General features: G+C 65.3%; 109 protein-coding genes and 2 pseudogenes (1 of these 111 running past the window's edge). 33 read left to right on the top strand and 78 right to left on the bottom strand.

The genetic code is table 11. From position 1 onward, the window contains the following. Window positions 1-178, top strand: partial view of an amino acid ABC transporter permease gene (locus NUW87_RS00545; RefSeq protein ID WP_239217097.1) — the 3' portion only. 779 nt of this gene lie to the left of the window's left edge; only the last 178 of its 957 coding nucleotides appear in the window; its start codon lies off the left edge, out of view; its stop codon occupies window positions 176-178. Here the strand turns inward: NUW87_RS00545 and NUW87_RS00540 are convergent. The 5 genes from NUW87_RS00540 to NUW87_RS00520 all read right to left on the bottom strand — a co-directional run bounded on the left by NUW87_RS00540 (window position 175) and on the right by NUW87_RS00520 (window position 4,245). Further along, window positions 175-1,326, bottom strand: coding sequence for an aminotransferase class I/II-fold pyridoxal phosphate-dependent enzyme (locus tag NUW87_RS00540; protein ID WP_269026820.1), 1,152 nt, complete (start codon window positions 1,324-1,326; stop codon window positions 175-177). The genes NUW87_RS00545 and NUW87_RS00540 overlap by 4 nt on opposite strands. Continuing rightward, window positions 1,323-2,039, bottom strand: coding sequence for a 6-carboxyhexanoate--CoA ligase (locus NUW87_RS00535; protein ID WP_269026818.1), 717 nt, complete (start codon window positions 2,037-2,039; stop codon window positions 1,323-1,325). Before NUW87_RS00535 ends, NUW87_RS00540 begins: the two co-directional genes overlap by 4 nt. Before the next feature lie 47 nt (window positions 2,040-2,086). Then, on the bottom strand, window positions 2,087-2,668 hold the full coding sequence (gene recX, locus NUW87_RS00530; protein WP_269026817.1) for a recombination regulator RecX: 582 nt from the start codon (window positions 2,666-2,668) through the stop codon (window positions 2,087-2,089). Continuing rightward, window positions 2,669-3,796 carry a recombinase RecA gene (gene recA / locus NUW87_RS00525; RefSeq protein WP_269026816.1) on the bottom strand — a complete coding sequence of 376 codons (1,128 nt, stop codon included), beginning with the start codon at window positions 3,794-3,796 and terminating at the stop codon, window positions 2,669-2,671. Window positions 3,797-4,029: 233 nt separating this feature from the next. Beyond that, window positions 4,030-4,245 carry a DUF3046 domain-containing protein gene (locus NUW87_RS00520; RefSeq protein ID WP_063936922.1) on the bottom strand — a complete coding sequence of 72 codons (216 nt, stop codon included), beginning with the start codon at window positions 4,243-4,245 and terminating at the stop codon, window positions 4,030-4,032. 43 nt (window positions 4,246-4,288) lie between these two features. Between NUW87_RS00520 and NUW87_RS00515 the strand changes: the two genes are divergently transcribed. The 3 genes from NUW87_RS00515 to NUW87_RS00505 are packed head-to-tail and all read left to right on the top strand — an operon-like array spanning window position 4,289 to window position 6,152. Continuing rightward, complete coding sequence (locus NUW87_RS00515) at window positions 4,289-4,855, top strand: biotin transporter BioY (RefSeq protein ID WP_269026815.1); 567 nt, start codon at window positions 4,289-4,291, stop codon at window positions 4,853-4,855. A gap of 5 nt (window positions 4,856-4,860) precedes the next feature. Next, the gene (locus NUW87_RS00510) at window positions 4,861-5,550 is read left to right on the top strand and encodes an energy-coupling factor ABC transporter ATP-binding protein (protein ID WP_269026814.1); all 690 of its coding nucleotides are present in this window, start codon (window positions 4,861-4,863) and stop codon (window positions 5,548-5,550) included. Further along, a complete protein-coding gene (locus NUW87_RS00505; RefSeq protein ID WP_269026813.1) occupies window positions 5,547-6,152 on the top strand; it encodes an energy-coupling factor transporter transmembrane component T family protein in 606 nt (201 codons plus the stop codon). The genes NUW87_RS00510 and NUW87_RS00505 overlap by 4 nt, the downstream gene beginning before the upstream one ends. A 214-nt stretch (window positions 6,153-6,366) precedes the next feature. On the opposite strand, the gene NUW87_RS00500 is transcribed toward NUW87_RS00505, so the two are convergent. From NUW87_RS00500 to pgsA, 4 genes are all read right to left on the bottom strand, one after another. Beyond that, complete coding sequence (locus NUW87_RS00500; protein WP_239217106.1) at window positions 6,367-7,233, bottom strand: PspA/IM30 family protein; 867 nt, start codon at window positions 7,231-7,233, stop codon at window positions 6,367-6,369. A 71-nt stretch (window positions 7,234-7,304) separates the two neighbouring features. Continuing rightward, complete coding sequence (locus tag NUW87_RS00495) at window positions 7,305-7,667, bottom strand: helix-turn-helix domain-containing protein (RefSeq protein WP_063936846.1); 363 nt, start codon at window positions 7,665-7,667, stop codon at window positions 7,305-7,307. 23 nt (window positions 7,668-7,690) lie between these two features. After that, the gene (locus tag NUW87_RS00490; protein ID WP_269026812.1) at window positions 7,691-8,230 is read right to left on the bottom strand and encodes a CinA family protein; all 540 of its coding nucleotides are present in this window, start codon (window positions 8,228-8,230) and stop codon (window positions 7,691-7,693) included. After that, on the bottom strand, window positions 8,227-8,766 hold the full coding sequence (gene pgsA, locus NUW87_RS00485; protein ID WP_239217260.1) for a CDP-diacylglycerol--glycerol-3-phosphate 3-phosphatidyltransferase: 540 nt from the start codon (window positions 8,764-8,766) through the stop codon (window positions 8,227-8,229). Before pgsA ends, NUW87_RS00490 begins: the two co-directional genes overlap by 4 nt. Before the next feature lie 49 nt (window positions 8,767-8,815). Between pgsA and NUW87_RS00480 the strand changes: the two genes are divergently transcribed. After that, window positions 8,816-9,100 (top strand): YciI family protein, encoded by a 285-nt coding sequence (locus tag NUW87_RS00480; protein ID WP_269026810.1) that lies wholly within the window; start codon window positions 8,816-8,818, stop codon window positions 9,098-9,100. Window positions 9,101-9,110: 10 nt separating this feature from the next. Here the strand turns inward: NUW87_RS00480 and NUW87_RS00475 are convergent, their stop codons facing one another. The 9 genes from NUW87_RS00475 to dapB form a co-directional block, all read right to left on the bottom strand. Further along, window positions 9,111-10,286 carry a TerC family protein gene (locus NUW87_RS00475; protein ID WP_269026808.1) on the bottom strand — a complete coding sequence of 392 codons (1,176 nt, stop codon included), beginning with the start codon at window positions 10,284-10,286 and terminating at the stop codon, window positions 9,111-9,113. Window positions 10,287-10,733: 447 nt separating this feature from the next. Next, complete coding sequence (locus NUW87_RS00470; RefSeq protein ID WP_269026807.1) at window positions 10,734-13,916, bottom strand: DNA translocase FtsK; 3,183 nt, start codon at window positions 13,914-13,916, stop codon at window positions 10,734-10,736. A 67-nt stretch (window positions 13,917-13,983) separates the two neighbouring features. Then, a complete protein-coding gene (locus tag NUW87_RS00465; protein WP_269026805.1) occupies window positions 13,984-14,610 on the bottom strand; it encodes a TIGR03085 family metal-binding protein in 627 nt (208 codons plus the stop codon). A gap of 10 nt (window positions 14,611-14,620) precedes the next feature. Continuing rightward, window positions 14,621-15,082: a hypothetical protein gene (locus NUW87_RS00460; protein WP_269026804.1), complete on the bottom strand. Its 462-nt coding sequence runs from the start codon at window positions 15,080-15,082 to the stop codon at window positions 14,621-14,623. Between the two features lie 77 nt (window positions 15,083-15,159). Then, window positions 15,160-15,612: a hypothetical protein gene (locus NUW87_RS00455; RefSeq protein WP_239217114.1), complete on the bottom strand. Its 453-nt coding sequence runs from the start codon at window positions 15,610-15,612 to the stop codon at window positions 15,160-15,162. Window positions 15,613-15,698: 86 nt separating this feature from the next. Further along, on the bottom strand, window positions 15,699-17,810 hold the full coding sequence (locus tag NUW87_RS00450) for a ribonuclease J (protein ID WP_272508525.1): 2,112 nt from the start codon (window positions 17,808-17,810) through the stop codon (window positions 15,699-15,701). A 2-nt stretch (window positions 17,811-17,812) separates the two neighbouring features. Next, on the bottom strand, window positions 17,813-18,721 hold the full coding sequence (dapA, locus tag NUW87_RS00445) for a 4-hydroxy-tetrahydrodipicolinate synthase (RefSeq protein WP_269026802.1): 909 nt from the start codon (window positions 18,719-18,721) through the stop codon (window positions 17,813-17,815). A 36-nt stretch (window positions 18,722-18,757) separates the two neighbouring features. Then, window positions 18,758-19,390 carry an FAD-dependent thymidylate synthase gene (locus NUW87_RS00440; RefSeq protein ID WP_269026801.1) on the bottom strand — a complete coding sequence of 211 codons (633 nt, stop codon included), beginning with the start codon at window positions 19,388-19,390 and terminating at the stop codon, window positions 18,758-18,760. Next, window positions 19,391-20,134 (bottom strand): 4-hydroxy-tetrahydrodipicolinate reductase, encoded by a 744-nt coding sequence (gene dapB, locus NUW87_RS00435; RefSeq protein ID WP_269026800.1) that lies wholly within the window; start codon window positions 20,132-20,134, stop codon window positions 19,391-19,393. A 55-nt stretch (window positions 20,135-20,189) separates the two neighbouring features. Here dapB and NUW87_RS00430 point away from each other — a divergent pair, with 55 nt between their 5' ends. Together NUW87_RS00430 and NUW87_RS00425 are read left to right on the top strand one after the other, a co-directional pair. Then, window positions 20,190-20,888: an AMIN-like domain-containing (lipo)protein gene (locus tag NUW87_RS00430; RefSeq protein ID WP_269026799.1), complete on the top strand. Its 699-nt coding sequence runs from the start codon at window positions 20,190-20,192 to the stop codon at window positions 20,886-20,888. 9 nt (window positions 20,889-20,897) lie between these two features. After that, the gene (locus NUW87_RS00425; protein WP_269026798.1) at window positions 20,898-21,158 is read left to right on the top strand and encodes a hypothetical protein; all 261 of its coding nucleotides are present in this window, start codon (window positions 20,898-20,900) and stop codon (window positions 21,156-21,158) included. Here NUW87_RS00425 and NUW87_RS00420 read toward each other — a convergent pair. Both NUW87_RS00420 and NUW87_RS00415 read right to left on the bottom strand, forming a co-directional pair. Continuing rightward, entirely contained in the window at window positions 21,155-22,132 is a 978-nt protein-coding gene (locus tag NUW87_RS00420; RefSeq protein ID WP_269026797.1) for a DUF6114 domain-containing protein, read from the bottom strand. The genes NUW87_RS00425 and NUW87_RS00420 overlap by 4 nt on opposite strands. Beyond that, entirely contained in the window at window positions 22,122-22,697 is a 576-nt protein-coding gene (locus tag NUW87_RS00415) for a DUF6230 family protein (protein ID WP_239217121.1), read from the bottom strand. Before NUW87_RS00415 ends, NUW87_RS00420 begins: the two co-directional genes overlap by 11 nt. Before the next feature lie 103 nt (window positions 22,698-22,800). Here NUW87_RS00415 and NUW87_RS00410 point away from each other — a divergent pair, with 103 nt between their 5' ends. Beyond that, window positions 22,801-24,384 carry a succinic semialdehyde dehydrogenase gene (locus NUW87_RS00410; protein WP_269026796.1) on the top strand — a complete coding sequence of 528 codons (1,584 nt, stop codon included), beginning with the start codon at window positions 22,801-22,803 and terminating at the stop codon, window positions 24,382-24,384. A gap of 75 nt (window positions 24,385-24,459) precedes the next feature. Here the strand turns inward: NUW87_RS00410 and NUW87_RS00405 are convergent, their stop codons facing one another. After that, window positions 24,460-26,748: a polyribonucleotide nucleotidyltransferase gene (locus NUW87_RS00405; RefSeq protein ID WP_269026795.1), complete on the bottom strand. Its 2,289-nt coding sequence runs from the start codon at window positions 26,746-26,748 to the stop codon at window positions 24,460-24,462. Window positions 26,749-26,914: 166 nt separating this feature from the next. Here NUW87_RS00405 and NUW87_RS00400 point away from each other — a divergent pair, with 166 nt between their 5' ends. Continuing rightward, the gene (locus NUW87_RS00400) at window positions 26,915-27,640 is read left to right on the top strand and encodes a hypothetical protein (protein ID WP_239217124.1); all 726 of its coding nucleotides are present in this window, start codon (window positions 26,915-26,917) and stop codon (window positions 27,638-27,640) included. A gap of 285 nt (window positions 27,641-27,925) precedes the next feature. Here the strand turns inward: NUW87_RS00400 and rpsO are convergent, their stop codons facing one another. The 3 genes from rpsO to NUW87_RS00385 all read right to left on the bottom strand — a co-directional run bounded on the left by rpsO (window position 27,926) and on the right by NUW87_RS00385 (window position 30,226). Continuing rightward, window positions 27,926-28,195 carry a 30S ribosomal protein S15 gene (gene rpsO / locus NUW87_RS00395; RefSeq protein WP_239217125.1) on the bottom strand — a complete coding sequence of 90 codons (270 nt, stop codon included), beginning with the start codon at window positions 28,193-28,195 and terminating at the stop codon, window positions 27,926-27,928. A gap of 103 nt (window positions 28,196-28,298) precedes the next feature. Continuing rightward, window positions 28,299-29,261, bottom strand: a complete 963-nt coding sequence (locus NUW87_RS00390) for a nucleoside hydrolase (RefSeq protein ID WP_269026794.1) — start codon at window positions 29,259-29,261, stop codon at window positions 28,299-28,301. Further along, entirely contained in the window at window positions 29,258-30,226 is a 969-nt protein-coding gene (locus NUW87_RS00385) for a bifunctional riboflavin kinase/FAD synthetase (RefSeq protein WP_269026793.1), read from the bottom strand. The genes NUW87_RS00390 and NUW87_RS00385 overlap by 4 nt, the downstream gene beginning before the upstream one ends. Window positions 30,227-30,257: 31 nt before the next feature. On the opposite strand from NUW87_RS00385, the gene truB reads away from it, so the two are divergent. Then, window positions 30,258-31,151 carry a tRNA pseudouridine(55) synthase TruB gene (gene truB / locus NUW87_RS00380; protein WP_269026792.1) on the top strand — a complete coding sequence of 298 codons (894 nt, stop codon included), beginning with the start codon at window positions 30,258-30,260 and terminating at the stop codon, window positions 31,149-31,151. A 160-nt stretch (window positions 31,152-31,311) separates the two neighbouring features. Here truB and NUW87_RS00375 read toward each other — a convergent pair whose 3' ends face one another. From NUW87_RS00375 to infB, 6 genes are all read right to left on the bottom strand, one after another. Then, complete coding sequence (locus NUW87_RS00375; RefSeq protein WP_269027012.1) at window positions 31,312-31,974, bottom strand: 4'-phosphopantetheinyl transferase family protein; 663 nt, start codon at window positions 31,972-31,974, stop codon at window positions 31,312-31,314. Next, complete coding sequence (locus NUW87_RS00370; protein ID WP_269026791.1) at window positions 31,974-32,774, bottom strand: metallophosphoesterase family protein; 801 nt, start codon at window positions 32,772-32,774, stop codon at window positions 31,974-31,976. Before NUW87_RS00370 ends, NUW87_RS00375 begins: the two co-directional genes overlap by 1 nt. Next, window positions 32,771-34,108 (bottom strand): MATE family efflux transporter, encoded by a 1,338-nt coding sequence (locus tag NUW87_RS00365; RefSeq protein WP_269026790.1) that lies wholly within the window; start codon window positions 34,106-34,108, stop codon window positions 32,771-32,773. The genes NUW87_RS00370 and NUW87_RS00365 overlap by 4 nt, the downstream gene beginning before the upstream one ends. Then, the gene (locus tag NUW87_RS00360) at window positions 34,101-35,102 is read right to left on the bottom strand and encodes a DHH family phosphoesterase (protein ID WP_269026789.1); all 1,002 of its coding nucleotides are present in this window, start codon (window positions 35,100-35,102) and stop codon (window positions 34,101-34,103) included. Before NUW87_RS00360 ends, NUW87_RS00365 begins: the two co-directional genes overlap by 8 nt. Then, window positions 35,095-35,535: a 30S ribosome-binding factor RbfA gene (gene rbfA, locus NUW87_RS00355; RefSeq protein WP_269026788.1), complete on the bottom strand. Its 441-nt coding sequence runs from the start codon at window positions 35,533-35,535 to the stop codon at window positions 35,095-35,097. Before rbfA ends, NUW87_RS00360 begins: the two co-directional genes overlap by 8 nt. 117 nt (window positions 35,536-35,652) lie before the next feature. Beyond that, the gene (gene infB / locus NUW87_RS00350; RefSeq protein WP_369127937.1) at window positions 35,653-37,704 is read right to left on the bottom strand and encodes a translation initiation factor IF-2; all 2,052 of its coding nucleotides are present in this window, start codon (window positions 37,702-37,704) and stop codon (window positions 35,653-35,655) included. Between infB and NUW87_RS11820 the strand changes: the two are divergent. Continuing rightward, window positions 37,705-38,013: pseudogene (locus tag NUW87_RS11820) on the top strand (hypothetical protein); the annotation flags it as partial. A 384-nt stretch (window positions 38,014-38,397) separates the two neighbouring features. Here the strand turns inward: NUW87_RS11820 and NUW87_RS11815 are convergent. The 4 genes and pseudogenes from NUW87_RS11815 to rimP form a co-directional block, all read right to left on the bottom strand. Next, a pseudogene (locus NUW87_RS11815) lies at window positions 38,398-38,490 on the bottom strand (translation initiation factor IF-2 N-terminal domain-containing protein); the annotation flags it as partial. A gap of 105 nt (window positions 38,491-38,595) precedes the next feature. Next, a complete protein-coding gene (locus NUW87_RS00345; RefSeq protein WP_239217134.1) occupies window positions 38,596-38,928 on the bottom strand; it encodes a YlxR family protein in 333 nt (110 codons plus the stop codon). A 142-nt stretch (window positions 38,929-39,070) separates the two neighbouring features. Next, window positions 39,071-40,090 (bottom strand): transcription termination factor NusA, encoded by a 1,020-nt coding sequence (nusA, locus tag NUW87_RS00340; protein WP_269026786.1) that lies wholly within the window; start codon window positions 40,088-40,090, stop codon window positions 39,071-39,073. Next, the gene (rimP, locus tag NUW87_RS00335) at window positions 40,087-40,638 is read right to left on the bottom strand and encodes a ribosome maturation factor RimP (protein ID WP_239217136.1); all 552 of its coding nucleotides are present in this window, start codon (window positions 40,636-40,638) and stop codon (window positions 40,087-40,089) included. Before rimP ends, nusA begins: the two co-directional genes overlap by 4 nt. Window positions 40,639-40,669: 31 nt before the next feature. Here rimP and NUW87_RS00330 point away from each other — a divergent pair, with 31 nt between their 5' ends. Next, entirely contained in the window at window positions 40,670-41,485 is an 816-nt protein-coding gene (locus tag NUW87_RS00330; RefSeq protein WP_269026785.1) for a hypothetical protein, read from the top strand. Window positions 41,486-41,507: 22 nt separating this feature from the next. Here the strand turns inward: NUW87_RS00330 and NUW87_RS00325 are convergent, their stop codons facing one another. Beyond that, window positions 41,508-43,295 carry a proline--tRNA ligase gene (locus NUW87_RS00325; RefSeq protein ID WP_269026784.1) on the bottom strand — a complete coding sequence of 596 codons (1,788 nt, stop codon included), beginning with the start codon at window positions 43,293-43,295 and terminating at the stop codon, window positions 41,508-41,510. A gap of 31 nt (window positions 43,296-43,326) precedes the next feature. On the opposite strand from NUW87_RS00325, the gene NUW87_RS00320 reads away from it, so the two are divergent. From NUW87_RS00320 to NUW87_RS00300, 5 genes are all read left to right on the top strand, one after another. Continuing rightward, window positions 43,327-44,013, top strand: coding sequence for a YaaA family protein (locus NUW87_RS00320; RefSeq protein ID WP_269026783.1), 687 nt, complete (start codon window positions 43,327-43,329; stop codon window positions 44,011-44,013). A 10-nt stretch (window positions 44,014-44,023) separates the two neighbouring features. Further along, a complete protein-coding gene (locus NUW87_RS00315) occupies window positions 44,024-44,749 on the top strand; it encodes a DUF1648 domain-containing protein (RefSeq protein WP_269026782.1) in 726 nt (241 codons plus the stop codon). 96 nt (window positions 44,750-44,845) lie between these two features. Continuing rightward, on the top strand, window positions 44,846-45,967 hold the full coding sequence (locus NUW87_RS00310; protein ID WP_269026781.1) for an ATP-binding protein: 1,122 nt from the start codon (window positions 44,846-44,848) through the stop codon (window positions 45,965-45,967). A 27-nt stretch (window positions 45,968-45,994) separates the two neighbouring features. Further along, window positions 45,995-47,026, top strand: coding sequence for a thermonuclease family protein (locus NUW87_RS00305; protein WP_269026780.1), 1,032 nt, complete (start codon window positions 45,995-45,997; stop codon window positions 47,024-47,026). Between the two features lie 40 nt (window positions 47,027-47,066). Then, window positions 47,067-47,804, top strand: coding sequence for an NAD-dependent deacylase (locus NUW87_RS00300; protein ID WP_269026779.1), 738 nt, complete (start codon window positions 47,067-47,069; stop codon window positions 47,802-47,804). Here NUW87_RS00300 and NUW87_RS00295 read toward each other — a convergent pair. From NUW87_RS00295 to cobA, 4 genes are read right to left on the bottom strand one after another with little or no spacing between them, the layout of a single operon-like run. After that, window positions 47,801-48,055: a Txe/YoeB family addiction module toxin gene (locus tag NUW87_RS00295; protein WP_239217143.1), complete on the bottom strand. Its 255-nt coding sequence runs from the start codon at window positions 48,053-48,055 to the stop codon at window positions 47,801-47,803. The two genes, NUW87_RS00300 and NUW87_RS00295, sit on opposite strands and share 4 nt — an antisense overlap. Further along, entirely contained in the window at window positions 48,055-48,306 is a 252-nt protein-coding gene (locus NUW87_RS00290) for a type II toxin-antitoxin system Phd/YefM family antitoxin (RefSeq protein ID WP_239217144.1), read from the bottom strand. The genes NUW87_RS00295 and NUW87_RS00290 overlap by 1 nt, the downstream gene beginning before the upstream one ends. A gap of 40 nt (window positions 48,307-48,346) precedes the next feature. Next, complete coding sequence (locus NUW87_RS00285) at window positions 48,347-49,306, bottom strand: class I SAM-dependent methyltransferase (protein WP_239217145.1); 960 nt, start codon at window positions 49,304-49,306, stop codon at window positions 48,347-48,349. Then, window positions 49,290-50,030, bottom strand: a complete 741-nt coding sequence (gene cobA, locus NUW87_RS00280; protein WP_239217146.1) for a uroporphyrinogen-III C-methyltransferase — start codon at window positions 50,028-50,030, stop codon at window positions 49,290-49,292. The genes NUW87_RS00285 and cobA overlap by 17 nt, the downstream gene beginning before the upstream one ends. 24 nt (window positions 50,031-50,054) lie before the next feature. On the opposite strand from cobA, the gene NUW87_RS00275 reads away from it, so the two are divergent. Next, on the top strand, window positions 50,055-51,260 hold the full coding sequence (locus NUW87_RS00275; protein ID WP_269026778.1) for a protein adenylyltransferase SelO family protein: 1,206 nt from the start codon (window positions 50,055-50,057) through the stop codon (window positions 51,258-51,260). Window positions 51,261-51,266: 6 nt separating this feature from the next. On the opposite strand, the gene mqo is transcribed toward NUW87_RS00275, so the two are convergent. Next, window positions 51,267-52,778, bottom strand: a complete 1,512-nt coding sequence (gene mqo / locus NUW87_RS00270) for a malate dehydrogenase (quinone) (RefSeq protein WP_269026777.1) — start codon at window positions 52,776-52,778, stop codon at window positions 51,267-51,269. 131 nt (window positions 52,779-52,909) lie between these two features. Between mqo and NUW87_RS00265 the strand changes: the two genes are divergently transcribed. The 4 genes from NUW87_RS00265 (at window position 52,910) to NUW87_RS00250 (ending at window position 56,585) form a co-directional block, all read left to right on the top strand. After that, window positions 52,910-53,917 carry an alpha/beta hydrolase gene (locus NUW87_RS00265; protein ID WP_269026776.1) on the top strand — a complete coding sequence of 336 codons (1,008 nt, stop codon included), beginning with the start codon at window positions 52,910-52,912 and terminating at the stop codon, window positions 53,915-53,917. Window positions 53,918-53,958: 41 nt separating this feature from the next. Then, window positions 53,959-55,386, top strand: a complete 1,428-nt coding sequence (gene mtr, locus NUW87_RS00260; RefSeq protein ID WP_269026775.1) for a mycothione reductase — start codon at window positions 53,959-53,961, stop codon at window positions 55,384-55,386. A gap of 321 nt (window positions 55,387-55,707) precedes the next feature. Further along, the gene (locus tag NUW87_RS00255; RefSeq protein WP_269026774.1) at window positions 55,708-56,115 is read left to right on the top strand and encodes a hypothetical protein; all 408 of its coding nucleotides are present in this window, start codon (window positions 55,708-55,710) and stop codon (window positions 56,113-56,115) included. A 53-nt stretch (window positions 56,116-56,168) separates the two neighbouring features. Further along, window positions 56,169-56,585, top strand: coding sequence for a hypothetical protein (locus NUW87_RS00250; protein ID WP_269026773.1), 417 nt, complete (start codon window positions 56,169-56,171; stop codon window positions 56,583-56,585). 142 nt (window positions 56,586-56,727) lie between these two features. Here NUW87_RS00250 and map read toward each other — a convergent pair whose 3' ends face one another. From map to dxr, 5 genes are read right to left on the bottom strand one after another with little or no spacing between them, the layout of a single operon-like run. Further along, entirely contained in the window at window positions 56,728-57,627 is a 900-nt protein-coding gene (gene map / locus NUW87_RS00245) for a type I methionyl aminopeptidase (protein WP_269026772.1), read from the bottom strand. A 53-nt stretch (window positions 57,628-57,680) separates the two neighbouring features. Beyond that, window positions 57,681-59,495: a penicillin-binding transpeptidase domain-containing protein gene (locus NUW87_RS00240; RefSeq protein WP_269026771.1), complete on the bottom strand. Its 1,815-nt coding sequence runs from the start codon at window positions 59,493-59,495 to the stop codon at window positions 57,681-57,683. 1 nt (window position 59,496) lies between these two features. Next, on the bottom strand, window positions 59,497-60,660 hold the full coding sequence (ispG, locus tag NUW87_RS00235) for a flavodoxin-dependent (E)-4-hydroxy-3-methylbut-2-enyl-diphosphate synthase (protein ID WP_269026770.1): 1,164 nt from the start codon (window positions 60,658-60,660) through the stop codon (window positions 59,497-59,499). A gap of 20 nt (window positions 60,661-60,680) precedes the next feature. Further along, window positions 60,681-61,889: a M50 family metallopeptidase gene (locus NUW87_RS00230; RefSeq protein WP_269026769.1), complete on the bottom strand. Its 1,209-nt coding sequence runs from the start codon at window positions 61,887-61,889 to the stop codon at window positions 60,681-60,683. 15 nt (window positions 61,890-61,904) lie between these two features. Further along, entirely contained in the window at window positions 61,905-63,071 is a 1,167-nt protein-coding gene (dxr, locus tag NUW87_RS00225) for a 1-deoxy-D-xylulose-5-phosphate reductoisomerase (protein ID WP_269026768.1), read from the bottom strand. A gap of 186 nt (window positions 63,072-63,257) precedes the next feature. Here dxr and NUW87_RS00220 point away from each other — a divergent pair, with 186 nt between their 5' ends. Beyond that, complete coding sequence (locus NUW87_RS00220; RefSeq protein WP_239217158.1) at window positions 63,258-63,791, top strand: DUF2631 domain-containing protein; 534 nt, start codon at window positions 63,258-63,260, stop codon at window positions 63,789-63,791. Window positions 63,792-64,000: 209 nt separating this feature from the next. On the opposite strand, the gene rlmN is transcribed toward NUW87_RS00220, so the two are convergent. The 3 genes from rlmN to frr all read right to left on the bottom strand — a co-directional run bounded on the left by rlmN (window position 64,001) and on the right by frr (window position 66,684). Continuing rightward, entirely contained in the window at window positions 64,001-65,104 is a 1,104-nt protein-coding gene (rlmN, locus tag NUW87_RS00215; protein WP_239217159.1) for a dual-specificity RNA methyltransferase RlmN, read from the bottom strand. Window positions 65,105-65,169: 65 nt separating this feature from the next. Beyond that, window positions 65,170-66,090 carry a phosphatidate cytidylyltransferase gene (locus NUW87_RS00210; protein WP_272508559.1) on the bottom strand — a complete coding sequence of 307 codons (921 nt, stop codon included), beginning with the start codon at window positions 66,088-66,090 and terminating at the stop codon, window positions 65,170-65,172. Between the two features lie 36 nt (window positions 66,091-66,126). After that, window positions 66,127-66,684: a ribosome recycling factor gene (gene frr, locus NUW87_RS00205; RefSeq protein WP_181888652.1), complete on the bottom strand. Its 558-nt coding sequence runs from the start codon at window positions 66,682-66,684 to the stop codon at window positions 66,127-66,129. Window positions 66,685-66,761: 77 nt separating this feature from the next. Between frr and NUW87_RS00200 the strand changes: the two genes are divergently transcribed. Further along, window positions 66,762-67,844, top strand: a complete 1,083-nt coding sequence (locus NUW87_RS00200; protein WP_269026767.1) for an amidase family protein — start codon at window positions 66,762-66,764, stop codon at window positions 67,842-67,844. Here the strand turns inward: NUW87_RS00200 and pyrH are convergent. The 3 genes from pyrH to rpsB all read right to left on the bottom strand — a co-directional run bounded on the left by pyrH (window position 67,841) and on the right by rpsB (window position 70,718). Continuing rightward, window positions 67,841-68,524 (bottom strand): UMP kinase, encoded by a 684-nt coding sequence (gene pyrH, locus NUW87_RS00195; protein WP_269027011.1) that lies wholly within the window; start codon window positions 68,522-68,524, stop codon window positions 67,841-67,843. The two genes, NUW87_RS00200 and pyrH, sit on opposite strands and share 4 nt — an antisense overlap. A 231-nt stretch (window positions 68,525-68,755) precedes the next feature. Beyond that, a complete protein-coding gene (gene tsf, locus NUW87_RS00190) occupies window positions 68,756-69,574 on the bottom strand; it encodes a translation elongation factor Ts (protein ID WP_269026766.1) in 819 nt (272 codons plus the stop codon). A gap of 196 nt (window positions 69,575-69,770) precedes the next feature. Beyond that, window positions 69,771-70,718, bottom strand: coding sequence for a 30S ribosomal protein S2 (gene rpsB / locus NUW87_RS00185; RefSeq protein WP_239217162.1), 948 nt, complete (start codon window positions 70,716-70,718; stop codon window positions 69,771-69,773). 300 nt (window positions 70,719-71,018) lie between these two features. On the opposite strand from rpsB, the gene NUW87_RS00180 reads away from it, so the two are divergent. Next, window positions 71,019-71,558 carry a M23 family metallopeptidase gene (locus NUW87_RS00180; protein ID WP_269026765.1) on the top strand — a complete coding sequence of 180 codons (540 nt, stop codon included), beginning with the start codon at window positions 71,019-71,021 and terminating at the stop codon, window positions 71,556-71,558. On the opposite strand, the gene NUW87_RS00175 is transcribed toward NUW87_RS00180, so the two are convergent. The 13 genes from NUW87_RS00175 to rpsP form a co-directional block, all read right to left on the bottom strand. After that, window positions 71,521-72,414: a tyrosine recombinase XerC gene (locus NUW87_RS00175; protein ID WP_269026764.1), complete on the bottom strand. Its 894-nt coding sequence runs from the start codon at window positions 72,412-72,414 to the stop codon at window positions 71,521-71,523. The two genes, NUW87_RS00180 and NUW87_RS00175, sit on opposite strands and share 38 nt — an antisense overlap. Before the next feature lie 24 nt (window positions 72,415-72,438). Next, window positions 72,439-73,614 (bottom strand): DNA-processing protein DprA, encoded by a 1,176-nt coding sequence (locus tag NUW87_RS00170; protein ID WP_269026763.1) that lies wholly within the window; start codon window positions 73,612-73,614, stop codon window positions 72,439-72,441. Continuing rightward, window positions 73,615-75,141, bottom strand: a complete 1,527-nt coding sequence (locus NUW87_RS00165) for a YifB family Mg chelatase-like AAA ATPase (protein ID WP_269026762.1) — start codon at window positions 75,139-75,141, stop codon at window positions 73,615-73,617. It abuts the gene before it with no gap. Next, entirely contained in the window at window positions 75,128-75,508 is a 381-nt protein-coding gene (locus NUW87_RS00160; RefSeq protein ID WP_269026761.1) for a YraN family protein, read from the bottom strand. The genes NUW87_RS00165 and NUW87_RS00160 overlap by 14 nt, the downstream gene beginning before the upstream one ends. Before the next feature lie 426 nt (window positions 75,509-75,934). Beyond that, the gene (locus NUW87_RS00155) at window positions 75,935-76,240 is read right to left on the bottom strand and encodes a DUF2469 domain-containing protein (RefSeq protein ID WP_034998651.1); all 306 of its coding nucleotides are present in this window, start codon (window positions 76,238-76,240) and stop codon (window positions 75,935-75,937) included. After that, window positions 76,237-76,893 carry a ribonuclease HII gene (locus NUW87_RS00150; protein WP_269026760.1) on the bottom strand — a complete coding sequence of 219 codons (657 nt, stop codon included), beginning with the start codon at window positions 76,891-76,893 and terminating at the stop codon, window positions 76,237-76,239. The genes NUW87_RS00155 and NUW87_RS00150 overlap by 4 nt, the downstream gene beginning before the upstream one ends. Window positions 76,894-76,897: 4 nt before the next feature. Beyond that, entirely contained in the window at window positions 76,898-77,575 is a 678-nt protein-coding gene (gene lepB / locus NUW87_RS00145) for a signal peptidase I (RefSeq protein ID WP_269027010.1), read from the bottom strand. A 243-nt stretch (window positions 77,576-77,818) separates the two neighbouring features. Next, window positions 77,819-78,166, bottom strand: a complete 348-nt coding sequence (gene rplS, locus NUW87_RS00140) for a 50S ribosomal protein L19 (RefSeq protein ID WP_034998646.1) — start codon at window positions 78,164-78,166, stop codon at window positions 77,819-77,821. 114 nt (window positions 78,167-78,280) lie between these two features. Next, entirely contained in the window at window positions 78,281-80,569 is a 2,289-nt protein-coding gene (locus NUW87_RS00135) for a Tex family protein (RefSeq protein WP_269026759.1), read from the bottom strand. A gap of 36 nt (window positions 80,570-80,605) precedes the next feature. Further along, complete coding sequence (locus NUW87_RS00130; RefSeq protein WP_269026758.1) at window positions 80,606-81,991, bottom strand: anaerobic C4-dicarboxylate transporter; 1,386 nt, start codon at window positions 81,989-81,991, stop codon at window positions 80,606-80,608. Window positions 81,992-82,086: 95 nt separating this feature from the next. Continuing rightward, the gene (trmD, locus tag NUW87_RS00125; RefSeq protein ID WP_377734333.1) at window positions 82,087-83,157 is read right to left on the bottom strand and encodes a tRNA (guanosine(37)-N1)-methyltransferase TrmD; all 1,071 of its coding nucleotides are present in this window, start codon (window positions 83,155-83,157) and stop codon (window positions 82,087-82,089) included. Continuing rightward, on the bottom strand, window positions 83,150-83,650 hold the full coding sequence (gene rimM, locus NUW87_RS00120) for a ribosome maturation factor RimM (protein WP_269026757.1): 501 nt from the start codon (window positions 83,648-83,650) through the stop codon (window positions 83,150-83,152). The genes trmD and rimM overlap by 8 nt, the downstream gene beginning before the upstream one ends. A 294-nt stretch (window positions 83,651-83,944) precedes the next feature. After that, entirely contained in the window at window positions 83,945-84,463 is a 519-nt protein-coding gene (rpsP, locus tag NUW87_RS00115; protein WP_239217174.1) for a 30S ribosomal protein S16, read from the bottom strand. 372 nt (window positions 84,464-84,835) lie between these two features. On the opposite strand from rpsP, the gene NUW87_RS00110 reads away from it, so the two are divergent. Beyond that, entirely contained in the window at window positions 84,836-86,989 is a 2,154-nt protein-coding gene (locus tag NUW87_RS00110) for an acyltransferase family protein (RefSeq protein ID WP_269026756.1), read from the top strand. Between the two features lie 137 nt (window positions 86,990-87,126). Here NUW87_RS00110 and ffh read toward each other — a convergent pair whose 3' ends face one another. The 13 genes from ffh to gdhA form a co-directional block, all read right to left on the bottom strand. Then, window positions 87,127-88,755, bottom strand: a complete 1,629-nt coding sequence (gene ffh / locus NUW87_RS00105) for a signal recognition particle protein (protein WP_269027009.1) — start codon at window positions 88,753-88,755, stop codon at window positions 87,127-87,129. Window positions 88,756-88,877: 122 nt separating this feature from the next. Continuing rightward, window positions 88,878-90,506 (bottom strand): signal recognition particle-docking protein FtsY, encoded by a 1,629-nt coding sequence (gene ftsY, locus NUW87_RS00100; RefSeq protein WP_269026755.1) that lies wholly within the window; start codon window positions 90,504-90,506, stop codon window positions 88,878-88,880. 56 nt (window positions 90,507-90,562) lie between these two features. Beyond that, window positions 90,563-90,904, bottom strand: a complete 342-nt coding sequence (locus tag NUW87_RS00095) for a hypothetical protein (protein WP_269026754.1) — start codon at window positions 90,902-90,904, stop codon at window positions 90,563-90,565. A 30-nt stretch (window positions 90,905-90,934) separates the two neighbouring features. Further along, window positions 90,935-94,393, bottom strand: a complete 3,459-nt coding sequence (gene smc, locus NUW87_RS00090; protein ID WP_269026753.1) for a chromosome segregation protein SMC — start codon at window positions 94,391-94,393, stop codon at window positions 90,935-90,937. A 24-nt stretch (window positions 94,394-94,417) separates the two neighbouring features. Beyond that, a complete protein-coding gene (locus NUW87_RS00085) occupies window positions 94,418-94,903 on the bottom strand; it encodes a CAP domain-containing protein (protein ID WP_269026752.1) in 486 nt (161 codons plus the stop codon). Beyond that, on the bottom strand, window positions 94,900-95,184 hold the full coding sequence (locus tag NUW87_RS00080; protein ID WP_269026751.1) for an acylphosphatase: 285 nt from the start codon (window positions 95,182-95,184) through the stop codon (window positions 94,900-94,902). The genes NUW87_RS00085 and NUW87_RS00080 overlap by 4 nt, the downstream gene beginning before the upstream one ends. A 22-nt stretch (window positions 95,185-95,206) precedes the next feature. Beyond that, window positions 95,207-96,715: an alanine/glycine:cation symporter family protein gene (locus NUW87_RS00075; RefSeq protein WP_239217181.1), complete on the bottom strand. Its 1,509-nt coding sequence runs from the start codon at window positions 96,713-96,715 to the stop codon at window positions 95,207-95,209. Between the two features lie 172 nt (window positions 96,716-96,887). Further along, the gene (locus tag NUW87_RS00070; protein WP_239217182.1) at window positions 96,888-97,394 is read right to left on the bottom strand and encodes a flavin reductase family protein; all 507 of its coding nucleotides are present in this window, start codon (window positions 97,392-97,394) and stop codon (window positions 96,888-96,890) included. 21 nt (window positions 97,395-97,415) lie between these two features. Further along, window positions 97,416-98,237, bottom strand: a complete 822-nt coding sequence (gene mutM / locus NUW87_RS00065) for a bifunctional DNA-formamidopyrimidine glycosylase/DNA-(apurinic or apyrimidinic site) lyase (protein WP_269026750.1) — start codon at window positions 98,235-98,237, stop codon at window positions 97,416-97,418. Continuing rightward, the gene (gene rnc, locus NUW87_RS00060) at window positions 98,230-98,997 is read right to left on the bottom strand and encodes a ribonuclease III (RefSeq protein WP_269026749.1); all 768 of its coding nucleotides are present in this window, start codon (window positions 98,995-98,997) and stop codon (window positions 98,230-98,232) included. The genes mutM and rnc overlap by 8 nt, the downstream gene beginning before the upstream one ends. Then, the gene (locus NUW87_RS00055; RefSeq protein ID WP_269026748.1) at window positions 98,994-99,530 is read right to left on the bottom strand and encodes a YceD family protein; all 537 of its coding nucleotides are present in this window, start codon (window positions 99,528-99,530) and stop codon (window positions 98,994-98,996) included. Before NUW87_RS00055 ends, rnc begins: the two co-directional genes overlap by 4 nt. Window positions 99,531-99,549: 19 nt before the next feature. After that, window positions 99,550-100,272 carry a DivIVA domain-containing protein gene (locus NUW87_RS00050; protein ID WP_239217186.1) on the bottom strand — a complete coding sequence of 241 codons (723 nt, stop codon included), beginning with the start codon at window positions 100,270-100,272 and terminating at the stop codon, window positions 99,550-99,552. 26 nt (window positions 100,273-100,298) lie between these two features. Next, window positions 100,299-101,645 carry an NADP-specific glutamate dehydrogenase gene (gene gdhA, locus NUW87_RS00045; protein WP_269026747.1) on the bottom strand — a complete coding sequence of 449 codons (1,347 nt, stop codon included), beginning with the start codon at window positions 101,643-101,645 and terminating at the stop codon, window positions 100,299-100,301. A gap of 100 nt (window positions 101,646-101,745) precedes the next feature. On the opposite strand from gdhA, the gene NUW87_RS00040 reads away from it, so the two are divergent. After that, window positions 101,746-102,873: a glycerate kinase family protein gene (locus NUW87_RS00040; RefSeq protein ID WP_269026746.1), complete on the top strand. Its 1,128-nt coding sequence runs from the start codon at window positions 101,746-101,748 to the stop codon at window positions 102,871-102,873. Here the strand turns inward: NUW87_RS00040 and NUW87_RS00035 are convergent. Beyond that, complete coding sequence (locus NUW87_RS00035; RefSeq protein ID WP_269026745.1) at window positions 102,843-103,232, bottom strand: hypothetical protein; 390 nt, start codon at window positions 103,230-103,232, stop codon at window positions 102,843-102,845. The two genes, NUW87_RS00040 and NUW87_RS00035, sit on opposite strands and share 31 nt — an antisense overlap. Window positions 103,233-103,263: 31 nt before the next feature. Here NUW87_RS00035 and NUW87_RS00030 point away from each other — a divergent pair, with 31 nt between their 5' ends. The 6 genes from NUW87_RS00030 to NUW87_RS00005 all read left to right on the top strand — a co-directional run bounded on the left by NUW87_RS00030 (window position 103,264) and on the right by NUW87_RS00005 (window position 111,780). Next, entirely contained in the window at window positions 103,264-104,604 is a 1,341-nt protein-coding gene (locus NUW87_RS00030) for a DUF4921 family protein (RefSeq protein ID WP_269026744.1), read from the top strand. Between the two features lie 3 nt (window positions 104,605-104,607). Continuing rightward, window positions 104,608-105,861 (top strand): amidohydrolase, encoded by a 1,254-nt coding sequence (locus tag NUW87_RS00025; protein ID WP_269026743.1) that lies wholly within the window; start codon window positions 104,608-104,610, stop codon window positions 105,859-105,861. A gap of 52 nt (window positions 105,862-105,913) precedes the next feature. Continuing rightward, window positions 105,914-108,298 (top strand): glycogen/starch/alpha-glucan phosphorylase, encoded by a 2,385-nt coding sequence (locus NUW87_RS00020; RefSeq protein ID WP_269026742.1) that lies wholly within the window; start codon window positions 105,914-105,916, stop codon window positions 108,296-108,298. Between the two features lie 59 nt (window positions 108,299-108,357). Further along, a complete protein-coding gene (locus NUW87_RS00015) occupies window positions 108,358-110,199 on the top strand; it encodes a chorismate-binding protein (RefSeq protein WP_269026741.1) in 1,842 nt (613 codons plus the stop codon). Then, the gene (locus tag NUW87_RS00010) at window positions 110,192-110,932 is read left to right on the top strand and encodes an aminotransferase class IV (RefSeq protein ID WP_269026740.1); all 741 of its coding nucleotides are present in this window, start codon (window positions 110,192-110,194) and stop codon (window positions 110,930-110,932) included. The genes NUW87_RS00015 and NUW87_RS00010 overlap by 8 nt, the downstream gene beginning before the upstream one ends. A gap of 209 nt (window positions 110,933-111,141) precedes the next feature. Beyond that, complete coding sequence (locus tag NUW87_RS00005) at window positions 111,142-111,780, top strand: suppressor of fused domain protein (protein ID WP_269026739.1); 639 nt, start codon at window positions 111,142-111,144, stop codon at window positions 111,778-111,780. The last annotated feature ends 143 nt before the right edge of the window (window positions 111,781-111,923 follow it).

The following is a 111,923-nucleotide window of genomic DNA, read 5'->3' as shown; positions in this document are numbered from 1 at the left end:
CATGCTGGCAACGCGTGTGGAGCGCCAGTTGCGCGCTGGCCGTGCCCGCCGCAACCCGTTTGCGAAGGTCCCCACCGCCGGCAAGGACGTCGGTCTGGACACTAAGGACACGGTGAACGTGGATTGGCAGGCGCCGGATTACACCCAGATTGATAACCCGGTGGAAAAGCGCTTCTAGCGAAGCTGTGCAAGCGTCTGCGCCAGCCCGTCGATCTGTGCATCGGTGTGGGTGGCCATTACCGTCACCCGCAACATCGCTGCACCCCGCGGGACGGTTGGCCAGCAGATCGCAGGCACGAAGTACCCGGCTTCGCGAAGTGCGGCGGACGCGTTGACTGCCTTGGCCTCGTTGCCAATGGGCACCGGGACAATCGGGCTGGCCCAGTCGCCCATCCCGAGGTGGCCGGCCAGACGGCGGATGTTCCGGTGCAGCGCTGGCACCGGACTTTGCTTGCCCTCCAGCACGCCGATAGCCGCGGAGACCGCCGCGCACGTGGCCGGCGTGGACGAAGTGGAGTAGACGAAGGTGCGGGCTTTCTGCCGCAGCAACGCCGCGACCGGGGCGGAGGTAGCCACTGCCCCGCCTTCGACCCCGAGCGCCTTGGATGAGGTGGCGACGAGGATGTCCGGATGGTCGTCGATAAGCGAAAAGTGCTCCGTGATGCCGCGGCCTCGAGCTCCTAGTGTGCCGGTGCCGTGCGCGTCGTCAACCATGAGCGCGGCGCCGCGGACGCGGCAGATGGTGAGCAGTTCCGGCACTGGCGCGAGGGTGCCGTCCATGGAAAACAGCCCGTCGGTGACCACGATTGCTTCTCCGGAGTGTTGGCGAAGCAGCTCGTCGACGTGCGCGGGGTCGCGGTGGCGGTATATGCGCACCGTGGCACCTTGCGCCTTGGCCAGGCGGCAGCCGTCGATGATGCTGGCGTGGTTGCGCTCGTCCGACAAGATCAACGTGTCCGGTCCGGCGAGCGCCTGCAGCACACCGGCATTGGCCATGAACCCGGCGGAGAAAAACACGGCGTCGTCGTAGCCGAGGAAGCGTGCGAAGTCACGCTCAAGCTGGGTGTGCAGGTCCGTAGTGCCTGTGGTCAGGCGCGATCCGCCGGAGCCCGCGCCGAACTGGTTGAGTGCGTCGGAGGCCGCTTCAGTCACGGCCGGGTGTTCGGCAAGCCCCAGGTAGTTCGAAGAGCTGAACAGGACGTACTCGCGCCCATCGATGGTGGCTACCGGGGTCTGGCCGGTGCCAAAGAGTGCGGGGGTGCGCTCAAGGCCTTGGCTGCGCCAGTCCTCGCTGTGTTGCCTAGCGGCATTGTCGAGCCAGCTCATTCGGCCTCCCCAACCAACACGGGGGTGTGCTCGAGGTAAGAGATCAGGTCTGCGGGCTCGTCAGTGTCCACGACGAATAGGCGGCCGCCGACCGGCGAACCGGCGGGCTTTATGTTGGGCACCCGCAGGTAGCCCAACTTTTTGGAGGCGACGTAGCCGGTGGTGTAGTCAGGATCGTCAGAAATGCACACCTCGGCCAGCACCACCGGGTGGTGCGCCACTTTAGAGGCCAACACAAGTGCATCGGTGACGCGGGTCTTGCCGGAGTGCACCTCAGGGCGCTCCCCTGTAGCGATGGCGGCGTCCATGGAGGTGACCCGCACTCCGCGGGCATGATCCGGTTCGAGACGCGCACCGGTTGCCGCGTGGAACAAGATGGCGCCGCGCATGTCGCGAACGGTGGTGAGCAGGTTCCACGCTTCTGCGGCGTGCGGGGTCAGCGGGGCCAGGGCTTCAACGACAGCCGCGCGGGCCTCGGCAGTGTCAGCGCAGCGCGCATCCGTGATTGGCAACGCCGGGATGCGCTCGACCTCGCGGTCGATCGCGGTGACAGTCACGGTGATTGCATCCGGCTGCCCTTTGCCGTGGGCCAGCGCGCGTTTGCTCATGGCGGCGCACACGCCCGGGACCTCATGCTTCTCCACGATGCGCTCGGCGCCGGAGATGTGGGTGCCGTCCACGCTGGATCGCATCTTCACGCTGAACAATGCCATGCGCACTAGTCTAGGAGACCGCCTTGAACACTGTTCAGTGTTTCGGACTACTCCTCACACTCGGCAATGCGCGCGTCCAGTTCTTCGCGCGCTATGCGCAGCGCCATGCCCTGGTTAAAGCCGCGCCGGGCCAACGCGCCAACGACGCGGCGCAGGTGTTTGTCGTACTCGGCGCGGTCTGCCGGAGCTGCTTTGACCTTCCGCGCGGATTTTTCCGCCACAGCGCGGGCGGTGTGTTCTTCGTCCTCTTCAGAGATCTGCTCCAGTGCCGCGGCGCGGTCCGCACCTGAAACGCCCTTGTCACGCAGCTCCATGTCCAGCGCTCGGGTGGACTTGCCCCGGCGGGCAGCTCTTTGGCGCACCCACTCGTGGGCGAACTGCGCGTCGTTGAGGAGGCCGGAGCCCGCAAGGTCATCGAGCACTTCGTCGACAAGCTGCGGCTCGAACTCCGCCCTGATCAGCCGGTCCCGCAGTTCCGTGCGCGAGCGCGCACGCTGATCCAGCAGACCGAGGGCACGCTTACGAACCGGCGCTAACGCCTCCTCGTGTTCTCGGTCGAAAAGACCGGTGCCCGGTTCGTAGGCGTCGAGCGCCGCCTGAAGCCGGGCAATCTGGTCCGCGTCCGCCAACTACTTCTCCGCAGTTGCCGGTGCGGCAGCATCTTCCTCGTCGTCGAAGTCGATGTTCGGCACCACATCCACCGGCTCGTCCGTCAGCTCATCGGAAGCGTTGGCGTACTTACCCACGCCGAGCGCGCGGAAGATCTTGTCCTCGATCTCGTCGGCCAGCTCCGGGTTCTCCTTGAGGAACATGCGGGCCTTTTCCTTGCCCTGTCCCAGCTGGTCTCCCTCGTAGGTGAACCAGGAACCGGACTTCTTCACAATCCCGTTTTCCACGCCCATGTCGATAATGGAGCTCTCTCGCGAGATGCCCTCGCCGTACATGATGTCGAACTCGGCGATCTTGAACGGCGGGGAGACCTTGTTCTTGACAACCTTCATCTTGGTGCGGTTGCCGATGGAGTCCTGGCCGTCCTTCAGCGTCTGAATGCGGCGGACATCGCAGCGCACGGACGCGTAGAACTTCAGCGCCTTACCGCCGGTGGTGGTCTCCGGGGAGCCGAACATCACACCGATCTTCTCACGCAGCTGGTTAATGAAGATGGCGGTCGTGCCGGAGTTGTACAGCGCACCGGTCATCTTGCGCAGCGCCTGGGACATGAGGCGAGCCTGTAGGCCGACGTGACTGTCGCCCATCTCGCCCTCAATCTCAGCCTTCGGTGTCAGTGCGGCCACCGAGTCAATCACGATCATGTCAATCGCGCCCGAGCGCACCAGCATGTCCGCGATCTCCAGCGCCTGCTCACCAGTGTCGGGCTGGGACACCAGCAGGTTGTCCGTGTCCACGCCGAGCTTGCGCGCGTAGTCCGGGTCGAGCGCGTGCTCCGCGTCGATAAACGCGGCGATGCCGCCGCCGCGCTGTGCCTCCGCGATCGCGTGCAGCGCCACGGTGGTCTTACCGGAAGACTCCGGCCCGTAGATCTCCACGATTCGTCCGCGCGGCCAACCACCGATGCCGAGCGCGACATCGATGGCGGTGTTGCCGGAAGAGATGGACTGGATCGGCGGGCGGTTCTCATCGCCCAAGCGCATGACAGCGCCCTTGCCGTAGTCCTTCTCAATCATTGCCAGCGCTGCATCGAGCGCATTCTTGCGGTCGTTGCCGGCCGAAGCCGCGGACTTCTTCTTCGTTGCCATGTGGTGTTTCTACCTCCAAGTATTCGGCGGCGCTGGGCGCGTCGCGTGCACAGTTTCTTAGTTAGACGTATCGCTATACCGCTTCGGTTCCATTGAACGCGAAGAAATCTTTCCCAAGCGGAAAACACGGGACACTGTAGAACGCGACGGCGACACGCCAGAGAATACACGCAAACGTGTTCGAAATTCAAAGACACGCCGGGCGGCGGAGCCGTCGATAAGCAACTGCCCTTCTACGTCCCCGGACGATCGACCCCGAGGCGCCGCTCCTCCGGAACATCGAACGCATCGCAGAGTCCCCGCCACGCGTCGCGCGGGTCCACGCCAGCGTCGATGAGCTGCGCAGACGTCTGCTCAAACCCGGGCAACACCTGGGTCTGGATGATCCACTGCGCACGCTCTGAGCCGAACTCGTCCTGCACAAGCTGGTGAAACTCCGTCAAACGCATGCGCCCGACAGTACACGCCACCCACCCCGGTACACTCCCGCGCATGAAGAAAAACTCTACGGCGCAGGATATCGCGCTCATTGCGGTCTTCGCCGCCATCGTCATTGTGCTGGGCTTCGTGTCCATTCCCATCGGCGCCGCCGGCGTGCCTATTGTGCTGCAGAACGCCGCCGTGATCCTCGCCGGACTGGTGCTCGGATGGCGCCGCGGCCTCTCCTCCGCCGCAATCTTCCTGCTGGTGGGCCTGGCGCTTCCGGTGCTCGCGGGCGGCCGTACCGTCATCTCCGCACTCGGCGGTCCGACCGTGGGCTACCTGGCCGGCTACCTTGTCTCCGCCGCCGTCGCCGGCGCGATCGCATACACCGCCCCGCTTCGATCGAACAAGGCAGCGAGCATCGGCATCCTCGTTCTCGCTGGCTACTTAGGCCTGTTTTTCCAATACCTCTGCGGAGTGTTCGGCCTGATGTGGCGCTCGCAGATGTCCTTCGGCGCAGCGTGGGCGGCGCAGGTGCCGTTCCTGCTGCCTGATGCCGGCAAGGTCGCCCTCATGATCGCTATCGCGTTCGCGGTGCACCAGGCGTTCCCGGACCTGCGCGCGGCGCGCAAGTAAGCGCCATGCCCCTTATCGAATTCCGCGGCGCGGCCGTCGCCTACGACGGCGAGCAGATCCTCGCACCGCTGACCGTGAGCCTGTCGGAGCAGCGCATCGGCATCATCGGCGCCAATGGTTCCGGCAAATCCACCACCGTTCGCCTGATCAACGGCCTCATCGAACCAACTTCGGGGCAAGTGCTTTACGACGGGCTCACGCCCGACAAACATGGCAAAGACATCCGCAAACGCGTCGGATTTGTCTTCTCTGACGCCGAATCTCAAATTGTCATGCCGCGCGTTTCCGACGACGTTGCATTTTCCCTGCGCCGCTTCAAGCTGCCGCGCGAGGAGGTGAAGCGCCGCGTAGCAGAAGCGCTCGAACGCTTCGATCTTGCCGATCGCGCCGAGAACTCCCCGCACACTCTCTCTGGCGGCGAGAAGCAGATGCTCGCGCTCGCGTCTGTGCTGGTGATCGAGCCGGACACGATCATCGCCGACGAGCCCACCACCCTGCTGGACCTGCGCAACCGCCGCCGCATCATGCGCGAATTGATGTCGCTGAACCAGCAGCTCATCGTGGTCACGCACGATCTGGAATTGCTGCGCGGCTTCGACCGCGTGCTCCTCATCGACGATGGCACCCTCGCCTACGACGGCACACCCGATGATGCGATTGCGTTCTATACCGACCTCATGGATGCGAAACCGTGATCCGCGAACTCCCCTTAGGCGTCTACATCCCCGGCGACACGTGGCTGCACCGCATGGGCGCGGCGCTGAAGTTCGTGCTGCTCGTCGTTTTCATCATCGCCGTCACTGCCCTGCCCACCCAGCCGTGGCATTCCGCGGCCGCGCTCGTGGCCGTGATTGCGCTCTACGCGTGGGCGCGCATCCCCGCGCGCGTGGCGTGGCGCCAGCTCGTGCCGCTGCTGCCCGTGCTGCTGTTTCTGGGCGTATTCATGGTGTGGCAAAACGGCGTGCAATCTGCGCTGACGCTGCTGATCGGACTGCTCGCCACCATCGCCGCGGCGAACTTGCTCACCCTGACCACACCGGTGGAAGAGCTTTTGGCAGCGCTGGACCGAGCGTTGGCCCCGCTCGGCCGCACCGGGGAGCTGATCTCCCTCACCATCGCGCTGACAATCCGGTTAATCCCGCTCACCCTCGCCACCGCGAACGAGGTCTTCGAGGCGCGAAAAGCCCGCGGCGCCGGCTTCTCGCTGACCGCCTTTGGCATCCCGCTGGTCATCCGCTCCGTGCGCCGCGCCAAGATGATGGGCGAAGCCCTCATGGCCCGCGGAGCCGTGGACTAGCTGCACTGCCCCTCCCCATATCCCAAATCCAGCTACTAAGACCCAGCTATTCGGCTCTGGGGAGCGAATAGCTGGATCCTGATAGCTGGAAACGCCCGGAAGAAGCCGTGGAAGGTTGCGCTCGTACTCTGTTATAGAAAAACGATCCGCCCGGCCCCTCCTTCGAGGAACCGGGCGGTATGCGTCTATTGGGCGTGTGCGGTGCTACTTCCGCTTACTCCCCGCGCAGTTCCCGCATGCGCTGTGCGACAGCGTCGTCGGAGACATTTCCGCCGACCGGGTTCGAAGAACCAGCGGCACCCTGAGCGGCACCGCCCTGGGCAGCACCACCCTGCTCGATGGCCTGCTTCTTCCCGGAGGTCAGCTCCCCTGCCATCTCGGCGCGCAGCTGCTCCAGGCGGCCGTGGCCCGCCATCTGGATGCCGGCCTGCTCAACCTCAGCCATGCGGCCCTCGATGGAGTTCTGCGCGAGCTCGGCAGCACCCAGGGCGTTGGCGTAACGGCGCTCGATCTTGTCGCGCACCTGGTCCAGGTTCGGGCCGGAGGCGGTAATGGAGTTCATGGACTGCATGGTCTCCGAAACCTTCTCCTGCATCTTCGCCTGCTCCAGCTGGGACAGCAGCTTGGAGCGCTCGGCCACCTGCTGCTGCAGGTGCGCGGCGTTGCGCTCGACGGCCTGCTTCGCCTGGGCAGCCTGCTGCAGCGCCTGGTCGTGCAGCTGCTTGGTGTCCTCAACGCCGGCCTCGGCGGTCACCAGCTGGGCCGCGAAGGCCTCGGCAGCGTTCTCGTACTCCTGCGCCTTCTGGGCGTTGCCGTCGCCACGCGCCTTGTCGGCGAGCTGGAGCGCCTGGCGTGCGTTCGCCTGCAGCTTCTCGACGTCCTCTAGACGGCGGTTAAGCTGCATCTCCAGCTGGCGCTGGTTGCCGATCACAGCAGCTGCCTGCTGGGACAGTGCCTGGTGCTGACGCTGCGCGTCGTTGATGGCCTGCTCGATCTGGACCTTGGGATCAGCGTTTTCTTCGATCTTGTTGTCGAAGAGCGCCATCAGGTAGTTCCAGAACTTAGTAAAAGGATTCGCCATGGCTAAAGCACCGTGACCTTTCTGTCAGTAGATTGCGTTAAACGCCAACCACTGTAGTCGCGGATTGCCAGCTACGCTTCCGCAGCAGCCGGCGTGGTGCGCTCCAGCTCTTCGGTGAAAGAGTGCAGCGACATGTTCGCCACAGCTTCCAGCAGAACCTCGGAGACCGTGGTGCCCAACGCCTCGCACAGCGAGGCCAACAGCTCGGAGGAAACCTCCTTGCGGCCGCGCTCCAACTCGGAGATGTAGCCGGAAGACACTCGCGCTTCCTTCGCCAGCGCACGCAGCGTCACGCCCTTGTCGGCGCGGAACGCGCGCAGCGACATGCCGAGCGCCTCACGGAACAGCGGCTCGCGGGACGAAGCAGGGGCAACCTCCGCCGGGGCAAGCGGCAGGTTTACCGGGGTGTCGTAGAGCAAAGTAGTAGTGGTCATCAATTACTCCAACGACTCGCCGTTTAGTTTTGTTCCCGCACGCACTTCAACGCTCCAACCAGCGCGGCTTCCACCGCCAGGCGGCGGACCTCGTTGCGCTGCCCGGACAGCACACGCACGGGCACCGCAGCCCCTGGCATGAGCGCATACTGGCCGACGGACGGTTCGAGCAGCTCAGCCGCCTGCGACGAGGCAGTCCACTTCGGCCCCGCCAGCCCGATCCACACGGTGCCGGCGGGCACACCGTCCTGGTTGTCGGGACCCGCCACACCCGTCAGCGCCACTGCCCAGTCGGACCCGCACACGCGCCGCGCCCCACGTGCCATCTCTCGCGCAACGGCGGCAGAGACCACGCCTTCGCGCTCGATCAGCTCCGCCGGCACATCCGCAAGCTCCGTTTTCAGCTCCGGCGAGTACGTCACCAGCCCTCCGACCAACACATCCGAGGCGCCCGGCACATCAGCCAACGTCGCCGAGACCAGACCGGCAGTCAGCGACTCGCAGAAGGCGATGGTTTGGCGGCGGGCGCGGAGCTCGTCGATAAGCAATTGCGCAGTAGTCACTTGTTCACCTTCCCTGCATCAACCAAATACTGCACGCCTGTGACCACAGTGACCGCGACCGCCAACAGCATCACCACGAACGTCGGGGTGTCCATCCACGCGGGCAGCGGGCAGAGGTACAGCCCCACAGCGAGGGTTTGCAGCGCGGTCTTGAGCTTGCCGCCCTTCGACGCCGGCACCACCTTGCCGCGTCGCAGCATCACCATGCGCCACACCGTGATGCCAAGCTCGCGGGCCACAATGACCACCGTCACCCACACCGGCAGCGGCCCGGCGATGTTCAGGGTCACCAGCGCCGTGATCATCAGCGCTTTATCCGCGATCGGGTCGGCGATTTTGCCGAAGTCCGTGACCAGCCCGCGGGCGCGCGCAATGTCGCCGTCGAGCTTGTCGGTGATCATGAGCGCAACGAACAACCCGAACGCCCACCACCAGCGCTCAGACAGCACCAGCCAGGCAAAAACGGGAATGAACAGGATCCTCAGCGAGGTCAAGATGTTCGGGAGGTTCCAATTCGACTGCTTGTCGGGTTGCATCACAGCCTCCACCATACCCATGCTCGGCCGCACTCTTAGACTGCCCTATATGAAGTATTTCGCAGCCACGTACACCTACGGTGAGCAATCGCTTGTCGACGAAACACGCCCCGCCCACCGCGAATTCATCTCCTCGCAGCTGTCGCTGGGCCGCATCGTCGGATCCGGGCCGCTTGCGGGCGCCGAGCAGGCCTTGATCATCCTGCAGCTGCCGGACACCGCGACCGAGGCCGACGCAGCGGCCGTGCTTGACGGCGACCCGTACACCGTCGCCGGGGCTTTGGTCTCCCGCGAGATCCGGGAGTGGAACCCGGTGATGAATATCTTTAGCTAGCGCTCGCGCGCTAGTCCTTGCGGCCGCCGCGGGCGACGTCGAGATGCGCCGTGTCGCGCGAACCGGTGGCGGTGTGGTCGCCCTTGCCGGAAGTAGCCGGGTCGTCGATCCACTCCACGTGGTGGCCTTCGCTGTCCACCTTTCGACGGTTGCCGTGGTCGTCGTAGTCGATGTGGTACTTGTTCTCCTCCGGATCCCGGCGGCCGGCCTTCACCTCCGCGCGGTCTTTCATCAGGGACGCAACCGCCGTGACCGCGAGGGTTCCCACGATGACCATTAGGGAGGCAACAGTGCCGACCTCCGGCACGTTCAGGCCTTCGCCGCCGTTGATAAACGGGAGGTTGTTCTCGTGCAGCGCGTGCAGCAGCAGCTTCACGCCGATGAAGCCGAGGATGATCGCCAGGCCATACGGCAGGTACACCAGCTTGTCCAGCAGGCCGTTGAGCAGGAAGTACAGCTGACGCAAGCCGAGCAGCGCAAACGCGTTGGCGGTGAACACCAGGAAGGATTCCTGCGTGATGCCGAAAATTGCCGGAATGGAGTCGAAGGCGAACATCACGTCGATGAAGCCGATTGACAACAGCGCCACAAACAACGGGGTGACGGCCTTTTTGCCGGTTTCCGTGACGGACACTAGACGGTCCGAGTGGTACGACTTGGTCACCGGAATGACCTTGCGCAGCGTCTTGACCACGAACATGTCGTTCGGGTCCGGGTCTTCCTGGTCGGTGACTTCGTCGTAGACCAGCTTGATAGCGGTGTAAATCAGGAACGCGGCGAAGATGTAGAACACCCACGCCCAAGCGGAGATGATGACGGCGCCGAGCAAGATGAAGATGAGGCGGAACACCAGCGCCATGACAATGCCGATGAGCAGCACCTTCTGCTGGTACGCGCGAGGAATCTTGAACGCTGCCATGATCAGCGCGAACACGAAGAGGTTGTCCACACTCAACGACAGCTCCGTGATGTAACCGGTGAAGAACTGCAGCGCATGCTCACTATCCCACAGCACCCAGACGAGCCCGCCGAAGATCGCGGCCATGGTCATGTAGAACAGCGCCCAGCCGCCCGACTCTTTCATCGTCGGCTCGTGCGGGGTGCGCACGTGCGAGACGAAGTCGAAGACGAAAAATCCCAGGATCACCGCCGAGGTGATCAGCCAAATGTACAAGGGCACATGCATAAGTAAGCCTCCGGTCAGCGTGACAAAATAGACCGGAGGTCTCCCCCACCGCCGTGGGCGGTCCGGACCGGGGCCTTCACTTTACGACGGCACCGTGCTGACGATCCTGGACACTTCCGGGGTACTCCCCTCCAAGCGCGTTTCACACTACACGACGCGGCCTACACCACGCGGCACGGTGTGCCGACCCTCCGGTCTGCGCCGCTCCCGCGTCTGTCCGTGCCGCCCGCGCCTTTCGCGCAAATGCTTACCCCAGGATGCTTACCGCCCGAGGATGCTTACTTCTAAACGCTTACTTGTCGGGATGTCCAGTGCTTCGGCAGGTGCACCACTCGATGGGTAAGCATCCTCGGGTAAGCATCTAAACCCGGTAAGCATCCTCGGGTAAGCATCTAGACCCGGTAAGCATCCTGGGGTAAGCGTCTAGGGCGGTTATATGTCCGCAGCCTAGAACGCACCCCCGGTCGGGTTGTACGTTGCGGTGACAGTGCGGGTGTCGGCGTCGCCGCCAGCAGCACCGGAGCCGTCGCCAGCTTGCGAAGCGTCAGAATCGTCGTCGCCAGCGCCGTCGTCGAGCGTGACGTCCTTCGGTGCCTCGGCCGGGTCCGCGCCCTTGATCATCCAGATGATGGTCTCCAACTCCTCGGGCTTGACTAGCACGTCGCGGGCCTTGGAGCCTTCGGACGGGCCGACCACGCCGCGGGATTCCATCAGGTCCATCAGACGGCCGGCCTTGGCGAAGCCGATGCGCAGTTTGCGCTGCAGCATTGAGGTGGAGCCGAGCTGGGAGGTGACCACGAGCTCGACGGCTTCGAGCAGGTCGTCCATGTCCTTGCCGATGTCGTCGTCGATGACCTTGGCCTCGGCCTGCTTGTCCTCGGTAACACCCTCGACGTAGTCGGGCTCGTCCTGCTGCGCCTTCGCGGCGTCGACGACCGCCTGAATCTCCTCGTCGGAGACGAATGCGCCCTGGAGGCGCTGCGGTTTGCCGGCACCTTGCGGGATGAACAGGCCGTCGCCCATGCCGATGAGCTTCTCGGCGCCGCCCTGGTCCAGGATGACGCGGGAGTCGGTCAGCGAGGACGTCGCAAAGGCGAGACGCGACGGCACGTTCGTCTTGATCAGGCCGGTGACAACATCCACGGACGGTCGCTGGGTCGCCAGCACCAGGTGGATGCCCGCCGCACGCGCCTTCTGGGTGATGCGCACGATGGATTCCTCGATCTCCTTGGGCGCAGTCATCATGAGGTCTGCCAGCTCGTCCACAACACACACGATGAACGGGTACGGCCGCATCTCGCGCTCGGATCCCGGAGGTGCGGTCAGTTCGCCGGATCGGACCTTGCGGTTGAAGTCCTTGATGTGGCGCACGCGCGCGGACTTCATGTCCATGTAGCGCTGCTCCATCTCCTCCACCAACCACTGCAGGGCCGCGGAGGCCTTCTTCGGCTGGGTGATGATCGGGGTGATCAGGTGCGGGATGCCCTCGTAGGGGGTCAGCTCCACCATCTTCGGATCCACCAGGATCAGGCGGACTTCCTCCGGCGTGGCTCGCGTCAGAAGCGAGATCAGCATCGAGTTCACAAACGCGGACTTACCGGAACCGGTGGAACCGGCCACCAGAAGGTGCGGCATCTTCTGGATCGAGGAAGCGATGAAGTCGCCCTCGATGTCCTTGCCCAGTCCGATGAGCATCGGGTCGTCCTGCGTGGAAACCTTCGGCGAGTCCAGCACGTCGCGCAGCCGCACCATTTCGCGGTCCGCATTGGGCACCTCGATGCCCACGGCGGATTTGCCGGGGATCGGGGTGAGCAGGCGCACGTTGTCGGTGGCGACGGCGTAGGCCAGGTTGGATTGCAGGTTGGTGATCTTGGAGACCTTCACACCGGGCCCCAGCTCCACCTCGTAGCGGGTCACTGTCGGTCCGCGGGAGAAGCCGGTGACCTGGGCGTTGACCTTGAATTCCTCGAAGACGTCGGTGATCGCCTCGATCATGCGGTCGTTGGCCTCGGTGCGCGTCTTCGGTGCGTTGCCCGCGAGCAGCAGTTCCGTGGACGGCAGGTTGTAGTCGCCCTGCGAGATCTTGCGCACCTGTTTCGGCGCGGCCTTTTCGGCCTCGGATTTCGGGGTGGTCGCGGGGATCTTGGAGGCGTCGATGCCGCTGCGTGCCGCGATCGCCTTCGCCATCTGTTCGCGCGAGCTGGCTACGGCGTCGGGGGCAGTTGCTTCTCGACGTTCACCCTCCGGAGCTTCCCGCTCCAGCACCTTCGTCTCGTTGACTGTTTCGTTGACAGCCTTGGTGTCGCGCTGTGCTGGCTTCGCCTTAGCAGGTCGTGGTGCGGCCGACTTGGCTGAATCGGGCTTGGGTGTCGGCGTCGGAGCGGCCGCTGGGCGTTGGACCACAGCGGTCTCCGCAGAGTCGGCAGGCTCGGCCGCAGGCTGATCGAAGCTGTCGTGGTCTTCGACCTCGTCGGCGAAGTCGAAGAGATCCAGCTCGTCCTCGCCGTCGGCCGGGTAGCTCTCCATCGGGGTCGGGCGGCGCAGCGACGGGCGCCGTGCCGGGCGGTCCGGGCGTGCAGCGTCGGCTGTGCGGCCACGCCCACGTCGAGAAGCTGCACGCGTCGCTGCCCCACCAGAGCCGCGATCGCGGGTGGATCGGCGCTCGCGGCCTTCCGCGATGTCGTCCAAGTCGTCGGCGACGTGGCTGTACGGATCCAGGTCGTCGTCGGGCGTGTCCGTGTTGGACAGCATCCGAGTGACCAGGTCCTTGATGTAGTCGTACGCCTCGCGCACGGTGATTCCGGTGGTCTTCAGCGCACCGTAGACAATCACCAGTCCAAGCAGCGGGATTGCAACGAAAGAGGAGAATCCGGCTGCCAGCACCCCGCCGGTAAAGGCGCCAAGTGCGCCGCCGGCGAGCTTGCGCTCCTCCCACGCCGCCGGGTTGCCGGAGAAGACGTGGATCAGGCCAAGCATGCCAATAGCGATGATGGAAAGGCCCAGGGTGACACGTGCGCGCACAGCGTCGGAGGCACGCACGTTGAGCATCAGTGCGATAGCAATGCCGACGAGGATCACCGGCAGGATCAGCGCACCCGCGCCGATGAGCCAGTGCGTGCCGGTGGAGATGACCTCTCCCACTGGGCCGGCCACGTCGAACCAGACCGAACCGCCGATGACCGCAGCAAGGCCAATGAGAAGCAAACCCCACGCGTCGGCGTGGGTCTCAAACGTGCTGTGGCCGCCGAAGCGGCTTTCCCGCCGCGGTTCGCGGTCCCGGCGATCGCCGCTCGCGGAGCTTTCGGTGCGCTCCTCTGGCATGTCCAGATCGTCCTCCCATTCTTCGTCCCAATCGTCACGGCTGCGCCTGGGCCTGCGGGTGGCGGCGCCCTCGTAGTCGGACTCGTGCTTGTCGCGGCGGAAGAACGAGCCGACGCCGCGGGCAGCTGCGCCCAGCGAATGGCCGACGACTTTATACGCGGATCCCACACGTTCGTCGGCGGTTTCTGCGGCAACGTTCGACGATGTCGGCGGGTGCGTCATGGACACCGGACCGCCATAGCGGGTGCCGCCTTCTGGGCGGCGCGTTGAAGACCGCGACGAGCGCGGCGCGGTGTTTTTGACAGACATGGGTGTAACTCTAACGCCTTAAGTCACATTTACACCTCACGCCACACCTGCGACGCACAGTCAAGGATCACATCTTGATATCGAAACCCTCGAACGCCTCCACGGCACCAGTCAGCTCCACCTTGGCGGCGTCGCGCCCGGACGCCCACAGCAAGAGCTCGCCGGGATCGCCCGACACCCGCAGCACGTTGTCTCCGCGCTCGGCGACCCCGGCCTTGTCGCCGATGGTCGCAGGCGGCATCGTCGGCGGAGTCAAGATCACAGGCACTGGCGCGTTACGAAGCGTCAGCTTGCCGAAGCGCTTTGCCAGCGCAAACAGCTCCTCGTTGATGACTTGGGAGAACTCGCGCGGCTCAACCACTCCCCCACCCCGGCGCACGTCTTCGTGGTGAATGAAGTGCTCGGAAGTGTTCATTGCGGAGTTCAGCGGCTTGAGCCACACGGGCGGGCCGGCAGCCCACTCGCGCACGACGTCTTCGTACGGGCGGGCTTTCTGCTTCTCCGTCTCCTTCTCGGTGATGCCGGACAGCGCATCCACGAAGATTCCCGGGGCTGCCGCTGGCTTGGACTCGCGGATGAGCAGGTGCACTGCGAGGTCCCGGGTGTTCCAGCCTTCATTCAGCGTCGTCGCATCGGGGCCGACCTGAAGCAGCAATTTGGCGAGGCGTTCACGTTCCTTCTGCGCAAAAGACATGCGCCCAAGCCTAGCTGGAAAGGTTCACTCCGGTGTCGCTGGAGAGCTGCAGTTCCAGGTTGTTGTAGTCCCTGATCAGCGGCGCGAACTGTTCGACCTTCGGGTCGAAGGTGATCACCTCTCCGCCACGGCCCCATCCGAGTTTGGTCGCCTTCTTGCCATCCTTGTAGCACTCATTCCGCCCGCCCTTGGCATTCATGTGGCACATGACAGAGTCTCCCTCGAAGGCGCCCATCACGCGCACTCCCTGCACCTTGATGTTGCGGAAGTTCGGATCACCGAAACGGATCACGTCGTAGAGCTTCCACGCGGATGCGTAGCCAGGCTCGTACGGCACCTCTGTGCCAGGCGGCAGCGGTCGGCCGCCGGTCCAGTCAATTTCGTCTTGTGCATGAACGGTTGGTGCGAGTGTCACCGCGGCGGCAAGCAGTGCCGCGGCGGTTTTCATTGCGGTTTTCAAAGCGGTTTTCATGGGCCACATTGTGCACACCTGTCACACAGATTGCTAGGACGTGTTGCACGGTCGTTATGAAACCGTACGGTTTCCGCCTACATCTGGGAGGACCCTGACAGCAGGTTCGACAACCCCAGCTTCGCCTGAAGGCCCAGGAAAACGCGGATCACTGGAGCGAAGAAATTAACCAACGGATCCACAGTCACGACCTTGCCGTACGGCATGTAGCTCAACTCGGTTGCCTCTTTGCCGTCGACGTAGCAGCCCCACATACCGGCCTTCGCGTTTTCCAGGCACAGGATCGAATCCTGGTTGTACTGCCCGATCACGCGCACGCCACGCACGTCCTGGTTACGGAAGTTGGGGTCACCCCACTTCACCACATCGTAGCTGCGCCACTCGGTGGCGTAACCGGGGTCGAACGGGACCTCGGTTCCCGGCGGCAGTGGGTGCCCGCCTGTCCAGCTGGTCTCATCGGCGACGGCCACTGGTGCAAGGAGGGATGCGGAAAGAACGACGGCTGCTGTGGTGCGGTTGAGGTATCTCATACTTGTCGTATCGAGATACCCCGAAGATGCGTTAGCCCCCTCGGCTGCCATGGGGCGCGCCGAAGGGGCGTCGTCAAGCAAAATGCTTAGCGGGACTCGCGGGTGGACGCGATCTCGTCCTCGCTTGCGATGTGGTTGTCCGACGACATCGGCACCACAGTCGGCAGAATCACCGGCTGGCGCTTGTAGTTCTGCTCGATCGCGCGGGAGACCTTGCGGCGGATCTGCTGCACCATGCGGAACGGGTCGTTCTCGCCCTCAGCGGCCAGATCGCCCATGACGGCTTCAACGCCCTCGACGACCTTCTTGTTGAAGTCGCGGTCGTCGTCGCTGTAGCCCGTGGTGGACACCTGCGGCGCCTCCAGCAGGCGCCCGGTGCTGTCGTCGATCACGCAGGTAATGGACACGACGCCTCCGGATGCCAGCGAGGTACGGTCCGCCAACACGTCCGGGTCCACGTCGCCCATGGTGGTGCCGTCAACGTAAAGCTGGCCCACCTGGTACTGGCCGGCAACCTTGATGTTGCCCTTGTGCATGTCCACTACCACGCCGTTTTGGGCGAGCGCCGTGTTGTTCGGCTTCACACCAGTGGAGATCGCCAGCTCCTTGTTGGCGCGCATGTGGCGCCACTCGCCGTGCACCGGCATCGCGTTGCGCGGACGCGCCGCGTTGTAGAGCGCGAGCAGCTCGCCGGCATAGCCGTGGCCCGACGCGTGGACGTGCGCCTCGGCGTTGGTGATCACGTTCGCGCCGATCTGCGCGAGGTTGTTGATCACCGCGAACACCGCTTCCTCATTGCCCGGAATGAGCGAGGAGGACAGGATGATCGTGTCGCCGTCGTGGATGGTGATCTGGCGGTGCTCACGGCGGGACATGCGCGACAGCGCAGCCATCGGCTCACCCTGCGTGCCGGTAGTGATCAGCACCGTCTTGTGCGGCGCCATCTTCGCGGCCTCCTCGATCGGGATGATCGTGCCCTTCGGAGCCTTGAGCAGGTTCATCTTCTCCGCGATCTCCATGTTGCGCAGCATGGAGCGGCCGTTGAAGGCGACCTTGCGGTTGTTCGCCACAGCGGCGTTGATAGCCATCTGCACGCGCGCGACGTTGGAAGCGAACGACGCGATGACCACACGCTGGCGGGCGTTGGACACCAGGCGTGTCAGCGTCTCCTCAATACCGGCCTCCGAGGCGGAGATACCCGGGATGGTGGCGTTGGTGGAATCACACATGAACAGGTCGATGCCTTCGTCGCCGAGGCGGGCAAGCGCCGGGATGTCCGTCGGCTTGCCGTCGTACGGCGTCTGGTCCACCTTCACGTCGCCGGTCATGACAACGTGGCCGGCGCCGGTCTTGATGGAGACACCCAGGCACTCCGGGATGGAGTGGTTGACGTGCCAGAAGCGCAGACGGAACGGGCCGACGGTGACCTCGGAATCCTTGTTCACGTCGTTGAGCTTCGGACGCTGGCGGTGCTCCTGTGTCTTCGCCTTAATCAGCGCGTTCGTGAACTTGGACGAGTAGATCGGAATATCGCTGCGCAGCTTGAGCAGCCACGGAATAGCGCCAATGTGGTCCTCGTGGCCGTGCGTGACCACGAGTGCGTCGATTTTGTCCAGCTTGTTTTCAATCGGGCCGAAGTCCGGCAGCACGAGATCCACGCCCGGCTCGTCCGAATTCGGGAACAGCACGCCGCAGTCCACGATGAGCAGGCGGCCGTTGTACTCGAAGACCGTCATGTTGCGGCCAATTTCGGAAATGCCGCCGAGCGCGTAGATACGCAGCGTGTCCTTCGCCGGCTTCGGCGGTGCGGGCAGGCGCTTGGTCAGATCGGCACCCTGCATCGACTTCATCGGGTTGCGGCGGCCGCCACCTTGGCCACCGCCGTTGCCGCCACGGCCACGGCGACGACGGTTGCGGTTGCTGCCGCCACGGTTGTTGCCACCGTTGCCGCCGTCACGGCCGTTGTTTCCACCGTCACGGCCACCACGGTTGTTGCCGCCGTTGCCACCATCGCGGCCGCCACGGCCGTTGCCGCCGTTATTGCCGTTGTTTCCACCGTCGCGCTCAGCTGGCGCGTCGTTGCCGCCGCCGTTCGCCGGGGCGTCGCTCGGTGCCTGGAATACCGGCTGCTGTTCGGTTGCCTCCGGTGGCCCGGCCTTGCGCGTCACCTTGCGTGCGCGGTTGCGGGGTTCATTCATGTTTATAGGACTCCAGCCTGTGTCATTTCTTCGCGGAGCCGCTCAACCTGCTCATCCGTCGCCGAAGCGACCGGCAGGCGCGGGTCTCCTACTTCGATGCCCTGCAGTCGCAGAGCTGCCTTTGCAAATGTCACGCCGCCCAGCGCGCCCTGTTGGCGCGCGAGCACGTTGAGTGTGTTGGCGTTGATTTCCCGTGCGCGGGCGAGATCGCCATTCTCGTATGCAGTCACTAGTTCACGCAGTGCCTTCGGTGCGGCATGCCCCACCACAGAGATCATTCCGGTCGCGCCGACCGCGAGCCACGGCAGGTTCAGGGGATCATCGCCCGAGTACCACGCAAGCCCGGTCTCCTGGATCAGCGTGGACGCTTCAAGGAAGTCGCCCTTTGCGTCCTTCACCGCTTGGATCGTGTCCACTTCCGCAAGCTTGCGGATGGTGCCGGAATCGATCGGAATGCCGGAACGACCGGGGATGTCGTACAGGCAGACAGGAAGATCGGTCGCTTCCGCAACTGCACGGAAGTGCGCCTCCACCCCTGCCTGGGACGGCTTGGAGTAGTACGGCGTGACAACCAGCAGGCCGTCAGCGCCGGCCTCCGCGGCCGATTTCGCCATCGCCACCGCATGGCGGGTGTCGTTGGACCCCGCGCCTGCGATGATGCGGGCTTTGTCCCCTACCTCTTCGCGCACTGCCTTCAGCAGCGCGACCTTCTCTTCGTCGGTGGTTGTCGGGGATTCGCCCGTTGTGCCTGCGAGCACTAGTGCGTCGATTCCTTGTTCTACCAAGTGGGCAGCGAGATCGCGGCCTGCCACAACGTCTAGTTCGCCGTCGGAATCAAACGGCGTGACCATTGCTACGCAGACGGAGCCGAAGATGTCGGCTCCCAGATCAGCTTTAAGAGATGTGCCCATGGCCCAGTAGGATACCTGCCTCCCGGAAGCAATTGCTTATCGACGTTCCCCTTCGGCCAAATCGCCGAAAAGCAGCGGCGCCTCGCGGTGCATGACCTCGAGCACCGCAAGTGCGAGCTGCCGGATCTCTTCGTGCTGGAACCTTCCGTTGTGCGCGGCGATGAATTCGCGCCATGCCCGGTAGGTGCCGGTGGCGACCAACTCAGTCGCAGCGGCGGCAGGCACTAACGCGTCGGCTGCCTCGCGCGAGCGCTTGCTCCTTAAGAGCGCGTTCGGCTCGTCAGCCATCGCCTCCTCCAACGCCTGCAACAGTTCGCCGCGAACAAAATCCGCTTCCTCCACGGCAGCCTCAAACAACCGTGTGAGCTCCTCGTCGGCGGTGATCGCGGCCGGTATCACCGCGCCTTTTGCCGCGCGTTCGCTGACCGCCAGGCCGTGCCCGCGTACCGCTGCGGCCGCGTCGCGCGAGATACCCCGGATATGCAAGGTGGCGCTGGCGTGTTCCAGCATGTGCGCACGCGAATCGGCGAGGTCGTCGGCGTGGCGGCGAAGGAGGGCGGCCGGAGGTTCGTCGCTAAGCAAGGCGTAGGCAACGGCACCCTCCCCTTGGGTGACGCCCTTTGCAACCGGGCCCTGCAGTGCAGTGGCTGCGATGAGTTCAACCTGCATTTACAGCCCGAGGTAGGCGTCGAGGCCGACAGTCAGGCCCGGACGGTTCGCCACCTCGCGTACGCCGGTGAGTACGCCGGGGACGAAGGATTCGCGGCCGTAGGAGTCCTGGCGGATGGTCAGGGACTGCTCGGTGGTGCCGAAGATGACTTCTTCGTGCGCGACCATGCCCTGCATACGCACCGCGTGCACCGGAACACCATCGACGTCGGCGCCGCGCGAGCCGTCCAGCGCCTGCTCGGTGGCGTCCGGCATCTCCGACAGGCCAGCGTCCTTACGCGCATCCGCAATCCCTTGCGCGGTCTTGACCGCCGTGCCGGAAGGCGCGTCCAACTTGTTCGGGTGGTGGAACTCCACGACCTCAGCGGACTCGAAGAACGGCGCCGCCTGGCGGGCGAACGCCATGGTGAGCACGGCGGAAATGGCGAAGTTCGGAGCGATGAGTACTCCGACGCCCTCGTTTGCCGCGCACCAGTCGCGCACCTTCTGGTAGCGCTCGTCGTCGAAGCCGGTGGTGCCCACCACGCAGTGGATGCCGTTATTGATGCAGAACTCCAGGTTGTCCATTACGGCGTTCGGGGTGGTGAAGTCGACGATGACGTCCACGCCTTCGTCCACCAGCACCTGCAGCGAATCGCCAGCACTCACCTTGGCGGCGAGCTGCAGGTCATCAGCCTTTTCCACACCGGCAACAACGGCGGAGCCGACCTTGCCGGTCGCTCCGAGCACTCCAACTTTGATCATGGGTGTCCTTTCTGTTTGTCTCCGGTGGCCATGGTAGCCCCGCTAGGGTGGGGCTATGACACTCCACAGCCGCAAGTTCAGCCCCACCCGCAGCCGAGCTCTTTGTGCAGCGCTCGCAGTGACCGCCCTGGCCGTTGCGGGCTGCGGAGCCGAAACGGGAGACACGGAGCCGTCTGTAGAGCCCGAGACGGGATCAGTGACGACCTCCGCCGCGAGCTCCACTGCACTGGCGTCCACTTCAGCGGCTACAGACAACGCGACAGAGGCGGACACCAAGGACGTTTCCGCAGCGGCGGCCCCGGCAGGCGCACAGTCCGCCACCGCGTTCACCCTGGAGGACACCCACCTGCAGAACCCGGGCCACCCCGAGCTGCAGATCGAAGACGTCCGCGCCGGCTCCCACGAAGGCGTCGACCGCGTCGTGGTGGAGCTTTCCGGCGCCGGCACGCCGAACGTGTTGGCCGGCTACACCGCAGACCCGCGCCAGCAGGCCTCCGGACTTCCGCTTGTGCCCGCCGGCAACGCGTACTTCGAGCTGATTATCCAGGGCGTGCCGTGGTCGATGGGCCTGAGCGAAGCTGACCTAGCTAAGGCCGACCCCGCTGACGTGGCGGCCGGCGGCATCCAGGAGATCGCCGACGGCGGAATCTTCGAAGCGGACGCCCAGTACATCGTGGGCCTTAACGCCCAGCGTCCGTACAACCTGTACCTGTTGGAGAACCCGACCCGCGTGGTCGTGGACTTTCAGAAGTAGGAGGCAACAGTGAGTCTGATTTCCTGGCTTGGACTCGGTTTCGTGGCGCTTCTTGCCATCGGCGGCATCGTGGCCCTGGGCAACACGTCCAAGGAAATCCACGAAAGCGACATGGACGAGGACTCCAAGCGCCGGTGGGGTTTCCTCATGGGGTTTTCTCCCCTGGCCGGGCTGTACGCCTACAAGAGGCGGAATGAACTGTTCGGCCACGGCGAGCGGCCAGCGGATGAGCACAGCGACAATCCGGAGCGCAACCGCGGCTCCCGCTAGTTTCTTATTGCGGTCAGTGTGAACGACGGTGCGCGGAACTGCTGACTATGCAGACTCACAAGCTCTAGGGTTGCGTTGTTGAGCGCTACATGGTCCATGACCATATCCGGCATAGCCACACTTGGCACCGGGCGCGCATCCGGGATGCCGAGCTGCTGGAGGACAGCGCCGAGATCGCCATTTAAATCCACCGTGACGGGCACCGTCGGCACCCCGGCTACCACGGGCGTTGCGGTGATGCCCATTACCTCGATACGCACAGGGCCTCGGGAGAGTCGTGTTTCAACTGGACCTGTTGTCAGGTTCCCAAGCCCCGGAAGCCCCGGCAGGTCCAAAGAGAGGTTCCGCGCAACGAGCTCATCTCCGGTGAGGATGAGCGTGCGCTTCTGCGACCCCCCGATATTTGCCAGACCAACAGTGGCGTGCACGCTGCCCTTCAGCTCCACATGCTCCCCGCGAATCACCGCGGGATTGCCGGGAGGGATAGTTGGACTTTCCTGGGCTATGACCTTTGGTTCGTCGTAAAGCATCGGTGCGCCGACACCTACACCCACTACGACGGCGAGGACGGAGGCTGCGTGCCGGTGTCTTTTCGGCCCGCGCTCCCAACCGATCGCGAGCGCGCCGCCGATAATGCCGAGCAGCGACCCGATAAAAAAGCCGCCGAGGTTCGACGTCGGCACCGCGATGATGGCGACGATGATGCCCAGCACACCCAAATACGTCGCAGCGAACGGCTGCATCCAGGTGCCAATGCCGAACATCATGAGCAGCGCACCGATGAGCAGAGTGGACACGCCGGAGATGGTGGAGATCATCACCAGAAGGTCCGAAATCTGCACCGTGAAGTACGCCGGCGCGACCATGATGATGCCGGAGATGAGCATGAGCAGGCCGCCAGCGAAGGGACGGGTGCTGCGCCACTCACGAAATTTTTCGCGCCAACCACGGTCATCGGCGTGCTTAGCAGGCATTTGATGGATCCCTCTTCACGGAAACGCTCACGCCGGACGCCTTCAGTGTTTGTGCTCCCACCGACGTCGCCCGGATGTGGTCTGCGCTCAACGCCACGGTCCCGGCAGACAGCCCCCAGGCTCCCGGTGCCGCAGCATCGTTGTACCGGCTGGCGTCCACGCCAACAGCCGCATTGCCCAGATCGAGGGAGCCGGAGACATCCGTGGCGCCCACGACCAAATTGCGTGCCTCAACGCTGTCGTTCCCGTTCGACGAAAGACGGAACGTGCTTTCCCCGATCAACGGCACATCTGGCAACGTGGCAGACAAGCAGAGGTTGGACGCGTAAGCGTGCTGGAACTTAAAACGTGCGACGGGCACCTCCTCGTTGGCCATCTGTTCGCCGTCCACGAACACTGAAAGTCCCTCTCCCCTGAGGTGACTCATACTCACGGAGAAAAACGTGCCCGACAGTGCAAGGTTGGCGGCAATGCCTCCCTGCGCGACTGCGACACCGGTCGCTGCAAATGCGGAAAGACCAGCCACAAGGGCCACGGCAGTCTTTTTCACATTAATGCGCCCCATGGATTCACCTTTCCTGCACGGGAACTCGCGGGGCCGTCAAAGCGGAACTCCACTGATAATCCGCCAAACCCTACCACGGCGAATGCAGCCTAAGCTCGTCTCCATGCTCCCCAAACGGCTCAATGAAGCAGCACTGCCAACACCCTTCGTAGAAGAACTGCTCGCACTCACCAGCAACCACACCACCGGTTCGCTCGCCTCCGGAGACTGCACCGTGGTCCGCTCCCCCTTCGTTGAGGACGCCCTCGGCGCTGTCGGCAACGGCACAGAGGCGGATGTGGACGAAGCGTTCCGGATCGCCCGTACTGCGCAAAAGGACTGGGCCGCGAAACCCGTGGCGGACCGCGTGAAGGTCATGGAGCAATTCCACAAGAGTGTTGTTAAACGCCAGGACCTACTGGCGGATTTGGTGCAGCTGGAGACAGGAAAAGACCGCACCGCGGCGTTTGATGAGGTGCTGGACGTGCTCAACAACGCCCGCTACTACGCCAACAACGCAGCCGGTTTTCTGTCCACCAAGCGACGCGCCGGCGCATTTCCGGTAATCACCTCTACCAGGGAGCAGCGCTTCCCCAAGGGCGTGGTGGGCCAGATCAGCCCGTGGAACTACCCGCTCGCGCTTGGAGTCTCCGACGCTATCCCCGCACTGTTGGCTGGTAACGCCGTGGTGGCGAAGCCGGATTCCTCCACCCCGTTTTCTGCCATCATCGCCAAGAAGTTACTCACAAACGCGGGCTTGCCGAATGATCTGTTCCAAATTGTCACTGGTTCCGGCAAGGTTGTCGGCCAGGCAATCGCCCAGCAGTGTGACTACCTCATGTTCACCGGTTCCACCGCCACCGGCAAGTTGCTTGGCAAGGTTGTCGGCGAACGCCTCGTGGGGTATTCCGCCGAGCTTGGCGGCAAAAACCCGATGATCATCGCGCCCGATGCCGACATCGAAGCCCACATCGACACGATTGCCACAGCCTGTTTCTCCAATTCCGGCCAGCTGTGTGTCTCCATCGAGCGCATCTACGTGCCTGACGAGGTCTTCGACCGCTTCATCGGCGCGTTCAGCGAGGCCACCAAACGCATCAAGCTGGGTTCAGGCCTGAACTGGAACTACCAGATGGGTTCGCTGATCAATCAGAACCAATTGGACACCGTGCAACGGTTCGTCGACGATGCAGTGTCGAAAGGCGCGAACGTCATCACCGGTGGCAAGGCCCGCCCTGACCTTGGGCCGTTCTTCTTCGAGCCGACGGTGCTCACAGACGTCAGCGAGGACGCCGACCTGCTCACCCAGGAAGTCTTCGGACCCGTCGTCTACGTCCAGCGCGTGGCGGACACCGACGAGGCGATCAGCTTGGCCAACAACACCAGCTATGGCCTCAACGCCTCCGTGTTCGGTGCTCCGGATACGGCATGGGAGATCGCCGAGCAACTCCAAGCAGGCGGCGTGACCATTAACGACGGCTACGCAGCCACCTGGGCATCCGTGTCCACCCCGCTCGGCGGCGTGAAGGAGTCGGGTGTGGCCCGCCGCCACGGACCGGAGGGTCTGACCAAGTACACCGAAGTCAAAAACATCTCCCAGCAGCGGATCATGCCTATGCGCGGCCCCAAACAGATGCCGCGCAAGTACTACGGCGAGCTCATGACCACTGCGCTGGACCTGGGCAAGAAGTTGCGGTTCTTGCCGTGACGTGAAACGTCGATAAGCAAGAAAGCGGGCGCCCTCACCTCGAGAGCGCCCGCTTTTCGACGATTACCTGCCGGTTTACTCGCCGTCCTCGACCGGGACCAACGAGATCTTGCCGCGGTTGTCGATGTCGCGGATCTCCACCTCGACCTTGTCGCCGACGTTGATGACGTCCTCGACGTTTTCCACGCGGGTGTTGCCGCCCAGGTTAGAGATGTGGATCAGGCCGTCGGTGCCCGGCATGATGGACACGAACGCGCCAAACGCCACGGTCTTGACCACGGTGCCGAGGTAACGCTCGCCCACCTTCGGCATCTGCGGGTTGGCAATCGCGTTGATCTTCTCGATCGCGGCGTCCGCTGCCTCGCCGGATGCGGCGGAGACGAACACGGTGCCGTCGTCCTCGATGGAGATCTCGGCGCCGGTGTCCTCGGTGATCTGGTTGATGGTCTTGCCCTTCGGGCCGATGACCTCGCCGATCTTGGCCACGGGGACCTTCACGGTGGTGATCTTCGGCGCGAGCGAGTTCATCTCGTCCGGGCCCTCAATGACCTCCGCCATGGTGTCCAGGATGGCGTCGCGCGCGTCGCGTGCCTGGTTCAGGGCGTCTGCCAGCACCTTCGACGGGATGCCGTCGAGCTTGGTGTCCAGCTGCAACGCGGTGATGAACTCGCGGGTGCCGGCAACCTTGAAGTCCATGTCGCCGAACGCGTCCTCCGCACCGAGGATGTCGGTCAGCGCGACGTACTCGGTTTCACCGTTAATCTCACCGGAGACCAGGCCCATGGCGATGCCGGCCACCGGGGCGGCCAGCGGCACACCCGCGTTGTACAGCGACAGCGTGGAGGCGCACACCGAGCCCATGGAGGTCGAGCCGTTGGAGCCCAGCGCTTCGGAGACCTGGCGGATGGTGTACGGGAAGTCCTCGCGCGACGGGATCACCGGCAGCAGCGCGCGCTCCGCAAGTGCACCGTGGCCGATCTCGCGGCGCTTCGGGGAGCCGACGCGGCCGGTCTCGCCGGTGGAGTACGGCGGGAAGTTGTAGTGGTGGATGTAGCGCTTGGAGTCCTCCGGGTGCAAGGAATCCAGGTGCTGCTCCATCTTCAGCATGTCCAGGGTAGTCACGCCCAGGATCTGGGTCTCGCCGCGCTCGAACAGGGCGGAGCCGTGGGCGCGCGGGATGAGCTCGACCTCGACCTCGAGGTCGCGGATGTCGGTCACGCCGCGGCCGTCGATGCGGAAGCCCTCGCCGAGGATCTTCTCGCGCACGATCTGCTTCATCAGCGCGTTGTAGGCCGCGCGGATCTCCTTCGACACCGCCGCGTACTCCTCGCGGTCATCGTCGTCGATGTCGAAGTCGTCGAGGAGGCTGTCCTCGATGTCTTCCATGTACTCGTTGGTGGCTTCGTCGCGCTCGGCCTTGCCCTTGATAGTCAGCAGCTTCGCCAGCTTCTTGGACGCCTTCTTCTCCACGGCGTTGAAGACCTTCTCGGAGTACGCCGGGAAGAGCGGGAACTCCTTGGTCTCCTTGGCCATCTCGTCGGCCAGGCCGCGCTGCGCGCGGCACAGCGTCTCAATGAACGGCTTGGCGGCCTCGATGCCCTCGGCGACGGTGGACTCGGTCGGTGCCGGGTAGCCAGCCTCGATCTGCTTGACCACGTTCACGCCGGCGCCAGCCTCCACCATCATGATGGCGACGTCTTCTTCGGTCTTGCGGCCGCGCTTGCGCTCGACCATGCGGCCGGCGACAACCATCTCGAACAGGCAGCGCTCGTGCTGCTCGTGGTTCGGGAAGGCCACCCACTGGCCCTCCGGGTGCTTGTCGTCTGCCAGCAGCGCCATGCGCACGCCGCCGACCGGGCCGGAAACCGGCAGGCCGGACAGCTGGGTCGCGGCGGATGCGCCGTTGATGGCAACAACGTCGTAGTACTCCTCCGGGTGCTGCGACATCACGGTGATGACAACCTGCACCTCGTTGCGCAGACCCTTGACAAAGGTCGGGCGCAGCGGGCGGTCAATCAGACGGCAAGCCAAGATCGCCTGGGTGGAGGGACGGCCCTCGCGGCGGAAGAAGGAACCCGGGATCTTGCCGGCGGCGTACATGCGCTCTTCCACGTCCACAGTCAGCGGGAAGAAGTCGAAGCCCTCGCGCGGCTGGTTGGATGCGGTGGTGGTGGCCAGCATCATCGTCTCGTCGTCGAGGTAGGTGGTCACGGAGCCGTCCGCCTGGCGTGCCAGCTGCCCCGTCTCAAAACGAATGGTGCGCGAGCCGAAGTCGCCGTTGTCCAGGGTGGCTACGGCCTCGGTGATGCCGAACTCCTCGTCCACGTGGACGTCGTACGAGTTCTTTGGCCTGAATTTACTCAAAAGGATCCCTCTCCTTGAAGGTTCGTGGCGATCATCGGTGCCGCCTTGTCGTGTTTCTCATGCAACGGCCAATGATGATAACAAAAAATCGGCGCTGATCACGCCGAACCCAAAAAGAACCGCCACTCCCGGACATGTGTCATATGTCACGACTACTGTGGCGCTCATGAGAACCCCACAACAACTCGCCACGATCGCCGTCACGCTCACTGCGCTGTCCGTCGCCGCCTGCTCTGCCGATTCCAGCTCCGAGCCCGCCTCCGACGCTTCCGCTGAGGAAGTTACCGTCGCTGAAGAGACCACGAGCGAAGCCGACACCAGCTCATCCGAGCAGGCCACTTCCTCTTCGTCTGCCTCTTCGTCTGCAAGCACCAGCAGCGCAAGCGACGCCGAGGACTACAACGACTACGACGGGATCAAGACCAAAGACTTTTTCGGTGCCCTGGAAATGGTCGAAGGCATGGAGGCCGCCGAGGTCGAAGCGGATCCGAAGAACCTTCGTGCCAGCGCCGAGCTCTACAACGAAGACCAGTCCCTCCGGGCGGATGTCTACATCTTCATGCCGCAGCCGGATGGCCGCCCCACGCCCGTGACGTCCCACTCGGACCAGTTCATGAAAGACATGCATGCAAACGACCTCGAAGCCTTCAAGGAGGAAAGCGGGTCCGTCACTGAGCGGGAAATTTCTACGAAGAACTTGGAATGGAAGTGCATCGACGGGGAGGGTACACAGGACGACGGCAAAATCGACCACGCCGTCTGCCTCGCCCCGTTTGCCGGCCGCGTTGTCGACGCCCAGCGCCTCGTCCTGCACGAGGAACGCGACCAGGACGACAAACAGCTGGAAGTGGTGCTGGAGAAGATCGACGCGGCGCTTTCGACCCTAAAGTAGCCGGCGATCACGGCGGGGGCTTGTTCAAGATACAGCTCGGGGAGGGCTCGGCCGACCGCCCCGGCGGCCCCGTGCGGATTTGTTCACCGCAACGCCGCGAATCAGTGAATTTGTTGCCGCGTATCTGCCGAATTGTTCACTCTGCCCAGGTCGGGTCTTCGAATGGTGCGGGATCATTCATCGCAAAGTGAATAAATCTGCACCGGGCCTCCAACGAGGCCCCAGCGCAACGTCGCACAAAAAACGCCCCACCACGTTGGGTGAGGCGTGTTTCCAGGCGCGTGATTAACGACGCAGACCCAGGCGACCGATCAGGTCACGGTAGCGTTCGACGTTGTTCTCGCGCAGGTACTTCAGCAGACCGCGACGACGGCCGACGAGCAGCAGCAGGCCACGACGGGAGTGGTGGTCGTGCTGGTGGTGCTTGAGGTGCTCGGTCAGGTTGTTGATGCGCTCGGTGAGCAGCGCAACCTGCGCCTCCGGAGAGCCGGTGTCGGTCTCGTGCAGGCCGTAGTTCTTGAGGATCTCGCTCTTCTTCTCAGTGGACAACGCCATGAGGTACTCCTTGGTTGTTTCAGTTCGCGTTCTACGGAAAAAGTCTTTACTGCGCCGCGACTGCCGCGAACCACAGTCGGGTGGCGCAAGACCTCGCAAGAGGTTACACGACCGGGGTTGCCTGAGCCAAAACGCTCAACCGGTGCATGAACTCCTGCAAAAATCCCGCAGTGTCCACTCGCACGGCCACTGCGGCGTGCTTGTCTGGGTCGTTGAGTCGGGCCTCGTCGCCGATGGTGCGTCCGCGCGTTTCGCCTTCCGTGTCCACCTTCATGTTGATGCCCAGGGTGTCCACCAGGCCTGGGTTGATCGCCACCGCTACCGCCAGCGGGTCGTGCAGACCGCAACCACCCAGGTGCGGTGAGGTGGTCTTGTATGCGTCGATGTAGTAGTTCGTGATGTCCGCCAAGAACGCGCCACCGGCTGTGCCCAGCTCGGCCCACTTCGCGGTCTCCGCAGTAGTCAGCAGCGTCTGGAGGGTCACATCCAGGCCGATCATGGTGACGTTGCGCAGGCTGCGGAACATCAAGTCGGTCGCCTCCGGGTCCTGGTGGATGTTCGCCTCCGACCACGCCGTGACGTTGCCCGGCACGGTCAGCGCACCGCCCATCATGACAATCTGCGCGCCGTCGCGGAACACGTTGGACGCCTCGATCGCGGCGGCGATTGTGGTGGACGGGCCGGTGGGCACGATCACCAGTTCGTCGCCGTACTTCTGCACCGAATCAACCAGAAAATCCACCGCGGAAGTCTCCTCCACCTGGCGGGCGGCATCCGGGATCTCAACCTCGCCGATGCCGTTTTGGCCGTGGATAAACGCGGAGATCTCCTGGACTTCAAACGAGTCCTTGGCACGTGCGTGACCTGGGCCTTCGAACACTGGCACGTCAGTGCGGCCGAACAGCTCCAGAATTGCCAGGGTGTTGCGCACGGATTGCTCCACCACGACGTTGCCGTAGGTGCAGGTCACCCCGATAAGTTCCACTTCCGGCGAAGCGAGCGCGTACGCGAGAGCCAGGGCATCGTCGATGCCGGTGTCCAAATCCAGGATCAGTTTGGTGGTCATGCCCCGAGAATATCGCGGGTGCGGGAAACGTCGCGGGACATGTGCTCCAAAAGCTCGTCCACGGAGTTGAACTTGAGCATGTCGCGGACCTTTTCCACGAATTCCACGCGCGCCATGCGCCCGTACAAGTCGGCGTCGCGGTCCAGCACAAAGGACTCCACGCTGCGTCGCGCGTCGCCGAACGTGGGGTTGGTGCCCACGGAAATCGCCGCCGGGTAGCGCACGCCGGGTTCCATGTCACCGTCGATGTCGCCGTCGTCGATGATGGTCAGCCAGCCGGCGTACACGCCGTCCGCGGGCACTGCGGAGGTGTCGGAGGCGTACTGGTTCGCCGTGGGGTAGCCCAGCTCCCTGCCGCCGCGGCCCGCGCCGCGCTCAATCGGCGCGATGACGGAAAACGGCCGGCCCATGAAGTCTGTGGCCAGGGCGACGTCGCCGCCGGAAAGATGGTCGCGGATGGCAGTGGAACAAATCCGCACTTCGCCCTCGCCCAGCAGTTTGACGATGGTCACGTCCACACCCGCCCGCTCCCCGAGCTGCGCCATGTCGGTGGCGGTGCCAGCGGCGTCGCGGCCGAAGGTGAAGTTCTCCCCCACCAGCACGTGCTTCGCGCCCAGGGTGGAAACCAACACGTCGTCCATGTACTCCGCAGGCGTCAGTCCGGCGAGTTCTTCACGGAAATCGATGACCACGAGCTCGTCTACGCCCAGGTCGGCGATGTGGCGGGCGCGCTCGTCGAGAGGCATCAGCGCTCGCGGCGCGCGCTCCGGAGCGAAAATGGTCACGGGGTGCGGGTCGAAGGTCATCACAACGCACGGCACGCCGAGTTCGCGAGCGGTGTCCACCGCTTTGGAAATGAGCAGCTGGTGGCCCCGGTGCACTCCGTCGAACACACCGATAGTGACTACCGTGCCGGTTTCCGCGAAGGAATCCGGCACACTCGAAAGCCCGCGCAGAATATCCACGGGGACTTAGGGTACGGCATAATCGCGAGACATGAACGATCCCCTCGCCACTTCCGGAATCGTCGTCGTGGACAAGCCCGCCGGCATGACCAGCCACGACGTTGTCGCACGCCTGCGCCGCTACTTCGGCACCCGCAAAGTCGGCCACGCGGGCACGCTCGACCCCATGGCAACCGGTGTGCTGGTGGCGGGCATCGAGCGCGGCACGAAGCTTCTGGCCCATCTCGTGGCCGAGGACAAGGTGTACGAAACCACCATCCGCCTGGGCGCGTCGACGACAACGGATGATGCCGAAGGCGAAACCGTCGATACGCATGGCGCTTCCGGAGTCACAGATGAGGCGATCCGCGCTGAGGTGGCCAAGCTGACCGGCACGATCATGCAGGTGCCGTCGAAGGTGTCCGCGATCAAGATCGACGGGCGGCGCGCGCATGAGCTCGTGCGCGCCGGCGAGAAGGTGGACATCCCCGCGCGCGAGGTGACCATCCACTCCTTCGACCTCGGCGAGATCCGCCGCGACGGCGAGTTCGTGGACGTCGATGCGCGCGTGCACTGCTCTTCCGGCACCTACATCCGCTCGCTGGGGCGTGACCTGGGTGCGGCCTTAGGTGTCGGGGGGCATTTGATTGCCTTACGACGCTCCCGTGTCGGCGCATTCTCCCTCACCGATGCACGCACCCTGGAGCAGCTCGAGAACTCCGCCGAGCTGTCCCTGAGCCTGGACGACGCCTTGATTCGCGTGTGGCCGGTCCTCAACGTGACGGCAGACGAGTACGACGCCCTGGCCATGGGCAAGTGGCTGGAGCCGCGCGGGCTCAAGGGCGTCCACGCGGCGGTGGGGCCGGATGGGCGCGCGGTGGCGCTTGTGAAGGAGAAGGGCAAGCGACTGGCCACGGTGTTCGTCGCACGCCCCTCGACGCTGTAGGGGCCCGCGTTCGCTGCCCTGTCCTGCCCCGCCCTGCCCTGCCCTCGGTGCACAAACCCTGGGATCGAGAGCCTGGGTTCGCGCAAAATTCGGCAGATCCCTGGGTCTAGATCCCAGGGTTTGCGGAGGAGGTGTCAGCCCTCGATCCTGTACACGGGCGCTACCGCACGTAGGTGGCGGTGACCACGTAGTTGCAGCGCTCGATCCAGCGGCCCTCGAACAGCGGCACTGGGGCGGGCCGCGCCAGCAGCTGGGAGGTGAAGGACCCGTCGGTGCGCAGCTCGATTTCGGCTTCGTCGAAGTCCAACCAGCGCCTGGTCATCGGATACCAGCACTTGTAGGTGGCTTCCTTGGCACAAAACAGCAGCCGATCCGCCCAGGTGTAGCCGTCCGCCTGCAGTCTTTGCACCATCGCTATCTCGGTTTCGCTGGCGATGGAGCGCAGCACCCCGTCCGGAAGCGGCTCTGCCGGCTCCGCGTCCAGGCCCATGGAGTGCACGTGGCGGGTGGAGGCGGCCACGGCCGCGCGGAGCCCGTCGGTATGCGTGAGGGAGCCGGTGAACCCCTCGGGCCACAGCGGCATGCCCCTTTCCCCTCGCAGGATGGCCCCGGCTGATTCCATGCCGAGTTCACGCAGCGCCTGGTGCGCGCACCAGCGGGCGTCGCCGAACTCGCCTTTGCGCACGTCCACGGCGGCGCTGACCTCGTTACGCTCGTCGGGGTGTAGGTCCTCGTAGCGGGTCAGGTCGACGGTGTCGGTCGCGTCGTCGGTGAGGTAAAACACGCAGCGTGCTTCGGGAGGGAACAGCGCAACGTCTTGCATCACTGCTCAACCTCCATGACCGGGTACGGGAACGGCTGCGCAGACGGGTGTTGCTCCCATTCGCGCGGATAGCCGAGAGACGCTTCGATGTGCTCTATTCCGTCGACAGTTGTCACCCCCGGCATGTGCAGGTGACCGTACACGACGGCCTTCGCGTTGTAGCGCTGGGCCCAGGTTCGCGTGTGCCGGGTGCCGCACCACAGGGCGATGTCGGACCACTGCATGCGCTGCACCGGCTCCTGCACCAGCGGCCAGTGGTTGATCAGGATTGTGGGGCCGTTGATGCGGGAGAGCCGCTTGGTGGTGTACGCCAGCCGGTCCCAGCACCAGGCGCGGATGTCCACGAAGGGGGCAATGGCGACCTCGTCGGTCATCACCACGTTGTTCTCGTGCGCGGCAGCGAGCGCCTCTTCCACGGTGAGGTTGCGGGCGCGGAACGAATAATCGTAGAGGGTAAACAGCGGGCAGATGGTCACCCCGCCGAAAACCGGGTAGCGGTCCTCGGGAGTGATCACGCCGATCGCTCGCATGGCCTGCACCAGCATCGTGTATTTCTCACGGCCCCGGTGCCTGTCCGCCGAGCGGCAGAACAGCTCGTGGTTGCCCGGCACCCACACCACGGTGTCGAAGCGTTTGGCCAAACTTTCCATCACTTGGATGATCAGCTCAGGGCGCTCGGCGACGTCGCCCGCCACGATGAGCCAGTCCGACGGGTCGGCCGGCTGGATTGCGTCGATCTTCGGGCCGTTGCGCTTCACCGCCGCGTGCAGGTCGCTGACGGCCCAGAGCGTGGTGGTCATTCCTCTTTCTTACCATCTACGCCAGACACGGCCCACCGCATTGAGCGGAACCTCCACACCACGCCAACTAATCGCGTGGTTACCTGAGCGAGTTGCCCGACCCAGATGCCGGTGAGGCCCCAGCCAAACACCCCGGCGGCCAGGATGATCGGCAGCGCCACCGCCAGCAGCGAAAACAGTGTGAGGTTGCGCAGGAACGCGGCGTCAGCGGCACCAAGCAGCACGCCGTCGAGGGCGAAGACAGCCCCGCCGACCAGGATCATGCCGATAAGCAGTAACCAGGGCACCCGCAGCGTATGCACGACCTCCGGGTCCGCCGTAAAGATACTCTGGATCGGCACCGCGAATATTGCGAACACGGCGGACAGCGCCACCGCGAAGATCATGGAGTACTTCAGAGCCTGCAGCCCCACGGCGCGGGCCTGCTGCGCGCCCCCGCGCCCCAGCGCGGAGCCGGTGAGCGTTTGCGCCGCGATCGCCAACGAGTCCAGCACGAGGGTGAGGAAGTTCCACAGCTGCAGCATCAACTGGTGCGCCGCCAGCGCCACCACTCCGATCCGGCCCGCGACCGCCGCGGCAGCCAGGAGCGAGACCTGGAATGACAGCGAGCGCAAGATCAGGTCCCGGCCCAGCACGAGTTGGCGTTTGATCACGCTCCAGCGCGGCGCCCAGCTCCCGTCGTACCTGGCGTTTTCGCGCGCCAGCACCACCACGAACAGCACGGCGGTGATCCCCATGCCGATCACGTTGGCAATCGCGGAACCGACCAGGCCGTAACGCCCCACCAAAATCGGCAGCAGGATCGCTCCCGGGATCAGCCCGCATAGCGTCAGGTAAAACGGCAGCTTCGTGTTTTGCACGCCGCGCATCCAGCCGTTGCCGGCCATGATCGCAAGCGTTAACGGCACGGCGAAAACCGACACGCGCATCCACTGGGCGGCCCGCACGCTGGTCTCATAGTCGTTGGCGAGCGCCTCGGCGAGGGGTTGCGCGAACAGCCCGACAATAATCGCCAGCAGCGTGCCGACGCCTAGCGCCACCCACGTGGCCTGCACCCCCTCCGCCACTGCTTTGTCTCGTTGGCCGGCGCCGAAAAAGCGCGAGCTGCGCGCAGTGGTGCCGTAGGACAAAAACGTCAGCTGGGTGGTCACCGTGGACTGGATCGCCGCGCCGGCCGCAAGTGCGGCCAGCTGCGCGGTGCCGAGCCTGCCCACCACTGCAGTGTCGAGCAGCAGGTAGAGCGGGTTGGCGGCTAAGACGCCGAGCGCTGGCAGGGCGAGCATCAGGATCTCGCGGCCCATGGAACGTTGCTTTGCTGGTTGCCAGTTAGTCATCAGTTGCTTGCGGCTCCGGGAACGCGTCGAGAAGCTTGCGGATCACCTCGTTGCGGCTGCCGGTGGCGGAATATCCGGCGGCTGCCCAGTGGCCGCCGCCGCCCAGCTGTTTCGCCACGGCGGAGACATCCACCACAACCGAGCGCAGCGACATAGCCCATTGTTTCTTCGCCTGCTCCTTGAGCACCACGCCGACATCCGTGCCTTCCAGCGAACGGGAGTAATCGATAATCGACTCAACCGCCGTCTGGCTCATGCGCGAGTGGATGCCGACCGGGATCGTCAGCACGGCCACGGACAGGCCCTTCGTGGGCACAATATGGGTGTTCGCCAGCACCTCGCCCATCAGCTGCAAATCCACGGGCCCCATCGTGTCCATCAGGTCGAGCGCGATCTGACGGGTGTCCAACCCGTACTCCATGAGCTCAGCGGCGAAGGCGTGCATACGCGGTGTGCCCCAGCGGAAGCTCCCCGTATCCGTGACCAAACCGGCGTAGAGGCCGTAAGCAATGTCCGGGTCCAGCTCGACGTCGAGGCGGCCCAGCAGCTCGCGGACCATCACCGTGGTGGATTCGCTCTCCACAATCAGGTTCATCCCGCCGAAGCCGGGGTTGGTGTTGTGGTGGTCGATCACGATGACCCGCGAGGGGTCCTCCATAATCGCCGGCATGAGCGAGCCGGTGCGGTCCGCGGACGCGCAGTCCACGGTGACCACGAGGCCGTCGTCAGGCAGCGGCGCTCCGTACTGGATACGGTCCACGCCCGGGATGGTGCGCATGTTCGCCGAGTGCGGGAGAGGCTGGCCGATGTAGACCTCCACGTCCTTCCCCAGTTTCTCCAGGCCGAACGCCAGCGCGCAGGCGGAGCCGATCGCGTCCGCGTCCGGCTTGATGTGCGCAACCACCAAAATCTTCTCTGCCGCGCGCACACGGGAGGCGGCGGCCTCGAACTGCGCCGCCGCCTCCGGGAGGTATACCGGTGCCTGCCTAGACATCGTCACCTGTGCGCTTGTAGGGGTCACTCTCGCCCGCCGGCTTCGCGTTCGCGCGCAGCTTTGCCAGTTCCTCGTCTCGGGCGCGGGCCCGGCTGAGCAACTCCTCCATGTGCGCGGAGGACTCCGGCACAGTGTCGCGCTCGAAGGAAATGGTCGGAGTGAAGCGCACGCTGAGCTGATCGCCCACGATCTTGCGGATCTGGCCGCGGGCGCGGTGCAGCGCCTCGGCGGCCTGGTCGTAATCCGGCTCGTCGTCGATGTTGCGGCCGCGCACCGTGTAGTAGATGGTTGCGTCGTGCAGGTCGCCGGTGACGCGGGTGTCGGTGACGGTGACCAGCTCCAAGCGTGGATCCTTCACTTCCCGCTCGATGGCGGATGCGACGATCGTTTGAATCTGCTTTGCCAGGCGCTGTGCGCGAGGGTTGTCAGCCATGCTCAACTCCTTTGTCCGAAACTTTCAATAGTGTAACCCCCGCCCTGCGCAGGTTCGCGCGGAGCGGGGGTTGGCGTCGATAAGCAATTGCTTTACGACGGTGACGGCGCTGCAGTGCTAGTCGCGCGGCACCTCGACCATCTCGTAGGTCTGGATGATGTCGCCCGTCTGAATATCCGGGTAGGACAGCACCATGCCGCACTCGTAGCCCTTGGCAACCTCGTTGGCGTCGTCCTTCTCACGGCGCAGCGACTCGATGGTCGCGTCCGGGGTGATGACGTTGCCGTCGCGGATCAGGCGCAGCTTCGCGCCGCGCTTGACCTTGCCTTCGGTGACCATGCAGCCGGCAATGAGGCCGACGGCGGAGGCCTTGAAGATCTGGCGGATCTCCGCCTCGCCCAGATCGCGCTCCTCGTAGATCGGCTTGAGCATGCCCTTGAGCGCGCTCTCGACGTCCTCGATGGCCTGGTAGATCACCGAGTAGTAACGGATCTCCACGCCCTCGGCGTTGGCCTCCTCGGTGGCCTTGCCGTCGGCGCGGACGTTGAAGCCGATGATGATCGCGTCCGACGCCGCCGCGAGGGTGACGTTGGTCTGGGTCACAGCACCGACACCGCGGTCGATGATGTTGACCTGCACCTCGTCGTCGACCTCGATCTTGAGCAGCGCCTCCTCGAGGGCTTCCACCGAACCGGCATTGTCGCCCTTGAGGATGAGGTTGAGCTGGCTGCGCTCCTTGAGCGCCTGATCCAGGTTCTCCAGGGACACGCGCTTCTTACGACGCGCCTGCATCGCAGCGCGCTGACGAGCATCACGCTGCGCAGCAATCTGGCGGGCCACGCGATCGTCGTCGACCACGAGCAGGTTGTCGCCCGGGCCGGGGACACCGTTGAGGCCCTGGACCTGGACCGGACGGGACGGGCCCGCCTCCTCCACGTCGTTGCCCCACTCGTCGACCATGCGGCGCACGCGGCCGAAGTTGCCGCCGACGACGATGGAGTCGCCGACACGCAGGGTGCCGCGCTGCACGATCACGGTGGAAACCGGGCCGCGGCCGCGGTCCAGGTGGGACTCGATGGCCACGCCCTGGGCGTCCATGTCCGGGTTCGCCGTCAGCTCGAGCGCCGCGTCCGCGGTGAGCAGCACAGCCTCGAGCAAGTCGTCGATGCCGGTGCCCTGCTTCGCCGAGATGTCGATGAACATCGTGTCGCCGCCGTACTCTTCCGGCACCAGGCCGTACTCGGTGAGCTGGCCGCGGATCTTGTCCGGCTGAGCCTCCGGCTTATCCACCTTGTTCACCGCAACCACGATCGGCAGCTCCGCCGCCTTGGCGTGGTTGATCGCCTCGACGGTCTGCGGCATCACGCCGTCGTCCGCCGCCACAACCAGGATGGCCAAGTCGGTGGACTTGGCGCCGCGGGCACGCATGGCGGTAAACGCCTCGTGGCCCGGGGTATCCAGGAACGTGATCTTGCGCGGCCGGTCCTCGAGGGTGACCTCGGTCTGGTACGCGCCGATGCCCTGCGTAATGCCGCCGGCCTCGCCGCGACCCACGTTTGCCTTGCGGATCGAATCCAGAAGGCGGGTCTTACCGTGGTCGACGTGGCCCATGACGGAAACCACTGGCGGGCGGTGCTCAAGTGCCTCTTCGCCGCCTTCGTCCTCGCCGAACTGCAGGTCGAAGGACTCGAGCAGCTCGCGGTCCTCGTCCTCAGGCGAGACGATCTGCACCTCGTAGTTGATCTCGGCGCCGAGCAGCTGCAGCGTGTCCTCGGACACGGACTGCGTTGCCGTCACCATTTCACCGAGGTTGAACAGCGCCTGAACCAGCGACGACGCCTCGGTGTTGATCTTCTCCGCCAGGTCAGACAGGGTCGCGCCTTGGCGCAGGCGGACGGTCTTGCCGCCGCCGTCGGGGAGACGAACGCCACCGATGACGTTCGGCTTGTGCATCTCCTCGTATTCAGCCCTCTTCTGACCTTTGGACTTACGGCGCTTGCCGGGCGCACCACCCGGACGTCCGAATGCACCGGCGGTACCGCCACGACGGCCACCGCGACCGCGGAATCCGCCGCCCGGACCACCGAAACGGGGACCACCCGGCCCACCGCCACGACCACGGCCGCCGCCACGACCGCGACCGCCCGGGGCGGCCGCCTTCGACGGCATCTGTGTCGGGGACGGACCTGCAGGCATATCCGCCGGGGACGGACGCTTGCCGCCGCCCTGGCGAGCGCCACCGGGGCGCGGGCCACCCTGGCCCGAGCCGGAACGGCCGCCGCCCGGACGTCCTCCACCCGGACGCGGCGGACGCTGTCCGCCACCGGTGTTGGACGAGAACGGGTTGTTGGCCACACGCGGGCGGCCCGGCTTCGGCACCGGACGCGGCATAGCGCCCGGGGTCGGAGCGCCACCCTTTGCGCCCGGCTTCGGCGCGCCCGGCTTCGGTGCGCCCGGCTTTGCGGCTGCAGGCTTCGGGGCACCCGGCTTGGGCGCACCCGGTTTTGCGGCTGCGGGCTTCGGGGCACCCGGCTTGGGCGCGCCCGGCTTCGCTGCTGCGGGCTTCGGTGCACCCGGCTTCGGCGCGGACTGGCCACCCGCAGGCTTCGGTGCGCCTGGCTTGGGGTCACCCGGGGCCGGCTTGTCGCCCGCCGGCTTCGGCTGCGCGCCAGGCTTCGGGGTGGCGGGCTTCAGCGCCGCTGCCTTCGCACGGTTCTGGCCCGGCTTCTTCAGCGGCGGCTTCTTCGGCCCAGCCTCGCTCTTCTTCTCTTCGGCAGCGTCGTTGCCACCGGCCTGCTTGGCGTAGTGCGCCTTCATTTTCTTCACGACGGGCGGCTCGATGGTCGACGACGCCGTCTTCACAAACTCACCCTGCTCCTTGAGCGTGGCAAGCAGTTCCTTACTTGTTACGCCGAGCTGTTTGGCCAACTCATGAACGCGTAGCTTTCCGGACACGTATCTCCTCTTCGTTGTTGCTAGGAGCAGTGCCCTTCCGGCTACCTGCCCCTAGACGTGGTCAGTGACATTCATCGCTGATGCTGCTTCATCGTTGCGTACTCATCAGTGTTCAGTCTTTCCTTTTTCGTCTGGGTCGTTTACCTCATCGCATTTGCTTTGCGACGACGCAAGGTACGTACGTACATGACCTAGGTCCACCGCAGTGGACAGACGGAGCGCCCGCCCGAAGGCACGGCGTTGTTCCGCCAGCTCGACTGCATCCAACGAGGGCGTGATCCACGCTCCCCGGCCAGGAAGTTTCCTGGCCGGGTCCGCGAGCACACGCCCCGGCACGTCAGGGTCGGCGACAACCCGCAGCAGCTGGGTATCCGGCTGCGCGGTGCGGGTGGCGATGCAGGTTCGGGTGCGGATCGGCTGCTTGCGCGCAACACCCATCCGCGTCCCTTCCTTTCACGCCATGATCGTCGCCGCACCTGATCGTGCGGACACAAAAGCCGTATAACACTGTACGCCAAAACCCGCTGGATCTATATTTCCAGCGGGTTTCCTGGTTACAGCGGTGTAATTTCTCTGTGAACTACTCGGCCGCGTCTGCGTCGGAGCGGATGTCGATCTTCCAACCCGTCAGACGCGCCGCGAGGCGGGCGTTCTGCCCTTCCTTGCCGATGGCCAGCGACAGCTGGTAATCCGGCACGGTCACCCGGGCCGCCTGCGCCTCAAGGTCCAGCACCTCGACGGAAACCACCTTCGACGGGGCCAGGGAGTTGCCGACGTACTTGGCGGGGTCCTCGTCCCAGTCGATGATGTCGATCTTCTCACCGCCGAGCTCGGACATGATGTTGGTGACGCGGGCGCCGCGCGGGCCAATGCAGGCACCCTTGGCGTTGACTCCCTTGACGGTGGCGCGCACCGCCACCTTGGAGCGGTGGCCCGCCTCGCGGGCGATGCCGACGATCTCCACGGAGCCGTCCGCAACCTCCGGCACCTCGAGCGCGAACAGGCCGCGCACCAACTCCGGGTGCGTGCGCGACAGGTTCACCTGCACACGCTTGTCGCCCTTGTTCACGCCCACGACGTAGGCCTTGATGCGGTCGCCGTGCTTAAGATTCTCGCCCGGGATCTTCTCCGCCGGCAGCAGGATGCCGTCCTGCGGATCTGCCTCGGTGCCTAGCTGGACAATGTTCAGACCGCGGGCCTCCGCCTGCGCGTCGCGCTGGACGATGCCGGAAACCACTTGCCCCTCAAACTCGGAGTACTCGTCGTAGACGCGGCCTGCCTCCGCCTGACGCAGACGCCCCTTGATGGCGTCGCGCACGGCCACGGAGCCGATGCGGGAGAAGTTCACCGGAGTGTCGTCGTACTCGGAAACGACCTCCCCCTCGGCGTCCAGCTCACTGACGATGACGGACACATCACCGGTCTCGGTGTCGATGTCGACGCGCGCTTTGGAGCTGTCATCCCCCTTGACGCCTGCATCCCCCTCCTTGAACTCGCGGTAGGAAAACAGCAGCGCATTCGCGATAGTCGCCAGCAAATCTTCCATGGCGATGCCCTGCTGTTCCTCGATCGCCTTCAGCGCGTTCAAGTCGATATTCACTTGTGTTCCTTTCCTTCCGCCGCAGCGGCCTCAAGCTCTTCAAACGCCCGATCCGCCAGCTCTGACTCGGTCGCCGGCGGGGCATTGAACTCAATTTCTACCACTGCTCCCGACAATTCAGAAACCGGCGAAATACGAACCTCCTCCCCCTTTTTCGTCGCGCGCACCAGTGCCACCAGAGTCTCGTTCGTGTCGAGCGGCCCCACGCGCCACTGCTCCCCGCCCACCTTGACCTTGCGGCCGCGGTTGCGGCGGAAGTGCCGCGCCTCGGTCAGCGGCAGGTCCACGCCCGGGGTGGTCAACTCCAGGGTGTAGCCGGCGCCGAAGCTGACTTCGCCGCGTTCCTCGGCGTCGTCGAAAAGCGTAGATAGCTCCTTCGACACCTCCTCGAGATCGTCGAGCGTCGGATGCTCGTCCGAGTCCAGGGCGATGACCACCTGCGACTTCTTGCCCGCCTTGACCGTGCGGATCTTTTCAATGTCCATGCCGTAGGTGCGCGCAACCGGTTCAACCATGCGCTCGATTGCCTCGTTCGTGGGAAAAGCCATGCCGACCAACCTAGCGTGTAACGTGCAGCGCGTGAAGAAACTCCTCCTGCTACCTGCCGCCGCGCTTTTGCTCACCAGCTGCACCGTGATGGACGTTGTGGGTCCACGCGCGAACGGCGAGATCATGGCGCTGGCGAAGCAGGCCTCCGCCGACTGGTCCGGTGGGGACCCCGCGCGGGAGCAGTGGCGCGAGATGCGCAAGAAGCAGAGCGAGGAGCTGAAAGGGGAAGCGCGCAGACTGTGCGGCGTGGACGCTTCCGGCAACACCCCCGCCTCCTGCGACGTGAGCTACGGCGACACCGACCTGCCCGCCACGGGTAACGCGGACGCGCTGCTCGAGCACACCGTCGCCGCCGCCGAAAAGGTGCCGGCGGAGTCCGTGGACCTCATCGTCGCCCAGGCTATCGACGCGCTCACGCTTTCCCCCGTCGACCTCGATCCTGTCAACGAAACTGTCTCGGATGCCGCGGACACGGAAGCGGCCCGCGACCTGCTCGCCCGCGAAAACGCCATGTACTACGGCCTCGGTGTCGCACTCGCCTACGCCGATTCCGATCTGCGCGAGCGCGTCGGCGAGCTGCGCGAGGCCTCCCACGAGCGCACCGCGGCGCTCGCCCGCGTGCTGGGCCCTGTCGAAGGCGCGGCCGACGAGGCGCTCGTCCCGGCCGCCGGCTACGACTTCGCTGAGGGCTACGCCGAACCGGCGAACGCGGAAGAGGCCGCCCAGTTGGTGAAGACCATGCAGGGCGACCTGGTCAAGCAATGGCGCTACGCCACCGCGCACGCGGAGTCAGCTACTTGGCGCGAGGATGCCATCAGGCTGGCCGCGCACGCCCAGCGCACGTAGGGCGCGAATAAACCGCCGCGGACTATCCCAGACGTTCCGCCACGAGTTCCTGGACCTTGGCCACGATCTGGTCGGCCGGGACCTCGAGCGTCTCGCCGCCGCGGATGCGTAGCTCCACGATGCCGTCGGCGAACGCGCGGCCGAGGATGACAATGAACGGCATGCCCAAAAGCTCGGCGTCCTTGAACTTCACGCCCGGGGAGACCTTCGGGCGGTCGTCGAAAAGCACCTCGAGGCCCGCCTCGGACAGCTCGGCGGCGATACGGTCGCCCGCCTCAAGTGCTGCGGCATCCTTGTTCGCCACTGCCACGTGTACCTGGTACGGGGCGATCTCCACGGGCCAGACCAAGCCCTTGTCGTCGTGGCGCTGCTCGGCGATCACCGCGAGCATGCGGGAGATGCCGATGCCGTAGGAGCCCATGGTGGGCACGGCGCGCTTGCCGTTTTCGTCCAGGATCTGCACGTCCATGGCCTCGGTGTACTTGCGGCCGAGCTGGAAGATGTGGCCCAGCTCGATGCCGCGGGCGAGCTCCACGGTGCCGTTGCCGGAAGGCGACGGATCGCCCTCCTTGATCTCGGCGGCCTCGATGTAACCGTCGATGGTGAAGTCGCGGCCCGCAACCAGGCCCACCACGTGCTTGCCCGGTGCGTCCGCGCCGGTGATCCAGCTGGTGCCGTCGACCACGCGCGGGTCCGCCAGCACGCGCACGCCGTTGGACTGCAGCGCGCGCGGGCCGACATAGCCCTTCACCAAGAAGTCGTGCTTGGCAAAGTCCTCGTCGCTGGCCAGCTCAAACGTGGCCGGCTCAAGCGAGGCCTCCAAGCGCTTCTCGTCCAGCTCGCGGTCGCCCGGGATGAGCACGCCGACGAGCTGTTCGCCGACCGGCTCGCCGTCCTCATCCAGCGCGCGCGGGTCGTTGACCTTCACCATCATGCATTTGAGAGTGTCGGCAGCTTCGGCGGCGTGGCCGTCGATTAGCACCCCCTGCCCCTTCGCCCACTCCACAAGCGCCGCAATGGTTTCGGAGGACGGGGTGTCGTGCTCGACCGCCTCCGGCAGGCCGTCGTACGCGCGGGGCTCCGGAGCCACAGTGGTCACGGCCTCCACGTTGGCCGCGTAATCGCCCGCGGTGGAGACGACGAAGGTGTCCTCGCCGTTGTCGGAGTACGCCAAAAACTCCTCGGACGCGGAGCCACCCATTGCGCCGGAGGTGGCCTTGCAGATCTCGTAGCGCAGCCCCACGCGGTCGAAGATGCGCTGGTAGGCGGCGCGGTGGTTGGCGTAGGACTGGTCCAGGCCCTCATCGGACATGTCGAAGGAGTAGCTGTCCTTCATCACAAACTCGCGCCCGCGCAGGATGCCGGCACGGGGACGCGCCTCGTCGCGGTACTTCGTCTGAATCTGGTACAGCGTGACCGGGAAATCCTTGTAGGAGGAGTACAGGTCCTTCACCGCGGTGGTGAACATCTCCTCGTGAGTGGGCCCGAGCAGCATGTCCGCGCCCTTGCGGTCCTTCAGGCGGAACAGGTCGTCGCCGTATTCGGCCCAGCGGTTGGTGGCCTCGTACGGCTCGCGCGGCAGCAGCGCCGGGAAGAGCAGCTCCTGGCCGCCCATAGCGTCCATCTCCTCGCGGACCACGCCCTCGATCTTGCGCAGCGCACGCAGGCCCAGCGGCAGCCAGGAGTACACGCCGGGGGCGGCGCGGCGCACATAGCCTGCGCGCACCAGCAGCTTGTGGCTGGGCACTTCGGCATCGGCGGGATCTTCGCGCAGCGTGCGCAGGAACAGCGTGGACAGGCGTGTAATCATGGTTTGGAAGTTTACCGCTAGGGTTTTGCGCATGCTGATCGTCCTCCCGCCTTCTGAAACCAAAGCGCCCGGCGGCACCGACTCTGAGATGCAGCTGTCGTTTCCGCCGCTCGATCCGGTGCGCACTTTGCTTCTCGACGCCCTCTCGGCCACCGACGTCAACACCCTGATGCACGAGCTGAAAATCCCCGCCGGCAAACGCGCGGAAGCCGAGGAGAACCTCACGTTGCGCTCCGCGCCGGTGATGCCGGCGATCCAGCGCTACACCGGGGTGCTCTACGACGCACTTGACGCTGCTTCGCTCTCTTCGGACGCACTGTCGCGTCTGGCCGTGGGCTCGGCGCTGTTTGGGTTGGTGCGCGCGGGCGACCTGATCCCGCGCTACCGCGTCTCCGGCGGCTCAAAGCTCGGCGGGAAGACGATGAAGGCGTGGTGGGGCACGTCGATAAGCGATGTGCTTGGCGAACAGGGGTTCGTGGTGGACATGCGCTCCGGCGCCTACCAGCAGCTCGGGCCGGTGCCGGGAGCGCTGACAGTGCGGGTGGAGCAGGCCGACACGGGCAAAGTGGTGAGCCACTTCAACAAGCAGTACAAGGGCGAGCTGGCCCGCGCGCTGGCGCCTCACGACGCCACGTGCGCCGACGACATCGTCGACATCGCTTCCGCCGCCGGGTTCGACGTTGCGGTCGACGGCACGCTGCTCACAATGCGTGTGTAGGTTGAGCTCCATGCCATCCCACCACCGTCGCTACGCTGCTGCCGCGCTGATCTACGCCGCCGGGTTCGCCTACATCCTGCTGCGCTGGGACGCGATCCCCGACCCGGTCACGGTGCACATCGGCCCCACCGGCGAGGCGGACGGCTTCGCACCGAAGACGCTGCTCAGCACAACCCTGCTGATGATCGTCGGTGTCGTGCTATCAGCGGTGATGCCGCTGTTTCTGCCGCCGAGATCGCTTGCCCGGCACACCGTCGAGGTCCCGGCCGACGGCGCGCTGCCGTTTTCGGAGACGGCGGCCCGGCGCGTCGAGAAGCTTTGCGACGCCTCCGCAGACGTCGTCTCCAAAATAGTCCTCGCGATGGCCGCACTGTTCGCGGTGATGAACATCTCCATGGTGGTGCCGGACGTGAAACTGCCGTTCTGGCTGGAGATCGCGCTGTGGGTCGGCTTCATCATCTATGTGGTGGTGATCGGCATGCGCGTGACCTCCGGAAAGGGCGGGATCGAACCGGACGCGGAGGAGCAGGCCCGCAATGAGCAGCTGCGCTACCAGGGCGGCATGGGCACCTATTCGGCGCCAAACGATCCGATGGTCGCCGCGGTGCTGCCGTCGAACCCGGGCAAGATCGCAGTGAACACAGCGCACGCGCCGGGCAAGCGCTACTTGCGGCGGGTGGTGCTCGGCATAGCTTTGACCCTCGTGGTGTGCGTGGCGCTGCCTTTTATGGTCTAGCTCGGTCGTACCGTCGCGGAGGCGGAATTTATCGGTTTATCGGTTTATCGGCCCAGTGGAATTTATCGGTTTATCGGTTGCGCTATGCTGACCAGCATGAACAATCCTTTTCGCCCGACGTTCGGCGCAAGTCCACTAGTCTGGGCGGGCCGCGCGACCGTGCTGACCGATTTCGAGAGAGCCATTTCGGGTTCCGCCGGTAACCCAGACCGGTCGATACTCATCTCGGGGTCAAGGGGTATCGGCAAGACAGTGCTTCTTACCGAGCTCGAAGATATCGCAGCACGCCACGGCTGGATCGTGCTCCGCGCATCCGCGCGGGAACAGATCGCGGAATCGCTCATTAACTCTGCTATCCCCGAAGCGATCAACCGGCTGTCCCCACCACAACGGCGCCAGATCACCGGCGTTTCCGTTGCCGGCATCGGGTCGGTGCGCACAGAGGTGGAGTCGCGTGATCCCGTGCCGAGGCTGACCACTCAGCTCCGGGAGCTCATTTCCCTTCTCCGCGGTACTGGAGTGCTCATCACCATCGATGAGGTGCAGGACGCCTCACCGGAAGACCTCACACAGGTCGCCGTGGCGTACCAAGATCTGGTTCGTGACGATCTCCCCGTCGCCGTCGCGATGGCCGGTCTGACCCACGGGATAAATACTCTGCTCGATCTGCCCGGCGCGACGTTTCTCCGCCGCGCCCGCCACTACGAACTCGGCCCGCTCACGCTGGAGGACGCAAGCGTTGCGCTCGCAGAGACAGCCCGCGACGGCGGCAGGGCTTTCAACGACGCACAGAGGGCAGCGGAGTTCAGCAAGGGCTACCCCTACCTCGTGCAGCTGCTCGGCTTTTTGTCATGGGAGGCCGCGGACGAGCTCGGGCTAGACAGCATCGATGCCCACGCGGTGTCCGCCGCGATCCCGCGCACGCTTGAACGCCTCGGCGTGCAAGTCCTCCAGCCAGCGCTCAGAGATCTCCCACCCCGGCAGATGGAGTACCTGCGTGCGATGGCCAAGATCGAGGACGAGACCGGCTCAACCGAGATCGCCACTTCGGCGCTAGCGGAGGCCCTCGGCCGACCAGCCACCTCACTCTCCGACATTCGTGCGCGCCTGATCGAACGCGACCTGATCACCCCCGCCGGCTGGGGCCTCATCGAGTTCGCTCAGCCGTACTTGGGCCAGTACCTGCTCGACCGCGGACGGCCTCAGCGAATTAGCTAGGAGATCAGCGAGTCGTATATTGAGTGAGTGAAGAAGCTAACAATCATCCTCGGTGTAGCTGCTCTCGCCTGGGGCGGCGTCCACCTCATCCCTGACGGGGAAAACCACGCAACAGTGGAGCGCATCATCGACGGCGACACCTTGGACGCATCGATCAAGCGAAAAACAGTTCGGATCCGCCTGCTCAATATCGACACCCCGGAAATCGGCCAAGAGGGGAACCCGAGCGAATGTTTTGCAGAAGACGCTAAACAGCGCTTGGGGGAACTCGTCCCACCCGGGACAAAAGTTCATCTCGAGTACGACCAAGAACGAACGGACAAATACGGCCGAACTCTCGCCGGAGTCTTCTTGGAAGAACAGTTCGTCAATGAACAACTGGCTAGCGAGGGGTTGGCTAGGGCGATCTTGGTCGAACCAAACTCCCGCTTCTACCAACAGATTCGCGATGCTGAAACCAGCTCTCGCGCTACCGGGGTGGGAATTTTTGGTGCAACTCCAGGTTGTTTCACCGCAGACCAAGAGCTCCAGGACGCCATTGACAGCATCATCCAAGAGGATCGGGCCCTCGCAGAAACCGACCTGAATGACCCAGCATCGATATCTGTCACGCGGAAGCGACTCAAAACCATCAAGCGTCAGCTGGACCGCCTAATGAACACGGTCGGTCAGAACGAGCTCTACTACGAGGAAGATCTAGCTCGATTCCTTGATGAGATCGGGCAGCACGCTGAAAATGCCTCAAAGCAGCTTGAGGACACGGCGGCCCGTGCTCGCGCCCTTGAGGCTGAGCGCAAGGCACGAGAACTCGAGGAGCGTCGGCGCCTCGCAGAAGAGAAGCGGAAGAATGAGGAGTTGAAAACCCAACAAAACCAAATTCCATCGCCGCCTGCCCCAGATGCAACCAATCCCAATCAGCATTCTGCGCCGTCTGCCCCTGTGGTGGACAACTACACCGGTTGTCGCGCTTACGGTGGCAACTACGTCCTCGGCAATGTGGACAAAAACGGTCGCCGCTACGCCAAGATCGACTGCTCCACCAAAATCCAGATCGGCTAACACCGCCCCTGACACCCGCCCCACCGGTACCGTCGCACTCATGACAGCCTCTACCACCATCGACACCGCCCGCGCCCTCCTCGCCGACGCCTCCCACATCGAGGTCTTCACCGGCGCCGGTATGAGCGCCGACAGCGGCATCGCCACTTACCGCGACGCGCAGACCGGCCTGTGGGAAAACGTGGATCCGCAGGACATGGCGTCCATCGACGCGTGGCACGACGACCCGGACACCATGTTCGCCTGGTACCTCTGGCGCGCCCACCTCGCGCAGCAGGCGGAGCCGAACGCGGGCCACGTCGCCGTCGCCAAGTCGCCGAAAACGACGGTGACCACCCAAAACATCGACAATCTCCACGAGCGCGCGGGTAGCAAGGAGGTCATCCACCTGCACGGTTCGCTGTTCGACTTTCGCTGTACGCTTTGCGACGAGAACTTCGCCCAGCCCATCGACCTCCCCAAAGAACCCGTGGCAGCAATTACTCCCCCATCCTGCCCCGAATGCGGAGGCCCGGTGCGCCCCGGCGTGGTCTGGTTCGGCGAGGCGCTGCCGGAAGCCGAGTGGAAGGAAGCGGAGCGCCGCATGCGCACCGCCGACGCGCTGGTGATCGTGGGCACCTCCGGGGTGGTCTACCCCGCCGCCGGTCTACCGCTGATGGCCCACGCCCGGGAGATCCCCATCATCGAGGTCACCCCGATGCGCACGGACTTATCGCACCTGGCCGACGTGATCATCGAGGACACCGCCGCTAACGCACTGCCCGCCCTTCTGGGCTAGTAGTGATAGCGAACCTGCAGGATCACCAGATCACCATCTGCAAGCATGTAAACCAACCTATGTTCTTGGGTAATACGCCTTGACCAGGCACCATCCGCTCCATATTTCAACGGTTCAGGCTTACCAATCCCTTCGAAAGGATCTCGCAGCGTATCGCGGAGAAGCTGATTCACGCGCTTCAGCAACTTCCTATCGTTGGTTTGCCAATAGAGGTAGTCGCTCCACGCATCAGCAGTCCAAACGAGGCGCATTACTCATCCAGATCGAGATCATGCTCAACGAACTTGCCGTTGAGGGCATCCTCATAGGACCGAGTCAACCTGCGCCTGTTCTCCCGCGATTTAAACAGGTAAGCAGTCTCTACCCATGCCTCATAGTCTTCTGCGGCCATAAGCACGGCATTGCCATTGCGCGATACAATTTCAACCGCGTCGCGGTCGTTGTTCACACGCTCGATGAGCGGATATAAGGTCCGGCGAGCTTCCGATGCACTGATTGACATTTGCCCCTCCTTGATGTGGTACCACAAAACGGTACCACAATTACAGGCTGGCCCGGAGCACCGTGAAGGTCCTATCGCGCGCGACCTGCTCCACGGACGCGAAGCGGCGCTCCACCTCGCCGCGGTAGCGCAGGTGCGAGTTGTGCACCAGGTACAGCGCCCCGCCGGGGGCGAGCAAACGCACGGAAGCGTCGAGGAGGTGCTGCACTAACGTGGCGTCGACGGTGGTGCCGTCGTGGAACGGCGGGTTCAGAGCGATTGTGTCGAAGGACGCGTCCGGCAAACGGGAGCCAGCATCGTCCCACGTCGCCTCCAGCCCGATGGCGCGAGCGGACAGCACCGCATCGGCGTCCGCGTCCGTGGCCACGCCGCCCAAGCCACGGGTGACGGAGCCATTGCCGCAGCCCAGATCGAGCAGGCGGCCGGGCTCGGAAGGCAGGCAGGAGCGAAGCAGCTCCCCGCCCCGATCCGGCTTTGCGCCGGAGAAGACTCCGCCGACGGCGACGAGGCCGTCGTAAAGCTTTGGCGCATACGACACCTCGCGGGGGCCGGAGGCGACCAGGCAGCGGAACTTGCCGCGGCCGCGCGAGGCAGAAATGTCCTCGAAGGACTCCCCCAACGTCGCGTTCATGCTGCGTGCCAGGTGTTTGTTGTTCGCACCGAGTACGAAGCGCACGTCGTCGTAGCCAGCGCCCGCGATGGAGCGCGCCAGGTAATCCAACCGTGCCAGGGACTTCGGCATCTCCCCGACCGCGACGGCAGACCCGGACGCGCCAGCGAGGTACTCGTCCAGGCGCACGTCCCCGGCTACCTCGGCCCCGAGCGCCAGTGCCTGCTGGCTGCGCGTGTAGTCCGAGTCGCAGAACAGCACGGGCGCGCCCGTCGCGACCGCCGCGCGGGTCAGGTCCAGCGTCGGGTCGTGGCAGATGAGCACGGTCCTCTGACCCCTATCAGCCGCGCCGAACGCCACGTCCCAGATCAAGCTATCCAGCGTGCGCAAGGCCAGCGACCTCCCCCACCACGTACACGGCCGGCGCGGCGACGCCTTCGGCCTCCATCACGTCGGCAAGGGTCGCCGCGGTGGCGAAGTACACGCGCTGCGCGTCCGTCTCGCCCTCCTGGATCACGGCGGCGGGAGTGTCCCCGGACAACCCGGCCTCCACCAGCGCCGCCGTGATCGCGCGCACGTTGCGCACGCCCATGACCACCACGATCGTCCCACCGACACGGGCCAGCGCACCCCAGTCCACCAGCGACTTCTCGTGCCCGGGCGGCAGGTGCCCGGAGACCACCGTGAACGCGTGCGTGACCCCGCGCTGGGTCACCGGCACCGAAGCTGCGGCCGGCACGGACACCGCCGAGGTCACCCCCGGCACCACCGAGCACTCCAGCCCGGCGGCCGCGCACGCCTGCAGTTCCTCGAAGCCGCGGCCGAACACGTACGGGTCGCCGCCTTTGAGCCGCACGACGTGCTTTCCGGCGCGCCCGAACTCCACGAGCATCTCGTTGATCCGCTCCTGCGCGACCTGCCTCGCGTACGGCAGCTTCGCAACGTCCACGATCTCCTTGCCGGTCAGGTCCAAAAAACTCTCCAACTCGGCGGAGGGGCCGAGGTGGTCGGCGAGGATGACGTCGGCAGCCTCGAGTGCGCGCAGTCCGCGGATAGTCAGCAGATCCCACGCGCCTGGGCCGCCGCCTACGAGTGTGATGTGGCCGGTAGTCATAGCCAATCAGTTTAGGGTGGAGCCATGAATCACCCCCAGCTCGCCCACACGCTCGCAAAGGCTCTGCCGGAGCTCGCTCACGAAGAGCCCGGCACGGAGTTTGAGAACCCGCAGCTTGTCGCGCTCAATGAGCCGCTTGCGGAAGAGCTCGGGCTCGATGTCGCGTGGCTCAAGTCTGACGACGGCCTAAAGTTCCTCTCCGGCTCCCACGGCGGCCACGCCATGGCGTACGCTGCACACCAGTTCGGCCAGTTCGTGCCATTGCTTGGCGACGGCCGCGCCCTGCTCCTCGGCGACATCGCCGGGCATGAGATCCAGCTCAAGGGATCCGGCTTGACCGCGTTTTCGCGCCCCGGCACGGACGGGGTGGGCGCGATCGGGCCGATGCTGCGCGAGCACCTCGTCTCCACGTTCATGCATGCGGTCGGCGTGCCCACCACCCGCTCGCTTGCGGTGCTGTCCACCGGCGGCACCGTGATCCGCCAAAACGGCGCGGTCCCCGGCGGCATTGTCGTGCGCGTGGCCAAGAGCCACCTGCGCGTGGGAACAGTGCAGTACGCGGCGACGCAATCGGAGGAACTGACGCAGAAGGTCGTCGCCGCCGCCGGTTTCGCGGACGCCGTGGAGATGTTGCGCACCGTCACCCGGCGCCAGTTCGACCTGGTGGCGCACTGGATGCGCCTGGGCTTCGTCCACGGGGTGATAAACACCGACAACGTGGCGCTGTCGGGCGAGACCATCGACTACGGGCCGTGCGCGTTCACCGAGCGTTTCGACGGCACCGCGAGCTTCTCCTCCATCGACCGCCAGGGACGCTACGCGTTTGGCAACCAGCCCAACATCATCGCGTGGAACATGGCGCGGCTGGCGGAGGCGCTCTATCCCCTCCTCGGCGCGGAGAAGGTCGACGAGTACGTCAAAACCGTCCAACCAGCCTGGGACGAGGCGTGGGCGAAGTGGATCGGAAGCGACCACGACGGACTCAACGCCGCCGCCGACATCACCATCTACAACCGCGAGCACGGCATCAACGGTGAGCCCGGCCCTATCTTCATCCCCCGCAACCAGATGCTGCAGGAGGCTATCGACGCCGCCGAGCTCCGCGGCGACTACGCCCCGTACAACGAGCTGCTCGCCGCGGTGAGCGATCCGTACAACGAAAAAGCCGGGCCTGAATGGATGGCCCGGCCTGAAGGGCAGCTGCCCTTTGTCACCTTCTGCGGAACGTAGGGAGCGCTACAGGGTGTTTTCGTCCGTGTCCAGCCCCAGCGTCTTCTGGGTCCACGCCCACTGCTCGTCGTAAGCGGCCTCGTCGCGCTTGAGGGACTTGCCGTAGGTGGGGAACATTTCGTGGAGCTTGTCGCCCCAGTCGATCATGTGCTCGCCGAAGCAGCGCTCCAGAAGCTCGATCATGGCGGCCGGGGTGATGGACGCACCTGGGGAGGCGCCGAGCACGCCGGCGATGGTGCCGTTCTGGTCGTTCACCAGGGCGGTGCCGAATTCGAGGGTGCCGAAGCGCGGGAACGCGGCCGGCTTGATCACCTGCACGCGCTGGCCAGCAACCACGACCTCCCAGTCCTTGCCGTCAGCTGCCGGGTAGTACTCGTGCAGCATGTCCACCTTGCCGTCGAAGTCGCGGAAGACCTCCTGCACCAGGTACTTCACCAGTGCAAGGTTGGTTGCGCCGACGCCGAGGTAGGACGGGATGTTGTCCAGACGGATTGACTTGAACAGGTCCAGGTAGGAGCCTTCCTTGAGGAACTTCGGGCTCCAGCCGCCGTAGGGGCCGAACAGGAGGGATTCCTTGCCGTCGACCACGCGCAGGTCCAGGTGCGGCACGGACATCGGCGGGGCGCCGACCTTAGCCTTGCCGTAGACCTTGGCCTTGTGCTGCTGCACCAGTTCCTGGTTGTCGGTCTTGAGCCACATGCCGGAGATCGGGAAGCCGGCGTAGCCGTGCACCTCGGGCACGCCTGCCTTGCGCAGCAGGTCCAGGGCGTAGCCGCCGGCGCCGACGAAGACGAAGCGGGCGCGCACGACCTGCTTGTCGCCGGTGTGGACGTTTTTGACCGTGACCTTCCAGAAGTTGCCCTCACGCTTGATGTTGGTCACTTCGCGGCCGTAGCGGATCTCGGTGCCGTTGCTCTTCGCTGCGTCGAGGAACTGTCCGGTCAGGGAGCCGTAGTTGATGTCGGTGCCCGCGTTGGTCCAGGAGATGGCCACCGGCTCGGCGTCGAAGTCGCGGCCCTGGGACATCAGCGGCAGCTTCTCCGCGAAGGTTTCACGGTCGTCCGCGAACTGCATGTTGGGGAACATGTGGTTTGCGGAGAGCTTGTCGTAGCGCTTGCGCAGGTAGTTGATCTGGTCTTCGCCCTGTGCGAAGGACACGTGCGGCACGGGGTTGATGAAGGCGCGCGGATCCGTCAGCACACCGTTTTCCACCTGGTAGGACCAGAACTGGCGCGACAACTGGAACTTCTCGTTGATGTTCATCGCCTTGGAGACATCAATGCGGCCGTTCTTCTCCGGCGTGTAGTTCAGCTCGCACAGTGCAGAGTGGCCGGTACCGGCGTTGTTGAACGGGTAGGAGGATTCCTCGGCAGGACCGTCGAGCCGCTCGAAGATCATCTGGGACCAGTCGGGCTCCAGCTCGTGCAGCATCGAGCACAGTGTCGCGCTCATGATGCCGGCGCCGACGTGCAGGATGTCCACCTCGTCCGCGTACTTCTTACCACCGTTGTCAGACATGCGTAGTCATCCTTTGATGTTTATCGACTTTTGGGAGTGGTGACCATATTACGTCCCCTTCCCCGCCAAGGTGCAAAGGCTTGTCGACGACCAAAGGTCCGAACCGTTCGCAGAAAAGTATCATCGGCCGCATGAGTGACACCGCGCATCAGCTTGATTGGCAACCTGACCCGCTCGGCGACGGATTCGAGCAGGCCGTCCTTCCCCAAGGAAAGGACCCGGATAGCAGGACTCGCGTGGATGCGGTGCTGGTGCGGGACGTGCGCGCGTCGCAAAGCAAAAGCCCCGAAAAGCCCGCGGTGCTGTGGGTGCACGGCATGTCCGACTACTTTTTCCAATCCCACGTCGCCGACGAGTTCGCGCGGCACGGGTACCCGTTTTACGCGCTGGACTTGCGGCGCTGCGGGCGCGCGTTGAGGAAGGATCAGCGCGCCCACTTCACCCTCGCCATGAGCCGGTACTTCTCCGAGCTCACGCAGGCGCTGGAGATCCTCGCCGCGGAGCACGGTTCGGTGGTGGTGCTGGCGCACTCCACAGGCGGATTGATCGTGCCGCTGTGGGCGGATCACCTGCGCTGCGAAAAGCCTGCGGAGCATGGGAAACTCGCCGGTGTGATCCTCAACAGCCCCTGGCTGGACATGCAGTTCCCGAAGTGGCAGGTGGCCGCGCTCAAGCCACTGCTCAACTTCTTCGGCGCGATCTTCCCGTCACTGCCGCTGCTGCAGCGCGGCGAGGGTACGTACGGCAAGTCCATCCACAGGGACTTCCACGGCGAATGGGAATTCAACACGCAGTGGAAGCCGATTGACGGGCACCGCAAGTACCTGGGCTGGATCCGCGCGGTGATCAAGGGGCAGGAACAGATCCACGCCGGGGACGTTGACACTGGTGTGCCGACGCTGACGCTATGCTCTTCGCATTCTTATCTTGGCGAGGAGTACTCCCCCGCTGCCGACACTGCAGACACGGTGCTGGACGTTGACCAGATTCAGCGCTGGGCGCCAACCCTTTCCGACACCGCTGACGTGCAGGTCATCGACGGCGCAAGGCACGACGTGTTCCTATCCGAGCGCCACGCCCGCGAGACCGCATTCAAGGCCGTATTTGGGTGGCTCGACGGCCAGGAATTCACCCAGTAACGTCCATACGCAAAACACACATATATATAGAGGAGAAGACCATGCCCGCTCACGGAAGCGATTTGCAGGATGCCACACACTACGACCTGATCATTGTGGGAACGGGATCGGGCAACTCCATCCTCACTCCGGACTTCGACGACAAGAACGTCGCGATCGTGGAGAAAGGCGCGTTCGGGGGCACGTGCCTCAACGTCGGCTGCATCCCCACCAAGATGTACGTGCTCGCCGCGGAGCAGGCGTACGCAGCGCGCGAGGCCGGAAAGCTCGGCATTGACCTGGAATACAAGGGCGCGGACTGGCCCGGCATTGTCGAGCGTGTCTTTGAAAACCGCATCGACCTGATCGCCAAGGGCGGAGAGGACTACCGCCGCAACGGCTGCCCCAACGTCACGGTCTACGACGTGGAAGCGCGCTTCGTCGGCCCCAAGAAGCTTTCGACCGGACGCGGAGGGACCGAAGAGCTCATCACCGCCGACACGGTCATCCTCGCCGCCGGCGCCCGCCCGTTCATTCCGGAATGGGCACACGATGTCACATTCCACACCAACGAGGACATCATGCGCCTGGAGCGCCAGCCGAAGTCTCTGACCATCGTCGGCGGGGGATTCATCGCCATGGAGTTCGCGCACGTCTTTGACGCCCTCGGCACCGAGGTGACCATCATCAGCCGCTCGCAGCTGCTGCGACAGCTGGACGAGGACCTCGCGGAGCCGTTCAACAAACTCGCCGCCGAGCGCTACACCGTCCACATGGGCCGCACGGTCACCTCCGCTTCCGAGGACAGCGACGGCGTCACGCTCACGCTCGACGACGGCACCACGGTCAGCTCCGAGTCCCTCCTGATCGCCACGGGCCGTATCCCCAACAGCGACCCCCTCGACGTCGCCGCTGCCGGGATCGAAACGCACGAAGACGGACGCGTCGCCGTCGACGAGTTCGGCCGCACCTCAGTGGACGGCGTGTGGGCGCTCGGCGACCTGTCGTCGCCGTATCAGCTCAAGCACGTGGCCAACGCGGAACAGCGCGCCGTGACGCACAACGTGCTCCAAGCCTGGGCGGGCGACGGCGATTCCACGATGGTGCCGATGCCGCACGATCACGTCCCGTCAGCGATCTTCACCCACCCGCAGATCGCGACGGTGGGGATGACCGAACAGCAGGCCGAGGAAGCCGGCTTCGACGTCACGGTGAAGGTGCAGAACTACGGCGACGTGGCCTACGGCTGGGGCTTGGAGGACTCCACCGGCTTGGTGAAGCTGGTGGCCGACCGCCAAAGCGGCCAGCTTTTGGGGGCTCACTACATGGGCCCACAGGCATCCACCTTGATCCAGCAAATGGTTACCGTTCTCGCGTACGGGCTGGATCTGCGGGACTTCCCGCGGTCTCAGTACTGGATCCACCCGTCCCTGGCAGAGGTGACCGAAAACGCGATCCTCGGCCTCGACCTGACGTTCAAAGAAGTCTAAACCTCTACTTCACCCCCTCTTTCGGGGGACTGCGTTAAAAGGCATGACCTTTTCGGCACACCCGCCGAAAAGAGCACGTGAGAGATATTTGGAATAGCCCAAACTTTTCAGCCAACGCCAAGCTTTCCAACCTTTGGTTGAACTTTTGAAAATTTTTAAGCGTCAACTTGCATACGGCTGGAAGTGTTCGGCTATTGTCAGTGCAGACACCGGGACCGAGCCCACCGGGCTTGCTATCGGTCCTAGGAGCTCAATGCCCCTGGGATTCTTTGAATTCCACCCGGACGTCGTGCAAGAACTATCAGAGAAGGATTTCGTTTCATGCGTAATTTCCGTAAGGCAGCCCTCGCCGGCGCTACCGCCGTCGCTGTGGCATTCGGCTCCACCGCAGTCGCAACCGCCGAGACCACTGAGGACACCACCGCGGCAGAGAACACCTACGTCGCACCGTCCCGTCCGGTTGAGGACAAGGACGGCAAGGACGGCGTCAAGCCGGGTTCCTCCCACAAGATCACCAACTCCGAGTGGCTCCAGTTCCGCGACGAGGACGGCAACCTGCGCGGCACCGACGGCGAGGCAATCTTCGGCGAGAAGGACAACTTCGACGCACAGCCGCGTTACGCCAAGCTCGGCTACGGCGCAACCATCTTCACCGCTGTCTCCGCACTCGTCGGCCTCATCGTTGGCCCGCTGTACAACTTCTTCGTTCACGGCGAATTCAACTTCTAAGACCGCGGACTTCCGCAAACCAATTCCACTCACATTTCGAAAGAAGGAAAACGATGCGTAACTTCCGCACCGCTGCAGTTGCTTCCGCAACCGCTTTGACCGTCCTCGCTGGCGGCACCGCAATCGCGTCCGCTGAGGATGCTCAGAACGAGACCACCTCCAACGACAAGGCTGTTGTCTTCGTTGGCAAGCAGGAGGGCGACAAGGACTTCGGTAAGGTCGTCAGCGACGGCACCGAGGGCCTCTTCGGTGGCAAGGGCTCTTCCCAGTACTTCGATGACAAGGACGAGCCGTTCTACCCGACCGACGCTTTCGGCAACAAGACCAACAAGGAAGACGTTCCGCAGTGGGCTCGCTACTGGATCGACGGCTCCATCGTCGCTGCCATCGGCGCCCTGGTCGGCCTGATCATCGCTGGCCTGAACTTCTCCTTCTACAACGGCTGGCTGCAGCACCCGCTCTCCCGCTAAACAGTAGCGCTTGAGCTAGAAGGCTGAAGCCCCGTCGCTTATCGCGACGGGGTTTCGTTCTGCCTAAGGTCGGCTCTTCGTACAAAACAGGCGGGTCTGTACGGAATTACTCCGTACAGACTCGCTCTGACTACTGCAGGAGCTACTCCCCCAGCATGTGCTGCCCGGCGGCCACGTCCGCGTCCGGGATGGTGAGGATCTCGTTGCCGTCGTCGGTGATCACGATGGTGTGCTCAAACTGGGCGGTGTACTCGCCGTCGACGTTCTGCACTGTCCAGCCGTCGTCCCACACGCGGTACGGCAACTCGCCGAGGTTGATCATCGGCTCGATAGTCAGCGTCATGCCCGGCTCGAGGACGTCCGTGTAGGCGTCGGAGTCGTAGTGCAGCACCACAAGCCCGTTGTGGAAGGTGGTGCCCACGCCGTGGCCGGTGAAGTCAGTGACCACGTTGTAGCCGAAGCGCTTGGCGTAGGACTCGATCACGCGCCCGATCACGTTGATCTGGCGGCCCGGCTTCGCAGCCTTAATGCCACGCATCATCGCCTGGTAGGTGCGGTCCACCAAGTCCTTGTGCTCCTGGGCCACCTCGCCGGCGAAGAAAGTGGCGTTGGTGTCGCCGTGCACGCCGTTTTTGTAGGCGGTGACGTCGATGTTGACGATGTCGCCCTCCTGGATCACCGTGGTGTCCGGGATGCCGTGGCAGACAATTTCATTCAGGGAGATGCAGGAGGACTTCGGGTATCCGCGGTAGCCCAGCGTCGACGGGTATGCGCCGTGCTCCACCAGGTAGTCGTGGACCATACCGTCGATCTCGTCGGTGGTCTTGCCTGGGGCTACAGCAGCACCGGCAAGCGCGAGCGCGTTCGCCGCGATCTTGGAGGCCTCGCGCATCGCCTCGATGGTCTCCGGGGTCTGGACGATCGGCTCGCCGACGTTCTCCTGGACCTCGTCCTTCCACGCGTACTCGGGGCGCTCAATGCTCTTTGGCACCTTGCGCTCTGGGGTGGGTTTTCCTGGGGTGAGTAGGCCTCGATTATTCATGTCCCCAATGGTAGACCCGCGGTCAAACGGACCAACACAGCCCGCTGCAAGGCTTACTGGGCGGGCGCGTCGAGGTTCAGCAGCATCCGGTCTGATAGCGCCACAGCGGCCTCAGAACCGCCTCCGAGGACCACCAGCGTGGCGAAGGCAATGTCGTCGTCTGCCCGGTAGCCAGTGAACCACGAGTGGGAGCCTTCGTTGATCTCGGCCTCACCAGTCTTGCCGCGGATGTCGCCGCCCGCGGTGAACGCGCTCGCCGTACCACCCGGGCCGGTCACCGCGGCCATCATCTGGCGCAGCTCCTCTACCGCCTGCGGGTCCATGGGCGGAGCGTCCTCGCTCAGCTTCGTCTCTTCACCCTCCACCAGATACGGCACGGGCAACGAGCCGCGGGCGGCCGCGGCGGAGACGAGCGCCATGCCAAACGGGCTGGCCAGATCTAGGCCCTGGCCATAGCCGGCCTCGGTGCGGTCCAGCGGCTCATCGCCGTCGGGGATGGAGCCTGTGATGGTCTCCACTCCGGGGATCTCCATGTCTATACCGAGGCCGAACTGCTTGCCGATGGTCTTCAACTCCCCTGGCGCCAGCTTCGTGGAAATGTCTGCGAAGGTGGTGTTGCAGGAGCGAGCGAACGCGGTCTCTAGCGGCACGGTGCCCAGGCCGAAGCCTGCGTAGTTGGTCACGGTGCGCCCAAAGAGGTTCATCGTTCCGGGGCACGGCACAGGCGAGCCCGGGATGAGCCCTTGCTTGGTCAGCCCGGCGAACGCGGTGAGGATCTTAAACGTTGAGCCCGGCGGGTACTGGCCCATCGTGGCCAGGTTGCCGCCCTTGTCGGCGGCCGGCGTTTGCGCAACGGCCAGGATCCCGCCTGTGGACGGCCGGATGGCCACGATCATGGCCTGCTGGCCCGCGACCGGTTCTAAGGCCATCTCCGCAGCGCGCTGGATGCGGTGGTCCAGGCTGATGTGCACCGCCGGAGCCGGGGCGGCATCCTGGCGCTTGATCTCCTCGTAGGAGGCGCCGTTTTCGTTGACCACGTCGACGCTCCACCCGGAATCGCCCTGCAGATCGTCGCGCACCAGCTCGCCCACGCGCGCCATGATGTCGGGGGCGAAGTCCGGCTGCGCGTTGACCATCGAGGCCTCTTCGTTCAGCCGCACGCCGGGCTCGCCAGCCAGCGCCGCTTCGAACGCGTCGCGCGCAGGTGCGGGCACCACGGCGACGGAGTAGGTGCCGGAGGCGTCCTGCAGCTCTTTGGCAATACCTTCCGCGTCGCGCAGCGGCACGCCGCGATCCACCTCGTGCGCCTTCGCCAGTGCCGCACTGATACCCGCGGCCGTCGAGCTTGCGCTGCGCATCTCGTCGGTGTCCACCAGCACGCGGTACGCGGTGCCGGGCTTGAGCAGCTCCACCCCGTCGGAAGAGACCACGCTTGCCTGCGAGGGCGCCACCGAGCGCAGCTCCAGGTGCTGGTTCGCGCCCAGCCGCGGATGCAGAACGGACGGCTGCCAGCGCACGTTCCACGTATTGCCGCTCTGCGTCAGCGTCATCTGCGCCTGGTACGTCAGGTCCCGCTCGCGCGGCAGGTCCCAGCGCAGCTCATACGTGGCGGTGGCCAGGTTGTCGTCCTGGTTGACGTCGATAAGCGATGCGCTCAGGCCCTCCGCCTGCAGCCCACCCCACGTCTCGTTCAGCGAGGTTTCGGCGGCGGACGCGTCGTCGATAAGCGCAGAGTTCACCTCGCGCTTTTCCAGCGCGCTAAGGAAATCGGAGGCGGCAGGTTCGGCGTCGTTGGGGCGCGGGGTGCAACTGCATATCGACGCCGCCAGCGCCACCACCGCAACCCCCGCGACACGGCGACGCAGCATATTAGCGGGTGACCTTGACCTCGGCCTTGGCGCCCTCGACCTCCTCGAGGCCCTCCTCCTCGGCGATGCGCTGCGCGTAATCAATGAGCGTTTCCACGATCTTGGACTCCGGCACGGTCTCCACGACCTCACCCTTGACAAAGATCTGGCCCTTACCGTTGCCGGACGCCACACCGAGGTCGGCGTCGCGCGCCTCGCCCGGGCCGTTGACAACGCAGCCCATCACGGCAACGCGCAGCGGGAACTCCATGCCGTCCAGGCCAGCGGTGACCTCCTCGGCGAGCTTGTACACATCCACCTGAGCGCGGCCGCAGGACGGGCAAGAGACGATCTCCAGCTTGCGCGGGCGCAGGTTCATCGCCTGCAGGATCTGGTCGCCGACCTTGATCTCCTCCACCGGGTCGGCGGACAGGGACACGCGGATGGTATCGCCGATACCCTGCGAGAGCAGCGCGCCGAAGGCCACGGAGGACTTGATCGTGCCCATGAATTTCGGGCCTGCCTCGGTCACGCCGAGGTGCAGCGGGTAATCGGTCTTCTCCGCCAGCTGGCGGTAGGCCTCCACCATCAGCACCGGGTCGGAGTGCTTCACGGAAATGGCAATGTCGCCGTAGCCGTACTCCTCGAACAGGCCGGCCTCGTAGATTGCGGACTCCACCAGAGCTTCCGGGGTGGCCTTGCCGTACTTCTCCAGCAGGCGCTTGTCCAGGGAGCCGCCGTTGACGCCGATGCGGATCGGGATACCGGCGTCACCCGCAGCCTTAGCCACCTCCTTGACGCGGCCGTCGAACTCCTTGATATTGCCCGGGTTCACACGCACGGCCGCACAGCCGGCGTCGATGGCCGCGAAGATGTACTTCGGCTGGAAGTGGATGTCCGCGATCACCGGGATCGGCGACTTCGCAGCAATGGCCGGCAGGGCTTCCGCGTCCACGGTCTTCGGGCAAGCCACTCGCACGATGTCGCAGCCCGCGGTGGTCAGCTGCGCGATCTGCTGAAGCGTGGCGTTGATGTCGTGCGTCTTCGTCGTGGTCATGGACTGCACGGAAATCGGGTGATCCGAACCGACGCCGACATCGCCCACCATCAGCTGACGGGTCTTGCGGCGCGGAGCCAAAGTCGGTGCCGGGCCTTCGGGCATGCCTAATCCGATGGGGGTGTTCATGGTGGCTAACTCTAGCACCGTCAGCCAAAAATTCGGACGGGGTTGACCACGTCCGCGGCCATGACCAACACACCGACGCCGAGCAGCAGCGCAGCCATGGCGTACGTCAAGGGCATGAGCTTTTCATAGTTCGCGGGAGCGCCCGGGCCGAGGCCACGGAGGCGTCGTAAAGCATCGCGAATCTTTTCGTACAGCACCACCGCAATGTGCCCGCCGTCCAGCGGCGGCAGCGGCACAAGATTGAACAGCGCGAGGAAGAAGTTCAGGTTGGCCAGCATCATCCAGAATGCAGACCACATATCCTGCTCCACTAGCTCACCGCCGGTGCGCGAGGCACCGATGACACTGACCGGGCCCTCGATGTCGCGTTCCGCGCCGAAGATGGAGGCCACAACACCCGGGATCTTCGCCGGGAACGACGCAATGCCGTCCACCGTCGCGCGCAGCATTTGGCCGGTGAACCGGAAGGTCGCAGGCACCGCTTCTGCCGGGCCGTACTGCTTCACCGCGTCCGTGGGGGGCGCTGAGACGATGCCCACCGCACCCTGGGTGACGCGCTCGCCGGTGGCCGGGTCGATGCGCTCAACCTCGGCGACAGGCACGTCGAGGGTGACGGTTTCTCCGCCGCGCAGCACCTCGAGGCGCACGGTTTCGCCAGGCTGCTTAGCGACGGCATCCCGCAACTGCCCGAATTGCTCAATCTCCTGCCCGTCAAGCGCCACCAGCGTGTCGCCGACCTGGACACCGGCCTCGCCCGCCGGGCCCGCACCGGAGCACTCCCCCAGTGTGTCGGCGTCCACCTGGTCGGCGACGCACACCGTCTTGCCCACGCGCGGGGTGAAGTCCGCGTCCGGATTCGGGATGCCGGAAAACACCGCCACAAAGTAGGTGATGACAACGCCGATGAGCAGGTTCATCACAATGCCGCCGGCAAGCACCGCGATGCGCTGCCACGCCGGCTTGTTCACCATCGCGTGCGGCTCCTCCTCCGGCGTGAGGGGATCCATCGCAGTCATGCCCGCGATGTCGCAAAACCCGCCGAACGGCAGCGCGGCAAGGCCGTACTCCGTGTGGCCCTTCGTGGTCGACCACACCGTGGGGCCAAATCCAATGAAATAGCGTCGCACGCGCATGCCAAAGGCGCGGGCAGTGAACATGTGCCCCGCCTCGTGCAGCGCAATGGACGCGGCGATCGCAAGCGCGAACGCCAGAATGCCTAGCGCACCCACAGAACCCCTAGTGCGCTACTTGTGCGCGAGGCGCTCGACAACGGCCTCCGCACGCTCGCGAGCGCGGGATTCGGTGCGCAGGACCGCGTTGACGTCGGCCGGTGCCTCCGCGAAATCATCCGCGTTCTCGAGAACCTCGGCGATGATGTCCACGATGTACGGGAACTTGATGCGGCCTGCCACGAACGCGTCAACGGCAACCTCGTTGGCCGCGTTGTAGATCGCCGGGTACGGCTCGCCCTTCTCAGCCGCCTGGCGTGCCAGCTTCACCGCCGGGAACGCTTCCTCATCCAACGGCTCGAAGGTCCATTCGAAGGCCTGCGAGAAGTCCAGGGCAGGCTGCGCGTCCGGGATACGGTTCGGCCAGTTCAGCGCGTGGGAGATCGGCAGCATCATCGACGGCGGGGACGCCTGGGCGATCGTGGCGCCGTCGGTGAACGTCACCATGGAGTGGACGATGGACTGCGGGTGGACCGTGACGTCGATGTTGTCCGGCTCGACGTCGAACAGTAGCGATGCCTCAATCAGCTCCAGGCCCTTGTTCACCATCGTCGCGGAGTTCAGCGAGTTCATAGAGCCCATAGACCACGTCGGGTGGGCGACGGCCTGCTCGTAGGTGACGTTCATCAGTTCCTCGCGGGAATTGCCGCGGAATGGGCCACCGGAGGCGGTGAGCACGAAGCGGGCCACCTCCCCGCGGTCGCCGGAGCGCAGCGATTGGGCCATCGCGGAATGCTCCGAATCCACCGGGACAATCTGTCCGGGTTTCGCCGCTTCCAGCACGAAACGGCCGCCGGCAACGAGCGACTCCTTGTTTGCCAGCGCGAGCGTCGCGCCGGACTTCAGCGCGGCGAGGGTCGCCGGCAGACCCGCGGCGGAGCCGACGAGCGCGTTGAGCACCAGGTCCGCCTCCTGCGACTCCACCAGAGCCGCAGCGCAGGTGTCACCGGTAATAACGAAGCCGCCGAGCGCCTTCGAAACCTTCTTGGCTCCTTCCAGATCGCGCACGGCAACCTGGTCGGCGCTAAGGCCGAATTCGCGGGCTTGCTCAATAGCCCGCTCCGGGTTGGTTCCACCGGTGGCGATGCCGACCACGTCGAATTGGTCCCTATGCTTGCGGATGACATCAATCGCCTGAGATCCGATAGAACCTGTCGAGCCCAAGATGATTACATTCTTCACGTGCCCATTGTGACATGAAACAGCACGTTCTGGCACTGTGCGGGCATAATCCCGTGGACTGTGGTGCGAAAGTTTGAACACATTGGGGGTAAGAAGTCCCCTTTGGCCAACCCAGTGTGCGATGATAGGCGCTGAAAGTTTTACCAATCTTGGCAACCGCTAACCAGGCTTTGAAGGAGCATTCCAGTGGCCCACGCGAAGGACAACGCACCCCAGGTGTACAACGGTGTTTCTGAGGCGGACGTTCCGTCTGCCCGTTTCGGCTGGAGCGCGTTCACGGACCGCACCATCCAGATCGCCGGTTGGATCTCCGTCCTGTTCCTCATCGCCTACAACTTTGGCAACCACCAGGGCCACGTGGAGACCATCTGGCTCATCGCCCTGGCTGTGCTGATCGCACTCGGCCTGATCCTGCACGCGACCAAGCCGAAGCTGAGCCAGGTGCGCACCGTCACCTCCCACAACAAGCCGGTGGGCCACCAGGAGCCGGACTGGATGTACGACCAGGCCACCCTCTCCGGCGACGTGTACGAGAACCTTTCCGACTCCCAGCTGCGCGCCCTGAACATCGAGCCGAGCCGCGTCGCCCACCTGCGCCCGGCACACGGCCAGGAGCGTGTGGTTGAGCGCACCGCTGCCCGCCCGGTCGACGCGCCGCACCAGCGCGAAGACGTTGAGGTCATCACCGTCGAGTCCCGCGGCAAGCACGAGCGCATCTAAGCTTCTCGACGCCACCGTTACCGCCAGCCCCCGCTGCTGGCGGTTTTTTCGTGCCCCTTGGTCGCGACGGGTTCCCCTCCATACGGCAAACCCTGGGAGGCACATCCTGGCAATGCGCGATTTTTGCGCGATCCCAGGGTAAGCCTCCCAGGGTCTGTGTCACCGACTACCGCCCTCCAGCTTAAATCCGCGGGCAGCCGGGCGCGGTTTTAGCTGGCGTCCTCGTCGGCGGCGAGCTGGCCGCAGGCGGCGGCGATTTCCTGGCCCTTGGTGTCGCGCACAGTGCACGGCACGCCCTGGGCGGCCACGCGGCGGACGAACTCGTCCTGGCGGGCCTTCGGCGAGGCGTCCCACTTCGAGCCCGGGGTCGGGTTGAGCGGGATGACGTTGACGTGCACGCGCGATCCGAGCGCGGAGTGCAGCTTCTTGCCCAGCAGGTCCGCGCGCCAGTCGTGATCGTTCATATCGCGGATAAGCGCGTACTCGATGGACACGCGGCGGCCGGTCTCGTCCGCGTAGTAGCGGGCGGCGTCCAGCACTTCGGACACTGCGAAGCGGTTGTTGACGGGGACGAGTTCGTCGCGGAGCTCGTCGTCAGGCGTATGCAGGCTCACAGCCAGGGTGCAGGACAGGCCCTCGTCCGCGAGCATGCGGATCTGCGGGGCCAGACCCACCGTGGAGACGGTGACGTTGCGCTGGGAGATGCCGAAGCCATCCGGCGACGGCTGGGTGATCTGGCGCACCGCCTCCACAACGCGTTTGTAGTTCGCCAGCGGCTCCCCCATGCCCATGAACACGATGTTGGACAGGCGCGAGCCCTCCGCGGCCATCATCGCGGCGGCGGCGCGCACCTGGTCCACGATCTCCGCCACGGACAGGTTGCGGTCCAGCCCGCCCTGGCCGGTGGCGCAGAAGGGGCAGGCCATGCCGCAACCGGCCTGGGATGAGATGCACAGGGTGGCGCGGCCCGGGTAGCGCATGAGGACGGATTCCAGCAGGGTGCCGTCGTGAAGCCGCCACAGCGTCTTCGTGGTGTCGCCCTCATCGGTCTCCACCGTGCGCACCGGGGAGAGCAGTGTGGGAAACAGCGCGTCCTTGACGGTCTGGCGCTGCGCCTCCGGCAGGTCCGTCATGGTTAGCGGGTCGGCCTCGAACTTGCCGTAGTAGTGGCGCGCGATCTGGTCGGCGCGGAACTTTGGCAGGCCGAGTTCCTTGAGCGCGTCGATGCGTTCGGATTTGCTCAAGTCGGCGAAGTGCTTCGGCGGCATGCCGCGCTTCGGCGCGAGCAGCTGGATCTGGGGGAAATCGCTCATAATGCGCCCCATCTTGGCACGTCGCGCCGCGAATTTCGAATCTGGCGCGGGCGGAAAACCGCCGTTTAGCCGTTCATCAGCGCGATGGTGGTGAGCAGGATATACGTCGCCGCCGCGGCGGGCAGCATGCCGTCGAGGCGGTCCATAATGCCGCCGTGACCCGGCAGCAGGTTGGACATGTCCTTGATGCCCAGCTCGCGCTTGAACTGGCTTTCCACCAAATCGCCCATGGTCGCACAGATGACCAGCGCGATGCCGAGCACGATGCCCATCCACCATGGGCCGTGGATGAGGAAGGTCACTACCAGCACACCGGTGACGATGCCGGCGATCATGGAGCCGGCAAAGCCCTCCCAGGACTTGTTGGGGCTCACCGCCGGGGCCATCGGGTGTGAGCCGAACATCACGCCGGCGGCGTAACCGCCGACGTCGTTGGCCACCACGCACAGCATGAACGCCACGATGTAGGCGGAGCCGTCCACCCCTGCCTCGGTGATCCGGGAGATCATGGCTGCGAATGTGCCGAACAGCGGGATCCACGCCAGCACGAAGATCGCCACCGCGGTGTCGCGCAGGTAGTTCTCGGGCTGGTGGTGTCTACCTTGGTGGAACATGCCCCAGAACATCACCACCAGCACGGTGAAGGCGAATCCGGAGACCAGCCCTGTGGTGCCGTAAGGCGCAGACAGCCAGAGCATGGCCTGGCCGAGGATGATCATCAGCGTGCGCGGCTGGACGTAGCCGGCCTCGCGCAGGCGGGTCATCACCTCCCACATGGCCAGCGCCACGGCGGCGGCGACCAGCGGGTACCAGGCCATGGGCCCGATCCACACCGCCGCTATTACCAGCGCGCCGAGCACCACGCCCGTGGCAATCGCCGCTGGCAGGTCGCGCCCCGCCTTGTTCTTCGGCTTCGGGGCGCGGCTGGGCCAGCGGCTCGGGTTGGCCTCGCGCTCCTCCGGCGCATCACTTACCGCCGCACCCATCTCAGTGGTTTCCGTCTGCGCCTTCGACACGTCGGCTTAGACCTCCAGCAGCTCGTTTTCCTTGCGCTGCACGATCTCGTCGATCTGACCGACGTAGTCCTGAGTGGTTTTGTCCAGCGACTTTTCAGCGGTGATGACCTCGTCTTCGCCCGCGTCGCCGTCCTTCTGGATCTTCTTCAGCGCTTCCATGCCCTGGCGGCGCACGTTGCGGATGGCGATCTTGCCGTCTTCGCCCTTCTGCTTGGCCTGCTTGACCAGCTCCTTGCGGCGCTCCTCGGTGAGCTGCGGGACGGACACGCGGATGACCTGGCCGTCGTCCGTCGGGTTCACACCGAGGTCGGAGTTGCGGATGGCGTTTTCGATCTCGCCCATGGTGGACATGTCGTACGGCTTGATCAGAAGCATGCGCGGCTCCGGCACCGAGATGGTGGCCATCTGGTTGATCGGGGTGGGAGCACCGTAGAAGTCGGCCATCACGCCGTTGAACATGGCCGGGTTCGCGCGGCCGGTCCGGATGGTGGCCAGCTCGTTTCGGGTGTGCTCAACGGAGGCGGTCATGCGCTCTTCGGCGTCCAGCAAAACGTCATCAATCATGGTTTTTACCCCTATCGTTTCTCGGGTTTGCGTCCCCCTTAACTTACCAGCGCCAGCCGCGTGCCTAGACTGTCGCCATGCCGCACCCAGCCTTCACGTTCGTTGCGCCGCCCGGCGCCGCGCTCACCGGCCCGCTCGGCGGGCGGCTTTCCGGCTGGAGCATTCCGATCAAAGACGGCACGGATGTCGCCGGCATGCCCACCACGCACGGCAACCCCGCACGCGCTTACACCGCGCAAGCGACAGACCCGTTTGCGCAGATGCTTATCGACGCCGGAGCGCGCGTCAGCGCCAAAACCCTCACCTCCGAGCTCGGCGCGACCTGCTACGCGGAACGCCCCGGTGTGCCCGTGCTGGAATCCCCCGCCTTCCCCGGCTGCACGCCCGGCGGCTCCTCCGCGGGCGCGGCAGTCGTGGTCGCGGACGAGACGGTGCGTGCGGCCCACGGGACCGACGCCGGCGGCTCGATCCGTGTGCCGGCCGCGGCCTGCGGGGTGGTGGGGCTCAAACTCGCCAGCCGCGATCTGTCCGCCCACGGGTTGTTCACCCGCAACGTCGGCGACCTGTTCACGGTGACGGGATGGGCGCCGCCGGCCCGGCGACGGCTGCGCATCGGCGTGCTCACCCGCGGCGTGTTTGCGGCCCCTGAGGTGGCGGAGCGGCGCGGAGCTGACGTCGAGAAGCTTGCTGCTGCCCTCGGACGCGCCCACGATGTGGTGGAGATTTCCCCCTATGCCGAATCGCGCGAGACGTACGCGCACTTCAGCACCACAATCAAGCGCTCGTTCAAGGATGTGGACCCTCTGGACAGCGGCTACATCGCGTGGCTGAAGGATCAGGCGCACCGCCTACGCCCAGATGACGTCGCCGCAGCAAAGGCGCACACGCGCGGGTTGCCCGCGTTGCTCGCGGCGCAGTGGGGCGTGGATGCTGTGCTCTCCCCCACGATCGCTTTCGATCCGCCCCCGCTCGGCTACTTCCCCTCGCTCAGCCCGGAGGAGAGCTTCCACGCGCAAACCGAATGGTCGCCGTGGTGTTCGGTATTTAATATGCTGCGCACCCCCGCGATCGCGCTCGCGGGGGTGCATCTGGGCAGCCTGAAGCTCAGCGGCCCGGAGTTGCTCGGCCTTGCAGCACAGGCCGAGCTGTTGCGCGCTTAGGCCACCAGCGTGCCCACCTGCTCGCCGGAGACGGCGCGGGCGATGTTGCCCTCCTGCAGCAGGTTGAACACCAAGATGGGCATGTTGTTGTCCATGCAGAGGCTGAACGCGGTGGCGTCAGCGGCCTTCAGGCCGTTTTCGATGACCTCGCGCGGGGAGATTTCGGAGTACAGCTTCGCGTCCGAGTTCTCGCGCGGGTCAGAGTCGTACACGCCGTCAACGCCCTTGGCCATCAGCAGCACCTCGCAGCCGATCTCCAGCGCGCGCTGGGCAGCGGTGGTGTCGGTGGAGAAGTACGGCATACCCATGCCGGCGCCGAAGATGACCACACGGCCCTTTTCCAGGTGGCGGGCGGCGCGCAGCGGCAGGTACGGCTCCGCGATCTGCGCCATGTTGATGGACGTTTGCACGCGGCAGTCCACACCCATCTGCTGCAAAAAGTCCTGCAGCGCCAGGCAGTTCATCACCGTGCCCAGCATGCCCATGTAGTCGGAGCGTGCGCGGTCCATGCCGCGCTGTTGCAGCTCGGCGCCGCGGAAGAAGTTGCCGCCGCCGATGACCACGGCAACCTCGGTGCCTGCACGTGCCACGTCAGCGATCTGGCGCGCGACGGACTCGACCACGTCCGGGTCGATGCCGACCTTGCCTCCGCCGAACATTTCACCGCCCAACTTCAGCATCACTCGCTTGAAACCTGTGCGGCTGGGATTGAGGTCAGTCACCGAAATTCGCTCCTTCTGCGCGGCGGGTTGTTCAGATGTTCGCGAACGATTCTAGACGCGCTTTCGCGCGGGCACCGAAACGCGCACTCCGGGCTGTGTGCTTGACGACGAAGCCCCGCAGACGCCACCGGCCCAACTGGGCGGAAGCGCTCTGCGGGGCTTGGCCGTGAAGCGCTGTTCTACGGCAGCTTAAGCCTGGCCGACCTCGAAGCGGGCGAAGTCCAGGACCTCGATGCCGCTCTCCTCGGCGAACTGCTTGACGGTCTTCTTGGAGTCAGCCAGGGACGGCTGATCCAGCAGGACAACGTCCTTGAAGAAGCCGCCCATGCGGCCCTCGACGATCTTGGCGATGGCAGCTTCCGGCTTGCCCTCGTTGCGGGTGATCTCCTCCTGGACCGCACGCTCCTTCTCAACGACGTCGGCCGGGACGGACGCCTGGTTGAGGTAGCGGGCCTTCATCGCTGCGATCTGCAGAGCGACCTGGTGTGCGGCCTCAGCGTTGTCGCCGGTGTAGGACACGAGGACGCCAACTGCCGGCGGCAGGTCTGCAGCCTTCTGGTGCAGGTACTTGGCCACCTGCTCACCCTCGATGGTGGTGGCGCGGCGCAGCTCGAGCTTCTCGCCGATCTTTGCGGAGAGGCGCTCCAGGACGTCGTGCGCGGTCTCGCCGTTCACGTCTGCGTTCGCCAGCTCCTCCTGGGAGTTCGCCTTCGCTGCTGCTGCGGCGTCGGCGATCTGTGCGGCGATGTCCTTGAACTCCTGGTTCTTGGCAACGAAGTCGGTCTCGGAGTTGATCTCGACGATGGTGTTGCCGGAGATGGCGACCAGGCCCTCGAGGGCGTTGCGCTCTGCGCGCTTGCCCACGTCCTTGGCGCCCTTGATGCGGAGGTTTTCGACGGCCTTATCGAAGTCGCCGCCGGTCTCCTCGAGTGCCTTCTTGCAGTCGAGCATGCCGGAACCGGTGGTCTCGCGGAGCTTCTTGACGTCAGCAGCAGTGTAGTTCGCCATAGTGGGCGATCCTCCTCGTGAATGTGTTGCTAAAAGTGTTCAAACCGTTTCAAGCGTAGCCGACAGTACTCGTTGTGGCACGGCTTGGAGCGGGGGCGCACGCAAAACACCCCGCGCCCGCACTGTCCCCGGGCGTGGTGCCGGCGGGCGTGAGCGGAACGCGGGGTGCGCGTGCAGGTGGCGTGAGCCGGAAAGCTTACGCCTGGGTTGCAGACTCGTCGCCGGACTCGTTGGCCTTGGCCTCAGCCTGCTCAGCTGCGCGAACAGCGTGCGGCTGCTCAACCTCGGCGACCTCCTGCGGAGCTGCGGACTCAGCTGCGACGGCAGCCTTCGCAGCGTCAGCTGCGGAAACTTCCTCGGAAGCGGCAGCCTGAGCCGCTGCCTCAGCAGCCTCAGCCTGACGCTTCGCGTCGTTGTCGCCGGCTGCGTCGCGGGCGGAAGCGAGCTGGCGCTCCTCGCGCTGCTGCTTACCGGCGATGACAGCCTCGCCCACGATGTGGGTGAGCAGCTTCACGGCGCCGATAGCGTCGTCGTTGCCCGGGATCGGGAAGTCGACAACGTCCGGGTCGCAGTTGGTGTCCAGGATGGCAACCACCGGGATGCGCAGCTTCTGCGCCTCGTTGACGGCGATGTGCTCCTTGTTGGTGTCCACGATCCACAGCGCGGACGGTGCCTTGGTCATGTCGGCAATGCCGCCCAGCACACGCTCGAGCTTGATGCGCTCGCGGGTGAGCATGAGGACTTCCTTCTTGCCGCGGCCTGCGTAACCGTCCTCGGCTGCGTCCATGGCCTGCAGTTCCTTCATGCGGCCGATGCGCTTGGACACGGTCTGGAAGTTGGTGAGCATGCCGCCCAGCCAGCGGTGCGTCACGTACGGCATGCCGACGCGCTGCGCCTCTTCCTGGATCGGCTCCTGTGCCTGCTTCTTGGTGCCGACGAACAGGATAGTGCCGCCGTGTGCGACGGTCTCCTTGACAAACTCGTAGGCCTCATCGATGTAGGTCAGCGTCTGCTGCAGGTCGATGATGTAGATGCCGTTACGGTCGGTGAAGATGAAGCGGCGCATCTTCGGGTTCCAGCGACGCGTCTGGTGGCCGAAGTGCACACCGGCGTCGAGGAGTTCACGCATGGTTACAACTGCCATGGTTTTGTCTCCTTCGGAGAAAGTAGTTCGGTTAATTGCTTGTCTCACGTGCGGGTTTTTATCCCGCACCCTGGCACCGTGCTCGCCCTGCACCCTGTGAGAGGGACCGTCGCTGAGCAGGCATTATCCGGCGCGCGTAGTCAGCCCATAAAAGCTGCCCGTGCAACACTACCCGCCCGCGCCCACAAAACCTAATCTCTACTGCGTCTTCTGTGGATAACGTCGCGGCGGGCGGCGGGTTATCCACAGATTTTCGCATCCAGGCTAGTTTTCTTGCCTTCAGCGTGCTCGTATTCACGCATGCGCTTATCGACGATCCTCCGGTCCGCCACCGCCCTTATCCTCGCCGCCGCCATCAGCGCCACCCCGGCCGCCGCCTGGGTGGACCCGGCAGCCGGCACCCCGTATCCGGCCGCGGTGTCGCGCCCTGCTGACATCCCGGAGCAGAATTGGAAACCCGGGCACCGCGGCGTGGATTTACCCCTGCGCCTCGGCGCTGACGTGCTGGCCGCCGGCGACGGCGTTGTCGCCTTCGTGGGCGTGGTAGCCGGCACCCCGGTGATCTCCGTCGACCACGCAGGCGAGATCCGCACCACGTATCAGCCGGTGCGCTCCCCGCTTGCCGTGGGTGACAAGGTGCGCGAAGGCGAATCGATTGGCTCTCTGGCGCACGCCCCGGCGGGGTTTTCCGGATCCCACGACGGTTTGCACTGGGGTGCGCTGGTGGGCAAGGACTCCTACATCGATCCGCTCACGCTGTTGGAAGCGCCGCGGATCCGACTCAAACCCTTAGACGGCGCCACTACGCGCGCGGGTGCGCCTGGTCGTAGACGCGTTTGAGCCGCTGCGCGGAGACGTGGGTGTAGATCTGTGTGGTTTGCAGGCTGGTGTGGCCGAGCATCTCCTGCACCACGCGCAGATCCGCCCCACCTTCGAGCATGTGGGTGGCAGTGGTGTGGCGCAGCGTGTGCGGGCTGACGTGTTCCACCCCGGCGCGCTGCCCGGCGCGCTCGACTATGCGGCGCACCTGGCGCTGGTCGATGCGCCCGCCGCGGGAGCCGACGAACATCGCCTGCGTGTCGCCCGTGAGTTCTGCGCGGCCGAACTCTAGCCACTCGGACACGGCGGCTGCGGCTTCGTCGCCGAACGGCACGACGCGCTGCTTGTTGCCCTTGCCGGTGACGTGGGCGAGCCCACGGGCAAGGTCCACGTCGCCGAGGTTTAGCCCCGTCAGCTCCCCGACGCGGATGCCGGTGGCGTAGAGCAGTTCGAGCATGGCGCGGTCGCGCAGGTACTCGGCGGGGTGGGCATCGTCGGCCGCACCCGCCTCGACGAGCTCGCCTGCGCGCTCCCCCTTGACCACTGTGGGCAGCGGGCGGTTGACCTTGGGGGCCTTGAGTCGCGCCGCGGCGTCAGCGCTGATGTCGCCCCGGCGGTAGGCCCAGGTGGAAAAGGCGCGAGCAGCGGCGGTGCGGCGTGCCAGCGTGGCCCGGCTTTTGCCAGCACCCATCGCGTCAGCGAGCCAGCGCCTCAGCGCGTCGAGGGTGAACTCGTCGAAGGTGTCCGCGTAGCCGACGAGCCCCTTAAGGTCCGCGACGTAGCCTTTGACCGTGTTCGCGGAGCGGCCGAGGACAAGTTCGGCGTATTCGGCGAAGTCCTCCACCGCCGCCTGCACTTGCCCCAGCTGTTTACTCATGTCACGGCAGTGTACTCGCCTCCCCTACTCGGGCTGCTCCACCCGCGACCACACCCGCTTGTCGCGCTCCACGAGCCCGCGCTTGGACAGGTCCATCAGGATGTGCACCGTCAGCGCGATGGACAGCCCCGCATCCGCGGCAACCGCCTCGGCCTCCCTTCCGGTGCGGCCGGCGGGCGGCAGGGCGTCGTAAATGCGCAGCTCGTTGCGGGAGAGCTGTTGGGTCACACTCGGCGGGTACTGCATCTCCATCTGCTCCTCGGCGCTGTATTCGCCGACCACGGAAAGCTGCTCGTGAATCTGCCCGGCGTTGAGCACCATTTCGGCCTCGTTGTTCTGGATGGCCAGGTTCGCGCCGAGAGATTGGGCGTCCGTGACCGGCCCGGGCACCGCCATGGCCGTGCGGTTAAACGCGTTGACCCACTTCAGGGTATTCAGCGCCCCGGAGCGAAACGGCGCTTCCACCAGCACGGTGCCCAGTGTCAGGGCGGCCACGAGGCGGTTTCTGGTGAGGAAGCGGTGCCTGTCCGGCGTGACAGCGGGCGGATATTCCGTGATCAACGCGCCACCCGTGGCCACCACCCTCTCGAAAAGCGCCTTGTTCGAGCGCGGGTAGTACTCGCCGGGCCCACAGGCCGCCACCATCACAGTCGGGGTGTTCACGTCCATGGCTGTCGTGTGCGCGACTGTGTCGATACCCAGCGCGCCGCCGGAGACAACCGTGTAGTTGTGCCCGCCCAGCCCGGCAACAAGATCCTTGGTGGCCATGTGCCCGTACTTGGTGGCGTGGCGCGTGCCCACCACTCCGACGGACTGGGCGAACAGCCCCGCCAGGTTGGTGTTGCCCGCAACCCACAGCGCGTGCGGCGCAATGCCGTCCGGCTGGTGGCTGGTCTTACCCGCCGCTCCTGTTTGCTGGCGACCGAACGAGCACTGAATCGCCTCCGCCGGCCACTGCGGCGATTCCGGGGTAAGCAGCGTGTAGCCAAGGTCCGCGGCGAACTCGAGGTCCTCGGCCGCGCGGTCCCACGTGAAGCGATTCTCGGTCTGCGAAAGCAGCCCGCCGATCCAGGTGGCGCGGGTGCGCACGCCCTCTGCGATCTCGTCCGCGCTCTTGCCCACACGCAACAGCGCCTGGATGTGGTGCGACGGCCCCTCAACCACTCGTGAGAGGTAGGCCCAGGATTCCAACGAGGACATCTACGCCACCTCCTCGCGCTGCAGCTGGTGCTCGCGCATCTCCACTGCGCGGCAAGCGTGGTGGATGTCGGGCTGGTCCATCGCTTCCAGGTCCGCGAGCGTCCAGGCCAGCTTTAAGCATTTATCCACCCCGCGCTGCGTGATCTTGCCTTGGATAAGCTCTGCCTGCAGCATCGCCATCGCCGACTCCGTGGCGGGAAAATGCCTGCGGATCAGGGTCGCTGGCACACGCCCGTTGACGTCCTCGTTGCAGCCCGCCTTCGCCCACCGGGCCGCAGCGCGTTCGCGGGCCGCCGCCACACGCCCCGCAATGCTTATCGACGGCTCCGCGTCCCTCGGGCTGAGCACCGCCGCGTCGCCAGAGGTGGTCACGAACACGTCCAGCCGGTCCTTCAACGGGCCGGAAACGTTGCTTAAGTGGCGCGCCCGCTGCGGGGACTTGCACGTGCACTGCCCTTTCACCCGCTGGCACGCGCACGGGTTCGCCGCCAACACCAGCTGGAAATCCGCCGGGTAGACCACTTCCCTTCTCGCCCGTGTCAGCCGCACCTCGCGCTTTTCCAGCGGGATGCGCAGCGCGTCAAGGACGGGCGCCGGGATCTCGGAGGCCTCGTCCAAAAACAGCACCCCGCGGTGCGCCTGGCTGACCACACCGGGGGTTGGCGTGCCGCCTCCCCCGCCGATTAACGCCGCGCGGGTCAGCGACGGGTGCGGGGCGATAAACGGGCGCGTTGCCACTACCCCGCCGCCAGAGACCCCGGCCGCGGAATGGATGGCGGTGACCTCAACCATCTCCTGCACGTCCATCGGCGGCAGGATCGACGGAATGCGCTCCGCCAGCATAGACTTGCCGGAGCCCGGCGGGCCGATCATCATCACGTGGTGCCCACCGGCGGCGGCTACTTCGAGCGCCTCGCGCTCCTCGGACATGCCCGCAAGGTCCTGGAAATCCGGCACCGCACGCTGCGGCGCATCCGCTTCCGGCGCTGTGGCAGACTCCAACTCCGCCTCGCCGGTGATCCACTGCCACACCTGCGCAAGCGAATCCGCCACCAGCACCTCCCGGCGGCCCAGCAGTGCTGCCTCCGCGGCGTTGGCTCTCGGCACGACGACGGTTTGGATAGGGTCTGCCGCGTCAAATGCGGCGATGAGCATCGGCAGCACGCCTTCGGCCCGTCGCAAAGTCCCGTCCAGCGCCAGCTCCCCGCAGAACATGGTGGATGCGAGCGTGCGCTCCACGCGCGGATCCAGGCTGCCCAGCACCGCAAGCGCGATGGGCAGGTCGAAGTGCGAGCCGGCCTTGGGCAGGTGCGCGGGCGAAAGCGACACCATGATCTTCGTGCGCGGCCACGGCAGCGCCGAATTCGAAATCGCGGTGCGGATGCGCTCGCGCGACTCTTTCACCGCCGCATCCCCCAGGCCCACCATGTGCATGCCGGGCAACCCGGGCCCCACGTTGGCCTCCACCGTGACCAGGCGGGCGGCGACGCCTTCCACGGTCGCGCTCATTGTGCTAGCAAGCGCCATCTTCCACCCCCGGGAACCGGCGCAGGATGTAGTCCTCGCCGTCGAAGACCACCTCGACTACATCGAAGCGGATCGGGCGGTACTGGTCTTGCGAATGCTTGTCCAGCCACTGCGCCGCACACCGGCGCATGGTGTTGAGCTTCTTCGTGGTCACCGCCTCCGCTGCGCCAAACGCGGTGCCGCGGCGGGATTTCACCTCCACGAAGACGACGGTGCCGTCCTCGTCCTCAACGACAGCGTCGATCTCGCCGGCGCGCATCCGTTGCCGGTGCCCCAAGAGGCTGTAACCCTCGTCCTCGTACCACCTGATCGCGGCGTACTCCCCCGCCCTGCCCAGCTCCCACTGGTCCTGATAGTTCACCTGCACGGTGCCTCCCCGTTTCATAGAGTTGCCAAAAATGTTGGTCCTCTATCAGACGCAGAAGGCCCTGCCGCGGTTCCATGGCGCGGGCAGTTTTGTAAAACTCGGCGGCCGCACCGGTATTTGGACAGGTGAATGCCTGATACAAATAAGGCACCTCTTGCGGACTACCCAGCCGCCACCAATGGTTGGTCAGCACCCACTATGCAGCTGCATAGCGGTGGCCGGTGCTTGCGGACTCCGCATTGCGGACAACCCAGCCGACACCAATGGTTGGTCGGTACCCACTATGCAGCGGCATAGCGGTGGGTGGCGGTCCCTCGTAAAAGCCCTCAGCCGCCCACACTTACCGTCGCCTAAACCGGAAACTGTTCACAGCCACCTAACGCAAAGCGCGACACGCCGAGTTTTACAAACGGATCGCCGCGAGCACTATTCCGGGAAGGTCAGGTCGGGCTTGTCCAGCTCTTCGATATTGACGTCCTTGTAGGTGATCACGCGCACGTAGCGCACAAAGCGCACCGCGCGGTACATGTCCCACACCCACGCGTCCGACATCAGCACCTCGTAGTAGACGTCGCCGCCGTCGGTGTGCGGAATGAGCTTGACGCCGTTGGCCAGGTAGAACCGGCGCTCAGTTTCCACCACGTAGGAGAACTGGCTGGCCACGTCCCGGTACTCGCGGTAGAGGGAAAGCTCGACGTCAGCCTCGTAGTTGTCAAGATCCTCGGCGCTCATGCCTGCCCCTTCTTGCTGGACTGCCAATAGAAGTCGTCAGCGTCCCTGACGTTCGCATAACTATAACGGTGCTCAGGGCTCGCACCGTGGCGGCGCACCGCGTCCATGTGCACCTTTGTCGAATACCCCTTGTGGCCCTCCAAACCGTACTGGGGAAACGCTTGGGCCATTTCGCACACCAGCCGGTCCCGGCTCACCTTCGCCAGCACGCTGGCTGCGGCGATGCAGCGGGCTGTGTAGTCGCCTCCCACCACCGGCAGTTGGGGTGAGGGAAGTCCGGGGATACGGAAGGCGTCGATAAGCACGTAGCCCGGTGTAACCGAAAGGCCCGCGATAGCGCGGCGCGCGCCGTCGATGTTGGCGTGCTGGATCCCGCGGCGGTCAATCTCCGCCGCGGAGATGTGCACCACCGAGTACGCCACCGCGGCGTTTTTCACTGCGTCGAAGAGCACGTCGCGCTTGCGGGCGGTGAGCTTCTTGGAATCCGTCAGCTCCTCCAACGCCGGCTGCGGTGCTGTCGGCAGCACGCACGCTGCGATGGTGATGGGGCCGAAACACGCCCCGCGGCCGGCTTCGTCCACCCCCGCCACCGGGCCGAAGCCCGCCTTGTCTAAAGCGACCTCGTAGGTGCGCAGCTGCTTTAAGCGCCGCACGGGCCTACTGCTGGATGTCCGGGTCGCCCACGCCCTGCATGCGGTTGATCGGGAACACCACAGCCTCGACCTTGCCGCGGATGTTTTCTTCCGGGATGGTGCCCTGGAACTGGTCGCCGATGTGCGCGCGCGAGTCCAGGGAGTTGGTGCGGTTATCGCCCATCATGAAGTAGTTGCCCTCCGGCACCGTCACAGGACCGAAGAAGGGCCCGCCGCACGCGTCGGAACCCGTGGATTCATCCACCGGGTAGAAGTTCGGCTGCAGGGTGTAGGACTGGTCGATCGGCTTGCCGTCCACCATGATCGCCGGGTCCCCCGCCTGGCAGGACACCGTCTGCCCGCCGGTGGCGATGATGCGCTTGACCAGAGTGTTCTCGTCCTTCGGCACCAGCCCCACCCAGGAGCCGACCTCCTGCATCCCGCGGATAACCGGGTTGGAGGAACGGTTAGAGTCGAAGCCCGTGTTCCAGGAATCGGTGCCCGCGAAGACGATCACGTCGCCCGGCTCCGGGTCGGAGAAGTAGTAGCTTACCTTCTCCACGAAGATGCGGTCGCCGGAGCCGGATTCGCCGTGCAGCGTGGGCTCCATGGAGGCGGACGGGATGACGTAGAGGCGACCGATAAACGTCTGGATCACAAACATGATCAGCAGTGTCAGCACCACCACGACCGGGATTTCCACGTACCAGGGAAGCTCCTTTTTCTCCTCTGGCTCGTCCGCGGCCGGCTGCTGCGCAACCGGGGCTGCGTCACGGCGCGGCTCGGCGGCGTAGGGATTGTGGGGCTGTGCAGGCTGGGAAGCGGAAGGCTCGCCTGCGGGTCCGTTCACGTTGGTCACTCGGGATACGTTAGCACCGCGGGAGTCGTCGACAAGCAAAGTGCCCCGCCCGAGCGGACTCGGACGGGGCACTGTGGCGCGCTGAAACTAGCGGCGCTCCTTGATGCGGGCAGCCTTGCCGCGCAGGTTGCGCATGTAGTACAGCTTGGCGCGGCGGACGTCGCCCTTGCGCACAACCTCGATCTTCTCCAGGTTCGGGGAGTGCACCGGGAAGGTACGCTCAACCGCGATACCGAAGGAGACCTTGCGCACGGTGAAGGTCTCGCGGATGCCGTCGCCCTGGCGGCGGACCACAAAGCCGGTGAAGACCTGCGTACGGGTCACAGAACCCTCGATAACCTTGACGTGGACGTCGAGGGTGTCGCCCGGGCGGAAGTCCGGGATGTCGTCGCGCAGCTGGCCTGCGTCGACAAGATCAATGATGCCGTTGCTCATGAAAGCAATCCTTTACGTGTTCGGACAGAGGACCCTGGCGGCACTTCCCCATCTGGGGCGCTCGGCCGGTTCATGTCGATTACAAGAACCTGCAGCATTTTACATATGCGCCGGTCACTTCCCAAATCCGGCCCGCTTGAGCGCATCGGCCATCGAGCCGGATGCTTCTCGACGCCCCTCCGGCCGACCCCGCTTCCGGCCACCGCCCGGCTTTTGGGTGCCCCGCTGGCGGGCCTTCTTTTGCGCTGGCTGGCCCGGTTCGTCGTCGAGCCTGAGGCTCAACCCGATGCGGTTGCGGGCGACGTCGACGTCCATGACCTTTACCTTCACCACCTCGCCGGAGCGCACCACCCCGTGCGGGTCCGAGACGAACTTGTGGCTCATCGCCGAGACATGGACCAGGCCGTCCTGGTGCACGCCCACGTCCACGAACGCGCCGAAGGCGGCGACGTTGGTCACCGTGCCCTCCAGGATCATGCCCGGTTTGAGGTCCTTGACCTCGTTGACACCTTCCTTGAACTCGGCGGTCTTAAATTCCGGGCGCGGGTCGCGGCCGGGCTTGTCCAGCTCGGCGAGGATGTCGGTGACGGTGGGCACGCCGAACTGCTCGTCGGCGAAATCAGCCGGCGCGAGCTTGGTCAGCACGGCGGTGTTACCGATGAGCTGCTCGGTGCTCAGGCCCGTGGCCTGGGCGACGCGCTCGACCACCGGATAGGCCTCCGGGTGCACCGCGGAGCCGTCCAGCGGGTTGGCCCCGCCCTGGATACGCAGGAAGCCGGCAGCCTGCTCGAACGCCTTCGGGCCCAGGCGCGGCACCTTGCCCAGCTCCTTGCGGGTGGTAAAGCGGCCGTTTTCGTCGCGGTAGGCCACGATGTTCTTCGCCACCGTGCCCGACAGGCCGGCTACGCGCTCGAGCAGCGGCGCCGACGCCGTGTTCACGTCCACGCCGACGGAGTTCACCGCGTCTTCCACCACCGCGTTCAGTGTCTGCGCGAGCGCGGTTTGGTTCACGTCGTGCTGATACTGGCCCACGCCGATGGACTTCGGGTCCACCTTGACCAGCTCCGCCAGTGGGTCCTGAAGGCGTCGCGCTATGGACACCGCCGAGCGCAGGGAGACATCCATGTCCGGGAACTCCTCCGCCGCAATCTGGCTGGCGGAGTACACCGACGCACCAGACTCGGACACCACCACCGGGGTGGGGCGCCTGCCGCCCGCCTGAGCGATCAGGTCCGCCACCTCGCCGGCGAGCTTCTCGGACTCTCGCGACGCCGTGCCGTTGCCCACGGCGATGAGCTCCACGCCGTGCTGCGCGGCCAGCGACGCCAGCTCAGCGCGCGAGGCATCCCAGCGGTTCTGCGGCTGGTGCGGGTAGACAATCGTGGTGGCGAGCACCTTGCCGGTCTCGTCCACCACGGCGCACTTCACGCCGTTGCGGTAGCCCGGATCGAGCGCCAGCGTTGCGCGCTGGCCGGCGGGCGCGGCCAGCAACACATCGCGAAGGTTGGTCTTGAACACCTGCAGCGCGCCCTCCTCCGCCTTCTCCTTCAAGCGCATGCGGGTGTCAAGGTTCGCGGAGACCTGCAGCTTGGTGCGCCAGCCCCAACGCACCACTTTTGCCAGCCACTCGGAGTCCTTCACCGGCAGGTCGAAGCGCTCTGCGATCATGCCTTCGTACACGGCCTCCTCGCCCGGGTCCATGTCGATGGTGAGCACGCCCTCGGCCTCGCCGCGCAGCAGCGCCAGGATCCGGTGGCTGGGCAGTTTTGCAAACGGCTCGGAGAACTCGAAGTAGTCCGCGAACTTCGCGCCCTCGGTCTCCTTGCCCTCCACCACGGCGGAGCGCAGGGTGCCTTGGCTATACACGCGGTCGCGGACCTCGCCGACTAAGTCCGCGTCCGTGGCGAAGCGGTCCACCAGGATGGCGCGGGCGCCCTCGAGCGCGGACTTCGCATCCGGGAAGCCTTCCGACAGGTAGGCCTCTGCCAGGGTTTCGGGGTTGGCCGAAGGGGCGTCGATAAGCTGCTGCTCCAACGGCTCAAGCCCAGCCTCGCGCGCGATGTCCGCCTTGGTCTTGCGGCGCTTCTTGTACGGCAGGTAGAGGTCTTCGACGCGCGCCTTCGTGTCCGCGCTAAGGATCGCCTGCTTCAGTTCGTCGGTGAGTTTGCCCTGCTCCTCGATGCTTTCCAGCACCGCCGTTTTGCGCTCGGCGAGTTCGAGCAGGTAGGTGTTGCGCTCCTCGATGTGGCGCAGCTGCGCGTCGTCGAGGCCGCCCGTGGCCTCCTTGCGGTAGCGGGCGATGAACGGGACGGTGTTGCCCTCGGCGAGCAGTTTCAGCGCCTGCTCGACCTGGTTGTCCCGCACATTGATTTCGTTCGCGATGGTGGCTGCGATTGATGTCATTCGGGCGAGTCTAGTCGCGGGCGTGTTACGTCAGCGCTACAGCAGCACCTGCGCCAGCACCGAGCCCACCACGCAGGAGGTGAACACCGAGATCGCGCCCGGGATGAGGAACGAGTGGTTGATCACGAACTTGCCGATGCGCGTGGTGCCAGTGCGGTCGAAGCCGATGCAAGCCAAATCGGACGGGTAGGTGGGCAGGATCCAGTAGCCGTACGCGGCACCGTAGAAGCCGACGATGACCTTCGGGTCGATACCCAGCGCCAGGCCAATCGGGGCGATCGCGACCAGCGCCGCGGCCTGCGAGTTGACCAGCTTAGACACGATGAGCAGCACGATCGCGTACGCCCACGGCGCGGCCTCCACAACGGAGCCCAGGCTTGCCTCGAGCTGGTCGATGTGCGCGGCAAAGAACGTGTCCGCCATCCAGGCCACGCCGAAGACGGAGAACACCGCCGTCATGCCGGCCTTGAACACCGGAGTGGAGGCGATCTTCTTGTGGTCCACCTTGCAAAACAGCAGGATGATCGCGCCGGCAAAGAGCATCACCATCTGGATGGCCAGGTTCATCGACAGCGGCTTGACGCCGCCTTCGCCGTCATCGAACGCGGGGCGCAGGCCCTCGAACGCGCCGAGCACCACCACGAACGCGATGGCGGCGAGGAAGACCCAGACGGCGTTGCGGGCGGACTTGGGAAAGACCTCGTCCAGCAGCGAGTGGCTGGACTTGTTGATGGATTCCGCAAACGCCGGATCCTGCATGCGCTCCTGGAACGCTGGGTCCTTGTCCAGGTCCTTGCCGCGGCGCAGCGACCACAGCGCGGCCAGGACAACACCGGACAGCGATGCCGGGATGGCCACCATGAGGATCTGCGGGATGGAGTACGCCTTGTCAATCACCCCGGCGTTTTCCGCCAGGATCGACGCGAGCGAGACCGTGGCCACCGACACCGGCGAGGCGGTAATGCCCATTTGCGCGGACGTGGACGCCACGGCCATGGGGCGCTCCGGGCGGATGCCCTTCTTCACAGCGATGTCCTCGATGATGGGGAACATGGTGTAGACCACATGCCCGGTGCCGCACAGCACCGTCAGGAACCAGGTGGTCAACGGCGCGAGGATGGTGATGCGCTCTGGGTGGGCGCGCAGCAGCTTCTCCGCCTGCTGCATCATCACCTCAAGGCCGCGCGATTGTTGCAGCGTGGCCGCACACCCGATCACGGCGATGATGGTGAGCATCACGCCGACGGGCGGTTCGCCCGGCTCGAGGCCGAAGACGAACACCATGAGCATCAAACCGATGCCGGAGATCAGGCCGAGGCCGAGCCCGCCGTAGCGAGTGCCCAGTAGCAGGGCGCTGAGGATGACCAGGATTTGCAGGACGATGGCGACCGCGGATGTTGGGTCAAGCACTGACGCGAGCATGGGTGTCCTTTCTTACGCGTGTAACGCACCCAAGTGTATTGCCCAATTGGTCAGACCTTTAAATTTTCATAGGGTGATGTTGCCCACCAGATAAGCTAAACCTCTACAGTGCCGCCAGACTGATAAGCCCCAGTTGGCAGCGCGTTTTCCACCGCCCGCGTGGCCTCCTCGAGCGCGAGCGCGGTGCGCCCGGCGACGGTGAGCGTGGTTCCCTCCAGGGTGACCTCGGGGTCGCGGTAGCCAGCCTTCTTCAAGGCCCTGCGCAATTGCTTTACGACGACCCGCGCCGCCCCGTCCACCCTCACCGTCGTGAGCACGTCGCGAGCGTCCAACATGAACCGATCATCCTCGCTCAGCGGTGTCTGCTCCAGCAGCTCGGGGCGCACCTCGCGGGTGCGCTTTAGCGACTGCTCCCGGCGCCACGCCTCCACCTTGGCGTGGTCGCCGGACGTCAGCACCGCGGGCGCCTCAAGGCCGCGCCACACACGCGGTTTGGTGTAGCTCGGCCCCTCGAGCAGGCCGTCGGAGAAGCTGTCGTCCTCATGGCTTTCGGTGTTGCCCAGCACGCCCGGGATCAGGCGCGTCACTGCCTCAGCGATGACTAGGACGGCAACCTCGCCGCCAATCAGCACATAGTCGCCGATGGACACCTCACGCACCCGGTAGCGCTGTGCGGCGTCCTCGAAAACGCGCTGGTCGATGCCCTCGTAGCGCCCGCACGCGAACACGATGTGGCGCTCGCGCGACCACGCCTGCGCGTCCTTTTGCGTGAATGGTTTGCCTGCCGGGGTGGGCACCAGCAGCAGTGGCTTGGTGCTGTCCTCGCCGCCTTCGTACGGGCGGGGTGCCACCTCGTGCACGTCGTCGTGGCGCAGCTTGTCGTTGCGGTGCGCGGCGGCGGTGTCGAGGGAAGTTCCGGGGCGGCCTTCGGCGACGTCGTCAAGCGCAGGCCCCCACACCTCCGGCTTCATCACCATGCCCGGTCCCCCACCCAGCGGCGGCGCGTCCACGGACTTGTGGTTGCCGGTGGCCCAATCGCGCAGATCGTGCACGCCCACCGACAAAATCCCCTGCTCGATCGCCTTGCCCAGCAGCGCGTGGCGAAGCGGATCGAGGTACTCGGGGAAGATGGTGACAACGTCTAAGCGCAGCTGCGGGCTAGACATCAAGCAGGCCCTCGGGCGGGGTGATGGTGAGGTAGCCCGCCTTAGTGTCGAGCTCCGGCACGAAGTCCATCACGAACGGGACCATGACCTCCTTGCCCCGGTAATCGATCTCCAGGATCTTCCGGTTCGGCGCGTCCATCACGCCCGTGACCTCGCCGACCTCTTCGCCGTCATGCCGCACCTTCAGGCCGATAAGCTCGTGGTTGTAGTACCCCTCCGAGTCCTCTTCGCGCTCCAGCGGCTCGGCGAAGAACTTCATGCCGCGCAGGCTATCGGCGGCGGTGCGGTCCGGCACCTCCTCAAAGCTGACCAACAGGCGCTTCTGGTGCGGCCGCACCGTCTTCACGGTCAGCTCCCGCTCCTTGCCGGCCTGGCGGCCGGTCAGCACAGCGCCGACAACGATGTGTTCCTCCGACTCGTCCACCAGCAACTCGACGGCAACTTCACCTTTCACGCCGTGGGACTTGACCACGCGGCCGATCTGCAGCTCCATGGGTGATTACGGTAGCAGGCCGCCGGCTCGCCGAACGTTCCTGGCTGCGCCAGCTCCCCCTGCGCCAGCTCCCCCTGCGCCAGCTACGCAGACCCTGGGAGGCTCATCCTGGCAATGCGCGATTTTTGCGCGAACCCAGGCTCTAGATCCCAGGGTTTGCGTGCGGCCGGTCCGTCAAACGGCTGCTTGGCGGGGGCAAGGCGGGGTGGAATTCGCCGAACCCTCACCAACGCGAAACCCCCGTTGCGCACGTGGGGTGCGCGGAACGGGGGTTCGTCGAGAAGCGAAGAGTGCTTAGTTCTCCTCAGCCGGAGCGTCCTCGGACGCCTCGGACTCAGCCTCAGCGGACTCGCCCTCAGCCTCAGCAGCCTCAGCCTCGGCAGCGGCGGCGGCCTCAGCGGCCTCCTTTGCCTCAGCCTCTTCCTTGGCCTTCTTGCGCTTCTCGGTGATGGCCTCGGCGGTCGGGCCGTTCTTGGCCTCCTCGAGCGCCTGGTTGAACAGGTCGAGCTTGGACGGCTTCTCCTCGGCAGTCTTGAGGGTGCCCTCAGCGCCGTCGAGACCCTTGTGCTTCTGCCAGTCGCCGGTCACCTTCAGCAGTGCCATCACCGGCTCGGTCGGCTGCGCGCCGACACCCAGCCAGTACTGAGCGCGCTCGGAATCGATGCGGATGAGCGACGGCTCTTCCTTCGGGTGGTAGATGCCGATGTTCTCAATGACAGCACCGTCGCGACGGGTGCGGGCGTCGGCGATGACGACGCGGTACTGCGCGTTGCGGATCTTGCCAACGCGCTGCAGCTTGATCTTTACAGCCATGATGTACTTCCTTGTAGGTCACTGGGCAGTGCAGACACTCGCCACTTATCGACGAGCCGGTTCAACCCTTCTTATTTACCCTGCGCGTGCCTGGCCGGGCGACCTGCCTCGCTTATGGGACGAGGTACAAGACGGATCCGGCGCGTACACAGTTATGGACTTGTCGTGCCTGGCGCGCATACACGCCGGACAGCCCGTGATACTTTACGCGCGCTTTCCCCAGGTTCCAAAACACGCGTCCGGCTTTAGCCTTCCACATCCGCGCGAGTCTGGTTCGGTCCCGCGCGTTGGGGGCGGTATTGTCCTTAACCGCTTGTGACGATAGACGGCACAGCGCAGCAAGGCACACGGCAAAACGGGTTGGAGAAACGGTTGAGTACGACGGCAGGGCACCCACCACAGCCGACGAAAGGCTCCACCGCGTACCGCGTCGACCTGGACGGGCTGCGCGGGTTCGCCATCGCGCTCGTGGTGCTCTTCCACGTGTTTGTCGGCCGCGTCTCCGGCGGCGTGGATGTCTTCCTGCTGCTGTCCGGCTACTTCTTCCTCGGCGGCCAGCTGCGCTACGCGCTGCGCCCCAATCCGAACCTGAATCCATGGTGGCCGTTGTGGCGCACCATCCGCAGGTTGGTACCGGCACTCGCGCTGGTGGTGGTCGTGGTCGTCGGCCTGGTCATGGCGTTCACCCCGGAGCTGATGGGCGTGGAGCTTTCCCGCCAGGTCACCGCGTCAATGCTGTACTTCCAGAACTGGGAGCTGATGGCGCAGAACGCGGATTACGCCGCTGCCAGCCAGGAGACCTCTCCCCTACAGCACCTGTGGTCCATGTCGGTGCAGGGGCAGTTCTATGTCTTTGGCATTCTTCTGGGCTGGGTCATCGCCGTGACTGTGACCAAGCTGCGGGCGAAGCCTGAACACGCCCGCCGCGCCGCCATCGCGCTGCTTGCGGTGATCACCGTGGCATCGTTCGCCTGGGCCTCCCGCTTCGGGCTGGAGGGCACCGGCGAGAACTACTACTCCACGTTCTCCCGCGCGTGGGAGCTCTCCCTCGGCGCGCTGCTGGCGTTCGTACCAGCAAACCGGTTCCTGCCGCAGACCACCGCGTGGCTCACCGCGCTGCTCGGCGTGGTGCTCATCGCCATCACGGGCTTTATCGTGCCCACCTCGCTGGCCTTCCCTGGCCCCGTCGCCCTGATCCCGCTCACCGGTGCGGCCCTGGTGATCCTCTCCGGCAACGCCAACGGCGTATCCAAGGTGCTCGCCTCCGCCCCGATGACCTGGCTGGGCAGCGTGGCCTACTCGCTGTACTTGTGGCACTGGCCGCTGTTGATCATCGTCACCGTCATCGGCGGCTACAAAACCCCGCCGGCCTGGCTGGGCGGACTGGTCATCCTGGTGTCGCTGTGTTTGGCCCACGTCACCCACACGCTCGTGGAGGACCCGCTGCGCCAACACCGCCCACGCCCGCGTGGCGACGACCATCCGGTGGCGGCCGCGAGGGCGTCGCTACGCACGCTGCCCGGCGTCGCGCGTGCGGTGGGAGGCGTACTGTCCGCAGCGCTGTTCACCGTCGCGCTGGCCGTGCAACCGTACTGGGACACGCGGGTGGACAGCGCAGAAAAGGCGCTCGACCCGGTCAACTACCCCGGCGCCCGCGCCATCCAGGGCGCACAGGTGCCGGATGTGAAGCCGCAGCCGGACCCGAGCCTCATCGCCGGCGTGTTCCCGCCTATCGGTCTCGACGACTGCATGATTTTCCTCCCAGAAGCCCCCGACGCCATGCCCGGCCCAGACTGCACCTACGGCGACTTGGAGGCGGACACCACGATCGTGCTCGCCGGCGGCTCCCACATCGAGCCGTTCATCGTCCCCCTGGACAAACTGGGCAAGGAACACCACTTCAAGGTCGCCACCTTCGTGCGCCAGGAATGCCCGCTGGTGGTCGGCGGCCCGCTGGATCCCGCCAACGACATCGTCTCCCCGGAGTGCGCCGAGTGGGGCGAAAACGCGATGCAGGAGATCATCAACCTGCAGCCCGACCTGCTCGTCTCCACATCCACCCGTCCCGCGGGCCACGCCGGCGACGGACGCGTCTCCGCCGACTACGTGCCCGACGCCTACGCCAACCTCTGGCAGCGCCTTGCGGAGCTTGGCATCCCGTTCGTCGGCCTGCGCGACAACCCGTGGATGTTCACCCCCACCGGCGAGCCAATGGACCCGAACCTCTGCATCGTCGCGGGCCACTCCGAGCACGCCTGCTCCATGGCGGCGGACATGGTCTACGCCCCCGAGGACCCGGCCGCGTACTTCCTCGACGGCGGCTACGCCCAGTGGGAGATCGACACCGCCGGTTGGTACTGCGTTGACGGCCTTTGCCCGCCGCAGATCGGCAACGTGTACATCTACCGCGACCAGAACCACATCTCCAACGCCTATGCCGAGTCCCTGACACCGGTGTTGTGGGAGCGCCTCGCGCCGATCTTCGAGGAGCTTTCGCTTCTCGACGTCCCTCCGGCCACCCCGTAGCCCCCTCGTTGGGCGCCGAGTTCGGTGCCCCATTCCGTGGATCCAGCTAGTAGGACCCAGCTATTCGCCATTTTTCGACGATTAGCTGGGTCCTTGTAGCTGGATCCTAGCCCTGAACGCGGGAGAAGCTCCGCCGCCTAGAAGAACTTGCCCTTCTGCATGCGCTTCATCGCCTCGTTGAAGTCCAGGTTGTTCAGGTCCATGCCCTGCATGCCTGCAGGCAGCTGCTCCTGGAGCTTTTCCAGTTCCCTCGGGTCCGGCATTCCAGGCATGCCGCCGCCCATGCCTGGCAGGCCCGGCATGCTCGGCATCTTGGGCTTTCCGCCTCCGCGCTTCGGCGGCTTACGCTTGCCGTTTTTGCCCTTGCGGCCCTTAGGTTTCTTCTTCGTGGCGGAGCGGCCGCCGCCCATGCCAGGCATGCCTGGCAGGCCGAACTGGCTGGCCATCTGCCCCATCATCTTCTTGGCCTCGAAGAAGCGGTCGACGAGCTGGTTGACGTCGGAGACTTTGACGCCGGAGCCGTTGGCGATGCGTTTGCGTCGAGAGGCATTGAGGATCTTCGGGTCCTGGCGCTCCTCGGGCGTCATGCCGCGGATGATGGCCTGGATGCGGTCGAGCTGCTTCTCGTCGACCATGTCGGCCATCTGGTTCATCTGCTTGCCGCCCGGCATCATCTTCAGCAGGTTGCCGATCGGCCCCATGCGGCGGATCATCAGCAGCTGGTCCAGGAAGTCTTCCAGGGTCAGCTCGCCGGAGGTGAGCTTGTTGGCGGCGGCTTCGGCGTCCTGCTCGTTGTAGGTCGCTTCGGCCTGTTCGATCAGGGAGAGCAAATCGCCCATGCCGAGGATTCGGCTGGACATGCGCTCCGGGTGGAAGACGTCGAAGTCCTCGAGCTTCTCGCCGGTGGAGGCGTACAGGATCGGCTTGCCGGTGACCTCACGGATGGACAGGGCTGCACCGCCGCGGGCGTCGCCGTCGAGCTTGGTCAGCACCACGCCGGTGAAATCCACGCCTTGGGCGAACGCCTCGGCGGTCTTCACCGCGTCCTGGCCGATCATGGCGTCGATGACGAAGAGGACTTCATCGGGGTTAACCGCGTCGCGGATGTTGCGCGCCTGGGTCATCAGCGTCTCGTCGATGCCGAGGCGGCCGGCGGTATCGATGATGACCACGTCGTTCTTCTGCTGCTTGGCGTGCTCGATGCCCTGCTGCGCCACGGCGACCGGGTCGCCGTGGGAGGTGCCCATCTCGTGCTCGTAGGAGTCCAGCGACGTGCCGGGGTCCGGGGCGAAGGTGGGCACGCCGGCGCGCTCGCCGACGATCTGCAGCTGCTGCACCGCGCCCGGGCGCTGCAAGTCGCAGGCCACCAGCATCGGGGTGTGGCCCTGCTTGGCCAGGTGGTTGGCCAGCTTGCCGGCCAGCGTGGTCTTACCGGCACCCTGCAGACCGGCCAGCATGATCACGGTCGGCGGGTTCTTCGCCATGTTCAGCCGGCGCGTTTCGCCGCCGAGGATGTTGGTCAGCTCCTCGTCGACGATCTTGATCACCTGCTGCGCAGGGTTCAGCGCCGCGGACACGTCTGCGCCGAGCGCGCGTTCCTTGACGCGTTTGATAAACGCGCGCACGACTGTGAGCGAGACGTCCGCCTCGAGCAGGGCGAGACGGATCTCGCGCGCGGTGGCGTTGATGTCTTCCTCGGTGAGCTTGCCCTTGCCGCGCAGGCCGCCGAGGGCTGATTGGAGGCGGTCGGACAGTGACTCGAACACGGTGTGCACGCTCCCTTGTGCTGCTAGCGGAAAATAATCCCCACAAGACTAGCGCGCGCCCTGGGCGATGGGCACATCACTGTGCTGTCGCCGGGGGCGCGGAGGCGTCGACAGGCAAATGCTTAGCCGAGCAACGCGTCGACGAAGCTTTCCACCTCAAACGGCGCGAGGTCGTCGGCGCCCTCGCCGAGGCCGACGAGCTTGACAGGCACACCAAGCTCCTCCTGCACCTGGAAGACGATGCCGCCCTTGGCCGTGCCGTCCAGCTTGGTCAGCACCACGCCGGTGATGTCCACGACCTCGCGGAACACGCGCGCCTGCATGATGCCGTTTTGGCCGACGGTGGCATCCAGCACGAGCAGGACCTCGTCGACGTTGCTCTTCTTTTCCACCACGCGCTTGACCTTGCCCAGCTGGTCCATCAGGCCGGTGGAGGTGTGCAGGCGGCCCGCGGTGTCCACGAGCACGACGTCCGCGCCCTCGGTCACACCGGTGGCCACCGCGTCGAAGGCGACGGACGCCGGGTCCGCGCCCTCCTTGCCGCGCACGGTGGAGGCGCCGACGCGCTTGCCCCAGGTCTCCAGCTGGTCGGCCGCGGCCGCGCGGAAGGTATCTGCCGCGCCGAGCACCACGGAGTGGCCCATGGACACCAGCACGCGAGCGAGCTTGCCGGTGGTGGTGGTCTTGCCGGTGCCGTTGACGCCGACGACCAGGATCACGGCGGGTTTGCCGTCGTTCGGCATGGCCTTGATCGAGCGGTCCATTTCAGGGCGCGCGGCCTCGATGAGTGTCTCGCGCAGCATCGCGCGGGCCTGATCCTCGGTCTCCACGCCGCGCTCGGCGATCTTCTCGCGCAGCGAGTCGGTGACCTTCATGGTCAGCTCCGCGCCGAGGTCCGCCATGATCAGCGTGTCCTCGATTTCCTCCCAGGCGTCCTCGTCCAGGTCGCCCGCGGTGAGGATGCCCAGCAGCCCCTGGCCGATCGCGTTCTGGGAGCGCGACAGGCGTCCGCGCAGCTTGCCCATGCGGCCGGCGGCCGGTGCGATGTCGTCCAGCGGCTCCTCCGTCGGCGCCTCAACCACCACGGCATCCTCGGAGACCTCGGCGCCCTCCTGGCGCGCCTCGTCCGCACTCTCCTGCGCCGCCGCAGCAGCCGCCGCGGCTTCTTCGGCCTCAGCAGCCTGCTTATCGACGGGCTCCGCCTCGACCTCGTCAACCCTCTCCACGGGCTCAGCTGGTTCGACGGGCTGCTCCGGCTCCACGGGCTCAGCCGGTTCCGCGGGTGCAACCGGCTGCTCCTCGGCGACCGGCTCAGCTGGCTTCACCGGCTGCTCAACCGGCTCTGCCGGCTCTGCCTTCGCGGGCTGGGTGGTTTCGGTGGGGACCTGTGGTTCGTCGTCACGCGAAATTGCGCGCTCGACGACGGTCTCTTCTTCCTCCTGCTTCGGCGGAACAAACGCGGCAGCCGCCTGCGGCTTCGCCTCAGTCTTCGGCTTCTCGCGGCGGACCGGCTCCGGCTGCTTCGGCTGCGCGTCCGCCTGCGCGAAGTTGAAGCCGCCCTTGGCCTGGTAGTTGCCTGACTTTTCCTGCTGGGTCAGCTCCTTGGGCTCTTCGACCTTGTCAAAGGAGATGGTCTTCGATTCCCTGCGCTTCTTCCCGGCGACGACAACGCCGATGAGGATCAGCGCAATGACGATGACTGCGAGGACAATCCAAAACGCAGTGCTGTTGACTAAAGCATTGAGATCCATGCGCTCTAGTGTGCCAGCACCGCCGACATTACGCGGGGGCGGGCATCAAGAAGGTCCTAGTGGCTCTTTTGGTAGAGCTCCCCGTCGCCGAGACCGATCCGCAAATCCCCCTCATCCGTTTGAGTGACCGGCAACCGTGTTTCCGCGCTATCCGCGGTGAAGATGAGGTTGTCCCCATCGACGGTGCACGCCTCGTCAGCCTCAACATTTTCGGGCTCGGCGACGTGGTGCAGCGTGCAGTCTCCCCCGTCGATGGTGAGGGTACTGGTCAGACTCTCCTCACCAGCTGATTCAACCTTGGTGTAGGTGCCGCCCAAATCCGCTGAGGTGGAGCATCCGCCGACAAAGAGAGCCAGTGCGAAGACACCCACAGCCGCGGAGGTACGTGAAACAGACATATTCACCCTTTCTCCAACTTTCGGATGATACTACTCGGCAGGAGCTGCCCCCGCAGGCTGCATGCGCTGCGAGAGCACGCGGGTCACACCGTCGCCGCGCATGGTCACGCCGTAGAGCACGTTCGCCACGTCCATGGTGGGCTTCTGGTGGGTGATCACGATGAGCTGGGAATCCTGCCGCAGCTCCTCGAGCAGGGCGATGAGGCGGCGGAGGTTGACGTCGTCAAGTGCTGCCTCGACCTCGTCGAGCACGTAGAACGGGCTGGGGCGGGCGCGGAAGATGGCCACCAGGAAAGCGAGCGCGGTCAGGGACTTTTCACCGCCGGAAAGCAAGGACAGGCGCTTGACTCGCTTGCCCGGCGGGCGGGCCTCGATCTCGATGCCGGTGGTGAGCATGTCGTCCGGCTCGGTGAGCACGAGGCGCGCCTCGCCGCCCGGGAACAGGGTCTGGAACACGCGTGGGAACTCCGCCTCCACGTCCGCCCAGGCGTCGGTGAACAGCTGCAGGATCTGCGCGTCCACGTCCTCGATCACGTTCGTGAGGTCCTTGCGCGCCTGGATCACGTCGTCGAGCTGCGTGCTCAAAAACGTGTAGCGCTCCTCCAATGCCTTGAACTCCTCCAACGCCAACGGGTTGACCTTGCCCAAAGCGCGCAGATCCTTCTCCGCCTGCTTGAGACGCTTCTGCTCCGCGTCGCGGTCGAAGTCCTCGCCCGGGGTGTAGTCCGCGAGCAGGTCAGACACCGCGATGCCCAACGACGAGGTGATGTTGGACTCCGCCTCGTCGATGCGCACCTGCGCCTGCGAGCGCGCAATGTCGGACTGATGCGCGTTGTCCGTCAGCCGCGCGAGTTGCTGGCGGGTGGCGCCCACCTGTTGGCGCGCCTGCTGCACCTTGCCCTGCAGGGAGTTGAGCTGCGCGTTCAGCTCATCGCGCTGGCCGGTAGCGCGGGCGAGCGCGTCTTCGATGCGGGCTGCCAAATCGCGCGCATGCTTCTCGACGGCACCGGCCAGCTCCCCTTCCGCCCTCCGGCGAGCCATCGCCGCTTCATGGCGGGCCTTCGCCTGGCGCTCCTGCTCCGCCTGCCGGCGCAAACCGTCGCCCTTACCGGCCTCGGCTTCCGCGCGCTGCTGCGCGGTACGTGAGGCGAGCGTTGCCTCCATTTCCAAGGACTTGGCGTGGTTCAGCGCATTTCTGGCCTGGTCGCGTTGCTCCGTCGACGGCTCCTCCGGCGACTCAGCGACGTCCGTGTCCACGCGAGTGAGGCGGTCGCGCGTCTCCTCCAACTCGCTGCGGCGCTGGGCCAAGCGCGCGTCCGCCTCGTTCGCACGTGCCGCGGCGCGCTCGTGCTCGGACTTGTTCGCCTCGGCCTGTTTGACCAGGCGTGCGAGGTCGCGGCGCCAGGATTCCACTTCGGTGTCGTGCTCGCGCAGCGCCGCCTTGGCGGACGCAGCGCTCACGCGGGCCTCGTCTGCGGCGACGGTCGCGCCTTCGAGTGTGCCGGCGAGTTCCTCGAGCAGCTGTTGTGCTCCGGCCAACTCGGACTTCGCTGCCTCGATGCGGGCCGAGACCTCCACCGTGGAGGTCTGCCCCGTGCCGGCGGCGACCCAGCCTTCGCCCACGAGCACGCCCGCAGGTGTCACGGCCCGCAGGCGCGGATCCTGCTCCACCACGCTGCGCGCGACGGCGAGATCGTCCGCCACCGCCACGTCCGCGAGCAAGCGCGTGACCGGGCCGGTCACCGATGGGTCCAACTCCACGTGGTCGAGCAGCCAGTCCGCCTCGCCGTCGGTGTCCAAGCGCCACGACGAACCGCCGCGCGCATCCACCACCACGGTCCGCGCGGCCGATTCCAGCGCGCCGACCGCGTCGTCGGAGACCTCACCCGCCAGCGCTTCGGCGTGCTCGCCGAGCGCGGCGGCAAGCGCGCGGTCCAACCCGGGCTCCACGGTGACTAAGCCCGCAAGCGCAGTAAACCCGGAGAGCACGTCTTCTGCGGAGTGCTTCGGCGTCTGCTCCGCCAGCGTGTCAATGCGCGACTGCAGGGTTGCCACCGCGCGCTCGTGCTCGCGTTGCTCGGCCCGCAGCTGGTCCAGGCGCTTGTCCGCGGCGTCGGACTCGGTGTGGGCACGGGCGAATGCGTCGTCGAGAGGCGAGCGCTCCGCCGCAAAGCCTGCGATGCGCTCCTCGACGGACGCGACCTCCGCATCTGCCTCTCGCGCGCGTTGCTTCGTCTCCGCGAGCGTTTCCTCCAGGCGGCGCACCTCCTCTTCGGCCGCCTCGACGGCCGCTGCCTGGGATTCCTCCTGCGCGATCAGGCGCACGACACCCTCGCGACGGTCCGCGATCGCGCGCACCTGCGCCATGTGTTCGCGCTCGGCGGCGTCGAAGGCTTCCTGGCGCTCGGCAACCTCCTCACGGATGGTCTCGAGTTTCTCAGCGGCCTCCTCGGCGGCTTCAAGGGCTTCGGCGTAGCGCTCGTCTGCAAGCTGCGCCCGCGCCTCCAGGTCCTCCGGATCCTGGCCGGCATAGGGCGCGAACGAGTTGGAACTGCGGGCGCGTTCCGACGCGATACGTTGGGTCGCGCTCACCCGCTCGGCCAGCGTGGACAGTGCAAACCAGAGCTGCTGTGCCTCCTGGGCCTGCGGCTGCAGCTCCTGCTGGCGCGCCTCCACGACCTCCTGCTCCTCCACCGCGGTCTCCAACGTCGCGGTGACGGTCTCCACCTGCTCCGCCAGCATCTCGGCGGCACGCTCGGCGTCTGCGTACTTCGCGCGCAGCCTTACCACCTGATCGCCGGCGAGTTTGAGCTTCGCGTCGCGCAACTCCGCCTGCACCGCCGCGCCCCGCTTGGCGGCCTCCGCCTGGCGGGCTAGGGGTTTGAGCTGCTTGCCCAGCTCGTCGGTGAGGTCGGTCAGGCGGTCCAGGTTCGCCTGCATGCCGGTGAGCTTGCGCTGCGCCTTCTCCTTGCGGCGGCGGTGCTTGAGCACACCCGCAGCCTCTTCGATGAACGCGCGGCGCTCCTCCGGGCGCGAATCCAGGATCTCGGAGAGCTTGCCCTGGCCGACGATGATGTGCATCTCGCGGCCGATACCGGAATCGGACAGTAGCTCCTGGATGTCCATCAGGCGCGCCTTGGAGCCGTTGATCTCGTACTCGCTCGCGCCGTCGCGGAACATGCGGCGGGTAATGGCCACGTCTGTGTAGTCGATGGGCAGGCGCTTGTCCGTGTTGTCGAAGGTGAGCGTGACTTCCGCGCGCCCGAGTGGCTTGCGGCCGCCCGCGCCGGCGAAGATGACGTCTTCCATCTTCCCGCCGCGCAGATTTTTCGCGCCCTGCTCGCCCATCACCCACGCGAGCGCATCCACCACGTTGGATTTGCCGGAGCCGTTCGGCCCCACTACGGCGCAGATGCCGGGCTCGAATTTCATCGTCGTCGCCGACGCGAAGGACTTGAATCCTTTGAGCGTCAGCGATTTCAGGTGCATTTTGTGGATGTTACCGCGCGTTGGCTAGCGCGCCTGCATGACCACGATGTAGCCCCAACCGTGCCCCGCCACGTAGCCGTGGGCCGCGCCGACGCCCACCGCACGCGCGTTGGACAGCATGTTGCGGTTGTGTCCCGGCGAGGTGCGCCACTGCTCAAACGCCGCTTCCGGGCTGTGCGAGCTGAAGGCGATGTTTTCGTATACGTTCGCGTCTGAGTGGCGAAAGCTGTTGGTGCGGCTGAGCTCCTCAGCCCACGCCTGCGCCTGCGCGTCTAACCGGCCGCTTCGCAACCACGGCAGGCGGCCGTTTTGGATGCGGTAGAAGTTGATGTTGCGGTAGGTTTTCGCCCGCGACGCTTCCGCCACGTCCCACGGCAGACCGGGATCGTACTGCCGGTTGGGCAGGCTGCTCATGGACGCGAAGCTGGAGGATAAGTCCTGCGCTTGCGCGGGCGCCGGGGACAACGTGATGGCGAGAGCGGCCACTACCGCCACGGTGCGTGCTTTCATCGTTCCTCAAACCCTTCCGCGCCCTTGGGCTCCCCGAATTGGGCCTGGACGTGCTCCACGTTCCCCGGACGATCTGCACTCGAAGGCTGTTCTTCAAGAAGATCTTTTAGCTTTGCGACGTCACCTTCGGTCCCCTCCGCAACCACCTCCACCCTGCCGTCAGCAAGGTTCTTCGCGTAGCCGGCCAATCCCAGCTCGAGGGCGCGGGAGCGGGTCCACCAGCGAAACCCGACGCCTTGGACGGTGCCGCGGACATGGGCGGTCATGCGTGTATCTGCCATGCCACCCAAGCGTAGCGCCCGATTAACGCCCGCGGTTGTCGTCGCGAAGCGCGATGCGGTCCTCGTCGCTACGGCGGGTCACCGGGTCCGAGCCGTCCCAGAACTCCACGTTCTTCAGCTCCGGCAGCATCTCGCGGTGGAACACTGGGTCGATGCCCTTGCGTCGCTGGTCGTTGAAGTTCTTCAACAGCTTCAGCACCACGCCGCCGAGCGGGATGATGGCGACGATGTTGAAGATGGCCAGCAGGCCGGCCATGGTGTCGCCGAGCGCCCACACGAGTGGAACGGAACCAAACGCGCCGAAGATGACAAACCCGATGACAATAATGCGGAAGACGTTGAGCGCAGATTTGGATTCGGTGAGGTACTCCAGGTTGGTTTGCGCGAGGTAGTAGTTGCCAATCACGGAGGAGAACGCCAGGAAGAACAGAATGGCCGTGATGGCGTGGGCGCTCCAGTCGCCCAAGGAATCAGCCAGCGCGGACTGGGTCAGGGAGACGCCCTGCACATCGTCCTTGCCGTAGGACACCGCCGGGCCGAGCAGCACGATAAAGGCGGTGATGGTGCACACGAGCAGCGTGTCAAAGTACACGCCGAGGGTTTGCACCAGGCCCTGCTTGACCGGGTGGGACACGGTCGCAGAGGCAGCTGCGTTCGGGGCGGAGCCCATGCCGGCTTCGTTGGAGAACAGACCGCGGCGCATGCCTTGGGTAAACGCGAGCCAGACCCCGGCGCCGGCGACTTCCTTCAAGCCCAACGCATGGGTGACAATCAGCTCGAACATGGCGGGGATCTCGCGCCAGTTCACCACGAGTACCACCACGCCCATGATGATGTAGGCGCCGGCCATAAACGGCACGATCACCTGCGTCCACGATGCGATACGCGTCACGCCGCCGAAGATGACCAGGGCGGTGAGGATCGCCAGCACACCGGCGACCGCGCATTTGACCAGCGCGGAGTCGTTGCCCACGGAGGTTTCAATCGCGGCGGTGATGGAGTTGGTCTGGATGGCGTTGTAGACAAAGCCGTAGGTCAGCGCCAAAAAGGCCGAGAACAGCACGGCCAGTGGCCTCCAGCCCAGGCCGCGCGTCATGTAGTAGGCGGGCCCGCCGTGGTAGTTGCCTTCCGCGTCCTTGGTCTTCCACAGCTGCGCAAGCGTGGACTCCACAAACGCGGTGGCGCCGCCGAGCAGCGCAAGCAGCCACATCCAGAACACCGAACCCGGCCCGCCGATGGAGATCGCCAGCGCCACGCCGGCGATGTTGCCGGTGCCCACGCGCGAGGCCGCGGAGATGGTAAACGCCTTGAACGCGGATACGCCACCGTATTCTTCGTCGAGGTCGCGGCCCTCGCGATCCTTGCCCTTGGGCGTCTCGGCGACGGCCTTGAGCATGTCCGGGATGAGGCGAATTTGAACGAACAGTGTGCGGAATCCGAAGTAGACGCCGGCGGCGATGAGGAACACCGGGACGATGTTCCACAGCACGCCGTTGAGCGAATCTTCGACGAAGGTGGTGGCTGTTTCCATGGCGGGCAGTGTATCCACAGGTTGCCCACATCACACAACTAGAGGCTTTTGAGCTACCCCTCCACCGCACCCGCCCCCACAAACCCAGAGGAAGCACCCCCTACTACGGCCCAAAATCGGACAAACTCACCCTTTCGTTCTCTGGGTTTGCGCAAAGGGGGGCGCAAAAGCCTTACCCCTCCACCGCCGGGGTGCACACTTCGCCGGGTGCAATCGCGCCGTGGGTGCCAAACTCGCGCTGCCAGTACAGCAGCGGGCAGTTGGTGTTGACGTCGGTGGCGGCAACGTCGACAAGCACAAGCACGTGGTCGCCCGCAGCAATCATCTGCGCAACACGCCCGGCTACCCACGTGTGGTTGTCGGCCAGCTGCGGCGCGCCGTCGGCCATCGTCCACTCCACCCCCGCGAAGCGGTCCACCCCCTTCGTGGCGAAGCGCCGCGCCAGCATGTTCTGCTCGGTGGAGAGCACATTAATGCCTATCGACGCCCCTTCGGCCAACAACGCCAACAGCGACGACCTTTGATCGAGCGAGACCAGCACCATCGGCGGATCCAGCGAGAGCGACATGAAGGCGCTGACGGTGGTGCCGTGCGGGTCCGTCGCAGAACCGGTGGTCACGATCGCCACCGCGGCAGCCAGCTGGCTCATTGCGTCTTTGAATGCTGACTGATCAACCATGTCGCACACCGTACTCGCGCGCTACAACACCTGGCATGCCGGGCAGAAGTAGCTGGAACGGCCGCCGACCACAACGCGTTCAATCGGGGTGCCGCAGCGGGCGCAGGGTTTGTCCGCCTGCCCGTAGGCGTTGAGTGAGCGGGAGAAGTACCCGGACGCGCCGTTGACGTTGACGTACAGCGAGTCGAAGCTTGTGCCGCCCTGCTCCAGCGAGCGGGCCATCACTTCGCGCGAGGCATCCAGCACTGCCTCCGCGTCGCGCTGACGCATGGTCTTCGCGCTGCGCCAGGGCTTCAGGCGCGCGGCCCACATCGCCTCGTCGGCGTAGATGGATCCGATGCCGCTGACCACCTCCTGGTTCAGCAGCACATTTTTCAACGGCGATTTCCTCCGCCGCATCGCCCGGGCGGTCTCCCGGATGTCGAAGTCGGGCTCGAACGGGTCGGGGGCGATGTGGAGGGCGGGGTGCGGGATGCCGCCCACAAGCTGTGTGTACTGCCAGAACCCGAAAGTGCGCTGGTCCACAAAATCCAGCTCCACCTCCCCCAGGTCCGCGCGGATACGCAAGTGCGGCGAGGTGACGGTGCCATGCTTTGCCACGAGCATCTGCCCGCTCATGCGCAAGTGCACGAGCAGCGCCGCGCCGTCGCTGAGCGTGAACCACATGTATTTGCCGCGCCGGCCCGTGCCAGTAATCGTGAGCCCCGGCAGCGCGGCCTCCAAGTCCACGGTGTTGCCGCGCGCGGCACGGGGGTGCAGCACCTCTACCCGCTGAAACGTGCGGCCGGCCACGTGCTGGTCCAGCCCGCGGCGCACCACCTCAACTTCGGGCAGCTCAGGCATTGCCGCGAACGGCCTCCGCCGCGTGGTCGCGCAGGTACAGCACCGCTTGGTGGGCCGCCTCCTGCTCCGCCAGCTTCTTGTTCGGGCCGGTGCCGGTGCCGCGGGAAACGCCGCCCACCAGCGCCTGCGCGGTGAACGTCTGGTTGTGCTCGGGGCCGGACGCTTCGGAGACGTACTCCGCCACCGGCAGCTTCAGCTCCGCCAGGCGCACCTGCAGGTCGGTCTTCCAGTCGTGGTGCTTCTTGTTCACGGTGGCGGTGCGGAGCTTTTCGTCGAAAAGCTTGAGAATGACATCGCGCGCCGGCTCGAAGCCGTGCTGCAAGTAGATCGCGCCGAAGATGGCCTCGGTGGTGTCCGCGAGGATCGACTCCTTCTCGCGGCCGCCGGTGAGCTCCTCACCCTTGCCGATGAGCACGTGCTTGCCCAGGTCGATCTCCCGGGCGATGTCCGCCAGGCCGTAGCGCGAGACGATGGCGGCGCGCATCGGCGACAGGTCGGATTCAGGGCGCGACGGGTACAGCTCAAACAGTTTGGTGGCCACGGACAGGCCCAGCACGGCGTCGCCGACGAACTCCAAGCGCTCGTTGTTGGGCAGGTGCCCGTGCTCGTTTGCGAAGGAGCGGTGGGTCAACGCGAGCTTCAGGCTCTCGCGCTCGATGTCCACGCCGAGGTGCGCAATGAGCGGGGCGTGGTCTACGGCGTCAAACGCCTGCTCCCACAGCTCGTCCGCGTTGCCTTTGTTCTTCTTCGAGCGGCTCACAGGAACTTCTCCAGGCCGGCCCAGCGCGGGTCGACCAGGTTGTTCTCCTGGCCCTCGACCGCGTCCGGGGCCGGCACGTCGGTGTCGCCCTCGCACTCCGGCTCGCAGGTGGGGTTGAACGGCCAGTTCATGCCTGCCTCGTCCACGAACGCCTGCTCTAGGTCCACGGTGCCGTCGACAACCTTGCGGATCTCGTCGCCGGAGCCCTGGTCCTCGTCTTCCTCACTGTCGCCGGTGATGAAGTCGTCGGAGGCGGAAAACACCTCGGAGACGCGCAGCGTTTCTGTCGGGGTGAGTTCCTTCAGGCAGCGCACGCACTGGCCCTCAAGCTGCGCCGTGGCGGTGGCATCCACCATCACTCCGGAGCCGAGCGGGATCAGCGTCGCCTCAATCTCAACCTCGCGCCCTTCAGGGATCGCGATCATCTCGGGGCCGATGCGCGTCGGGGACGGGCCCGTCTGCGTCACAGTCTCTGGGGTGCCGTCGCCGCCGAGGACGTCGCTTACGTCGAATACGAAAGGATTGGTAGACATAGCGGCCACAGACTACCCGTTAGTACTCGTCGCGGCGGCCGCGAGCCACCGCACCTGCGGCACCGGCACCGCGGCGCAGCGCGGAACGGTCGGAGGAGACGGTCTGCAGCACGCCCCGCAGCCCGTCTTCGAACTCGGCGAGCTTGGAGTCGACGTAGTCGTCACACTCGGAGCGCAGGCGGTTGGACTCGGCGGTCGCCTCGTCCACCAGACGGTGCGCCTCCTCGTCGGCACGGCGCATGACCTCGGACTCGGAGATCAGACGCTCCTGCTCCGCAAGGCCCTTGTCCACGGTGCGCTGGTACTCGGCGTTGCCGGACTCGACAATGTTGTCGGCCTCTCGCTGCGCGTTGGTGACGGTCATCTCGGCCACGTTCTGCGCTTGGGTGACCATCATGTTGGATTCCTCTTCCGCGTCGGTGACCAGGTTGGTCGCGCGCGCCTGCGCGTCAGAGAGCATCGACTCGGACTCGGAGTGCGCGTCGGAGACGATGCGGCGGGCATCCTCCTCGGCGTCGCCGACGAGCATGTCGGCGCGGTCCTGCGCCCCGCGCAGGATCTCGTCCTGCTTGTCCAGCACGTCCTGCGCGTCGTCCAAGTCGACGGGCAGGGCGTTTCGGAGGTCGTCGAGAAGCCCGAGCATCTCATTGCGGGGAACCATGCAATTAGAGGTCATAGGCACGCCGTAGGCCTGCTCCAGAGTTTGAACTAGCTCATCCAGGGCTTCAAAAACGCGGTACATGGTGCCTAAGCGTACCCGTTAGAGCGCTAAATCACGCCCTGAGCGAGCATCGCGTCGGCCACCTTTTTAAAACCGGCGATATTTGCGCCGATGACGTAGTCGCCCGCGCGGTCGTATTCCTCGGCGGTGTTGTTGGTCACCTTGAAGATGTTGGACATGATCTTGTGCAGACGGTCGTCCGTGTAATCGAAGGACCAGGAGTCGCGCGAGGCGTTCTGCTGCATCTCCAAAGCGGAGGTGGCCACACCGCCGGCGTTAGCGGCCTTACCTGGGCCGAAGCACACGCCGCGCTCACGGAAGACCTCGATCGCCTCAGCGGTGGACGGCATGTTCGCTCCCTCGGCGACGTAGCGCACACCATTGTCAACCAAGGTGCGCGCGTGGTCCCCACCTAACTCGTTTTGCGTCGCGCACGGCAGCGCCACATCGGCTTTGAGGTCCCAGATGGAACCGTCCTTATGGAAGGTCGCGCCGGTGGTTTCCTCCACGTACTCGGACACACGCCCGCGGCGCTTCTCCTTGATGTCCCGGACGAGCTCGATGTCCACGCCATTGGGGGTCTCCACCCAGCCGGAGGAATCGGAGAAGCCGACCACGGTCGCGCCAAGCTCCTGCGCCTTCTGCATGGCGTAGATGGCCACGTTGCCGGAGCCGGAGACGATCACCTTTGCGCCGTCGATGGATTCGTTGTTGGCCTTCATCATCTCGTTGGTGAAGTACACGCAGCCGAAGCCGGTGGCTTCTTTGCGCACCAGGGAGCCGCCCCAGGTCAGGCCCTTTCCGGTGAGCACACCCGATTCGTGCTGGTCCACCAGGCGGCGGTACTGGCCAAACAGGTAGCCGATCTCGCGGCCGCCCACGCCGATGTCGCCAGCGGGCACGTCGCGGTACTCGCCGATGTGGCGCCACAGCTCAGTCATGAAGGACTGGCAAAAGCGCATGATTTCCCCGTCGGAGCGGCCCTTCGGGTCGAAGTCGGAGCCGCCCTTGCCGCCGCCGATGGGCAGACCGGTCAGGGAATTTTTGAAGATTTGCTCGAAGCCGAGGAACTTGATGATGCCCAGGTTTACGCTCGGGTGGAAGCGCAAGCCCCCCTTGTAGGGGCCGAGTGCGGAGTTGAACTGGACGCGGAAGCCGCGGTTGACGCGCACATTGTTGTCGTCGTCCAGCCAGGGCACGCGGAAGATGATCTGGCGCTCCGGCTCGCAGAGGCGCTCGACCAGCCCGTAGTCCGCGTAGTGCGGGTCTTTCTCCAGCACGATCTTCAGCGAATCCAGCACCTCGGCCACTGCCTGGTGGAACTCCGGCTCGCCCGCGTTGCGTTCCAACAGCTTCTGATAGTAGCCGGCAACTTCTTGATCAATCGCGCTCATTGAGCGTGGCCTCCGATATCTATAGCTATGCAGAATTCTGTACCGGACAAACTGTACAACACCGTTCGGCCGCTCGTCGCCGACAGCTAGAATCTCCCCCATGGTTTCTCCGCTCGACGCAGTTCCGTCGCCCAAAATCGTTGTCGCCCCGGATTCGTTCAAGTCCACCGCAACAGCCGCCGAGGCCGCAGAATGGCTCGCCGAAGGCGTGCGCTCCGTCATCCGCGACGCGCAGATCGTGCTCACCCCCATGGCGGACGGCGGCGAAGGCACCTCGTCGCTGTTCGAGGGCGAGCGCATTTGCTTGCCGACGACTACCGCGGCCGGCCGCCTCACGGAGGCGGAGTACACCTTCCACGCCCCGAGCAAAACTGCCTACATCGACGTCGCCGCCGCCTCGGGCCTGCCCGCGGTGGACGAGCCGGTGCCGCTGACCGGCGACACGTACGGCACCGGCGTGCTCATCGCGGACGCGCAGACCCGCGGCGCTGAGCGCATCGTGCTGGGGCTTGGGGGCACCGCAACGATCGACGGCGGCACCGGCATCCTCGTCGCCCTTGGCGTCAACCCCCTGGACCAGGCCGGCTACCAGCTCAAGCCCGGCGGCGGCGCGTTAGAGCAGCTGGCGAACTTCGACACCGCGAAGGTCAACGTCCCCGCCGGCGCCGTGGAGTGGGTCCTGCTCACGGACACCACCGCGCCCGCCACCGGGCCCGAGGGCGCGGCGCACGTCTTCGGCCCGCAGAAGGGCGCGACTAGAGACGACATCGAGGTGCTCGACCGGGGCCTGGCACGTCTGTGCGAGGTCGCGGACGTGGATCCGGCAACCCCAGGCTTGGGCGCTGCGGGCGGCGTGGGCATCGGCATCACGTGGCTGTCCACCATGCTCCACGGGGACTCATCCCACGTGCACATCCTGCCCGGCGCGCGCGTGGTGGCGGACTCCAACGGGCTCGCGGAGCAGGTCGCAGGCGCAGCTCTCGTGATCACCGGCGAGGGCCGCTTCGACGGGCAAACGGGCACCGGCAAGGTCGCCTCCGTGGTCGGCGAGCTGGCCCGCGAGGCCGACTCAGTGTTTGCCGTCGCTGCAGGCCGTTTCGACGAGCAGCCGGACGCGGGCACCATCGCGGTCACTCTCCCGGAGACCGGCAACGTGCGCGAGCAGCTCACCCAGGCCGGCGCAGAGATCGCCGTGGCCTACCTCAGCACCTCGACGGTCCAGGGGTAGATCGAGGGCGACTCGAAGCGGTCCTGATCCTCCAGCATCACCGGGTCGCGCGGCAGGTCCACCTTCGGGGTGAGGATGCGCGACAGGCCCATGGCGAGGCGGTTGAGGCTGTCCGCACCTTCGGGCGTGATGCTGTAGCGGAACACTTCTGCTTCCGCGGGGTCTTCGCCCCGGTCCCGCTCGTAGGTTTCGGCCAGCTGCGCGCGCACGGAGTCGTCGATTAGCACCTGCTCCATTTCCACCGCGCCCGCGGTGAGCTTCTCGCGGTGCACGAGGATGTCGAGTGCGCGCTGGAAGACCTCTTTGACCTCGCCGGCGACGGTGGGTGGGACGAGGACGTCGAATTGGATCACAGACATGCGCTTAAGGCTAACCGGTATGGTTGCGTGCATGTCTAACCCCACCGTGAACCCAGCGCACTCGTACCACGTTGCGCTGCGGACCATGGCGGACGGGACCTTAAAGCAGGTCAATCCGTTCTCCGGCACGGAGGTGTGGACAGTTCCAGGCCGCGGCAACAGGCCCCTTACCGCCACAGGCGCCCCGCCTGAGCCCTTGGGGCCCGGCGCGCACGCGGACACCTGCAATTTCTGCGAAGCGCGCAAACTGCGCACCCCGCCGGAGAAGTCGCGGCTGGTCGCCGACGGCGAGGGGTTTGCCATCCTGCGCGACGCCATGCCCGACGAGTTAGACAACACAGTCGCGGAGTTTCGGCGGGTGCCCAACCTGTTCGAGATCGTCTCCTACGACTACTGGCAGAAAAACTACGGCTACGAAATGCCCGTGGCGCGCCGCAGCCACATGGAGCGCTACCTGGCGGATCCCGCCGGACGCGAGCATGTGCTGGAGATCGTGCGCACGCGGCTGGCCGCGGCCGGCCAAGATCCCAATAAGTCGGAAGACGAGCTGCTTGAGCTGGCCCCGGCCTACTTCGGCGGCGGCCACGACGTGATCATCGGCCGGCGCCACTTTGCAGACGGTGCAACGCGCACCAACCAGCTCGCCGGCTCCGGGTCGCTGACCCCGGAGGAGCACTACCGCTTCATCGCGTTCACCGTGGATTCGCTGCGCGACCTGGTGGAGCAGCACACCTACGCCCGCTACGTGGTGGTGTTCCAAAACTGGCTCTCGCCCGCCGGCGCCTCGTTCGAACACCTACATAAGCAGCTGGTGGCCATCGACGAGCGCGGCGTCAACGCCGAAACCGAAACGGCGAAGCTGCGCCAGAATCTGAACCTGTACAACGACTGGGGCGTCAACCACGCGTTCTACCAAAACCTGGTGATTGCGGAGAACGACCACGCCATCCTCACCGCCGGCGTGGGCCACCGCTACCCCACCATGACGGTGTACTCGAAGTCGCGCGCCAGCGAGCCGTGGGAGCACACGGACGAAGAGGTCCGCGCGGTCTCCGACCTGCTGCACGCAGCCCACGCCGCCACCGGCGGGCAGGTAGCCACAAACGAGGAGTGGCACTACCGCCCCGTGGACCTGGACGTGCCCATGCCGTGGCGCATCAACCTGAAATGGCGCATTTCCACCCTCGCCGGCTTCGAGGGCGGCACGCAGATTTACGTGAACACGCTCTCGCCGTTTGACATGCGCGACCGCGCCACGGCTGCACTTCGCACCTTGCGTAGCGACGGACACGTGGCCCCCTCCCTGCGCATCGCCGAGGAATGCACCCCGGCGCCCAACCTATTGCGATATAACCCAAATTTGGAGAGATGAGTTTTGAGTAGTATTTCCGAGATTTTGCGCTCCTACTCCGTGGACGAGGTGTGGCAGCGCCGCCTCTACGAACTGCTGCACGCCAACCCGGAGCTGTCCATGCAGGAGGAGGAGACCTACAGCCGTCTGATGATGGAGCTGTCGCGCTTCGACTGCGAAGTCATCGCCCCGATCGGCAAGTTCGGCATCTGCGCCGTCTTCGAAAACGGCGAGGGCCCGACCGTGATGCACCGCGCGGACTTCGACGGCCTTCCTGTGACCGAGCAGACCGGCGCGCCGTACGCCTCCCACAAGGTGGCCAAGACTGCCGACGGGCAGACCGTGGGCACCATGCACGCCTGCGGCCACGACATCCACACCACCGCGCTGCTGAGCATGTGCGACTTTTTGGACAACACCCGCGAGCAGTGGTCCGGCACCTTTATCGCCTTGTTCCAACCCGGCGAAGAGATCGGCGCCGGCGCCCAGGACATGGCCGACGGCGGCCTGACCGAAAAGGTGCCCGCCCCGGACGTGGTCTTCGGCCAGCACGTCATGCCCGGCCGCGCCGGCGAGGTGATGTCCAAGCCGGGCCCGCAGTTCGCCGCCTGCGACTCCATCCGCATCAAAATCCCGGGTCGCGCCGCTCACGGCTCCATGCCGCACAACGCTATTGACCCCACCTACACCGCGGCCATGATCATTGCCCGCCTACAGGCGATCGTGGGCCGCGAGGTGGACCCGGCGGACTTCGCCGTAGTCACTGTGGCCAGCATGCACGCCGGCACCACCAACAACATCATCCCGGGCGAGGCCGAGCTGGTGCTCAACTGCCGCTTCTACTCCGACCGGGTCAAGGCGAAGGTCTACTCCGCCATCAAGCGCGTGGTCCACGCCGAGGTGCTGGCCTCCGGCTCGCTGGACCAGGCCATGATCTCCTTTTTCGCCCACGGCGAGCTGCTGGACAACGACGAGGAAGTGTTCACCCGCGTGCGCGAGCAGTTCGACGGCGTCTTCGGCGACGCCTCCGTCACTGCCGACCCGAAGACCGTCTCCGAGGACTTCCCCGTCATCGGCCAGGCCTACGGCGCGCCGTACTTCTTCTGGCTCGTCGGCTGCACACCCCACGACGTGTGGGACAAGGCCGTGGAGGAAGACCGCGTCGGCGAAGACGTGCCCGTCAACCACATGTCCACCTTCCTGCCGGAGTACGAACCCACCATCGACGCCTCCACCCGAGCGGGACTGACCGCCGCGCTGACGTACCTGGCCAAGTAGCGCGGCCGCGGTCACCTGCACGCACCCCGGCGCGCCGGTACGCTCGGGAGACATGACTGCATCTCAGCCAGCTTTCGAGCAGACCGTCGAGGGCCACGTCCGTAGCTTCTCCGGCCGCGCGCCGCAAGACTCCACGGTAAAGAAGTTCTGGACGGGGCTTTCCGCCGCCACTGTCGAGCAGATCGCCGACAACTGGGCGAAAACCCGCAACACCTACCAGGCCACCCGCCGTGCGGCGTACTTCTCGGCGGAGTTCCTGGAGGGTCGGGCGCTGCTGAATAACCTGACCAACCTTGGGCTCGTCGATAAGGCGAAAGCCATTGCGGAGGCCAACGGCTTCGAGCTTTCGGATGTGCTGGAGGCTGAGCACGACGCCGCCCTGGGCAACGGCGGCCTGGGGCGCCTGGCCGCTTGTTTCCTCGATTCCGCCGCCGAGCAGGACTTCCCGCTCACCGGCTACGGCCTGCTCTACCGCTACGGGCTGTTCCGCCAGGAGTTCGAGGACGGCTTCCAGCGCGAGCACCCGGACGCGTGGAAGGAGTCCTTCTACCCCTTCATCATCCGCCGCGGCTCGGAGCAGCGCATTGTGAAGTTCGACGACATGCACGTGCGCGCCATCCCCTACGACATGCCGATCACCGGCTACGGCACCGACAACGTGGGCACTCTGCGCCTGTGGGACGCCTCCCCGATCGCCGAGTTCGACTACGACGCGTTCAACTCCCAGCGCTTCGCCGACGCGATCCTGGAGCGCGAGGCCGTCCACGACATCACGCGCGTGCTCTACCCCAACGACTCCACCTACGCCGGCAAGCTTCTGCGCGTGCGCCAGCAGTACTTCTTCTGCTCCGCATCGCTGCAGGAGCTTATCGACGACTACCGCGCCGCCCACGGCGACGACCTGCGCGACTTCCACAAGTACAACTCCATCCAGCTCAACGACACCCACCCGGTGCTGGGCATCCCCGAGCTGATGCGCCTGCTCATGGACGAACACGGCCTCGGCTGGGACGAAGCCTGGGAGGTGACCACCCACACGTTCGCCTACACCAACCACACGGTGCTGCAGGAGGCGCTGGAGACGTGGGAAGAGTCCATCTTCAAGCAGCTGTTCTGGCGCATCTGGGAGATCGTGGAAGAGATCGACCGCCGCTACCGCCTGGACATGGAAGCCCGCGGCGTGGATGCGGAGACGGCCCACCACTACTCCCCGGTCCACGACGGTCGCGTGCACATGGCGTGGATCGCCTGCTACGCCTCCTACTCCGTCAACGGCGTGGCGGCGCTGCACACCGAGATCATCAAACGCGACACGCTCGGCTTCTGGCACGGCCTGTACCCGGAGCGCTTCAACAACAAAACCAACGGTGTCACCCCGCGCCGCTGGCTGCGCATGTGCAACCCCCGCCTGTCCGCACTGCTGGACCGTCTCGCTGGCTCCGACGAGTGGGTCACCGACCTGGACAAGCTCAAGGAGCTTCGCCCGCTTATGGACGACCCGAAGGTGCTCAACGAACTCCGCGACATCAAGTCGGCGAACAAGCGCGACTTCGCGGAGTGGATCGCCGCCCGCCAGGGTGTGGAGATCGACCCGAACTCCATCTTTGATACGCAGATCAAGCGCCTGCACGAGTACAAGCGCCAGCTGATGAACGCGCTGTACATCCTGGATTTGTACTTCCGCATCACAGTCGACGGCGAGCGCGACGTTCCCAAGCGCACCTTCATCTTCGGCGCGAAGGCGGCTCCGGGCTACGTCACCGCCAAGGGCATCATCAAGCTCATCAACACGATCGCGGAGCTGGTGAACAACGACCCGGAGGCCTCGAAGTACATCCACGTGGTGTTTGTGGAGAACTACAACGTTTCGCCTGCGGAGCAGATCATCCCGGCCACGGACGTCTCCGAGCAGATCTCCACCGCCGGCAAGGAAGCCTCCGGCACGTCGAACATGAAGTTCATGATGAACGGCGCGCTCACCCTGGGCACCATGGACGGCGCGAACGTGGAGATCGTCGACGCTGTCGGCGAGGACAACGCCTACATCTTCGGCGCCCGCGAGGAGGAGCTGCCGGAGCTGAAGGCGCACTACAACCCGCGCCAGGTGGCCGAGCAGACCCCGGGACTTATGCGCGTCCTCGACGCGCTCGTGGACGGCACGTTAGACGACCGCGGCACCGGCGCCTTCCACGACATCCGCGCCTCGCTTCTGGAGGACAACGGCTACGGCGAGCAGGACGTCTACTACGTCCTCGGCGATTTCGCCGCCTACCGCGAGGCCCGCGACCGCATGGCCGCGGACTACTACGCCGACCCGGATGGTTGGGCGCGGAAGTGCTGGATCAACATCTGCGAGTCCGGCCGTTTCTCCTCCGACCGCACGATCCGCGACTACGCGGAAGAGGTGTGGAAGATCGAGCCCACCCCGATCAACTAACTAGTCACGCACCATGCGCTTCAAGGTGACGCTGTCGCCCGCTATACGATCTCGGCACAATGATTCTGCTCGTTGACAATTACGACTCATATACATTCAACCTCGCCCACCTGGTAGCGCAGGCCGCCGGCCGCGAGCCCCTCGTGGTCCCCGCGGGCGAGGCCGCTGACCTTCCTCAACGTGTGCGCGCCGGCGAGTTCAGCCACGTTGTCATCTCCCCGGGCCCCGGCACCCCGGAGCGCGAGGAGGACTTCGGCGCGTCCCGGCGCGTCATCGAGGCAGCCGCCGACGCGGATATCCCGCTGCTCGGCGTGTGCTTGGGGCACCAGGGATTGGCCATGCTGGCTGGTGCGGCCGTGACCCGCGCCCCGGAGCCGCGCCACGGGTTCGTCTCCACCGTCACCCATTCCGGCGAGGGCATCTTTGCCGGCATCCCGCAGGATTTTGCGGTGGTGCGCTACCACTCGCTTCACGTTGACGAGGTCCCCGGCATCACCGTCCACGCCCGCAGCGAAGACGGTGTCATCCAGGCGCTCAAGGTCGACGGGCTCGACCACTGGGGCGTGCAATTCCACCCCGAGTCGGTACTCACCCAGCACGGCGCGGCGATCATGCGCAACTTCCTCAGCGGCTGGCGCCTGCTCCACCGCGAAGTGCCCGGCGCGCTCGACTGCCAGCGCGTCTTCAACGCCATCAAGCGCGACGGCAACGACGCGTTCTTCCTCGACTCCGCCGACGCGCGCGGGCGTTTCTCCATCCTCGGCGACACCGCAGGAACGCTTTCGCGCTCCATGAGCTATTCGCTTGACGGCGGCAACGTGCTCGACACACTCGACGCCGAACTGTCCACCCCAGTCATCGACGCACCCGACCTGCCGTTTATCGGCGGGTGGATCGGGTACTTGGGCTACGAGTGCGCGCAGCTGACCATGCCGATCACGCTGCGCCACCGCTCGCCCTACCCTGATGCGTACTTTGTGCGCCCGCAGTCGTTCATCGTTTACGACCACCAGGCCGAAACCGCGCACCTGTGCGCCCTGGCGGGTGACGGCGCTACCGATCTGCTCGACCGGCTGGAGCAGGCATTGAAGGGGGCGGAGGGGGCCGGAGGGACGTCGATAGGCGAAGGCTCCTGGAGCAACCCGGACTACCTAGGCAGCATCGAGCGGGCGCAGGAGTTGCTGCGCGCGGGCGAGAGTTACGAGGTGTGCCTGACCGACACTTTCACCGCCGAAGCGACCGGAGATATCTACCGCCAGCTGCGCGAACACAACCCCGCACCGTACGCCGCACACCTCATCTTTGACGGCGTGGAGGTCGCCAGCGCCTCGCCCGAGCGCTTCCTCACCGTGCGCGGCCGCGAGGTGGAGGCCAAGCCGATCAAGGGCACCATCGCCGCCGATCAGAACCCCGCGCTGCTTGACGACGCCAAAACCCGCGCCGAAAACCTCATGATCGTGGACCTTTTGCGCAACGACCTCTCCCGCGTCTGCGAGCCCGGCACCGTGCGCGTGCCCGGGCTGATGCAGGTGGAGTCGTACGCGACGGTGCACCAGTTGGTTTCCACCATCACCGGCCGCCTGCGCGAGGGCCACACTGCCGTCGACGCGGTTCGCGCGACGTTCCCGCCTGGCTCCATGACTGGCGCGCCGAAACTGCGCACCTGCGAAATAATCAACCGGCTGGAGACTTCCCCGCGCGGCGTCTACTCCGGCGCGCTGGGCTACTTCGGCTTCGACGGCCAGGCCGACCTGTCCGTGGTCATCCGCACCGCCGTGCGCGCAGGCAACACCGTCACCGTGGGTGCGGGCGGCGCGATCGTGCTCGCCTCCGACCCCGAGTCCGAGCTCGCCGAGCGCAACCTCAAAGCCCAGTCCGTGCTGGGAGCATGGGATGCGTAGGTACGCCTGGCGCGGTGAATTCGTGGAGTGCGACGTCCCCGACGGCCCTCTCGATGTGGCCGACTCGTGGCGCCACTCGAACGGCCGCACGAACGGGCTTCACCTGCATCTCGAGCGTTTTGTTCGGTCTGCTGGCCCGCTTCCCGACGGGTTCGTCGACGCGATGATGCCACTGCTGCGAGACGGCGAGCTGTTTCCCCGCATCGCGATGTCGCAGGGGCATTTACTTCTCGACGTCCGCCCCGCCCCTCCCCCTCGCTCGTCTACTGCGTTGACGTACACGCAGGCCCCCGACCCGCGCACACGTCCCGAGGTGAAGGGCCCCGACTTCACCGCATTTGGCACATACCGTTCGCGGTACCAGGTGGAGGGCACGGACGACACGGTGATCGCCGATAAGCATGGCTCCATGCTGGAAACCACCACCGGCGCGCTGGTGATGTGGGACGGCGACACCCTCTGCGTCCCCGACGGAGTGTGGCTGCCGAGCGTGACATTGCACCAGGTTGTTGCGCGGGCTGAGCGTCTACATATTCGCGTGGAGCGGCGTCGGTTCAAACCCGAGCTCGCCGCCGAGCGCCCCATGTGGTTCCTCAACTCTCTGCACGGCATCAGCCTGGTCAGCGAACTGCACGCTGGCGACACCGTGATCACTCCCCCGGCACACCCCAGCTTCAACGAGTGGCGCGACTGGTGGTGGGGCGGCTTCACGGTCGAATGGCCCGGATGCTGAAAAAACTATGCAGCTGCATAGTGAGCGGGCCCACGGGGACTATGCAGCTGCATAGTCCCCACCAACAGCAACCTACGCCGAACGCTCGGCGAGCACCTTCCCGGTCGCGGTGTCGCACGCCGGTGGCGCCGTCAGGAGCTTGAACACTTCGCGGGAAACTAACAGCTCGCTATCAGTCACACACGCGAGACTTGAGTATTTTCGGCCACATGACCAACTCGCATATTCCACAGGACATTGTCGACTACCGCCTTGCCCCGCTGTTGGGCGAGGACTATTCGGTGTTCCACGAGCTCATCTCGGACGAGCTGCACATCGACGTGTATTGCTGGGCCCCCACCGAGCAGCGTCAATTCTGGACGCTGTGCACCTCGGGGATGAACGAATACCGGATGCAGATGCCACCCGGGAAGGAAGAGTTCAACCGCACAGAGCTGGTGATGACGCTTCCGGACGATTGGCCGCTTGCGGAGATCGGCTCACAGAACGGCCCCGAAGGCGACGCGATCAGCTGGCCAGTAACCCTGCTCAAGTCCACCGCTCGCCTACCCAAAGACATGGGGACGTGGCTGTCTTACGGAACCTCGAGTCAGGCAGGGCTCGACCCGAGCGAGACCTATCCGGGTAGCGAATTCTCCGGTTTCATCATCGGCAGAGCATTCACGGTTGATGCCGAAGGAGATTTTCTGCGCACGCCTGTCGGCGACGAAGCCGTCCATTTCTTCGGCGTCTACCCCATCTACGCCGACGAGCTGCAGGCATACCTCGCAGGTGACGACGTATTAGGCAAGCTCCACGAACTTGGCGTTGCCGAAGGTGCCTATCCCGGCCGCCCATCCGTCGCATAACCCAGGCGAACAAGGAGAAAACGGTGCTTTGCCACAAAATCGAGCAAAAGATCGGCACGGCGGTCTGAGGGTGTCAGGAAGTTTGTGTGTGAGGCTCTGATCTAGAAGGAGTTTCACCGATAATGACTACGGTGTCACCGAAG

Source organism: Corynebacterium pilbarense (assembly GCF_026930265.1).
Taxonomy (GTDB): domain Bacteria; phylum Actinomycetota; class Actinomycetes; order Mycobacteriales; family Mycobacteriaceae; genus Corynebacterium; species Corynebacterium pilbarense.
The sequence above is the reverse complement of the archived record's forward strand: the minus strand, read 5'-3'. Positions and strand labels throughout refer to the sequence as shown.

What these genes read in the sequence shown, in the direction of transcription:
- NUW87_RS00360 (WP_269026789.1), bottom strand. Translation starts at nt 35,102, where the DNA reads ATGTCTAGGCAGGCACCGGTATACCTCCCGGAGGCGGCGGCGCAGTTC.
- NUW87_RS00210 (WP_272508559.1), bottom strand. Translation starts at nt 66,090, where the DNA reads ATGGGTGCGGCGGTAAGTGATGCGCCGGAGGAGCGCGAGGCCAACCCG.
- rplS (WP_034998646.1), bottom strand. Translation starts at nt 78,166, where the DNA reads ATGAGCAACGGCATCATTGATCTTGTCGACGCAGGCCAGCTGCGCGAC.
- mqo (WP_269026777.1), bottom strand. Translation starts at nt 52,778, where the DNA reads ATGTCTGACAACGGTGGTAAGAAGTACGCGGACGAGGTGGACATCCTG.
- ispG (WP_269026770.1), bottom strand. Translation starts at nt 60,660, where the DNA reads ATGAACACCCCCATCGGATTAGGCATGCCCGAAGGCCCGGCACCGACT.
- NUW87_RS00030 (WP_269026744.1), top strand. Translation starts at nt 103,264, where the DNA reads ATGTCTAACCCCACCGTGAACCCAGCGCACTCGTACCACGTTGCGCTG.
- mutM (WP_269026750.1), bottom strand. Translation starts at nt 98,237, where the DNA reads ATGCCTGAGCTGCCCGAAGTTGAGGTGGTGCGCCGCGGGCTGGACCAG.
- rpsB (WP_239217162.1), bottom strand. Translation starts at nt 70,718, where the DNA reads ATGGCAGTTGTAACCATGCGTGAACTCCTCGACGCCGGTGTGCACTTC.
- NUW87_RS00290 (WP_239217144.1), bottom strand. Translation starts at nt 48,306, where the DNA reads ATGTCAATCAGTGCATCGGAAGCTCGCCGGACCTTATATCCGCTCATC.
- NUW87_RS00265 (WP_269026776.1), top strand. Translation starts at nt 52,910, where the DNA reads ATGAGTGACACCGCGCATCAGCTTGATTGGCAACCTGACCCGCTCGGC.
- NUW87_RS00310 (WP_269026781.1), top strand. Translation starts at nt 44,846, where the DNA reads ATGAACAATCCTTTTCGCCCGACGTTCGGCGCAAGTCCACTAGTCTGG.
- NUW87_RS00470 (WP_269026807.1), bottom strand. Translation starts at nt 13,916, where the DNA reads ATGTCTGTCAAAAACACCGCGCCGCGCTCGTCGCGGTCTTCAACGCGC.
- NUW87_RS00390 (WP_269026794.1), bottom strand. Translation starts at nt 29,261, where the DNA reads ATGACCACCAAACTGATCCTGGATTTGGACACCGGCATCGACGATGCC.
- NUW87_RS00410 (WP_269026796.1), top strand. Translation starts at nt 22,801, where the DNA reads ATGCTCCCCAAACGGCTCAATGAAGCAGCACTGCCAACACCCTTCGTA.
- smc (WP_269026753.1), bottom strand. Translation starts at nt 94,393, where the DNA reads ATGCACCTGAAATCGCTGACGCTCAAAGGATTCAAGTCCTTCGCGTCG.
- rpsP (WP_239217174.1), bottom strand. Translation starts at nt 84,463, where the DNA reads ATGGCTGTAAAGATCAAGCTGCAGCGCGTTGGCAAGATCCGCAACGCG.
- NUW87_RS00315 (WP_269026782.1), top strand. Translation starts at nt 44,024, where the DNA reads ATGCCATCCCACCACCGTCGCTACGCTGCTGCCGCGCTGATCTACGCC.
- NUW87_RS00375 (WP_269027012.1), bottom strand. Translation starts at nt 31,974, where the DNA reads ATGCAAGACGTTGCGCTGTTCCCTCCCGAAGCACGCTGCGTGTTTTAC.
- NUW87_RS00345 (WP_239217134.1), bottom strand. Translation starts at nt 38,928, where the DNA reads ATGGGTGTTGCGCGCAAGCAGCCGATCCGCACCCGAACCTGCATCGCC.
- NUW87_RS00495 (WP_063936846.1), bottom strand. Translation starts at nt 7,667, where the DNA reads ATGACCACTACTACTTTGCTCTACGACACCCCGGTAAACCTGCCGCTT.
- pyrH (WP_269027011.1), bottom strand. Translation starts at nt 68,524, where the DNA reads ATGCTGAAGTTGGGCGGTGAAATGTTCGGCGGAGGCAAGGTCGGCATC.
- NUW87_RS00325 (WP_269026784.1), bottom strand. Translation starts at nt 43,295, where the DNA reads ATGATTACACGCCTGTCCACGCTGTTCCTGCGCACGCTGCGCGAAGAT.
- NUW87_RS00540 (WP_269026820.1), bottom strand. Translation starts at nt 1,326, where the DNA reads ATGAGCTGGCTCGACAATGCCGCTAGGCAACACAGCGAGGACTGGCGC.
- NUW87_RS00080 (WP_269026751.1), bottom strand. Translation starts at nt 95,184, where the DNA reads ATGGCAGATACACGCATGACCGCCCATGTCCGCGGCACCGTCCAAGGC.
- NUW87_RS00130 (WP_269026758.1), bottom strand. Translation starts at nt 81,991, where the DNA reads ATGCTCGCGTCAGTGCTTGACCCAACATCCGCGGTCGCCATCGTCCTG.
- NUW87_RS00135 (WP_269026759.1), bottom strand. Translation starts at nt 80,569, where the DNA reads ATGACATCAATCGCAGCCACCATCGCGAACGAAATCAATGTGCGGGAC.
- NUW87_RS00370 (WP_269026791.1), bottom strand. Translation starts at nt 32,774, where the DNA reads ATGACCACCACGCTCTGGGCCGTCAGCGACCTGCACGCGGCGGTGAAG.
- NUW87_RS00005 (WP_269026739.1), top strand. Translation starts at nt 111,142, where the DNA reads ATGACCAACTCGCATATTCCACAGGACATTGTCGACTACCGCCTTGCC.
- NUW87_RS00075 (WP_239217181.1), bottom strand. Translation starts at nt 96,715, where the DNA reads ATGGAAACAGCCACCACCTTCGTCGAAGATTCGCTCAACGGCGTGCTG.
- NUW87_RS00200 (WP_269026767.1), top strand. Translation starts at nt 66,762, where the DNA reads ATGCCGCACCCAGCCTTCACGTTCGTTGCGCCGCCCGGCGCCGCGCTC.
- dapA (WP_269026802.1), bottom strand. Translation starts at nt 18,721, where the DNA reads ATGGGCACATCTCTTAAAGCTGATCTGGGAGCCGACATCTTCGGCTCC.
- NUW87_RS00180 (WP_269026765.1), top strand. Translation starts at nt 71,019, where the DNA reads ATGCGCTTATCGACGATCCTCCGGTCCGCCACCGCCCTTATCCTCGCC.
- NUW87_RS00365 (WP_269026790.1), bottom strand. Translation starts at nt 34,108, where the DNA reads ATGACTAACTGGCAACCAGCAAAGCAACGTTCCATGGGCCGCGAGATC.
- NUW87_RS00055 (WP_269026748.1), bottom strand. Translation starts at nt 99,530, where the DNA reads ATGTCTACCAATCCTTTCGTATTCGACGTAAGCGACGTCCTCGGCGGC.
- NUW87_RS00070 (WP_239217182.1), bottom strand. Translation starts at nt 97,394, where the DNA reads ATGGTTGATCAGTCAGCATTCAAAGACGCAATGAGCCAGCTGGCTGCC.
- recA (WP_269026816.1), bottom strand. Translation starts at nt 3,796, where the DNA reads ATGGCAACGAAGAAGAAGTCCGCGGCTTCGGCCGGCAACGACCGCAAG.
- mtr (WP_269026775.1), top strand. Translation starts at nt 53,959, where the DNA reads ATGCCCGCTCACGGAAGCGATTTGCAGGATGCCACACACTACGACCTG.
- gdhA (WP_269026747.1), bottom strand. Translation starts at nt 101,645, where the DNA reads ATGAGCGCGATTGATCAAGAAGTTGCCGGCTACTATCAGAAGCTGTTG.
- NUW87_RS00240 (WP_269026771.1), bottom strand. Translation starts at nt 59,495, where the DNA reads ATGCTGCGTCGCCGTGTCGCGGGGGTTGCGGTGGTGGCGCTGGCGGCG.
- dapB (WP_269026800.1), bottom strand. Translation starts at nt 20,134, where the DNA reads ATGATCAAAGTTGGAGTGCTCGGAGCGACCGGCAAGGTCGGCTCCGCC.
- NUW87_RS00520 (WP_063936922.1), bottom strand. Translation starts at nt 4,245, where the DNA reads ATGCGTTTGACGGAGTTTCACCAGCTTGTGCAGGACGAGTTCGGCTCA.
- tsf (WP_269026766.1), bottom strand. Translation starts at nt 69,574, where the DNA reads ATGGCGAACTACACTGCTGCTGACGTCAAGAAGCTCCGCGAGACCACC.
- NUW87_RS00515 (WP_269026815.1), top strand. Translation starts at nt 4,289, where the DNA reads ATGAAGAAAAACTCTACGGCGCAGGATATCGCGCTCATTGCGGTCTTC.
- rpsO (WP_239217125.1), bottom strand. Translation starts at nt 28,195, where the DNA reads ATGGCGTTGTCCACTGAGAAGAAGAGCGAGATCCTCAAGAACTACGGC.
- NUW87_RS00465 (WP_269026805.1), bottom strand. Translation starts at nt 14,610, where the DNA reads ATGTCTTTTGCGCAGAAGGAACGTGAACGCCTCGCCAAATTGCTGCTT.
- NUW87_RS00010 (WP_269026740.1), top strand. Translation starts at nt 110,192, where the DNA reads ATGCGTAGGTACGCCTGGCGCGGTGAATTCGTGGAGTGCGACGTCCCC.
- NUW87_RS00320 (WP_269026783.1), top strand. Translation starts at nt 43,327, where the DNA reads ATGCTGATCGTCCTCCCGCCTTCTGAAACCAAAGCGCCCGGCGGCACC.
- NUW87_RS00175 (WP_269026764.1), bottom strand. Translation starts at nt 72,414, where the DNA reads ATGAGTAAACAGCTGGGGCAAGTGCAGGCGGCGGTGGAGGACTTCGCC.
- frr (WP_181888652.1), bottom strand. Translation starts at nt 66,684, where the DNA reads ATGATTGATGACGTTTTGCTGGACGCCGAAGAGCGCATGACCGCCTCC.
- rimP (WP_239217136.1), bottom strand. Translation starts at nt 40,638, where the DNA reads ATGGCTTTTCCCACGAACGAGGCAATCGAGCGCATGGTTGAACCGGTT.
- NUW87_RS00480 (WP_269026810.1), top strand. Translation starts at nt 8,816, where the DNA reads ATGAAGTATTTCGCAGCCACGTACACCTACGGTGAGCAATCGCTTGTC.
- NUW87_RS00400 (WP_239217124.1), top strand. Translation starts at nt 26,915, where the DNA reads ATGAGAACCCCACAACAACTCGCCACGATCGCCGTCACGCTCACTGCG.
- NUW87_RS00275 (WP_269026778.1), top strand. Translation starts at nt 50,055, where the DNA reads ATGAATCACCCCCAGCTCGCCCACACGCTCGCAAAGGCTCTGCCGGAG.
- NUW87_RS00170 (WP_269026763.1), bottom strand. Translation starts at nt 73,614, where the DNA reads ATGTCCTCGTTGGAATCCTGGGCCTACCTCTCACGAGTGGTTGAGGGG.
- pgsA (WP_239217260.1), bottom strand. Translation starts at nt 8,766, where the DNA reads ATGCAACCCGACAAGCAGTCGAATTGGAACCTCCCGAACATCTTGACC.
- NUW87_RS00450 (WP_272508525.1), bottom strand. Translation starts at nt 17,810, where the DNA reads ATGAATGAACCCCGCAACCGCGCACGCAAGGTGACGCGCAAGGCCGGG.
- NUW87_RS00475 (WP_269026808.1), bottom strand. Translation starts at nt 10,286, where the DNA reads ATGCATGTGCCCTTGTACATTTGGCTGATCACCTCGGCGGTGATCCTG.
- NUW87_RS00255 (WP_269026774.1), top strand. Translation starts at nt 55,708, where the DNA reads ATGCGTAATTTCCGTAAGGCAGCCCTCGCCGGCGCTACCGCCGTCGCT.
- rimM (WP_269026757.1), bottom strand. Translation starts at nt 83,650, where the DNA reads ATGGAGCTGCAGATCGGCCGCGTGGTCAAGTCCCACGGCGTGAAAGGT.
- NUW87_RS00460 (WP_269026804.1), bottom strand. Translation starts at nt 15,082, where the DNA reads ATGAAAACCGCTTTGAAAACCGCAATGAAAACCGCCGCGGCACTGCTT.
- NUW87_RS00095 (WP_269026754.1), bottom strand. Translation starts at nt 90,904, where the DNA reads ATGTCTGTTTCACGTACCTCCGCGGCTGTGGGTGTCTTCGCACTGGCT.
- infB (WP_369127937.1), bottom strand. Translation starts at nt 37,704, where the DNA reads ATGCCGTCGAAGGCGGCCGCCCCGGGCGGTCGCGGTCGTGGCGGCGGC.
- NUW87_RS00440 (WP_269026801.1), bottom strand. Translation starts at nt 19,390, where the DNA reads ATGCAGGTTGAACTCATCGCAGCCACTGCACTGCAGGGCCCGGTTGCA.
- NUW87_RS00510 (WP_269026814.1), top strand. Translation starts at nt 4,861, where the DNA reads ATGCCCCTTATCGAATTCCGCGGCGCGGCCGTCGCCTACGACGGCGAG.
- NUW87_RS00535 (WP_269026818.1), bottom strand. Translation starts at nt 2,039, where the DNA reads ATGGCATTGTTCAGCGTGAAGATGCGATCCAGCGTGGACGGCACCCAC.
- NUW87_RS00250 (WP_269026773.1), top strand. Translation starts at nt 56,169, where the DNA reads ATGCGTAACTTCCGCACCGCTGCAGTTGCTTCCGCAACCGCTTTGACC.
- NUW87_RS00155 (WP_034998651.1), bottom strand. Translation starts at nt 76,240, where the DNA reads ATGAGCGCCGAGGATCTTGACAACTACGAGGCTGACGTCGAGCTTTCC.
- NUW87_RS00015 (WP_269026741.1), top strand. Translation starts at nt 108,358, where the DNA reads ATGATTCTGCTCGTTGACAATTACGACTCATATACATTCAACCTCGCC.
- ftsY (WP_269026755.1), bottom strand. Translation starts at nt 90,506, where the DNA reads ATGGATCTCAATGCTTTAGTCAACAGCACTGCGTTTTGGATTGTCCTC.
- cobA (WP_239217146.1), bottom strand. Translation starts at nt 50,030, where the DNA reads ATGACTACCGGCCACATCACACTCGTAGGCGGCGGCCCAGGCGCGTGG.
- rbfA (WP_269026788.1), bottom strand. Translation starts at nt 35,535, where the DNA reads ATGGCTGACAACCCTCGCGCACAGCGCCTGGCAAAGCAGATTCAAACG.
- NUW87_RS00415 (WP_239217121.1), bottom strand. Translation starts at nt 22,697, where the DNA reads ATGGGGCGCATTAATGTGAAAAAGACTGCCGTGGCCCTTGTGGCTGGT.
- NUW87_RS00035 (WP_269026745.1), bottom strand. Translation starts at nt 103,232, where the DNA reads ATGTCTGTGATCCAATTCGACGTCCTCGTCCCACCCACCGTCGCCGGC.
- NUW87_RS00040 (WP_269026746.1), top strand. Translation starts at nt 101,746, where the DNA reads ATGGTTTCTCCGCTCGACGCAGTTCCGTCGCCCAAAATCGTTGTCGCC.
- NUW87_RS00050 (WP_239217186.1), bottom strand. Translation starts at nt 100,272, where the DNA reads ATGTACCGCGTTTTTGAAGCCCTGGATGAGCTAGTTCAAACTCTGGAG.
- NUW87_RS00165 (WP_269026762.1), bottom strand. Translation starts at nt 75,141, where the DNA reads ATGGCGCTTGCTAGCACAATGAGCGCGACCGTGGAAGGCGTCGCCGCC.
- NUW87_RS00455 (WP_239217114.1), bottom strand. Translation starts at nt 15,612, where the DNA reads ATGAGATACCTCAACCGCACCACAGCAGCCGTCGTTCTTTCCGCATCC.
- map (WP_269026772.1), bottom strand. Translation starts at nt 57,627, where the DNA reads ATGAATAATCGAGGCCTACTCACCCCAGGAAAACCCACCCCAGAGCGC.
- rlmN (WP_239217159.1), bottom strand. Translation starts at nt 65,104, where the DNA reads ATGAGCGATTTCCCCCAGATCCAGCTGCTCGCGCCGAAGCGCGGCATG.
- NUW87_RS00020 (WP_269026742.1), top strand. Translation starts at nt 105,914, where the DNA reads ATGACTGCATCTCAGCCAGCTTTCGAGCAGACCGTCGAGGGCCACGTC.
- NUW87_RS00500 (WP_239217106.1), bottom strand. Translation starts at nt 7,233, where the DNA reads ATGGCGAATCCTTTTACTAAGTTCTGGAACTACCTGATGGCGCTCTTC.
- trmD (WP_377734333.1), bottom strand. Translation starts at nt 83,157, where the DNA reads ATGTCTAGCCCGCAGCTGCGCTTAGACGTTGTCACCATCTTCCCCGAG.
- NUW87_RS00420 (WP_269026797.1), bottom strand. Translation starts at nt 22,132, where the DNA reads ATGCCTGCTAAGCACGCCGATGACCGTGGTTGGCGCGAAAAATTTCGT.
- NUW87_RS00295 (WP_239217143.1), bottom strand. Translation starts at nt 48,055, where the DNA reads ATGCGCCTCGTTTGGACTGCTGATGCGTGGAGCGACTACCTCTATTGG.
- NUW87_RS00430 (WP_269026799.1), top strand. Translation starts at nt 20,190, where the DNA reads ATGACACTCCACAGCCGCAAGTTCAGCCCCACCCGCAGCCGAGCTCTT.
- NUW87_RS00085 (WP_269026752.1), bottom strand. Translation starts at nt 94,903, where the DNA reads ATGAAAGCACGCACCGTGGCGGTAGTGGCCGCTCTCGCCATCACGTTG.
- NUW87_RS00300 (WP_269026779.1), top strand. Translation starts at nt 47,067, where the DNA reads ATGACAGCCTCTACCACCATCGACACCGCCCGCGCCCTCCTCGCCGAC.
- truB (WP_269026792.1), top strand. Translation starts at nt 30,258, where the DNA reads ATGAACGATCCCCTCGCCACTTCCGGAATCGTCGTCGTGGACAAGCCC.